The following is a 115,343-nucleotide window of genomic DNA, read 5'->3' as shown; positions in this document are numbered from 1 at the left end:
ATGGGAACTCATTGACTTATCGGGCGTTTTTCGCTTTACCACCAATGACGGACGCGCAAGGACGAAATACGAACGCAGCCTATGGCTTTACGATGATGTTATTGAAGTTGCTTGAAGAAGAGCAACCGACACATATGCTCGTTGCCTTTGATGCTTCGAGTGAAACATTCCGTCACGATGTCTATCAGGAGTATAAAGGAAGTCGGGAAAAAACACCGTCCGAACTACGAGAACAATTCCCGATCGTCCGAGACATCTGTGAAGCACTCGGTATTCAAATGATGGAACTCCATCGCTATGAGGCAGATGATTTGATTGGTACGCTCGCACGGACAATGCCAACGGATCGGACGCGGATTGTCACAGGAGACAAAGATTTACTTCAACTTGTCACGGATAAGGTCGAAGTCTTGATCACGAAGCGTGGGATCACGGACGTCCAGTGCATGACAGAGGAACTGTTTGCTGAGACGTATGGTGGTCTAAAGCCGATTCAAATGATTGATTTGAAGGGGTTGATGGGTGATAAATCGGATAATATTCCAGGGATTCCTGGGATTGGTGAAAAGACGGCTGTTAAATTGATTTCGGCATACGGTTCTGTTGAAGGACTGTACGAACATGTCGAGGATTTAAAAGGGAAGCAGAAAGAAAAAGTCATCGCGAACGAAGAGCTCGCACGACTGTCGAAAGAACTCGCGACAATCAAGGTGGATGTCCCGCTCGAGACGACGCTAGATGATTTGCAAATTCGCAATGTCGATACCCAAGTTCCTTATTCATTGTTCCAGTCACTTGGCTTCAAGTCATTGACGAATCGATTCGCCCCTGTCGTCAAAGAAGAGGATAAAGAACAATTAAACGTCGTGACGATCACTTCACTTCCTAAAGACGTCACGGATGCCGTATTGATTGCAGAACAGCTTCGAGAAGATTACATGGAAGAAGACATCATTGGATTTGCGATAGCAACGCCTGACACGATCTATGTTGCTGCTCCGACGCTCGTCGAGGATCCAGCATTCCGTCAATGGATCGAGTCGGAACATCAAAAGATTTGTCTCGATGCGAAACAAGTCGCATTTGCATTGCGTAAACACGGCTTGACATTGAACGGGTACGAAGATCTGTTATTAGCAGGCTATTTGTTAAACTTAAGTGGCGGTACAACACTCGCTTCGATCGCTGGTCATTATGCATTAATGGCGCCGAATGAGGAAGCAGTACTCGGTAAGGGGGCGAAACGTCTCGCGCCAGAAGATGAAGCTCTTCATCCTTATTTAGCTGAGAAAGCACGGATGGTTGAATTGCTGTTCCCAAAAGTCCGAGAAGAACTGAAGGCGAATCAACAATACGAGTTATATGAAACGTTAGAGCGTCCACTATCAGGTGTCCTCGCTGAGATGGAATGGACTGGGATTCGCGTAGACGTCGCGACACTCCAAGAGATGCAAGCGGATCTTGCTGGGCGTTTAACAGAACTTGAGACATTGGTCTTTGAAGCAGCAGGTGAGTCGTTCAATATTAATTCTCCGAAACAACTCGGTGTAATTTTGTTTGAAAAACTCGAACTCCCTGCCTTTAAGAAAACAAAGACGGGCTACTCGACTGCCGCAGATGTCCTTGAAAAACTGCGTCCGCTGCACCCAGTCATCGATCACATCATGCTTTACCGAGAACTGCAAAAGTTGCAGTCGACGTATGTTGAAGGATTGCAAAAAGTCATCAAGGAAGATGGAAAAATCCATACTCGTTTTGCTCAGACAATCGCTCAAACAGGTCGTTTAAGTTCGGTCAATCCGAACCTTCAGAATATCCCGATCCGGATTGAAGAAGGACGGAAGATTCGAAAAGCCTTCGTTCCGAGTCAAACAGGCTGGTCATTGTACGCTGCTGATTATTCACAAATTGAATTACGTGTCATGGCCGATATGTCGCAGGATCAGACGCTTGTCGATGCGTTCCTCCATGATGAGGATATTCATACTCAAACGGCAAGTAGTGTCTTCGGTGTCGAACCGGAAGATGTCACAGGAAACATGCGGCGTCAGGCGAAAGCCGTCAACTTTGGAATCATTTACGGAATCAGCGATTATGGATTGTCTCAAAACTTGAACATCACACGCAAAGAAGCGCAATCATTCATCGATCGTTATTTCGAGTTGTTCCCGCAAATCAAACAGTTCATGGATACAGCAATCGAGACGGCACGAGCAAATGGATTCGTCGAAACGTTGATGAACCGTCGCCGCAATATTCCGGATATCAATTCGAAAAACTTTAACTTACGTGGTTTTGCTGAACGTACTGCGATCAATACACCGATTCAAGGTTCGGCTGCAGATATCATTAAAAAAGCAATGCTTGATGTTCATGCTGCTTTGAAAGCATCTAATCTGAAGGCACGCTTGTTATTACAAGTACACGATGAATTGATTTTTGAAGCACCAGACGAAGAACTCGACGCTTTACAAGCACTTGTCAAACAAGCGATGGAGCAGACCGTCGAACTATCCGTACCGCTACGCGTCGATGGGGGCGCAGGGCATACGTGGTACGAAACGAAGTAAGCAAGGAGGAATAGATGTGCCTGAATTACCTGAAGTCGAGACCGTTCGCCGCAGTTTAGAACGTTCGGTCTCTGGAAAGACAGTCTCTTCCGTCAAAGTCTACCATCCGAAAATGATTCGGGGGATGGAAGTGGCGCCATTTGCAGATGCCTTACATCAAGAAAGGATCGAACGCGTCGAACGTCGCGGAAAGTTCCTGCTCTTTGATTTTGATCGTTTTTATCTCGTCAGCCATTTGCGGATGGAAGGAAAGTACTTCCCATATCCACAACCGGTTGAACGGGATAAACATACGCATGTCGTCTTCCGTTTCACGGATGGTTCGGAACTTCACTATAATGATGTTCGGAAGTTCGGAACGATGGAATTACGTGATAAGCAAACAGCGATGCAGACTGCTCCACTGGCACAACTGGAGCGTGAACCGTTTGATCCGGAATTTACAGCAGAAGTGTTAGCGGAGAATTTAATTCGTAAAAAGAGAAGTCCAATCAAAACGGCACTGCTCGACCAGTCCATCTTCCTTGGTCTCGGTAACATCTATGTCGATGAGACCCTTCATGCTGCACGCGTCCACCCGTTGACGAAAGCCGGCGCCTTGACACTCGACGATATCTCACGCATTCATCAAGCCGGTGTCAACGTTTTACGACAAGCGGTGGAAGCAGGGGGAAGTACGATCCGGAGTTATGTCTCGCCGTCAGGAAAAGGTGAATTCCAGCTTCAACTTGCGGTATATGGTCAAAAAGGGGAACCGTGTCCTCGTTGTGGTACAGCCATCGAAAAAATCAAAGTCGGTGGACGGGGAACACATTTCTGTCCGACGTGCCAACAGGTTGCCTTATGAGAGTCGGTCTGACAGGGAGTATCGCAACCGGTAAAAGTACGGTTTCTAGCTATTTAAAACAAAAAGGAATAGCGGTCATCGATGCGGATCTCATTGCGCGAGAAGTCGTTGAGCCGGGAGGGCGAGCATATGATGCAGTCCAACTGGCATTCCCAGAGGCGTTTGAAAAAGGACGTCTTGTCCGTCCAAAGCTCGGACAAATCATTTTTCAAGATAGTGAAAAACGACAACAATTGAATCAGTTGATGCACCCGAGTATTCGACAACAGATGCTCGAAGCAGCAGATGCCTATGAACGTTCAGGACATTCTCTCGTCGTATTTGATATTCCGTTACTGCTAGAAGGGGATTGGCGAAACCTGTTCGAACGCGTCGTTGTCGTCTATTGCCCAGAAGATATGCAGTTAAGAAGATTGATGCAACGTAATGATTTATCAGAAGCAGAAGCGTATGCACGTATCCATGCGCAACTCGGCATCGAACAGAAAAAAGAGCTTGCAGATGATGTATTCTTCAATGACGGTAGTATTGATTCGTTATACCAACAAATCGATGAGTGGTTAAGTCGGTATGGTGATTGATGCAAATGATGACAAGTTATGAAAAACATGAAGTGAGAGAAGTTTCCATCTTCTCTCACTTTTTTTAGAGAACATAATGAAATCGCTTACATTTCATGATATAGTTCTATCTGTAAACGGAGCTACATCCGTCACATTGAAGGGGGATCCGCACATGGGAGTCAAGGTGGCAGTCAATGGTTTTGGTCGAATTGGTCGAATGGTCTTTCGACGTCTGATCGCTGAGGGGAAAAGCGAAGTCGTAGCAATTAATGCGAGTTATCCAGTCGAAACACTCGCGCATTTAATCAAGTATGATACGGTACACGGAAAATTCAATTATCCGGTCGACATCATCGATGGGGCGTTGATGGTTGACGGAAAAGAGATTCAAATCGTCAGTGAACGCAATCCTGAGCTATTGCCGTGGGGGGAACTCGGCATCGATATCGTCGTCGAAGCAACAGGGAAGTTCAATTCGGATACGGGCGCTGCGAAGCATTTAGTGGCAGGAGCAAAAAAGGTCGTCATCACGGCACCTGCTAAAGGGGATGTTCGGACGATCGTCATGGGTGTCAATGATGACATGTATGATCATGAAACGGATGATATCGTTTCGAACGCATCGTGTACGACGAACTGTCTCGCACCTGTCGTACAAGTCATCGACCGTGCATTCGGAATCGAATCCGGTCTCGTCACGACGGTTCATGCGTTTACGAACGATCAAAATAACATTGATAACCCGCATAAGGATTTACGGCGCGCCCGGGCATGCGGCTCATCGATCATTCCGACGTCGACAGGCGCGGCAAAGGCGATTGCGCTCGTCTTGCCACATTTGGAAGGGAAATTAAATGGACTCGCGCTTCGTGTTCCGACACCGAACGTATCACTCGTCGATCTCGTCGTCGAAGTCAGTCGGGATACGACGGTCGCTGAAGTGAACGAAGCCTTCACGAAAGCAGCGGACGGTGCGCTTGATGGCATTCTCGGAATGACGATGGAACCGCTCGTCTCAATCGACTTTAACGGAGAAGAACGTTCGACGGTCGTCGACGGGCTCTCGACGATGGTCATGGGTGGTCGTCAGGTGAAGGTCCTCGCTTGGTACGATAATGAGTGGGGTTACTCATGCCGCGTCGTCGATCTCGTACACCTCGTCTCGGCACACTTAGAGGCGATGGGAACCGTTGAAAAAGAACTTGAATTGAATTAATTATAACGGGCAGATCCCAGCAATGACGGGGGCTGTCCCGTTTTTTTTCTTAAAATATATTAATTTTTGAAATTTATCCTTGTGTATCTTTTTGATACTCGCTATAATTCAAATCGTGAACTTCAATCGGTCTGGCAATCGCAGCTTAAAGGGTTAGGACCTCTCTGGACTAACTTTCCCCCGTGGGTGCGAACGACTCAGGCGCAAAGTAAGTGATCAACTACTTTGAAGACCATTGAATGTAGGGGGGATCCACAAATGGATACTATGGGAAGACACATTATTGCAGAACTTTGGGATTGTAATCCTGAAAAATTGAACGACATGGAATTCGTTGAACGACTTTTCGTTGACGCAGCACTTCAAGCAGGTGCAGAAGTACGAGAAGTAGCATTCCACAAGTTTGCACCACACGGCGTCAGTGGCGTCGTCATTATCTCTGAATCGCACTTAACGATTCACAGTTTCCCAGAGCACGGGTATGCATCGGTTGATGTCTTTACTTGTGGGGATCGGATCGATCCAGCCATCGCAGCGAACTACATTGCTGAAAAGCTCGATGCGAAAATCCGTGAAAATGTCGAAATTCCACGTGGTATGGGACCTGTTCAAGTTCCAGCGGCTACTGTCCAGCACGTCAACTGACAATACACACGAATTCGTCAAGCCCTCGTCGTTCAGACGAGGGCTTTTTAATATGTCTGACGTCTGTTATTCTTAATAGTAGAAGAAACAAAGAAAAGAGGATGACCATGGGACTGAAGGAACGTTTGCAAAAACAGCTAGAGACATCCGATACACATAAAAACGAAAACCTACGCACACACTACTACGCAGCAACTGTGGAAATGTTATTTGCTGGTTTAGAAAATATCTTAAAGCAAGATGGCGGAACGGTTCGTCGTGTTGACGCGGAACGTGGAGAACTCGCTTTTACCTTAAAAGAAGTCGATGGACTTGCGACAGTCATCATGGTGGCAGGCGGACGTACTGCCGTCGATCTCTTCTTACACCGTGAAAGTCTTCTCGGACCTGATCTCGAGAAACAAATTGAGCGAATCTATGCATCACTTGATGCAGGGTATCGATTAAAGATGATTGGAACAAAAGAAATCACGTGAACGGAGGTACGGCATGCGCTGTCCAGCCTGTAATTTTAACGGAACAAAAGTACTGGATTCAAGACCAGTCCAGGATTTCGGTTCGATTCGAAGAAGACGTGAATGTGAGTCTTGTGGCTATCGTTTTACGACATTCGAAATGGTCGAGCAGACCCCTTTAATCATCGTAAAGAAAGACGGAACGCGTGACGAGTTCAATCGCGAGAAAATTCTACGCGGATTAGTGCGTGCCTGTGAAAAACGACCGATTTCGATTGAACAGCTAGAAACAGTCGTCAGTCGGGTCGAAAAGGCATTACGAGCGACAGCTCAGCATGAGATTCCAAGTGAGCAGGTCGGACGTCTCGTATTAAATGAACTAGCATCCGTTGACGAAGTGGCATATGTCCGCTTTGCGAGTGTTTATAAACAATTTAAGGACATCAATGTCTTTTTCCAAGAGCTCTCTGAACTGATGGAGCGACATCAGGAAAATGACCGTGAGAATTGAACGTGATATAAGAGAGGTCGTCTGTCCGGTCAGCGCACCTCTCTTTTTCTCCCTAAGGAAAGGACGAGTCAGATGGTAGAACGTGAACTTTCCGGTACCGACCTTTGCTTAGTGATGAGCAATGGTGTCGTCGACCGTGAAGCTTATCAATCTTTATATTATTTATACCAGCCGATTATCGGTGTTAAAGCGCTTGGGCTCTATCAAACGTTTTGGAGTGAGATGATCCCAGGGAAAACGAAATCCCAGTATATTTCCCATGCGGAACTCGGAACACTACTCGGGTTTTCCGTCGATGAGTTCAAGGAAGAGTTATTTAAGCTAGAAGGGATCGGGTTGATTCGAACGTTCGAAGCGCGCCAAGCCGCTTATCGTTACATTTATCAAATCCGGGTTCCGCTCGCGCCGAACACCTTCTTGAATGACGGGGTGTTATCGAGTCTGCTGTTCTATCGCGTCGGTGAAATCCGGTTCCGGTCGTTACAGCATCGTTTTCGGACGGAGCCGCTTCCGAAGAACATCGTTGATCGGACGGTTCGATTTGATCAAGTGTTCGACGTAAAAGCTGGTCTTGCTTCCGCTCATCAGCCGAAAGCTTATGCGAAACAGGAACGTGCGGTATATGAATTCGACTATTCGTTTGATCTAGAAGAGATGAAGCGACAGACCGATCGTTTCCTGCCACGAACATTTTACTCAAAGACAATCGATCATCTGCTCGTGAAGCTTGCTTACGTCACGCAGTCGAATGAAGCATTGATGGCGGAACTGTTGAATGCCCGTTTCCGTCACGAAGCGTACTTGCCGATGACCGATGCTGAGAAGCAAGAACGCTGCAAACAGATGATGTTGTCAGCGAAACAAAAACTCAGCCGGGAGAAAAAAGCGAAGGTCGCCTCACTAGACACGATCGAGGTCGGAGACATCGAAGCGACGGAGACGATGGAAAGCACCCATCCGAAGCATTATGTAGCGAAGTTGCGAAAGGTCAAAGCGTTGTCTGAACGGGATGAAGAATTGATCCAACAATTGATCATCGATTATGAGATGTCGTCTGGGATCGTCAATGCTGCGTACTACTATGCGCTCGTCATCAAAAAAGATAATCGCTTCAGCAAGAACTTCCTCTTATCGATCGTTGATGATTGGAAACAGAAGGGATACGTGACGGCATCCGAGGCACTAGCGAAGACTCAGGAGCAGGATGAGTTGATTTCAAAAAAGCAGGAGCAAAAACAAGAACGTGCGCGTCAAACTGTTGGTGGTCGCCGGGGACGGACAAGCAACACGAATGGCGGGCCGAATCCGAAGTGGTTGCAAGAAGAGAAAGCAAAACAGCAGCAGTACGAAGCCTCTAAAAAAGCGAGTTTCGAAGCAGATGTTCCAGATGATGAAGAAATGGAACGAATCTTACGAGAACTGAAGGGGAACTAAAGGAGTCGAGACATGGAACATATCCAATCATCTATCGAAAAAATATTAAGTCGACCGGACGTCGCAGAATCGGTTCGAGCGATTCAACAACGAGTGTTGTCTCATCCAGGTGTCGTCATGTTCTTGCGGACACATCCGGAGATCGATCAACGGATGATCGAGCGGGGCATGCTCAAATTGAATGAATATGCGGAACAGATGGACGGAAATCGACTGATTGAAAGTAAGGCAGTCATCGAAGGGTACCAGCCGATCCTGCACGTCGAAAAAGGACAGATCGTCGTCTCGTATGAGAAGTCGCAAGCGTTAAAAGACCGAGAGGATGAACGTGCGCTTGAGAAGAAATTTAAGAGCCTGTTCCTGCCGGATGAAGTCCGCGATGCGAACTTCAGTGATTTTGACTTGTCGACGACGGACCGTAAGCTTGCCTTACGTGCGGCGTCTCAGTTCCTCAATCATCTCCGCTCGAAGGAGACGGTAAAGGGATTGTACCTTCATGGTAGCTTTGGTGTCGGGAAAACATACCTTTTGGCTGCAATCGGGAATGCTTTGAAAAAAGAACGGATTGCAACGATTCTTGTCCATGCCCCGGGGTTTGTCGCTGAAGCGAAACGGCGGATTCGGTCTGACTCGTTTGATACATTCCTCGAAGGATTTCAAACGATTCCAGTCTTGTTGATTGACGATATCGGTGCTGAATCGATCAGTCCGTGGGTACGGGATGAATTGTTCGGGATCATTTTGCAGTATCGCATGATGCATCGTCTGCCGACATTATTCAGCTCGAACTTATCTTATGATGAACTCGAACTCCATTTCGGGATCACAAATGATCAAGGCGATAAATTAAAGGCTGCACGACTGATGGAACGAATCCGGACGACGACGCAACCAATCGAGTTCCTTGGTGAAAATCGACGTCGCTACTAATTTTCCTTGTCAAGGAAGCAACGGATTCGTTATACTAATGACACGTCAATAGACGATGCAACGATTGAGGATATGAAGTATGAAATGAACCAAACTAGCGAGAGAAGAACGGTGGAAGCTTCTCATGGCATCATTCATGTCTTTACTCCCTCATAGCACGAACGGGGCTAATCCGTTTGCGCCTCACGCCCGTTAACGCGTGTTCGAGCCGAACCAGTGCATGGTCCGGGAACGAGGGTGGTACCACGAGATTAAGACTCGTCCCTTTTTAGGGATGAGTCTTTTTTATTTTGTAAAAGGGGGAAACAGTCATGTCAAACATCGCACTTACATTTCCAGACGGCGCCGTAAAGGAATTTGCAGCCGGCACGACAGCTGAAGAAGTGGCAGCTTCGATCAGCCCAGGTCTTCGTAAAAAAGCCTTTGCTGCTAAATTGAACGGGCACGCCATCGATTACCGTCGTCCAATCGAAGAGGACGGTACAATTGAATTGATCATGCCGGATTCAGAAGAAGGGCTCGACTTGATTCGTCACTCATCAGCTCATTTGATGGCACAAGCCATCAAACGTCTGTATCCGGATGAAACGATTCATCTTGGAATTGGACCGACAATCGAGAATGGTTTTTACTATGACATCGATATGGAACGTCGTCTGACAGAAGAGGACCTTCCAGAAATCGAGAAGATGATGAATAAAATCGCCGGTGAAAACTTGCCGATCGAACGAGAAGTCGTCTCGCGTGACGAGGCACTCGCCATCTATAAAGAACTCAATGATCCGTTGAAGATTGAATTGATCGAGTCGATTCCTGCTGATCAGGATTTGACGATTTACCGTCAAGGCGAATTCTTCGATCTCTGCCGTGGACCACACGTTCCAGCGACAGCGAAGCTACAAGTCTTCAAATTGATGAGCATTGCTGGTGCTTACTGGCGTGGTGATTCGAAAAACAAGATGTTACAACGGATTTACGGTACAGCATGGGCAACAAAAGATCAGTTGAAACAACACCTCCACTTCCTCGCTGAAGCAAAAGAACGGGATCACCGGAAACTCGGGAAGGAACTTGGTTTATTCTTCACTTCTCAAGAAGTCGGTCAAGGACTTCCGATGTGGTTACCAAAAGGAGCAGCGATCCGTCGGACAGTCGAGCGTTATATCGTCGATAAAGAACTCGAACTTGGGTATGAGCACGTCTATACACCGGTCCTCGGTTCAGTCGATCTATACAAGACATCGGGGCACTGGGATCACTATCAAGATGACATGTTCCCGAAAATGGAGATGGACAATGAAGAACTTGTTCTTCGCCCGATGAACTGTCCACACCATATGATGGTCTATAAGAACGAACCACGTTCGTACCGTGATTTACCACTTCGTGTCGCGGAGCTTGGTGGCATGCACCGTTACGAAATGTCTGGTGCCTTGACTGGTCTTCAACGTGTTCGTTACATGGTTCTTAACGATGGACATACGTTCGTCCGTCCTGACCAAATGAAAGATGAGTTTAAAGCTATCGTTCATCTCATTCAAGAAGTCTATGCTGATTTCGGGATCACAGATTACAAGTTCCGTCTTTCATACCGTGACCCAGCGGACAAAGAGAAGTACTTCGACAACGATGCGATCTGGGAAATGGCGCAACGTGAGTTGAAAGAAACAATGGATGAGCTCGAACTCGAATACTTCGAAGCAGAAGGCGAAGCCGCATTCTACGGACCAAAGCTTGACGTTCAAGTTCGGACAGCGCTTGGTAAAGATGAGACGCTCTCAACAGTCCAACTCGACTTCCTCTTACCAGAGCGATTCGAATTGACATACAAAGGGAACGACGGACAAGATCACCGTCCAGTCGTCTTACACCGAGGTGTCGTATCAACGATGGAACGATTCGTTGCTTACTTGATCGAAGAATACAAAGGCGCATTCCCAACATGGCTCGCACCCGTTCAGGTGAAATTGATTCCGGTTTCTGGTGTTCATGAAGACTATGCTCGTGAAATCAAAGCGATCCTGTTGAAAAAGGGAATCCGCGTCGAAACAGATTTCCGTGACGAGAAACTCGGTTATCGTATTCGTGAAGCACAAGTCAATAAAGTACCGGTCATGCTCGTTTTAGGTGACAAAGAAGTTGAATCACGCGAAGTCAACATTCGTCGTTACGGTTCAAAAGACTCGAGTAATGCATCACTCGAACAATTCATTGCAGATTTAGAGCAAGAAATCGCAAATCGTTCAAAATAATTCATGTATACAAAAACAATCCGCCCTGCTGATGTAGGGCGGATTGTTTTTGTGATGGGATGCTTGAAAGAAACCAATTTCATACCGATGAAACAGGTAGAACATCCAACTGAATCTATCTAAAATGACCAAATGTCATTTTTCCTTTAATTGGATAAATGCTATAATAAACCTTCAGTGGATGAAATGTTTTGAAGAATGGGAAGGAAGTTACAGATTGAAGAAAACAACTCTCGCTGTATTCATCGCTTCTTCACTTTTAATCGGTATTCATCCGAGCGAAGCGAAGGCGACAACGATTAAAAAAACATACCGGATTACACCAAAAACAGAAGCGATTGACCCAGCAATCCGTAAATATACGACCTATAATGCAAAGACACGCAATCATTATACGATGCGTTCTTATTTGGAACGACTTGAAAAAGAAGGGGGAGGCACCCTCGTTCTAACAAAGGGAACGTATCTGTCCCCGTTACGTGTTGGTATCCCGTCCAATACGACGGTGATCCTAGAGGATGGTGTCATCATCAAAAAGACGACAGAGACAGGGACGACAAAGATTAGTTCGACGACGAGTGTCTTTGATTTCGTTGCGCCATCTGTTTTACGTCTGAATAAAAAAGTTGGCAAATATAACGGTTCCCAGAATGTTAAACTCGTCGGTAAGGGGAATGCACAGATCGACTTGAATCAATATGCGCGTGGTTCGGCTTTCGCTATTGCCCATAATCAAAATTTGTACATCGGCGGTATTACGGTACGGAATCAAAAGGGTTCACATGCGATGGAACTTGATGCAACGAAGAAGGCAGTCATCGAAAACATGAAATTCGTCGATGCCGTCATGATACCGAATACAGGTCCGAATGAATCGATTAATCTCGATACCCCAGATCCAATCACGAAGGGTTTCAACTGGAAGTGGTCGAATCAAGATGGTACTCCAAATGAAGATATCACGATTCGTAATAACTTATTCCGTAACATCAATGTGGCAATCGGCACACATCAATACACGGAAAACAAATTACACACGAATGTCCGGATTGAAAAAAACACGATTGACGGAACGAAGGATTATGCGATTTCGATGATGAACTGGAAGAATCCAACGGTCCGCTACAATACGATCCGAAACGTGCATCGAGCAGATGGAAAAGCGATGACGATTCTCGGTAGAGGAGTTGTCGGAGGGACAATTCGCTACAATCGATTGGAAGACGCGGATCGCGCGATTCAAATGCAACCGTTCCAAAGTAACGGATATGCTCCAATCTATAATACGTTTACAGCAGATCAAAAACGGTACATGCAACAAAATACGGTCAAGCAGGTTGGACTCGATCAAATCGTCTTATTCAAAAAACTGAACGAGTTCACGTATAAAACGGCAGAGCGTTACGATTTTATTCCATACTAAGACACAAACAAGCACCCAAGACTAGTGTCGAGGGTGCTCGTTTTGCGTTATGAACGCATTTGTTGCAGGAACGGTTCGATATTGACTTGAAGCGCTTCTGATAGCTTCTGACCGAGTGATGCATCAGCACGATAGAAGTTACAGATTGCGAGCAGGACCGTATTTTCATGACGGACTTGCTGAAGGTCGTTGACGAGGTTTTTCAGAAGAGCTGCTTGCTCTTCTTCTGTCAGGCGACGGTATACTTCTCCGGCTTGACCAAAGTTATTCGTCTTCTCGATTTCGAGACGACCGTGTTTATCATCAAGCAACGGTTGATTTTCTTCCGTATACTCGGGTGTTTCTTTTGGTTCTTCTTGATAACGGTTCGGTTCGTAATTGACCGGACTCGTTTGCTGACCGACCGGCATTGCACCGTCACGTTGGTAGTTGTTCACTTGTGCAAACGGACAGTTGATTGGAAGTTGTTGATAATTCGTGCCAATACGGTAGCGTTGTGTATCTGAGTAAGAGAACAAGCGACCTTGTAGTAACTTATCTTCAGATGGCAACATCCCTGGAATCAAGACACCTGGGTTAAAACCAACCGATTCTGTTTCAGCGAAGTAGTTGTCGACATTTTTGTTCAATGTCATTGTACCAACGTGTTGGAACGGAATGACATCCTCAAACCAATCTTTTGTCGCGTCGAGCGGATCGAAATCGAACTGATCGACGTCAGCCGGATCAAGTACCTGTACGAACAGATCCCATTCCGGGTAATCGCCATCTTCAATCGCTTGGAACGTATCGTTTGAAGCATGGTTGAAATCTTTTCCTTGAATCTCTGTTGCTTCTTCAGCTGAGAGATTATGAACACCAGCTTTTGGTACCCAGCGTAGTTTCACATAAACCGTATTACCGTGTGCATTCACCCATTTGAACGAGTGAACGGAAGAACCACGCATTTTACGGTAGCTTGCAGGAATACCCTCATCCGTGAAAAGGTGCATGAGCATGTTCGTCGATTCCGGACGAAGTGTCATGAAGTCCCAGTAACGGTCAGGATCTTGAATATTCGTGCGTGGATCTGGTTTGAGAGAATGGACCATATCCGGGAATTTCATGGCGTCACGAATGAAGAAGACAGGAAGGTTGTTCCCAACGAAATCCCAGTTTCCTTCTTCTGTATAGAACTTGACAGAGAATCCACGTGGATCGCGGAGCGTCTCTGGAGAATGCGTGCCGTGAATAACAGTCGAGAAGCGGGCGAAAACAGGAACTTCTGTCCCTTCTTCTTGTAAAAACGCAGCTTTCGTGTACTTTTTCATCGAATTTTTGACAGTGAAGACACCGTGAGCACCAAAGCCACGAGCATGTACGACGCGCTCAGGTACACGTTCCCGATCGAAATGGGCCATCTTTTCAATTAATTGATAGTCTTCTAATAAAGTTGGTCCGCGACGTCCAGCCGTACGTGAATTCTGGTTGTCTCCGATTGGTACACCTTGATTGGTCGTTAATCGTTTTTCAGTCATCTGTTATTCTCCCCTTTATGTAAGATTAAATTAATTATAAAACAATAATCATTCTAAATAAACAGTTTTGCTTGCGAATGTTCTGAATCTTTTTTCATGTTATGAATGTACCCGTGAAAAACAGGTTAGAAACTTCTTGCTTATCCGTAAAAGGATTGCTATTATAATCAAGTATGTGAGCAACGTTCTGTAAGAACATAGAAAGCGGCTTGACATCACGGGAAAACAAGTGCTATGATAGCAAAGTGAAATGACAACAAAGCAGAAGCATCCCGCTTCTCACCATGTATGATAACTCGTACTGGTTCATCATGAAGATACGCAATGTATAGCAAATGCTGTGCCTTGGCGTTCCTTATGAGTGTGGGCGGGAAAAACTGCCGACGCTTTTTTTATAGCGTTTTCTATCATTCATTTTTCGTGCAATGCACGATGGAGGTGCTAACCATTAGCAAAGATCTGTTAATCAATGAAAGCATCCGTGCCCGGGAAGTTCGTCTTATCGGAGCGGATGGTGCTCAACTAGGTGTCCAATCACGCAACGAAGCGCTACGTCTCGCAGAGGAAGCGGAACTTGACCTCGTCATGGTCGCTCCACAAGCGACACCGCCAGTTTGTAAGATCATGGACTACGGTAAATACCGTTTCGAGATGCAAAAGAAGGACAAAGAAACTCGGAAGAATCAGAAAGTGATTCAGATGAAAGAAGTTCGTCTTAGCCCGACGATCGAGGAGAACGACTTCCAAACGAAATTCCGTAATGCGAAGAAATTCTTGGAGAATGGTAACAAAGTGAAAGCGAGTATTCGTTTCCGCGGTCGTGCCATCACTCACTCGGAAATCGGTAGACGCGTTCTCGAACGCCTCGCAACGGATTTAAGTGAGTTCGGTGTTGTGGAACAGAGACCGAAGATGGAAGGACGCAGCATGTTCCTCGTGCTTGCTCCTAAGAAAGAAGACTAATCGAATCGAAGTAGGAGGGAATCTCTCATGCCTAAAATGAAATCGCACCGCGGTGCTTCTAAACGTTTCAAACGTACTGCTTCTGGCAAATTGAAACGTGGTCGTGCTTACACAAGCCACTTGTTCGGTAACAAATCAACAAAAGCGAAACGTAAATTACGTAAAGCTAGCATGGTATCTACGGGTGACTTCAAACGCATCCGTCACATGATCGCGAAGTAATTTATCCAATCGTATACAGATTTAGGAGGGAATTTATATGCCACGCGTAAAAGGCGGATATACGACTCGTCAACGTCGTAAAAAACAACTCAAATTAGCTAAGGGCTACTACGGCTCGAAACATACACTCTTCAAGGTTGCGAAACAGCAAGTCATGAAATCTCTCATGTACGCTTACCGTGACCGTCGTCAAAAGAAACGTGACTTCCGTCGCCTCTGGATCACTCGGATCAATGCGGCAGCACGTATCAACGGTCTTTCTTACAGCCGCATGATGCATGGTCTTAAATTAGCAGGTATCGACGTTAACCGTAAGATGCTCGCTGACCTCGCAGTTACAGATGCAACTGCATTTGCTTCACTTGCTGACACAGCAAAAGCAAAATTGAACGCTTAAGTTCTACAATTCGTCGGGGAATTTAATTCTCCGACGTTTTTTTCGATTTAATGATAAAATAAGAAGGCACGTCGATGAGACGGTCATATGATTTTTTTAGATAGAAGGAGAATTAAAGATGGATTGGTTGACACTTTTTGAGATGCAAGAACAGTTGGATAAACGGATTCAGTCAGAACATCAATTAACAGGCAATCAATTCGACGAGCGTCTGCTTGCCTTATTGGTCGAACTCGGTGAACTTGCGAACGAGACACGTTGCTTTAAGTTCTGGTCGAACAAGGGACCATCCGCTCAAGTCACAATTCTTGAGGAATATGTCGATGGCGTCCATTTTCTACTCTCACTAGGTCTAGCGCTTGAGTACAAGAAGAGTCATTTTACAGAAGGTGACTTCTATTTGACAGCAACAGATGCTTTTTTAGACGTCTATAACAAAACGAACGTTTTTGCGATCTCGCGGACGGAACAAAGTTATGATGTTCTGATTGGTGCATACCTTGCATTAGGTGCTACACTAGGCTTTACACAGGATATGATTTTCAAGGCTTACATTTCTAAAAATGAAGCAAACCATGTGCGACAAGACAACGGTTACTAAGGAGGAAATCAGATGAATGAACAATTACATATGCTAAAACGTCTCACGGACGCAACAGGTGTACCGGGAAACGAAAAAGAAGTCCGGAGCCTCATGCGTGAATATTTAGAACCTCATGCAGAAGCATTCCACCAGGATGGTCTCGGTAGTCTGTTTGCTGAACATAAAGGCGCAGGCGAAGATGCACCGCGTGTATTGATTGCTGGTCACATGGATGAAGTCGGATTCATGGTCACGAAGATCGATGAAAAAGGATTCCTTCGTTTCCAACCACTCGGTGGTTGGTGGGGACAAGTCCTCTTGGCACAGCGTATGAATATTGTGACGTCATCTGGTGAAGTCATTCCAGGCGTAATCGGGGCAAAACCACCTCATGTTTTACCACCGGAAGCGCGCAATAAGCCGGTCGACATTAAAGATATGTTCATCGATATCGGTGCTTCATCAAAAGAAGAAGTCGACGGTTGGGGAATTCGTCCGGGTGATACGGTCGTTCCACATTGCGAATTTACTGTGATGAAAAATGAGAACTTCTTGATGGCAAAAGCGTGGGACAACCGGATTGGTTGTGCTATCGCAATCGAAGCAATCAAACGCTTAAAAGCAGACGGACATCCGAACACGATTTTCGCAGGAGCGACTGTTCAGGAAGAAGTCGGGTTACGTGGGGCTCAAACCGTCGCACACCTGCTGAAACCATCAATCGCCTTTGCTGTCGATACAGGTATCCCGGGTGATACACCAGGAATGACCGATCGTGAAGCATTGTCTAAATTAGGTGAAGGCGTTCAAGTCATCATGTTCGATGCAACGATGATCGCGCATCGCGGATTGATCGATTTCGTGACGAAAGTCGCAACAGAAGAAAATATCAAGTATCAACTGGACTTAACGCCAGGTGGCGGAACGGATGCAGCGAAATTCCATTTGTCTAATACAGGTGTTCCATCACTTGCATTGACTGTACCGATTCGTTACCTGCACACGAACGTCTCAATCATGCATAAAGCCGATTTCGAAGCGGCCGTCGATTTAGTCGTTGCTGTCACAAAACGTCTTGATGCAGAGACCGTCCAAGCGATCTACGAGGGGTAATAACATAATGAAGCACATCGCATCAGCAAAGAACGAAATCGTTAAACAATGGAAAAAACTCTTAACGAAAAAAGGACGTCTGCAGACGAACCGTTTCTTGATCGAAGGAGAACATCTGATTGAAGAAGCTGTTCGCGCTGGAATCGTCAAGGAATTGATCGTGCGTGAATCGTACCAAGTACCAGGTTCTTGGAAAAGAAATGCCGATGTCTTTACGATCGATGAAGCCGTCATCAAAGTACTGGCTGAGACGGAAACGTCGCAAGGCATCTTCGCTGTCTGTGAGATGAAACAAGCTTCGGCACAATTAGAACGAGGACGCTATTTGTTGCTCGATCGTCTACAAGATCCAGGGAACGTCGGGACGATGATTCGGACAGCTGACGCAGCTGGATTCGATGGTGTCGTCGTCGGACCGGGAACAGTTGACGTCTATAACGGAAAAGTCATCCGTGCGACCCAAGGATCGCTGTTCCACCTACCTGTCATCTCCATGCCGCTCGAAGAGGCAGTCAATGCACTGCACGAGCAAGGAATTGCGGTAATCGGCACGGCGTTAGAAGGAGCGACGTCTTATCAAACGATCGCACCGATGGATGCACTCGGTTTGATCATCGGGAACGAAGCACAAGGCGTTGCGCCAGAATTGCTCTCTTACTGTGATGAGCGTGCCTACATCCCGATCCGCGGTAAAGCGGAGTCATTGAATGCGGCAGTAGCGGCTGGCATTTTGCTCTATCATTTTGCAAGCGTGGATTGAAACCGACAAGCGTTCATGCTAAAGTGAACATCAGGAATACATCATGGACGTTGATGGAACAGAGTACGTTAGGGAACGATTCAATCAGGGAGAAGCGGTCGTAGACTGAAAACTGCTTCGTGAATCTGCTAACCGAATTCACTCCGGAGTCGCACGAGAGATCGTGACGGGATGCGCCCGTTATCGCGCAATTGGAGGACTTTTCGATTGAAAAGTCAAACAAGGGTGGTACCACGGTGTTTACATCGTCCCTTCGGCATTTGCCGGAGGGACGTTTTTTTTATATCTTCAACTAAAGGAGTGGGAAAGATGCGCGAGCAATTAGAAGCATTACGCGATGAAGCGTTGACATTAGTCGATCAGGCAACAACACAAAAAGATCTTAATGACGTCCGAGTCAAGTATCTCGGGAAAAAGGGACCAATCACAGAAGTATTACGAGGAATGGGAAAGTTATCAGCGGAAGAACGACCAGTCGTCGGTGAGATCGCTAATACGGTCCGTCAAGCGATCCAAGAGCAACTCGAACAACGTCTGACAGCTGTCAAACAACAAGAAATGGATGCGAAACTGGCAGCGGAAGCAATTGACGTCACTTTACCAGGTCGTCCGAAAAAGGTCGGTCATGCGCACCTCTTGCAACAGGTGACGGATGAGATCGAAGACATCTTCGTCGGACTCGGTTATACGATTGCCGAAGGACCAGAAGTCGAGCAAGATCTTTTCAACTTCGAGATGTTGAATCTGCCGAAGGATCACCCAGCACGTGATATGCAAGATTCATTCTACATCACGGAAGAAATCTTGATGCGAACGCATACGTCGCCGGTCCAAGCACGGACGATGCTCGCTTCTAAAGGTGAACCGATCCGCATTCTTTGCCCAGGTAAAGTCTATCGTCGAGACGAAGATGATGCGACTCACTCGCATCAATTCATGCAAGTCGAAGGACTAGTCGTCGGAGAATCGATTTCGATGGCAGACTTAAAAGGAACGCTTGAAGCCTTCGCGAAGCAGATGTTCGGTGAAGCACGTGAAGTCCGCTTACGTCCAAGTTTCTTCCCGTTCACGGAGCCGTCCGTCGAAGTCGACGTTTCGTGTTTCAAATGTGGCGGTAAAGGATGCAACATCTGTAAACAGACGGGTTGGATTGAAATTCTAGGTGCTGGAATGGTTCATCCTCACGTTCTCGAAATGGCCGAATATGATAGCACGAAAATGTCAGGTTTTGCATTCGGAATGGGCATCGAACGGATTGCCATGTTGAAATACGGTGTCGATGATATTCGCCACTTCTATACGAATGACGTTCGCTTCAGCGAACAGTTTTAAGGGGGAACGCAGATGTTAGTCTCAAAACAATGGTTGAACGAATATGTGGATGTCAGTCATACATCAGGACAAGACCTGGCTGATTTGATTACTAAGAGTGGAATCGAAGTCGAAGGCGTCGATGTCCGGGATGAAGCGTTAAACAACATCGTCGTCGGACGTGTGTTAACGAAAGAAAAACATCCAGAAGCAGATAAATTGAACGTCACGACGGTCGACATCGGACAAGACGAACCGGTCCAAATCGTATGTGGTGCACCGAACGTCGAAGCCGGACAAGATGTCATCGTCGCACGCGTCGGAGCTCGCTTACCGGGTATTAAAATCAAACGTGCCAAATTGCGCGGTGTCGTCTCGGAAGGGATGATCTGTTCACTTGAAGAACTCGGATTCGAAAAGAAATATATCCGAGAAGATGAGCAAGATGGTATCCATACGTTCCGTGAACCGGTCACACCAGGACAAGACGTCTTGGAATTACTCGGTCTTCGCGACGAAATCCTCGAACTTGGCTTAACACCGAACCGTTCGGACTGTCTCAGCATGTATGGTGTCGCACACGAAGTGGCCGCGCTTTATGACACGACACCGACTTTCCCGGTCGTTGAAGTCAAAGAAGCAGAGCCAGCGACGACAGTAGAAGTGACGCTTGATTCAGAAGACTGCTCGTTCTACGCGGCACGAGAAATCCAAGGGGTGACGATTCAAGAATCACCGACTTGGTTAAAAAACCGCTTGATCGCGAACGGCATTCGTCCGATCAACAACGTCGTCGACGTCACGAACTTCGTTTTACTTGAAACAGGTCAGCCGCTTCATTCATTCGATGCCGAAAAACTCGGGAAACAAATCGTCGTGCGTCTAGCACGTGCAGGGGAGTCATTCACGACGTTAGACGAAGTCGAGCGGACACTTGATTCTTCGATGCTCGTCATCACAGACGGTGAACGCCCGGTCGCGCTTGCTGGAGTCATGGGTGGAGCAAATACCGAAGTGGACGGTAATACGACATCGATCATTTTAGAGTCTGCTTATTTCGCACCGATTTCTGTCCGGAAGACGAGCCGTGTTCTTGGACTCCGTTCTGACTCGAGTGCGCGTTTTGAAAAAGGTGTCGATCCACGTCGTGTCTTGTTAGCACTCGATCGTGCTGCAGCTTTGATTGCTGAACTCTCGGGTGGAACGGTTCAAGCCGGTGTCGCTCAAGCCGGAACGCTCGAGCTTGACGATCATTTGATTGAAGCGAGTGTCTCGTACATCAATCATCGTCTTGGTATGGAAATTGAAGGAACGGTCATGCAAACGTTACTCGAACGTCTTGGTCTCGGTGTTGAATTATCGGGGGATGCCTTGACGGTCAGCGTACCGACTCGCCGCCAAGATTTGAAAATTCCGGCTGATTTAGCGGAAGAGGTCGCACGTCTCTATGGATATGATGCACTGACTTCAAGCTTACCGTCTGAAGCGAGCCGTGGTTTCTTACCAAAACGGAACATCCATCGTCGTCATTTACGTCGGACATTGCAGGGAGCGGGTCTCTCACAAGCGATCACGTATTCATTGACGAGCGAGCAACGCGCGATGCAATTCAATGAACGGGAAGATCTGCATCCAGTCAAACTGGCGATGCCAATCAGTGAAGCACGTTCGACATTGCGGACATCACTCATTCCGGGACTCCTTGAAGTCGCACAACATAACGTCGCTCGACAGCATGCAGATGTCGCGTTCTATGAACTCGGTAGTGTTTATCTACAACGAGATGCTTCACTTGAGACACTTCCAATCGAACAAGAAATGATTGGTGGCGTCGCAGTTGGTGTATCAGAACAACACCGTGCTCATGGCACACTTGTTAAAACAGATTTCTTCGTCATGAAAGGAATCGTCGAGACACTCGCATCTGCTTCTGGTATCACGTTGACGTTTGAGGCAGCGAGCATTCCATCGATGCACCCAGGGCGGACGGCACGTATTCTGCTTGATGGAGAAGCAATCGGATTCGTCGGTCAAGTGCATCCTGGTCTGTCAAAAGAACAGTATGGTATAAAAGAAGTGTACGTCTTCGAGTTAGAGGCAATGGCATTGCGTTCGAAGGAAGAACAGGTCTACTCGGAAATCTCACGGTTCCCATCGATGACACGTGACTTAGCAATCGTCGTTGAGCGATCAGTGACGGCACAATCAATCGTCGATGTCATGACGGAGGCGGCCGGTCCACTTCTACAGGCAATCGAATTATTCGATGTCTATACGGGAGAGAACGTTGGAGAACATGAAAAATCGTTCGCCTTCTCTCTTCGTTACCAAAACAAAGAACGGACGCTCGTCGACGAAGAGATTACGACAGCGCAACAGCGAGTCGTTGATGCAGTGAAAGAAACTTTCAATGCGGAACTTCGTGCATAATCAGAATAAAAAAAACAGCCGCTTTCCTCTTAGAGGAAGGTGGCTGTTTTCGTTTGACGAGATAGATTTAAGAAGCTAGTTCTTCTGCTTCAGATGATGTAGCTTGTCGTTTCGTAAAGATAAAGTACAGTAGACCACTTACGAGAACGATTAGACTACAGGATAAGAACATATTCGAATAGCCGATACCGCTTGCGACTGTGGCGAGAATCAAGGCACCGATTCCGAAGCCCGTGTCGTAAGCAAGGAAAAAGGTCGAGATGGCTTTCCCTTTCTGTGCGGGAGGTGCGAAATTCAAGAGAACGGTTTGAAGACCCGGGAAGATAGACGCCGAACCGACACCAATGATGACGGCAGCAGTCAATAAACCGGCAAAAGAAGGATACATGCCGAGAATGACAAAGCCAATCATATAAAGAACAAACGATGGCAATAACACGAATGCGGCACCCCGCTGGTCGAACAGTTTTCCGGCAATTGGTCGAATCCCGACCATTCCAAGAGCAACTAACGCATAAAAATAAGAAGCATATGCCACATGTCCGATCGAGTCCGTATACAGTGAAATGAACGCTGAAGTACTAGAAATTGCAACGCCTGCCAAAAGGGTCGCTACTAACAAAAGTGGACGCGATAAAAAGAGAGACTGGCTTAAACGAAATGCGGATGTGCTTGGAATATGTTGGCTTGTTAGTGGCAAACGCATCATTAACAATAAGGCGATGATGGCTAGGGCAGCAACCGTGACGAAATAAAGAGCAAAGGCTTTTTCTTGAATAAAGGTTAGACCGATGACAGGACCAAGAACGGATGCCAAGTTCATCGATAGTACAAAATATCCCATACCTTCGCCTTGACGTGTTTTTGGGATCAATGTCGTGACAGCGAGACTGATTGAAGAAGACAACATCCCAAAACTAAAACCATGAATGATACGGATGATGATCAAATAGAAGAATGATTCCAGTGGTAGGACGAGCAGGTAACAAATGCTCATCATTGTAAAGAGAGTCGCAGAGATCATCAAGACGCGCTTTAAATCGTAACGATCCAACCAGTGACCAATCAATGGACGAGAACAGACCGTTGCCAGGATGAAGCTAGTCACAATCCATCCGAGTGCTGAAGCAGAGACTGGAAACTGCTTAGCAGCCAGTAAAGGCAGTGAGGCATTGAGTAGGTAAAACGTGATGAAGAGCAATAGATTGATGACCAACGTCATGACGTAATGACGTGAAAATAATCGAGTGGTCATGAGGATTCCTCCTGTCGATGTAGAGTGAGTAAGTGTGTCATCCATTCACCGAGTTGTTGCTGATCGGTAAGGGGGAAGGTGGCAAGTAATCGTTGATGTGTCTCTTGGACAGCAGCGTCGATTTGGTCGAACCGTTCGATGGCTAAAGGTGTCAACGAGACGAAGTGTGTTCGTCCTTCTTTCGTTCGAGTGATGAATCCGAGTGTCTCAAGACGTGAAACGGTTTTTGTCACAGCTGGTTTTTCGATGATCAAATAATGTGCCAATTGAACTTGTGAAACAGGTTGTAATAACGCAACTGCTTTCAATAGCGCCCATTGACCCGTATGTAAGGAATATGGAGCTAAGGTAGCATCAACTTCTCGTTTGACGAGACGTGATACTTTGGATAATTGTCCGAGGACATCTTCTTGGGTATAAAGCATTTTTATTTCTCCTTTAGTTAACTAGTTAACCTTAAGAGTGTATCAAAGCTGGGTGAGAGGTGCAAGATGAAAAAACTTCTTGCATGTATTAACAGGAATGAGGTTCTTAAATGAAAAAGATTAAGCAATGCTCGAACGGGGTATGTTCCGTAAAAGGGTATTTGTTCAACTTAAAACATCGAGTGCTTACTCTTACGATAAGTTGACTGTACTATTTGGACATAGAGAGAAGAAAGGAAGAGTACATCATGAATCGACTAGCGAAGCTTCTGACTGAATTATTGCCAATTCCTATAAATGAAGCAATCAATCCATTGATCACGAATATCGCCACCGATTCACGTCAAATCAAACCGAATGGACTGTTTATTTGTATCAACGGTTACACCGTTGATGGTCACGATTATATCAATCAAGCAATCAAAAATGGAGCTGTGGCAATTTTGGCTGAACGCCCGTTTCCCGACTTTCCAGTTCCTATCATCATCGTACCGGATACAAAACGACTTGCAGGTCAAGTCGCGAATCGCTTTTACAACCAACCGAGTCAAAAAATGCGTGTTTATGGTGTAACAGGAACGAACGGAAAAACGACGACAACGAAATTAGCGTACGATCTCTTTCGGGCGACTGGTGTGAAAGCCGGCATGATCAGCACGGTCGGTGCACGGATCGATGAAGAACTCATCGAGACGCCAAATACGACGCCCGAAGCGATCATTTTGCATCGATTATTGTTCGAGATGGTTGAACAAGGCGTGACGGATTGTATTATTGAAGTGTCTTCTCATGCGCTCGCTGAAGGGAGAGTCGAGGGAGTTTCCTTCCATTCGGCAGCCTTTACGAATTTATCGCATGATCATCTTGATTATCATCATTCGATGGAAGAGTACGCCAAGACGAAAGCTTTGTTATTTCAACAAGTTGCTGCGTCAAACGGACAGACCATCGTCTTAAATCGAGAAGACGGTTGGAGTCGTGTCATGCGAGATGCCGCACCTTTGCAACCAGTTATTTGGTATACGACGCAACCACACCGGACGTCACAAATCGCAGTCGAATGGCTGACCGACACCATCAATGTCCGGATCGATGAGACGACGACACGTGTACCGACAGCTTTACTTGGTGAATTCAATGCAGCGAATTTAGCGGCAGCAATGGGATTATTGCGGGCAGGCAATGCCAATCTGTATGCACTGATTCGTCATATTCCAGAACTGGAGTTACCGAAAGGACGACTTGAACGATTGGAATGGACTTCTTGCGAAATCTATCTCGATTATGCGCATACCCCAGATGGTCTAGAAAAATGTTTACAGGCACTTACTTATATAGGCGAGTCGCTATCGATTGTCTTGAGTGCAGCTGGAGAGCGTGACCGATCAAAACGAGCGGAGATGGGACGAATCGCAAGTAAATATTGCGAACATATCATAGCAACTGTTCATGATGCGAGATCAGAGGCTCCGAATCAGATCATCGATGAGTTAATTGTTGATGTTCCGAAAGAGCGGTTAATTGGGTGTCACACGTCTCGTCATGAAGCACTCGTACAAGCCGCGCATCTCGCACATCGAGGACAACGCGTCGTCATTGTCGGAAAAGGGCATGATGAGGTGGAACGAATCGGAACTAAAACGATTCCTTTTAATGAAAAACATATACTGCTTGCGGAACTAGAACGGCTGTCTGAAGGAGAATCCGTCATTTAAAAACCGACCATTCCGCAAGGGTCATGGTCGGTTTCGTTTCGTAGCTAATTGTTGTGCCTTTTTTGTATTCGCAAAATGAGCTTTCGTCCAGTCACGCAGTTTGTCAGAGCCATAACGTAAAATCAGTGAAGCCGCGACTTGGTCAACCTTGGCGCCAGCACCTTTAGGAATGACGACACCTGTTGACTCACTTAACTTGTCCATTTCCTTGAGAAAAATCGCACGAGCGATGATGGATGAAGCAGCGACGGCGACATGAAGTTGTTCCGCTTTAGTCGAGAAGTAGACATTTTCTCGAACAGGATTCATAACACCAGATAGGTGTTTATAATAGACACTTTTTTCGGCGAACTGATCAATTAAAATCGCTTCTGGTTTCGTCTCCAGTTGGTCAAGAAGCCGCTCGATTACATCATTATGCATCAGGGCAGTCATCTTTCCTTGAGTCATCGACCGTTGCATCTGATTGTATTCTGGATTATGTAGAATACGATATGTGTACGGAATGACAGCATGGAGATCGCGAGCAATTCGACGAATCTCGATATCGTTCAAATGTTTGGAGTCTCGGACACCGAGTTCGTGAAGAAGTGCGATCTGCTTTCGATCAACAAAGGAAGCGGCGACAACGAGTGGACCGAAGAAATCGCCTTTCCCGACTTCGTCACTACCAACGACGGACCATTCCGAAAAACCATTCGGTAACGTTGAAACAAGTGGTTCTTTCGACTTAGTAGGCGAAGCCGTACCGAAACGTGTAGCGATAGCTTCGGCTTGCGGTCCTTGAAACATCACTTTTCCAGAATTATAAATCGTGATGACACAACCAGGAATCTTAGCAGCAAAACGGGCATACGGAGGAGACTTCGTCTCGTTCTGTTTGAAGTTCTGTATGACTAAGTCCTGTTTTTCTTTAGATAAGCGTAAAACGGTCGTTCCCATAGGATAACCTCCCTTTCCGGGATTAAGCATACCATCCTTAAGACCGATGGGGGACTTCTTTTCCTAAAACGAAAATGATGGTACTATATGAAAGAAGCAAAGTATGAGGAGGACAGAAAAATGGCTGATTCAGAAGGGTTGAACCGGACGACGATTCATATCGCAGGCAATGATTATACGATTGTCGGAACGGAGTCGCCAGAACACGTACGCGAAGTGGGTCTCCTCGTAGATACGAAGATTCGAGAAATCCGAGAACAAGCACCACAACTCGACGTTCGTCAAATCGCCGTCCTAGCGGCGCTTAATATTGGTAGTGATTATGTAAAAATTAAAAAGAATTTGGGTGAACTATAAACTATGATTTCTCTCGTTATCTTATTACTTCTCGCCTTAGGTGTCATGACAGGGGTCCGAAGGGGAGTTGTGTTGCAGGCCGGTCATTTGCTCAGCCTGATCATTTCCTTCATTGTTGCACTGTCGTTCTATGAGGAACTGGCTACGAAATTCCGATTGTGGGTACCATATCCGTCTACACTGGATGATGCGGGAATCGATTTGACGATGTTCGCGATTCCAAGTTCAGCACGACTCGATGAGGTGTTCTACAAAGCCTTTTGGTTCGTCGTCCTGTTCTTCGGTACAAAAATCATCTTATCGATCTTATTGTCGATGTTTGATTCGTTGACGAATGTCCCGATTCTAAAACAAGTCAAAGGGTTATTAGGTGGCGTCTTTGGTTTCATCGAGATGTACATCTTCATCTTCCTGCTCTTGTTCTTAGCGGCATTCGTTCCAATCCAATCGATACAGGATGCGATCGCGGACTCGAGTTTAGCAAGCTTCATTATCCAGCACACCCCGCTTCTTGCGAACTGGCTGATGGATCAAGTTGGATTGATAAAATAAACAGGCTCCCACGATTGGGAGCTTTTTTTGAGGGGAGAACTGCACATGCGTACGATTCAAGATGCGATGCGTCATTTGGAACGGATATCGGTCTACCTAGAGGTCAAAGGGGAAAATCCATTTAAGATTAATGCTTTTCGGAAAGCAGCAAGTATTCTCGAAGCATCCGATGCTGACTTCATGGCGATCGAGGATTTCACGGCGATGAAGGGGATCGGAAAAGGAACGGCTGCTGTTCTAGAGGAATATCGGGAAACGGGAACGAGCACGGCACTGACAGAACTCGAACAAGAAGTGCCAGAAGGATTGATCGCCTTATTGAAGATTCCGGGTCTTGGTGGGAAAAAGCTCGCTAAACTGCATGAAGTCGGCGTCATTGATGCAGATTCCTTTGCAGAGAAATTAGCAGATGGTACAGTCGAAACGATGCCTGGATTCGGCAAGAAGACGGTCGAGAAGTACGTTAAAGCGCTTGAAACGTTTGAAACACGACCGGAGCGATTACCATATGGTGTCATGCGAAAGATCGTCGCTGAATTGAATCAGACACTTGCATCGTTTGAGGCAATCATTCGTTTTGAAGTTGGAGGAAGTTTCCGTCGAGCAGAAGAGACGTGTAAGGACCTTGATTTCATTCTCTCAACGGATGAACCGGAACGAATCAAGGAGCAGCTTCTAGAACTGTCGCTCATCGATGAAGTCATCGCAGCTGGCAGCACGAAAGTATCGCTCATCTTAAAACGAGACGTTCATTATATCGCGGTTGATTTCCGAATCGTGGATGATGCGGCGTATGCATCCACATTACATCACTTTACGGGTTCGAAGGATCACAACGTCCGGATGCGCCAACTCGCAAAAGAGCGAGGAGAGAGTATTTCTGAATATGGTGTCGAGACCGAGCAAGGATTAGTGCAACCGAACACAGAAGAAGAATTGTTTGCGCGATATGATTTACCGTTCATCGCGCCTGAATTACGAGCGGGACGTCATGAATTCGAGCAAGATTTATCACGTCTCTTGACGGAACAAGATATTCAAGCCGATGTGCATATGCATACGACATGGTCAGATGGTACGTTGTCTGTTGAAGAACTAGTCGATGCCTGTGCTGCACGCGGATATACATGGATGGCGATCACGGATCATAGTAAATATATGAAATTCGTCAATGGATTAACGGAAGAACGTCTGCGTGCACAACGTATTGAAATCGAAGCGGCACGCGAGAAACATCCCGATATGACAATTTTATGTGGTGTCGAGATGGATATCTTGCCCGATGGATCACTTGATTATGAAGATGAGTTCTTAAAAGAAATGGACTATGTCATCGCCTCGATCCACTCGAAGTTCGATCAGACGGAAGAAGAGATCATGCAGCGGCTCGAGAATGCTTGTCGTAATCCTTATGTTTCCTTGATTGCTCATCCGACGGGACGAATCATTGGAAGACGAGAAGGATACGCCGTCAATGTCGATCGATTGATCGAACTAGCAGCGGAGACAGGAACAGCGCTTGAGATGAACGCGAATCCAGCACGTTTTGATTTAACGGCAAGTTCGCTTGCGAAAGCGAAGGCTGCCGGCGTGAAGATTTTAATTAATACGGATACACACCGACCAGAAATGTTAGAAGATATGAAACTTGGAGTCCTCCATGCTCGTAAAGCTTATTTGGAGGCGTCTGATGTCATCAATACGTGGTCTGCTGAAGAAGCACTCGAATTCTTCGGTCGAAAACGTTTAGGAGTGGATTAAATGAATGCCAACGCATTACGCGTTTTAGAATATGAGAAGTTAAAAGAAAACATGCTCGCCTTCACGGCTAGTTCACTCGGAGCACAGTTCGTCCGGGCAATGCGTCCGGCGGAAGACTTCGAGCAGGTCAAGGAACTGTTAGCTGTCACGACGGAAGCAACGACGGTCTACCGGTTGCGTGACCGTTATCCGTTCGGTGGATTGACGGACGTCCGAAGTGAAGTCAAACGGGCAGAGATTGGCTCTGTCCTCTCGACGAGTGAACTTCTAGCCGTCGCAGACGTCGTCTACTCGGGACGTCAAGTGAAGGCGTTCCAAGAACGGCTACACGAAGACCATGCGGATCTACGATTACCGCGCCTTGATAGTCGAATCGAGCAAATCACGAAGCTCGTCGAGATCGAACAGGGGATTCGCCATGCCATCGACGATCAAGGGACTGTCCAAGACTCAGCGAGTGATAAATTACGAGCGTTACGCAGTCAGTTACGCTCGCTCGAAGGACAAGTTCGTTCAAAAATCGATAACGTCTTACGTAGTAAAGCGAAGATGCTGTCTGACGCCATCGTGACGATGCGAAACGATCGTTATTGTGTACCGGTCAAACAAGAATATCGTCAAGCGTTCGGCGGAATCGTCCATGATCAGTCCGCTTCTGGAGCAACGTTGTTCATCGAACCGCAAGCTGTCGTCTCTGCGAACAACGAAATTCAAGAAGCACGTTTGAAAGAACGGGCGGAAATCGAACGAATTCTTGCACAACTATCGGCACTTGTCGGTAGCGTTGGTGATTCGCTACGCATCAATCTGGATGTATTAGCAGAACTTGATTTCATCATGGCGAAAGCATTATACGGTCATCAGATTGGAGCGGTCGAGCCACGCTTGAACGAAAACCGCCATATCATTCTGAAGGAAGCACGGCATCCGTTCATCCCGAAAGAGGAAGTCGTACCAATTACCGTATCACTGGGTGGGGATTTTACGTCACTCGTCATCACCGGTCCGAACACCGGCGGTAAAACAGTTACCTTAAAGACGATCGGTCTTTTGCAATTGATGGTGCAATCGGGACTATACGTGCCAGCTGCAGATGAGACGGAGCTCAGTGTCTTTGATGCGATTTATGCCGATATCGGGGATGAACAGTCGATTGAACAAAACTTATCGACGTTTAGTTCACACATGACGAACATCGTCTCAATGATGGAAAAAATCGATTTTATGAGTCTAGTACTGTTCGATGAGTTAGGTGCGGGAACGGATCCGACAGAAGGGGCTGCCCTAGCAATCGCGATTCTTGATGAAGTGAAGCGACGCGGAGCACGTGTGGCAGCGACGACGCACTATTCAGAATTAAAAGCGTACGGCTATAACCGAGAAGGGGTCGTCAATGCGTCGATGGAATTCGATGTCGAATCACTCAGTCCGACCTATCGCTTACTCATCGGTGTACCTGGACGCTCGAATGCGTTCGAGATTTCAAAACGTCTTGGACTCGAAGACCGGATCATCGACGCGGCACGTGGTCAGATCGGTAGCGACGCACAGTCTGTCGAGACGATGATCGAACGATTAGAAGAAGCGAAACAGCGGGCTGAAACGTTAGAGGCACAGTTGTTAGAAGAGAAAAAACGACTTGTCGAAGAGAGAGAGCAGTTCGAGCAAGAACAAGCTGAGATCCAGGAAGAGAAAAACGAAATTCTGGCAAAAGCGGAAGAAAAAGCAACACGTGCGGTCGAACGCGCTCAAAAAGAAGCAGAAGGCGTCATCAAACGTCTGAAGGAATTACGAGACGCTGGTGCCGTCAAAGAGCATGAACTGATCGAGGCGCGGAAGCGACTCGAAGACGCGAAGCCGAGTCTGCAAGAGAAGCGGATAGCTAAAGTAAAAGCAAAATACGACCAAACGCCGCGATTTGATAAAGGCGAAGAAGTTAAAGTCACGACATTCAATCAAAAAGGCTACATTATCAACCACCAGGCGAACGGCGAGTATACCGTCCAAGTCGGCATCATGAAGGTGAACGTCAAACCGGAAGATCTCGCGAAGATTGGCAGTACACCAAAACGTCCACAAACGAAAGGGCGCTCTGGTGGAACGAGTGTGACGAAACAATCGACACCTTCGGCTGAACTGGATTTACGTGGCGTGCGTGTCGAAGAAGGGTTGTCGAAGCTCGAACGCTTCATGGACCAAGCCTTGTTATCGAATTACGACCACATCCGTGTCATTCATGGCCTGGGTACGGGAGCGATGCGACAAGGTGTCCAAGAATTCTTGAAAGGTCATCGTCACGTCAAAGGTCATCGGTTAGGTGGTCAAGGTGAAGGCGGACACGGTGTGACGATCATCGAACTGAAATGAGGAAAGCAAGATGAACATTTTTGAGAACGTCTATGTCTATACGACAGCGCTCTATTCGGTCGCGGGATTACTGATCATTTTGGGGCTTGCACTTTTTGAGTTGACAACCCGGTATAAAAACTGGGAACATATCAAGAGTGGCAACATCGCCGTTGCGTTAGCAACAGGTGGAAAAATCATCGGACTCGCCAATATCGTTCATTTCGCTGTTCAAGGGGAAGAACGAGTCGGGTCGATATTTCTTGAAAGTGCCTTTGGCTTCTTATTGTTGATATCGACATATTGGATCTTTGAATTCCTGACACCGAATTTGCCGGTAGACCGTGAAATCGAGAATGGCAACATTGCTGTCGGTATCATTTCATGCGCTTTATCGATCGGCATGTCCTACGTCATCGGATCAGCGTTAGTGGGGTGAATCCGTGTTAGAACGTTTAGCGAAAATCATGTTCGGGGTTTCGATCGCCTTTTTGGTTGTCGGTATCCTCTGGATTGTATTTAATTAAAAGAACCGGTCTTACCGTGTGATCATTCCGTACTGACATCGTTTCAGTACGGAATTTTTATTGAGCCACGCCTAATCAAAAAAGGAGGAACGCATATGAACGTACGAAAAACATCAACAACGACAGAAACGAGACGCCGTGCTTTTGAGGCGATGCAATTGATTTCTTGGAAGGACATCTTCTGGGTTATCATCGGGTCGTCGATTCTCGCATTTGGAATCAACTACTTTACGATTCCAAATGATCTCTCAGAAGGTGGATTGATTGGGATCACGGTCATTTTCTACTATCTTTACGGTTGGGATACGGGACTTGTCTCCTTGCTTGCGAACGCTTTGCTGTTCGTTGTCGGTTATCGATTCCTTAGCCGGAAGACGATGCTTTACTCAGTCATCTCAGTCGCCGTCACATCGTTTGTCCTCTCTTCGACAGCAAACCTTGCGACATCATCGGATAGCCGTTTGATTGGTACGGTCTATGCGGGTATTTTGATTGGTGTCGGAATCGGACTCGTCATTCGTGCGGGAGGAACGACGGGCGGTGGTGTCATTATCGCTCGACTGATGAATAAATACTTGAATCTCAGTATCGCAGTCTCGATGTTCATCATCGATGTCGCCGTTGTCGGTGCGTCAGGTTTTCTATTTGGAGAAGAGACGATGCTGTACACGTTAATTGCAATTATCATCGGTTCGTATTTGATTGATCTCGTCAGTGAAGGATTGAATGTCCGCGAAGCGGTCACGATCATTAGCCATCGCCAAGAAGAAATCGCGACGATTCTGACGGAGACGCTCGGACGTAGCGCAACTGTCATCCACAGTCATGGTCATTTCACGAAACAAAAGAATGACATGTTGTATATGATCGTCGATAAACGACAACTGGCACCGTTGAAACAAATCGTCGAAGCAGCGGATCCCCGCGCCTTCGTCGTCATTCATAAAGTGCGAGAAGTCATCGGGGAAGGATTCACATATCCCTCCCGGTAATATGGATTCAAAAGTAGCACCTCTCTTTTTCGGAAATCGAGAAAGGGAGGTGCTGCTTTTTTAGTATTAAAATTTTGATTGAAATAACCAAAAAAACAAGCAGATTCAATTTCTTTTTTTGGATTTTACTGGCATGTCGAATTCAAATCAACGTATAATGAAAATGAATAGTAATTCATTATCAGGGAGGGAAACGTATGGAATCCGTTTGGTTATCTGATTATCCAAAGCAAGTACCCGTATCGATTGATTACCGAGAAATACCTCTTTATCAGGCACTTGATGAGGCAGCGACTGATTTTCCAGAACAACGTGCCTTAAGTTTCTTAGGGAAACGTATGACGTTTCGTGAAGTGTGCGACGAAGCACATGCACTCGGAAGTTTACTTCAAGAGCATGGCCTCAAAAAAGGAGATCGTGTCGGACTGATGTTACCGAACTGTCCCCAGTATATGATCAGTTATTATGCTGTCCTCTATGCTGGTGGAATCGTCGTGCAGGTGAATCCGCTCTATACGGACCGTGAACTCGAACAGATCCTCATCGATTCAGGTGCACATCTGCTCGTGACCCTCGACCTACTTTATCCGAAAGCATCTCGCGTCAAAGCGGCGACGGCACTCAAAACGGTCGTGACAACAAGCATCGCGGATTATCTTCCCTTCCCTAAAAATAAACTGTATCCCATTAAAGCACGGAAAGATAACAACATCGTCATCGATACGACGGGTTCGATTCCATTTTTATCGCTACGTGGTTATGAACCGATTACACCGGTTGCGATTCAACCGAAAGAAGATGTCGCGGTTCTTCAATATACGGGTGGAACGACAGGTGCTCCAAAAGGTGTCATGCTGACGCACTATAACCTGAGTGCGAATGTCGAGCAAATCGACAAATGGTTTTATAAATATGAGCGGGGAGATGGACGAAAACTGTTAGCTGTCGTTCCGTATTTCCATGTCTATGGCATGACATGTAACCTCAATTTCGGTATTTTTAATGCCTATGAGCAAATCATCGTTCCAAAATTCGACATCGAACAAGTATTGAAAATGATTCATAAGGAAAAACCAAATCTGTTCCCTGGTGCACCGACGATGTATGTCGGTCTGTTGAACCATCCGAAGCTAAAGAAATATGATCTGTCTTCAATCGAAGCTTGTATTTCAGGTTCAGCTCCACTGCCGGTCGAAGTCCAGGAAAAATTCGAAGCATTAACGGGCGGACGAATCGTTGAAGGATATGGTTTGTCTGAGACGAGTCCGGTGACGCATACGAACTGTATCTGGGATCGCCGGATTCCTGGAACGGTTGGTATTCCGGTACCCGATACGCAAGCGAAAATCGTCCAAGCGGATGGAGAGACACCCGCAACTCCTGGTGAGATCGGTGAGATCATCGTCACAGGTCCGCAAGTCATGAAAGGATACTGGAAACGACCAGAAGAGACGCAAGCTGTTCTTCGAAACGGTTGGTTGCACACGGGAGACCTTGGCTATATCGGCGAAGATCATTACTTCCGGATCGTTGATCGGAAAAAGGATTTAATCATTGCTTCCGGATTTAATATTTATCCACGTGAAGTCGAAGAAATCTTGTACGAGCATCCGGCCGTCAAGGAAGCCGTCGTCATCGGTGTTCCGGATGCCTATCGTGGAGAGACCGTCAAGGCGTTCATCGTCGTCAAGGATGAGATGACGGTCACAGAAGAAGAGCTTGATCAATTCTGTCGTAAACAGTTAGCGTCATTTAAAGTGCCAAAGCAGTACGAATTCCGACAAGAGTTACCGAAGACGTTCGTCGGGAAGATTCTCCGTCGTGTTCTTGTTGAAGAAGAACGTGCCAAACAACTCGAAGAAAGCAGTTGACAGGACAAAATGGCATGATAGAATAAATATGAATGAACCATCATTCATTTTATGCGTTAGGAGATAGTGGAATGAAACGAACAATGTCAAAGAGTGACCGCATCATTGATGCCGCCGTAAAAGTCATCGCTAAAAACGGCTACCATGGAGCGAAGGTGACCGCCATCGCAAAGGAAGCCGGTGTTGCGGATGGAACGATCTATCTGTACTTCAAGAATAAAGAACACCTGCTGATTTCGCTATTCCAAGCGAAAATGGGAAGCTTCATCGAATATTCCGAAGGACAAATCGCGAATCACACGTCAGCAACAGAACAATTGGCCGCATTGATCGAGGCACATCTTGAGCAATTATCCGTTGATTATGATTTGGCTGTCGTCACGCAAATCGAGCTACGTCAATCCAATCAAGACATGCGCCAAAACATTGCCGCCGTCTTGAAACCGTACCTGCATCTGATTGACCGTGTCATCAAGCACGGGATGACGACAGGCGAGTTTTCAAACGAACTCGATTATCGGTTAGCGCGTCAGATGATCTTCGGAACAATCGATGAGGTCGTGACGAGCTGGATGGCAAGTGGATTCAAATATGAGTTGCTTGAGACACGCGACGGGATCCATCGGATGTTGATCAAAGGGCTGAGTTAAGCCCTTTTCATGACAACAATTATGTAAGCGGATACAAAGAATGATGGTGAATAGACGATAAGGGGGAGCATGAGATGGAAATCTATGTACTGTTGAAACGCACATTCGATACGGAAGAAGCAATCCAACTCGAAAATGGTCAAATCGATGAGGATGGGGCTGAGTTCATCATTAACCCATATGATGAATATGCGGTAGAAGAGGCGATTCGTGTCCGTGATGCACAAGGGGGAACTGTGACGATCGTGACGGTCGGTCCGGAAGACGCGGACAAAGAATTACGAACAGCACTCGCAATGGGAGCGGATCAAGCAGTACGCATCTCGATTGAGGATGACATCGAAGAGGCGGATCATTTCACGATTTCTGAAGTACTTGCTGGTTATTTAAAAGAACAGACAGTCGATCTTATCATCGCTGGAAACGTCGCAGTTGATGGCGGAAGTGGTCAAGTGGCACCACGCGTCGCAGAATTGCTCGATATTCCTTACGTGACGACGATCACAAAACTCGAACTTGACGGCACGAAGGCTGTCGTGACACGTGACGCTGAAGGGGATACAGAAACGATTGAAACAACACTTCCGTTACTCGTGACTGCGCAGCAAGGACTGAATGAGCCACGCTATCCAAGTCTTCCAGGGATCATGAAAGCGAAAAAGAAGCCGCTTGAAGAACTCGAACTCGATGATCTTGAACTCGATGAAGATGAACTTGCACCACGTCTAGAGACGATTGAACGTTTCTTACCACCGAACAAAGCAGCCGGTAAGATTCTCGAAGGTGAACTAAACGAGCAAGTCGCGCAGCTCGCATCATTATTACGCAACGAAGCAAAAGTGGTCTAAGGGGGAGAAACGAATGACAAAAGCATTAGTACTCGCAGAATCACGGGATGGCAGTTTACGGAATGTGTCGTTTGAGGCAATCGCAGCAGCGCGACGTGTCGCGGATGAAGTCATCGCAGTCCTGATTGGACACGATGTCGCTAAGGATGCCGACGCATTAGCATCACGCGGAGCGGATCAAGTCCTCGTCGTCGAGGATGAGCGTCTTCTACACTACACGCCAGACGGTTATGGACAAGTCTTTCTCGAGTTGATGAACCGGACGTCACCTGACGTGCTCGTCTTCGGTCATACGTCGCTCGGTAAGGATTTATCACCGAAGATCGCGGCAAAACTACAAGCCGGTTTGATCAGTGATGTGACGGCGATTGAAGGGGAAGGCGCGGAAGCAACTTTCATCCGACCGATCTACTCAGGGAAAGCATTCGAGAAAGTCAAAGTCGCAGAAGGCAAGACACTCTTTACGGTCCGTCCGAACAACATCGATCCGCTCGAAACGGGGAGTTCACAAGGAACCGTTGAGTCGGTCAGGGTCGAACTGAAGGATTTACGGACGATCGTCGCAGACATCGTACGTAAAGCAACAGGTGGTGTTGATTTATCAGAGGCAAAAGTCATCGTTGCGGGTGGGCGCGGTGTCAAAAGCTCAGACGGCTTCGCACCGTTAGAAGAACTAGCGGATGTCCTTGGAGGAGCAGTTGGTGCTTCGCGTGGTGCTTGTGATGCAGACTACTGCGATTATGCGCTTCAAATCGGTCAGACGGGTAAAGTCGTTACACCGGATCTTTATATCGCGTGTGGGATCTCAGGTGCGATCCAACACTTAGCAGGGATGTCAAATGCCAAAGTGATCGTTGCGATCAATAAGGACCCGGAAGCGAACATCTTCTCTGTCGCGGACTATGGCATCGTCGGAGATTTGTTCGATGTCGTGCCACTATTGACAGCTGAATTCAAAAAAATGCTTGTTCACGGATGAGTGAATGTACCGGTGCCATGCAGATGGTACCGGTTATTTTTTACGAATTCTTCACGTGAGCAGTTTCGTTTGTTGGAAGAGACTGCTATGATATACTCGAATCAATAAAGAGATCACCCATTTTTTTAACGGGTTGATCTACTCATTAGGAGGTTATGATCAATGGCAATCGTACACGCAACTAGCCAATCATTTAAAGAAGAAACACAAGAAGGACTCGTCCTTGTTGATTTTTGGGCAACATGGTGTGGACCATGTCGTATGCTCGCACCAGTTCTTGAAGAACTCGATGCTGACATGCAAGATGTAAAAATCGTTAAAGTTGACGTAGATGCAAACCCAGAAGTAGCTGGAGCATTCCAAGTTCAAAGTATCCCGACACTCGTTCTCTTCAAGGATGGACAACCTGTCAACAAAACAATGGGCTTCATGCCAAAAGACGCACTTAAAGAATTCGTTGAAACATCTAACTAATTCTTTCCTGCATATCAAAACAGACCGTTCTGCACAGGCAGAACGGTCTGTTTTTTTAGATTACATAGGTGTGCAAAGTTCGATGAGGTGACCATCCGGATCAAGCACGTACGCAACGACTTGCCCCCATGGTTTTTCAACAGGCGTGAGTACGGTCTTGTATCCGGCAGCTTCCACCTTTTGAAAAAGCATAGGGACGTCATCCGTGACGAAACCAATCTCTAACGTCTGCTGCGCTTTTCCGCTTGGGATCGTGTAATCCGGAATCAACCGTTGCACGTCTTCACGAGTATTGAAGGCAAGTGTTGTCTGACCGGTCTCGAACTCAATGTAGCTTCCGTGCTCCGCTTTGACGGATAAGCCAAGAACGTCTCGATAGAATGTCAGCGTCCGTGCAGTGTCTTCAACGTATAAAATCGTATAGCCGTATTGAATCATCAAAAAGCCTCCTATCAATCCTCGAATAACGAAGCAATGTCTGAAGCAGGTGTCGGGTAAGCAAATCCAGTCTGTTGCATCGAAGTACTAGTGATCCGGTGTTGCATCGCAAACGAGAAATAATTTGCGAGTTCCGCCGCATTGACACCAATGAAGTGTGCGCCTAGTACTTGATCCTCTTCCCCCACGAGCACTTTCGCCCGAGCAAAATTATCCTTGATGCGTGCGTTCGTTTGCCAAGAGGACGTATCAATCAAGCGACCACGGTACGGAATACCTGCTTTTTTTAAGGAAACTTCCGTTTCACCGACGAGGGCAAGGTTCGGCGCAGTGAATACGACGCTAGGTACAGGGAGCAGTTCCAGTTTCCGGTTATTCCCTTCGAGCATGTTATCGGCAGCGAGTCGTCCTTCGGTTCCAGCAAACGGCGTCAACGCGGGATTCCCGCTGACAGCGACATCTCCTGCGGCATAGATATGTTCGACAGAAGACTGCAGGTACGCATTGACATGGATTCCTTTTTCATTATGGGAAACACCGATTTCTTCGAGTCCGAGTTGGTCGATACTTGCGACACGTCCAGTCGCATTCAAGACGACGTCCGTCTTCAACACGTCACCGTTCGATAAACGAAGTGATTCCTCTTCGTAAGCGACGACCTCTGCTTCTTTGATGATCGAGATGCCAAGTGCTTGCGTAGCATCGAGTAAGACATCGACGAGTTCACTCTCGAATTGTTTTAAGGGGTTAGAACGTAAAACAATCGTGACGTCTGCACCAGCAATCCGAGCAAGATGCGCGAACTCGAACGAGATGTACCCGCCACCAATACAGACGAGTCGACGTGGGAGGTCTTTTAGTTCCAAAAATTCATTACTCGTTATAAAACGTTCACTACCGGGTACAGATAACTCGCGAGGGCGTAAACCAGTTGCGATCAGGAATTGTTTCCCTTCGATTTCTTCTTCACCAATTTGGAGACGGTGTGAAGAGACGAAGCGGGGTTCGCCGTGGAAATAGTCGATGTCCGTTTCCTCGTATCGTTTTCGTGTTTGTTCCGGAATGGCGCGCGTGTATTCATTCTTGCGCTCCATCAACTGGCGCCAATCGATTGAAATTAATCCCTTTACGCCATATCCGAGCAAGCGCTCGACCGCATCCTTCGTCTCACTACCCGTCAGCAGAATTTTTTTAGCGTCACACCCACGTTGGGCACATGTGCCCCCTGGCGTGAAATTTTCAACGATGGCAACACGTAGTCCTTTTTCAGCAAATTTATAAGCCGCTTGATTTCCAGCGGAACCTGTTCCAATCACAATGCAATCATATGTACGCATTTTTCATCCTCCGTATGTCATAATCAATGTATGGTATTTACCCGAACGAATAAAACTAAAAACGGTGAAAGGAGACATTTATTTGGGACATCAAGAACATATCAAAGCGAAATTATCCCTTTTGCCTGATGAGCCGGGATGTTATCTACACAAAAATGAATTTGGTGAAGTCATTTATGTCGGAAAAGCAAAAAATCTCAAGAACCGTGTCCGTTCCTATTTCACAGGAGCACATGATATCAAGACGGAACGCCTCGTTGCGGAAGTTCGTGATTTTGAATACATTATTACAGCGAGTGAACTAGAAGCGTTATTGCTTGAGATGACGCTTATTAAGAAACATGATCCGAAGTACAATATCATGTTGAAAGATGACAAATCCTATCCTTATCTGAAGATTACGAATGAGACATATCCGCGCTTGATTACGACGCGTAAGTTGAAGAAGGATGGCGGACATTATTTTGGTCCTTACCCGAATGCATATGCAGCGAACGAAACGAAACGTCTGTTAGATCGTTTATATCCGCTACGCAAATGCCAGCCGATGCCGAAGAAGCTCTGTCTGTATTACCATATCGGTCAGTGTCTCGGTCCATGCGAAATCCCGGATCTCGAGTCAGAACAAAAAGCGCTCGTTTCGGAAATTCGACGTTTTTTGTCCGGAGACACGAAGGAACTCGTCGAAAGCTTGAAGCACAAGATGGCGGAAGCAGCTGAGACGATGGAATTCGAGCGTGCCGGAGAATTACGGGATCAGGTCCGAGCCATTGAGTCGATCATGAACAAGCAAAACATGATTACAGCAGATTTGACATCACGCGATGTATTCGGGATCCACGTTGATAAAGGCTGGATGTGTGTCCAAGTCTTCTTCCTCCGCGGCGGAAAGATGATTGAACGTGATGTCTCGCTCTTCCCAATCTACGGAACACCAGCAGAGGAACTCGAGAGTTTCATCGTCCAGTTCTATGAGAAGAACATCAAACCAAGTGAACTGTATGTACCACCACTCGTTAATCAACTTCTGCTCAAAGAGGCGCTCTCGATCAAAATTCATGTTCCGGTCCGAGGATCAAAACGGAAATTACTTGATTTAGCAACGAAAAATGCTGAAAACGCGATTTCGGAACGTTTCGAACTACTCGCGCGGGATGAGAAACGGACCGTTCAGGCAGTAGAAGAACTCGCTGATGCAATCAATGTTCATCCATTATCCCGAATCGAGATCATCGATAATGCGAACATCCAAGGAGCGGATGCCGTTTCGGCGCTCGTCGTCTTTGAAGACGGTAAACCACTGAAAAAAGAATACCGGAAGTTCAAGATTCGGACGGTTCAAGGACCGGATGACTATGAATCGATGCGGGAAATCGTTCGTCGGCGTTATCGACGCTTGTTACTTGAGGGAGCGCGCCTTCCGGATCTCGTCCTGATTGATGGAGGAGTCGGACAGTTGAATGCTGCTTTAGAAGTCATTCAAGATGAACTCGGCCTATCCCTGCCGGTCGGCTCATTAAAAAAAGATGACAAACACCGGACGAGTCAGTTGTTGTTTGGAGAAGATGCGCGATTGATCGAACTCAGCCCTCGCTCAAGTGCATTTTATTTACTTCAGCGTATGCAAGATGAGGTCCACCGATTCGCGATCACATTCCACCGCTCGCTTCGTTCGAAAGGGATGACCCGTTCCTTGCTCGATGAGATACCAGGAGTCGGACCAAAACGACGCCAACAGCTGATCCGTCATTTCGGGTCGATGCGTAGTCTAAGACGTGCGACGATCGAACAGTTGGCTGAGGCAGGATTGCCTGTGAAATTAGCGGAAACCGTTGCTGAGTATTTAAGCCAAGCGAATGAAGAATGAAAAAAGGCCGTCCTCGTGAAGAGAGCGGCTTTTTTATGGCATTAGTTGTTGATGTACTTCTCGTAGTACGAACCGAAATCACGCTGGTTCCACTGATGGTAGTGACCTTGAAGCCACTCGAAGGATTGTTCAGACAACTCCTTGAATGTTTGCGGAACATTCATGTCGCCTTGGCGAAGACCACCGAGAATCGTGACCGAATGATTTAATGAGCTATTCGCGAACTCGAGCATCTTTTGTCCTTCGTATTGTTTTTCAGCGATGGCAAGTAATGTCTTATACAGATCCTTTACATGCTCCAGTTGTTTTTTATCAACGTCGATCGAATAATGTTTGCCACCAATCTCGAACTTGATCTCGACATCGAGGTCGACTGTTCCGGCCGTTTCGAACATGACGTGGCGAATTGGATAATGTGCATATGGATAGCGGTAGAGTACACGTTTTGAACTGACAGCACTTTCTCCATCAAGGTGAATCAAGGCTAAGTTCGTAAAGCAATACTCGTCAGATTTGGACTTGATCAAGAAATAGATTTTTTCGCCGTCTTCATGTAAAACATAATCGTCAGCGGCTGCCTTGTCGAAATCATCAGGATGAATGACTTGTCCGATATCACTGAATCCCGTTAAATCTGCTGCTAGTTTTTTGAACATGTAAAGTTCCTCCTCGCAATTTGTGTACGCATGATTTTACGATCACTTGCTACAAAAAGTTTCATGAATCTATTTCGATGTTGAAAATAAAGATTCCTGTCACATTCTATGTAAAGTTCGACCGATTGGTTCGAGTGGATCTTTTGGATCGATTTGGACCGTGATTTGAACAAACTCTTTACTCGTCTCAGCATATCCTTCCGCAACACATCCGTTAAAACGAGAAAACTGTTCAGCGAGGAAACCGGCTTCGAGTTGAAAGTAGCCTTGTGGCCGTTCATCTCTCGTCGTATCAGGAGGAGACAGTACGAACGAGATGACCGTTCCTTTACGTTTCTTGATTTCGAGCATTCCCCAACCGGCTTGTTCAAAGAATGAGGCCAATTCAGATTCATCCACGACAGGGAATTGACGCGCGAGACGTTTACCTGCCCAGTAGATGACTTGCCGATAATCCGATCCTAGAAGATCGGTTAACACATAATCCCGGATCAGTTCGATTCCGAAAAGTGGTGTTTGGTTTGGTGTAACATCCATCATGATTCACTCCTATCTGCCAACCATTATACCGAGATGATTCTAGCAGGTCATTGTTTTCCTGAAAAAATTTGCAGTTAAATGCAACGGCTCGGGTTGTCTTCTAAAAAGGACAGGAGTAGAATAAGTGATGAAAAGACGAATTTCCTTATGAAAGCGCTTTTCTACCAAAATGCGCCAACGGTTGATTGGCAAACAAAAGGGGGGATTTGGATGGCGAATCATCGTGATTTCGTGAGTCGTAAAATACACTCACTGCTCGGCGTCATTCCAATCGGGTTATTTTTACTTTCGCACTTAACGACGAACTACTTCATCGTACGTGGTGAGGAAGACTTCAATAAGGCCGCGGAATTTGTGGGGAGCGTTCCGTATCGATTGTTCTTAGAGATCTTTGTCATCTTCATTCCAATCATCTTGCATGGTGTCTACGGTGTTTACATCGCATTCACGGGTTCTGCGAACACAGGACGATATACATATTTCCGGAACTGGATGTATGTCTTGCAACGGTTTAGCGGAGTGTTCCTCGTCGTGTTCATCACATGGCACGTTTGGGAGACTCGGATTGCCGCTGCGATGGGAACAGAAGTTGATGCGAGCATGATGCAGAACATCGTCGATAACGGATTCATGTTAGCGTTCTATATCGTCGGGATCTTGGCAACGACATTCCACCTCGCGAACGGACTATGGACGTTCTGTATTACTTGGGGAATCACGCAGTCACCAGCATCTCAACGGGCGATGTCTTACGTGGCAGCACTCGTATTCATCGGTTTATCGTTTGTAGGCGTACGCTCGATCTTAACGTTTGCAGGCGTGTTGTAAGGAAAGGGGAACTGACAACATGGCGAACAAGAATCTTGTCATCATCGGCGGAGGGCTTGCCGGTCTGATGGCTACGATAAAAGCAGCAGAGCAAGGCGTACCAGTTAAGTTATTCTCACTCGTACCCGTCAAACGCTCACACTCTGTTTGTGCACAAGGTGGCATCAACGGAGCAGTCAATACGAAAGGGGAAGGGGATTCACCATATCAGCATTTCGATGACACGGTATACGGTGGAGACTTCCTCGCAAATCAACCACCTGTTCAAAAAATGGCGGAAGCAGCACCGAAGATCATCCATATGTTCGACCGCATGGGTGTCATGTTCAACCGGACACCGGAAGGGTTACTCGACTTCCGACGCTTCGGAGGAACGTTGCATCACCGGACGGCATACGCTGGAGCGACGACGGGGCAACAGTTATTGTACGCATTAGATGAACAGGTTCGTAAGTTCGAAGCGCAAGGTTTGGTAGAAAAATATGAAGGATGGGAATTCCTTCGTGCCATCATCGATGACAATGGCATCTGTCGTGGAGCGGTTTGTCAAAACCTCCGGACGATGGAAATCGAGGCATTTGCCGCGGATTCTGTCATCCTCGCGACAGGTGGTCCTGGGGTCATCTTCGGAAAATCGACGAACTCGGTTATCAACACAGGACAAGCGGCAGCAGCTGTCTATCGTCAAGGTGCGATCTATGCGAACGGTGAGTTCATCCAGATTCACCCGACAGCGATTCCTGGGGATGATAAATTACGTCTCATGAGTGAATCAGCACGTGGTGAGGGCGGTCGCGTCTGGACGTATAAAGACGGTAAACCTTGGTACTTCCTTGAAGAGAAATATCCGGCATACGGAAACCTTGTCCCACGAGATATCGCGACACGCGAGATTTTTGACGTCTGTGTCAATCAAAAACTCGGCGTCAACGGGGAGAACATGGTTTATCTTGATCTATCACATAAAGACGCAAAAGAACTCGACGTCAAACTCGGTGGAATCCTTGAAATCTACGAAAAGTTCGTCGGTGATGATCCACGAAAAGTACCGATGAAGATTTTCCCGGCTGTTCACTATTCAATGGGTGGACTATGGGTCGACTACGATCAGATGACGAACATCCCTGGATTGTTCGCAGCTGGTGAATGTGATTATTCGATGCACGGTGGTAACCGTCTCGGAGCGAACTCGCTTCTCTCTGCGGTATACGGCGGAATGGTCGCTGGACCGTCAGCGATCGCGTATATGAGTGAACTTGAGACATCGGTTCATGAGATGAGCGAAGACGTCGTCGAAGCGCATAAGATCGAAGAAATCAATCGTTTTAACGATATCTTATCGATGGAAGGTACAGAAAACGCGTATCAGATCCACCGTGAACTTGGAGAAATCATGACGGATAATGTCACGGTCGTCCGTTATAACGATAAGCTCGAAGAGACACTCACGAAAATCAAGGAACTTCGTGATCGGTTCACGCGCATTTCGGCAACGGACACAGCACGTTGGAGTAACCAAGGAGCATCGTTCATCCGTCAGCTCGATCACATGCTCGACCTAGCCGAAGCAATTACGCTCGGTGCCTTAAAACGTGACGAGAGTCGCGGGGCGCACTACAAACCGGACTTCCCGGAACGTAATGATGAACAGTTCTTGAAGACGACGATGGCTCGTTATACGAATGGTCATCCAGAAATCTTCTATGAAGATGTCGACACGTCGTTGATTCCACCGCGGAAACGCGACTACAGTAAGAAGTCGAAGAAAGAGGTGAAAGCATAATGGCGACACCACTCGAATCATCTACTACGCAAAAATCGGTTCAATTCATCGTTCAACGTCAAGATGGACCTGATGGTAAACCGTATGATGAAGCGTTTGAAATTCCGTACCGTCCGAACATGAACGTCATCTCTGCTTTAATGGAGATTCGTCGTAATCCTGTGAATGCAGCCGGTGAAAAAACGACACCGATCAACTGGGATATGGGTTGTCTAGAAGAAGTATGTGGCGCTTGTTCCATGGTCATCAACGGTACACCACGTCAATCGTGTACGGCACTCGTCGATAAACTCGAACAACCGATCCGCCTTCAACCGATGCAGACATTCCCAATCGTTCGTGACCTTCAAGTCGACCGTCAGCGCATGTTTGATGCGTTGAAAAAGGTTAAAGCATGGGTTCCGATCGATGGAACGTACGACTTAGGTCCAGGACCACGGATGCCAGAGAACAAACGTCAATGGGCGTATGAGTTATCGAAATGTATGACATGTGGCGTGTGTCTCGAAGCATGTCCGAACGTCAACGATCGTTCGACGTTCATCGGACCAGCATCGATCTCGCAAGTTCGTCTATTCAACTCGCATCCAACAGGTGCCTTCCATAAGGAAGAACGTCTTGAAGCGTTGATGGAAGATGGCGGGATCATGCAGTGCGGTAATGCTCAAAACTGTGTCGAGGTTTGTCCGAAAGGCATTCCGCTGACGACTTCGATCGCAGCGATGAACCGTCAAACGACACTTCACTCATTCAAGAAGTTCTTCGGTAGTGACGAAGGACGGACAGGTGAAGCAGTTAGTTCATAAGTTATTAAAGAAGGAGCCTGCTCCTTCTTTTTTCATTCAGACAGGAGGAACCGATTGTGCGCGTACCAGCTTATATTCCAGAACTCGAATCATGGCTTGAACAAATGAAACATGGAACACGACTCGACGTCGCTGTTCGTTTTGCAGAGACGGATGCCTATGGTCATATGAATAACCGGGTACCGTTCGTCTATTTCGAGGACGTTCGGACATTGATGTTAGAGGAGACCGGATACTCGCTTGCAGAAGACGGGATCATCGTCGTTGCGGATGCCCAGTGTAATTACATTCGCCAAGTGTATCCACGGACACGTCTCGCCGTCTATGCGTACCCAGTACATGTCGGAAGTGCATCGTGTGACGTCCATTATGCGGCATTTGATGAGCAGGGTGAACTGATGTTCACAGGACGGACATCGATGGTACAAATCAATCGTGCCGGGAAAGCATTCCCATGGAGTGAGACATATAAAAATTCCTTGCAGAATCGATTCGAATCCGTTATCATTTGATAATGAGTTCACATATTCGAAAACGACTCACTAGTACGTTATTAGTGAAGGGAGATTTCTTAATCATGGAAAAAACATTCAAAGTCATCGCGGATTCAGGCATTCACGCTCGTCCCGCTACTCAGCTCGTCAACACAGCATCTAAATTCCAATCAGACATCAACTTGGAATACAACGGAAAGACTGTCAACTTGAAGTCAATCATGGGTGTTCTTTCACTCGGAATCGCGAAAGATTCAGATATCAAAATCGTTGCAAACGGTGACGATGCTTCTGAAGCAATCACGACTCTTTCAGATATGCTGACTAGCGAAGGTCTTGCTCAGTAATCCTGTAATCGTACATTCTCGGACGCCGGTCTTGCACCGTCGTCCTTTTTTGTTACCATAAGATTGAGAGAAAGAGGTGGAGAAGAGTGAATCGAGCGATTGGAGTACTGGATTCCGGAGTCGGTGGATTGACGGTCGCACGTGAATTGATGCGACAGTTGCCCCATGAGCGAATCATCTATGTCGGGGATACACTACGTTGTCCGTATGGCCCGCGTCCAGAAGAAGAGATTCGTGAGTTTACGTGGGAGATGATTGATTATCTCGTACAACAAGATGTGAAATTGATCGTGATCGCCTGTAATACAGCTACGGCTGTCGTCTTAAAAGAAGCGCGAGAACGTTTAAATATACCTGTCATCGGTGTCATCGATCCGGGTGCCCGTGCAGCAGTCAAGGTGACACGTACGAAACGAATCGGTGTCATCGGAACGAAGATGACGATTACAAGTAATTCCTACGAGAAGGCGTTACGACATGTCGAAGGACAAGTCGTCGTTGAATCGTTAGCGTGCCCGCCATTCGTTCCGCTCGTCGAGTCGATGCAGACGGATGGCGCATACGTCGAACGTGTCGTTGCGAATACGCTACGACCTTTGATGAATTACGATATGGATACACTAATACTCGGGTGCACCCATTATCCGCTCTTAGCAGATGTCATTGGACGGGTCATCGGACCAGGCGTTCAACTCATCTCTTCAGGGGATGAAACCGCACTCGAAGTAGCAGCACTACTTGACTACAACACGATTTCAGCAGATGTGACACAAACACCAGAACATCGTTATTACGCGACAGGCGATATCCGCTCATTCGACCAAATTGCAACGGACTGGCTCGATCAGCCCATTCATGCGGAGCGCATCGTCCTTGGAACGGAGGAAGATTAAATGCGGACAGACCAACGAACGGCGGACGATCTCCGTCCAGTACAGTTATCGGTTGACATCAATAAACACGCGGAAGGTTCGATTTTGATTGAACTGGGTGATACGAAAGTCCTCTGCACGGCGACCGTCGAGGAAAGGGTACCACCATTTCTGCGTGGAAAACGCCAAGGCTGGATCAATGCGGAATATTCGATGTTACCGCGGGCAACCGCTCAGCGGACTGCACGAGAAGCCGTTCGCGGCAAACAGACGGGACGGACGATGGAAATCCAACGTCTCATTAGCCGATCGCTTCGGGCGGTCGTCGATCTAGAAAAACTTGGTGAACGGACGATCTGGATCGATTGTGACGTCATTCAAGCTGATGGCGGAACACGAACAGCATCGATCACCGGTGGATTTTTAGCACTCGTTCGAGCTATCGATCAACTGATTCAAGCGGGAAAACTGACCGATACACCAATCAAAGAGGGCATCGCCGCCATCTCAGTTGGAATTGTCGAATCGAATGCCTTACTTGATTTATGCTACGAAGAGGATGCTGCAGCTGAAGTCGACTTCAATCTCGTCATGACCTCATCCGGTAAAATCGTCGAGATGCAAGCAACAGGAGAAGAGTCGACCTTTTCCCGTCAAGAGATGCTCGAAATGCTCGAACTTGGGGAAAAAGGTATTAAGGAACTGATTGAAGCCGGTCGCGAGGCACTCGGTGTTTCGTGGTGGTATGTAGGAGAAGAAGTGGGGGAACATAAATGAAAGTCATCGTCGCAACACATAACGCTGGTAAAGTGAAGGAACTCGAAAGCATGCTTGGGCGTCTCGGCTATACAGTCGAGTCGTTACTCGATCATTCGGATGCTAAAGAAACGGATGAGACAGGTGAAACATTCGAGGAGAATGCACTCTTAAAAGCAACAGAAGCAGCAGCCTACTTTGGTCACGCAGTACTTGCTGACGATTCAGGTCTTGAAGTCGATGCTTTAGATGGCGCTCCAGGTGTCTACTCGGCACGCTTCGCGGGTCTTGAAAAGTCGGATGCAGCGAACAACGCTCTACTACTTGAAAAGTTAGAAGGTGTTCCGGAAGAGGAGCGGACGGCACGCTTCGTTTGTGTACTCGCGCTAGCAAAACCAACAGGCGAAACATTGACGGTACGCGGAACAATGGAAGGGCGAATCGGTTTTGAAGCAACGGGATCGAATGGTTTCGGTTATGACCCATTGTTCGTCACGGCAAGTGGACAAACGGCTGCTGAGTTGACGAAAGAAGAAAAAGCGATGATCAGTCATCGTGGCAATGCATTGCGCAAGCTCGAACAGGACTTAACTACTTTCCTAGGAGTGTGATGAAAATGAGAGCGTTGATCGTTAGTGATAGCCATGGACTAGACCAAGAACTGCTTACGATATTCGAACGGCATCAGGACGTGGATTTGGCTTTTCATTGTGGAGACTCTCAATTGACGCGCGACATTGAATCGTTATATCCATATCGTGTTGTACGGGGGAACTGTGATTATGGACACGATTTCCCGGAAGAAGTCACGTCGGAAATGGACGAGCATAAGGTCCTCTGTGTCCACGGACATCGTCAGGACGTCAAATATAGCCTAGATGTCTTGCAACATCATGCGAACGAAAAGCAAGCTGATATCGTTTTGTATGGTCATTCTCATGTTGCGAAGGCGGAGTATCGGGATGGTGTGTTATTCATCAATCCAGGATCGATTCGGATGCCACGCCATCGCCCAGACAAGACGTATGCGATTCTTGAAGTAGAACAAGACCGCTATTCTGTCGATTTTCTTGACATGAACGGGGATCGCGTCAATGCACTTCACCTCGACGGAACATTTTTGTAATAAAATAAATGCAATCTTTGTAATGTGATTGACACGAAAGAATTGTTCTAGTATAGTTTATTCGTGTTGACACGTCCCAATAGCTCAGCAGGATAGAGCAACGGCCTTCTAAGCCGTCGGTCGGGGGTTCGAATCCCTCTTGGGACGCTATAATTAAAATAGAGACTGTCCTTACGAGGGCGGTCTCTTTTTTTTATTTCAATTTTCGTTTATAATTAAGGTATCATGAACTCGAAAGGGATGAAAGCGATGTGGAAGAAAGTTGGTACAGTCCTGTTACTCAGTACGTTTCTTGTAGGGTGTAGTGAGATTTCAAATACAGTTGATGATGCAAAACAACAGGTCAACGATGTGAAAAATAGTGTCGATTATGCTGGAGAACTTCAAGGGATTGCGAAAGATACGGCACAAGTCACGTCCGACTTATCTTCTTCTTTGAATGAAGCGGCTGCGAAAGCACGCGAATCCACGAATCCGGAGCAAGCGCTCGACCAACAAGTCGAAAAGTTAAAGGAAAACGGAACGATTGATCAGTTCAATCAAGAGCTGGACCAAATCGACCAACGATTGGCGGGACTTGAAAATCCACCGCAAGAGTTACAAAATTTAAGTGCAAAGCTCGAGCAGTTCGTGAATCAATCAGAAGATATCACACGACTTCTTGAAACAGACGTCTCTCTCGATACATTAAATCGTCTTGGCATCGAACAAGCAGGGAAATTACAAGAGGCGATCACGAACTGGACATCATTGCTTGATCCATTCACAAACTGAACAGTGAATTAAAAGGAGTGTCGGAAAATGGGGACATCCCGCTGGATGGAACACGAATTAGAAGCGGAACGAGTGCGCATCCTCCGTTTGCCCGCATCTGAACAGGAACGGCTGGTCAAGGAATTAGAGACTGACCAATTGACAGGAGAAGACGTATTATACCGACTCTATGTCATTCAACCGCTATTACTGCATGACCGTGAACGATACGAAACTGTAGCAGAACGTTTTCTTGAAGTCGAGGGTGTGGAGCAAGTGCTCGCACTCTTTCTTTATGAACTCGGAGAACGGTATCCAATGAAGCTCGCTCTACGCTCGGCGTCACCGTATCTGCCGTATGGACTTGCGCTTCGGTTAGACGAGATCAAACAGCGGATGACGGTGCGAGAACAAAAGACGACACCGGTTCAAAAAAACAATGTTACTCAGAGTACTGTAACTTCCGGAACGGCGTTGATGCATGTGTTGCAACATGGAAGCTGGGTCGAACAAATGCGCCATTTGGCTGGTGCTGAATTCGAGCGGACACCTGCGCTCTTTGACTACATCACACACAAGTATCTTCGTGCTCAGGATACAGAACATCAAAGCCTACTCGTCATCGATCAGTTATTAGGAAGTGTGATTGAGCATCTGTCCTATCCGGCAGACATTTATGTGCCACATTTAGATGTACACTGGACGATTTCGACGCGTCAAGATTTAGAAGAAGTGCTGATTGCGCATCAACAGGAACAACAAGCGTTACTCGCATCGATGCATACATTAGAAAAAATGGATCCTTTTCGAGCCTTGCTCGTCTTACGTTCGGACCAGTTGATTCATCTTGAAGAACGAGAAGCAATCGGGTCGGATATGGAGAAGTGGCTTCTCGCATGCGAAGAACTAGCCGGTCTGTCGTTTGAAAAAGAAGAGCCGGAACGTGACTTGAGTCCGCTAGCGAAGCGATTATATCAGGGGGTGCATATCCTCTATCCGGAAGTCATCGCATTCGAGCAGATTTACTTCGATTGAGACATCTGGAAACGATTCGTTCAACAGTGGTAATCGTCAGAACGATTGTGCTATAATGTGACTTGTTGTACACACATGTACGCTAATTGACAATTTTGGAGGGACTCAGCATGACTGCAAAATGGGAAAAACAATCAGGTAGCCTCGGCGTCCTCACGTATGAAGCGCCTGCTGAAGCATTTGATAAAGCGGTAGACCAAGCGTTCAAGAAAGTCGTTAAGACTTTGAACACACCAGGTTTCCGTAAAGGAAAAATGCCACGCGCAATGTTCAACAAAATGTACGGTGAAGAAGCACTGTACCAAGATGCACTCGATATCCTTTATAAGGACACAATCGAAGGTGCAGTCGTCGAATCAGGAATCGAGCCAATCGCGCTTGAAAACATCGACGTTGAAACACTCGAAAAAGGCAAGCCAGTCGAATTCAAAATCACGTTCGTCATCGAGCCAGAAGCTACACTCGGTGAGTACAAAGGTCTTGAGTACACAGCAGTTGAAACGAACGTTACTGACGAAGACGTCGACGCTGAACTCAAAACATTGCAAGAACGCGGTGCAGAACTCGTCGTTAAAGAAGATGGCGTCATCGAGAATGGCGATACAGTCGTATTCGACTTCGCAGGTTTCGATGGGGAAAACCAATTCGACGGCGGAACTGCTGAGAACTACTCACTCGTCATCGGTTCTGGGAACTTCATTCCTGGATTCGAAGAGCAAATGGTCGGTTTAAAAACTGGCGAGCAAAAAGATCTTGAAGTGACATTCCCAGAGGAATACCACGAAGCATCACTCGCTGGAAAACCAGTTACATTCAAAGTAACAATCCATGAAGTCAAAGCGCAAGAACTCCCTGAATTGACAGATGAGTTCGCAAAAGAGATGGATGAAGAAGTTTCTTCACTCGACGAGTTGAAAACAAAAATCCGTACGCGTCTCGAAAACACACGCAAACAAGAAGCTGATGCTTCAATGCGCGATGAGTTAGTCGAAGCGGCTACGAAAAACGCGACAGTTGATCTTCCAGAAGTCATGGTCGAAAACGAAGTCGAGCGTATGGTTCAAGAGTTCACACAACGTATTCAATCACAAGGCATCGATCTCAACATGTACTTCCAGTTGACTGGAACGACAGAAGAGGCAATGCGTTCTGAAATGAAAGAGCAAGCGGAAGAGCGCGTTAAAGCACGTCTCGTCCTTAAGCAAATCGTTGCTGACGAAAAAATCGAAGTAACAGATGAGGAAACTCAAACTGAACTTCAATCAATGTCAGAACTCTACAACATCCCTGCAGATCAACTTGAAACGATGCTTGCACCACAAGGGGGACTTGAAACGCTTAAAGGCGACCTTCAATTCCGTAAAGCTATCGATGTTCTCGTCGACAACGCAAAAGCAAAATAAGCCATTTCATGGTTTTCGATCGACTTCAAGCCCAATTTCTGGTCTTGGAGTCGATTTTTTTGTACGATAGGTCAAACAAGGACAAACAATCCTTGGTTCAGAACATCAAACTGTAAATCGTTCGTCCAGGATTTGAAAGACTTTCCTTGTTCATGCTACAATCATAAATAGTAAAACGTGAGACGGGATGCTACAGGCGTCCATACAATTTCCACGTTAAAGGGGTGGACCTTTATGTTTAAATTCAACGAAGAAAAAGGTCAGCTAAAATGTTCTTTCTGTGGAAAGACACAAGAACAAGTACGCAAACTTGTTGCTGGACCTGGCGTTTACATTTGCGACGAGTGTATCGAACTCTGCAATGAAATCGTAGAGGAAGAACTCGGTACAGAAGAAGAAGTCGAGCTGAAGAATGTTCCAAAACCGCATGAAATTCGTACGACACTTGACGATTATGTCATTGGTCAAGAAAAAGCGAAAAAATCGTTATCTGTAGCGATGTATAATCACTACAAACGAATCAATGCTGGTGGTCGCGCAGATGATGTCGAGCTTTCAAAATCAAACATCGTCATGATCGGTCCAACAGGTAGCGGTAAGACACTTCTTGCCCAAACGATGGCACGTATCTTAAACGTACCGTTTGCGATTGCAGATGCAACAAGTTTGACGGAAGCCGGTTATGTCGGTGAAGACGTCGAGAACATCCTGTTGAAACTCATCCAAGCAGCGGACTATGATGTCGAGAAGGCTGAAAAAGGAATCATCTACATTGATGAGATCGATAAGATCGCTCGTAAATCAGAAAATCCGTCAATTACACGTGATGTTTCTGGTGAGGGTGTTCAACAAGCCTTGCTGAAGATTTTGGAAGGAACTGTTGCAAGTGTACCGCCACAAGGTGGACGCAAACATCCGCATCAAGAATTCATCCAAATCGATACGACGAACATCTTGTTCATCGTTGGTGGAGCATTCGATGGTATCGATCAGTCGATCAAACGTCGTCTCGGTAAAAAAGTCATCGGCTTCGGAAACGATTCAGAGAACCGTAACCTCACACAAAAAGAAATTCTAGCAGCCGCATTGCCAGAAGATCTTCAAAAGTTTGGTTTGATTCCTGAGTTCATCGGTCGTTTGCCAGTCATGGCAACACTCGAGCCACTCGATGAAGAGGCACTCGTTCAAATCTTGACGAAACCGAAAAACGCCCTCGTGAAACAATATAAGAAAATGCTTCAACTTGATGATGTCGAACTCGACTTCACGGAAGATGCACTTCTTGAGATTGCGAAGCTCGCAATCGAACGTAAAACAGGTGCGCGTGGTCTTCGTTCAATCATCGAAGAAACTATGCTAGATATCATGTTCGAAATTCCATCGCGTGAAGACATCGCGAAAGTCATCATTACAGCAGAAACGTTGACTGGTAAGCGCGGTCCAACGCTTGAGTTGAAAGATGGTACAATTGAACATGGGAAAGAAAAAGAAACGGCGTAACACCGTGACAAATCGGCTCGGAGGCTACTTGTACGCCTTTCCGAGTCTTTTTGTTTAGGAGGAATTCGAATGAAGAAAAAACAATATCCACTTTTACCGTTACGCGGTGTCGTCGCGTATCCGTTGATCGGATTGACGATTGATGTCGGGCGTCCGGTATCCTTAAAAGCCTTACTTGCATCAAAGGAACACGAGATCGATCTCGTCGTCGTCACGCAACGTGATCCAGAAGCAGAGCCGTCTGTCGACGGGTTGCATCAGGTCGGTACACTTGTTCAAATCGCGAAGATGAGTGAACTTGGGAATGATACAGTTCGTGTTCGTGTTATCGGGAAGGAACGCGTCCGGATTGAAAACGTTGAGGAGACGGACGAAGGATATCAAGCAGTCATCGAACCAATCGAGAAGATGGACATCAAAGGGGCGAAACAAGAAGCGCTCGTTCGTCTAATTAAAGAACAGTTCGGTCAACTCGTCTCTCGGATCAAAGGAATCGGAACGGATGAACGTCGCCGATTCGAGACATACGAACGCCTCGATTCATTGACGGACTATATCACGTCGAAGTTACCGATCGATATCTCGAAGAAACAGGAGTTCCTCGAACAACAGGATCCCGTCGAACGGGGATTGATGTTGCTTGACGTCATGAAACATGAATATGAAGTCGTCGAACTCGAACGTGAGATGCGTGAACGGACGAAGAAGACGATTGAACAATCGCAACGCGAGTATTACTTGCGGGAACAATTGAAGACGATTCAACAAGAACTCGGTGGCGAGTCGGCATCCGTTGAAAGCGATGCGACGAAATACCGGGAGCAACTGTCCATGCTTGATTTACCGGAAACGACGGTTGCGAACGTCGAGAAGGAAATCAGTCGTTTAGCTGTCGTACCGGCGACAAGTCCGGAACATGGTGTCATCCGCAACTATCTCGAGTGGTTCTTCTCGTTACCGTGGAACGAAGCAACCGATGATTTCTTGAACGTTTCAGCAGCTTCGGAACAGCTCGAAAAGGATCATTACGGTCTAGAAAAGGTCAAAGAACGAATTCTTGAGTATCTCGCTGTTCGTCAATTGACGGATTCGCTACGGGGTCCGATTCTCTGTCTTTCTGGTCCTCCGGGGGTCGGGAAAACGTCGCTTGCTCGCTCCATCGCAACAGCGCTCGAGCGGAAGTTTGTCCGCGTCTCACTTGGTGGCGTGCGCGATGAAGCGGAGATCCGTGGACATCGCCGGACGTATATCGGTGCGATGCCAGGTCGAATCATCCGCGGTTTAAAACAAGCAGGAACGAATAACCCGGTCTTCTTACTGGATGAGATTGATAAGATGTCAAATGACTTCCGTGGTGACCCATCGTCCGCGATGCTTGAAGTTCTTGATCCGGAACAAAACAACAGCTTCTCCGATCACTACATCGAAGAACCGTTCGATTTATCAAATGTCCTCTTCATTGCGACAGCAAATGATGTCTCGAACATCCCAGGACCGTTGCTCGACCGAATGGAACTGATTCAGATTGGTGGCTATACGGAACAAGAGAAGACGGAAATTGCCGTTCGTCATCTATTATCGAAGCAACTTGCTGAACACGGTCTGAAAAAGAGTCAATTGACGGTCAAAGCAGACGCGCTAGAAGAAGTAGTTCGTCGTTATACACGAGAAGCCGGTGTCCGTAATCTTGAACGTGTCCTCGGCTCACTTTGCCGGAAAGCAGCAAAACAAATCGCGATGGGTGAGAAGAAGCGGGTGACGGTGACGAAGCGTAATCTAGATGATTTCCTAGGTAAACCGATCTATCGTTATGGTCAAGGCGAGCTAGAAGATATGATTGGCGCAGTGACTGGTTTAGCGTATACTGCTTTTGGGGGCGATACGTTGACGATCGAAGTCAGTCTTGCTCCGGGTAAAGGGAAACTGCAGTTAACCGGGAAACTCGGTGACGTCATGCAAGAGTCGGCTCAGACTGCGTACAGCTTCGTCCGAGCAAATGCGACGTCCCTTGGCATCGAACCGAACTTCTACGAAACGCAAGACATCCACATCCACGTCCCTGAAGGTGCTGTACCAAAAGATGGTCCATCTGCTGGTATCACACTGGCAACAGCACTGATTTCCGCCTTGACGAAGCGTCCGGTTCGCCGTGACGTCGGGATGACAGGTGAAATCACACTACGTGGACGGGTCTTACCGATCGGTGGACTAAAGGAAAAGTCACTCGCAGCACATCGTGCGGGCTTGACGACCGTTCTTCTACCACAAGATAATACGCGGGACATCGATGATATCCCGGAAAGCGTCCGCGCAGGAATGGAATTCATTCCGGTCGCGACGATGGAGCAAGTGCTCGAACATGCATTAAAAGGAGAGTAACATGAAAATTTATAAAGCTGATTTTATTACGAGTGGCGTAAACCCGGAACATTATCCGGAGCCATTGTTGCCAGAAGTGGCACTCGCAGGGCGATCGAATGTCGGAAAGTCCTCTTTCATCAATAAACTGGTTCAGCGAAAAGCACTCGCGCGGACATCTTCGAAACCAGGTAAAACGCAAACTTTGAACTTCTTTAACATCAATGATGAAGTCATGTTCGTCGATGTACCGGGTTACGGGTATGCGAAAGTCTCGAAGACGGAGCGTGAAGCGTGGGGCAAGATGATGGAGAAGTACTTCACACAACGTGAAATCCTCAAAGGTGTCGTACAGCTCGTCGACATCCGACATGATCCGTCTGCGGATGACGTGACGATGTACGATTTCTTGAAGTATTACGATCTACCGGTCATCGTCGTTGCGACAAAACTCGATAAAATCAAAAAGAGTCAACGTGATAAACATATCGCGGCAATCAAACGTAAATTGCAATTTGATGGTCAAGATACCTTAATTCCTTTCTCATCTGAGACAGGAGAAGGCGTCGATGCCGCATGGGAAGCGATTTATCGTCTTCTGTAAAAAATGAAACGTTTTGTTCTCCTACAATAGGAGAGCAGGACGTTTTTTTTATGAGGGTTTAAAGTAATCTAAAAATAGTATCTAATTATTTCCTTACAACATTTTTGATTTCCATTATATGAACATCATTTGATTCACGTTACAATGATAGGAACAAATTGTTCTAGTGGGAGGCTATGCCAATATGAGGCGTTATAAATGGACGTTCGCAATCGTCGTCTTACTCGTTCTGACACCATTTGCCATTTGGTTCTTGAAGCAGGAAAAGACATTAAACATTGCGCTATTTGATTACACGAACGGAACGGAAGAACGAGAGCATGCCGGAACGACGTGGTTATTGAATCACTTAAAGATCCGAAATACGCAAGGGCAAGATTATACGTATTCGGACTACATCAACCGTTATGATGGTACACAAGGTAAAAAAATGTTACGACAAGCCTCTAAAGCAGATGTGCTGTTGTTTACGGATACGTACGGAAAATCATATGACGTCAACGGGAAAAAAGAACATCGTGGTGGCTTGACGACAGAAGACGTCGAGCTCGCAACTGAAGCGATTTCGCAAGGGAAAACCGTCGTGGCGGAATTTAATACAGCAGCAAGTCCGACGTCAGTCGAGCGGTCCAATGCGTTTCGACAATTATTCGGGACGGCTTGGACAGGATGGATCGGTCGATTTTTCCCAGATTTAACAAAACTGCAAGGTCTTGAGAAAAACGTCGTAGCTCAATTAAAAACACAAGCGAAAGAAAAAGAGTTCAAACTATCAGGTCCGGGTTATGTTTTTATTAATGATTCGACCGAAAAAGCTTTTTTCGTCAATGATGACACTCCTTTACTTTACAAGTGGGATCAAAATAAGGGGAATGCAAAAGATGAGGTCCGTTATAACTACTGGTTCGAGATTCTTGAACTAGATGGCGGGAAACAACAAGCGCATTTCTCTTGGAACCCTTCGAAACAGACACAAGCAATGCTTCGAAAATACCAGTTGCCGCTTGAGTTTCCAGCGTATGTCACGCAAGGAAGTGGTCACTATTTTGCTGGTGATTATACGGACGTCGCGGATATCCCACGTTATTATCGATACAGTGGTCTCGATTGGTTCCGCAAACAGTTCATCCTCGATAGTGCGGAAAGTGAATCGGCGTTCTTCTGGAAGATTTACGCCCCGACGCTGACGCGGATTCTTGAGGATACGAAACGGATCTCGACACAAACTGCGAAGGTCAAACCACTTTCAAAAACGAAGGTCGGTAACCAAGAGTTGCGGACCCGAGCTCGTGAAGGACAGGACACACTTGAGATGTATCAAGATGGTGAATGGAAGCCGTACTTCGTTAAGGGTGTCAACATTGGACTTGGTCGACCAGGTGCATTTCCTGGGGAACATGCCATCAGCCGAAACGAATATGATCGTTGGTTGAAGGAAATCGGAGCGATGGGGGTCAATACGATTCGTGTGTACACGTTGCACCCTCCTGCTTTTTACGATGCATTAAAAGCTTACAACGAACAGGCGAAACAACCGATTTATCTCATGCAAGGCATGTGGGTCGAAGAGAAGCCGTTCGAGGAACTAAAAAATGCATTCGATCCAAAGTTCATGAAGATGACAGATACGGAAGCAAAACGAATGGTTGATGTCATTCATGGAAACGCAGTCGTTAAAGAAGTTGTTGGTCATGCTTCCGGAACATACACTTCAGACGTCTCGCAATACGTTTCAGCATTCGTCTTCGGAATCGAATGGTTACCGGAAGCTGTCGTTGAAACAAATAAAAAGAACAAAGGAACACGTTTCGAAGGACAATACGTAACGACGACGAAAGAAGCGTCTCCTTTCGAATCGTGGTTAGCAGGTCGGATGGATACGGCGACTGCACACGAAATCAAAGAGTACGGTACAACACGACCAATCGGTTCGACGAACTGGCCGACGACGGATCCGTTGAAACACCCAAAAGAGATTGAGGAAGAACAGGACCTCGTCTCCATTGATTTCAATCACTTAAAAGCAACGAAGGATTTCCCGGGTGGCTTGTTCGCGTCTTACCACATCTATCCGTACTATCCTTCGTTCATCAAGGAAGAGTACAGTCAAAAAACGGACAAAGGATCTGAATCGTATGCCCGTTACTTGAAGAAGATGAAGGATTATCATGATATGCCGCTACTTGTATCAGAATTCGGAATTCCGAGTTCTCGCGGGAAGACGCACCTCGGACCAAATGGTTTCGATCAAGGGCATGTCAGTGAGAAGAAACAAGGCGAACTCGTCGCACAACTCTATCAAGACATTAAAGACGTCAAAACAGCCGGTGGACTCGTCTTCATCTGGCAAGATGAATGGTTCAAGCGGACGTGGAACACGATGGATTATGATGATGCCAATACGCGCCCCCGTTGGTCGAATGTCCAGACGAGCGAACAACATTTCGGTATGCTTGGTTTCCTGCGTTCAGATATCGTCATTGACGGGAAATTGGATGATTGGAAAGGGTATGCACCAGTCGCTGAAAATAAGGATCAAGCGATATATATGACATCCGACGAAGCCTATCTCTATTTGCGTATCGACCGGAAAAAAGCAGAGCCGACGACACTTGCGCTATCGACGAAACCAAACGATGGGAATACGAAAGTCGGTCCGTTGATGCTTGATGAAGGAGCGGAATATCGCCTGACGATCGATCAGAAGGCGCGCATCGATGTCGATGCTCGTTATGATATCTTCCGTTATCACTATGGTCTCAAGATGCCGTTTGAGATGGTAAAACCACCGTCTGATCAAAAAGACAGCGGTAAGTTCGTTCCAATTTATCAAATGCTCGATTATGCAAGACGCGACCCGGTGACGAAAAAAATCGTCAAACCAGCCGTAAAGTGGGACACGGGTGTTCTACATGAAGGAGAACCAGACGATATCTTGACAGATATCTCAGATATCACGAAACCAACCGTAGAGCTCCGTATTCCATGGATGGTCTTGAATATGCGAGACCCTAGTAAACATGAAATCATCGGTGACTTCTGGAAAGATGGATTAGAAGCGAAGATGATTACGGAAGGAATCGAAGTCACAGGTCAAGTCGGTGAGACACGTATCCCTGAAAAAGATCGTGGTTTCTACAACTGGGCAGAGTGGACGAATCCGCAACAGCGAGAAGAACTGAAACCTGTCTATCGGACGATGAAAAAAGCATTCACTGAGGGAGGAAATTAAATGCGACGTGAAGAGATGTGGAAATTAATCAATCAGTCGTTTGAATCAACAAGTCAAGATCGTGAGGTCAGTTCGACGATTGAATGGACGGAAGAAACCGTCCGGCAATCGTCGACGAATACCTTGTTCGTGCACACAGTCGGACAAATGCCGGAGGCGGTCAACGGATTGATTGAAGAGGGATGGTGCGTGCGGACGGACATTTCTTATGCCGATGTCGTTCTCGCAAGCGAACCTGTCATCGAGGAACGAATTCCCGTCGTGTATTTTAATACAGAGACTTCTTTCTATGGTTTAGAAAATGCGCGAGAAATTCTACCGGCGACACTATCGCGGGAGCTTGTCCTTGACCGGCTAGCGCGTTATAAAAAAATCCATCATATCGCGGATGTCGTCGTCGTAACGGAAGATCCGCATATCCGTCGGATGATGGAACGGGAACTGACGGAACGCTTCGAACGGTTCGTAACATTCGAACGAGCAGAGACATTCCTTGACGAGTACGTAGCATCCCGTCCGTACTTACTCGTGTTTACGTCAGCATTACCACGAGCAGATGGGCTGGAATTACTACTGCGAGCAAAACATCAGAGTGTCGCACCGTTCCAATCGATGATGATTTCGATGTACAACCGTGAACGCGATCATGTTCTTGCGATTGACCGAGGTGTTGATTACATTATGACCCTTCCGTTAAAAATCGAAGAATTCCGCGCGTGGATCCGAAAAGTTGAGGATGGCCGATGATGCAGGCGATTCTAGTATTTATCGTTGTACTCGTTTTCTTACAAGGTGGAGCATTGGTCTATCTCGTCGTTCAAAAACGAAAACGTGCCAACCGCGAGCATGCCCGTAGCGATTGGCAACTTGTCTTTCGAGATGACATCTACGACTATGCGACAGGTGAACGTCAGGACATGCCGACGGTTCAAAAAGGAAACGAGGATTTAGCTGAGCTTGAGCTCTTCGCACTGTCTAACTTGACGGCAACACCGGCACATCTCGAACGAGTGCAAGCTTTTGTCGCTGCTAATATGCAAGCCTATTACGAACGACAATTGAAGCATCGCCGGATTGACCGTCGCTTGAACGCTTATGAGGCCGTCTCTCAATTCCGTTTGGTAGCAGTCGCACCGATGATTCATGCGCGTTGGGGAAACACGATTGAAAAAGAAGAGAGCGATGTCATCGTTCGGACCCTCGTCTCACTATCACCGCAAGATGCGATCGCCATCGCCAAGCAAGAAAATGGGATTAGTTTCTTCGGTGCGATTCTTGCGGTCGGTCGTAGTCAAGACTTAGAGGAATGGGTGGCTGCGTTTGAAGAATTGACACTGTCCTTTAAGTTAGCGATCCTTCAGTTGATCTTTGATCGCGATGAGACACGTTATATCGCACTCGTTCGTGACAAGACGACAGATGAAAATCCAGAAATCCGAAAACGTGCCCTTCGTGCGCTCACGCGAATCGGGCTTGAGGAGGACTGGAAGTTATATGTGCCTTACTTGGAAGAAGAATCAAGTTGGGTTGAGCAAATGCTTGCCCTTCGTTTCCTAGAACATGTCGTTCCAGCCGATGCGATACCAGCGATCTTACCGTTTGTCGGTAGTCGATCGTGGTGGGTCCGGACGGCTGCCTTTGATGCGCTGCTTGCTTGTGGCGGGATCGAACAATTGGCGAAGGTATCAAGTACACACCCCGACCGCTATGCGCGTCAAAAAGCTACAGAACGGTTGGCAAAGGAGATGAAACATCATGTCGTCTGAGACAATCCAAGCCATTATTGAAGTCCTTTCATGGACAGTGTTGATTTATATGTTACTCGTCATCGTGTTCTATTCGATGCTTTACCTGATTTCAGCTCAAATGGTGCGACGGCAACGCTTCCGTCGGAAAGAGAGCTCTTACTTGCCACTGATGCGCTCTCTCTATACACGGCCGGTCAGTATCCTTGTACCAGCGTACAATGAGGAATATACGATCGTCTCGAGTGTCCAAGCTTTGCTAGCACTTGACTATCCGGAGCATGAAGTCATCGTCATCAATGATGGTTCAAAGGACGGAACGATGGACGAATTGTTCCGATCGTATGAGCTGGAGAAGGAAATCCGCTATCCGAGGATTCTAATTGGTTCGAAGCCGGTCAAACAAGTCTACCGTTCGCGGATCGATAGTCGTTTGATCGTTATCGATAAAGAGAATGGTGGAAAGGCGGATGCCTTGAATGCCGGTATCGACCATTCCAGTTATCCGTATTTCTGCTCGCTTGACGCGGATTCGATTTTAGAGCGGGATGCCCTATTAAAAGTCATGAAACCGATTGTCGAGTCCGACGAAGAGGTCGTCGCGACATGCGGTTCAATCTTCCTCGTCAATGGCTGTACGATTGAAGGTGGTGAAATCGTCGAGATTCGGACACCAAAACAACGGATCGTCTTGATGCAGATGATTGAATATTTCCGAGCATTCTTATTTGGTCGCCTTGGACTTAGCCGTTTCAACATCTTATTGATTGTCTCTGGTGCGTTCGGTCTGTTCCAAAAGAACATCGTTGTCCAGGCAGGTGGATATAAGGAAGGACTTGTCGGTGAGGATATGGAACTTGTCGTTCGTTTGCACCGATACATGAAGGAAAATAAACTCGATAAACGCATCGAGTACGTTCCGGCACCAGTCTGTTGGACGCAAGCTCCGGAGTCAATGGAAGTGTTACGGTCACAACGGACACGTTGGCACCGTGGGCTAGCTGAGACGCTCTGGACCCATAAGCGCATGATCGGTAATCCGAAGTATGGTTCTGTTGGTGGCGTTTCGATGCTATATTTCTTTTTGATTGAATTACTCGGACCTATCGTTGAACTGATCGGATATTTCATCATTCCGCTCAACCTGCTCGTCGGGACGCTTAACTTTGAATTTGGTATCGTCTTATTGGTCGTCGCTTTACTCTATGGTTCCTTATTATCAGCAGGTGCCGTATTATTGGAAGAGTGGACGATGCACCGATTCAAGAACGTCAAAGAATTGATTCGGTTGTATTTATGGTCCTTGACCGAGTCGTTCTGGTACCGTCCGATTTTAGTCTTCTTCAAACTAGGTGGATTGATTCAATTCTTGACTGGTCGAGGAAACTGGGGACAGATGGAGCGCCAACGTCTCGAAGACGTCACCGAGGAAAAAGTCGGCTGACGAATAGGTATGAGGAGGATATGCTAGGTGGATTTGTTACGAAACAAATGGTTTAAAGCATTAATTTGGGTATTAGTGATTTTTCTTGTCATCTGGGTCGGTACAAAGATCTCATTTTTATTCCAGCCGATAAAAGTCATGCTGGCATTGATCTTCCCACCGCTCATTATTGCGGGTATTTTCTATTACTTCACGCTTGGGATCGTAGATGCGTTGCAAAAACGAGTCAAGAAACGTGGTCTTGCCGTGTTGATCGTTTTACTTGGTTTCATCACGATCCTGACGATCGCCGTCGCTTCAATCGGACCGATCTTAGTTAAGCAGGTGACCGATTTTGCAACGAGCATTCCGACGCTCGTCATCGAATTGCGTGATCAAACGTTAAATTTACGCGATCAGCTGATGGACAATCGTTTTATCTCGACCTGGGTACATGAGAATACAGATTTATTTGATAAGTGGACGAATGAAGCGACATCGTATGTCGGTACCGTCTTCAAGTCCGTCTCGACGTCCGTTGGAACGATTTTCGGTGTCATCTCTTCGACGGTCTTAATCATCGTCTTAGTGCCGTTCATCTTAGTGTATATGTTGCTTGACGGGTATAAATTCCCTGACTCCGTCGTGAAATTGTTACCGCGTAGCTACGAAACGGAAACGCGTAAAATTCTGCACGACATGCACGTGACAGTGAAGCATTACGTCAACGGACAGGTCATCGTCTCAATCTGCGTCGGTGTGATGTCCTTGATTGGCTTTTTCATTGCTGACATTCAATATGCGTTATTACTTGCCTTATTCTGTACGGTGACGAACATCATCCCGTATCTTGGACCTTACATCGGCGCCGTCCCGGCAGTCATTGTCGGATTCATTGATGATCCGATCAAAGCGGTCTATGCGATCATCACGATCGTCGTCGCGCAACAAATCGAATCGAACTTGATTTCTCCTTACGTTCAAGGAAAAACACTCAAGGTCCATCCCTTGACGATCATCATCGTTTTGCTCGTTGCCGGGAAAATCGGTGGCATCATCGGTGTCATCTTGGCAGTTCCGACCTATGCGGTCTCAAAAGTCGTCATTCAGAACATCGCTCGGATTTATCGTTTACGTCAGCAACGTCTCGACGTACCGGACGTGACGGTATCACCTGAATCGTTGAAGTAAAGTGTAACCCTCTGCTCTTTTTAGGAGCAGAGGGTTTGTGATTTTTACGGGAGAGGGATAAGGTAGAAGAAGAGAAAAAATGAAGAAGATTTCACAACTTCGACTCATTTTAGTTTATAAATTGATTGGAATCTTTTTTATAATGGTTATAATGTAGGATAGAGAACGAAAAGATAGATCGGAACGAAATCTTTGGACGTAAGGGGTAGAGCGCATGCATATCGTAGTGGTCGGCTTGAATAACAAAACAGCGCCTGTATCAATACGCGAACAAGTCTCATTTGGGGAGCATGAGATGAAGGGAGCGGTCGTCGCATTGCGCGATGAAAAAAGTATCTTTGAAAGTGTCATCGTCTCGACATGTAACCGGACGGAACTGTACGTCGTGACGGATCAGCCACATACAGGACGGTATTATACAAAACGTTTCCTTGCAAACTGGTTTGGTTTGACGATGGAAGAGCTCGAGCCGTATCTCTTCATCCATGAAGGATTCGATGCGATGAAACATCTGTTCCGCGTGACAAGTGGTCTTGATTCAATGATCGTCGGTGAAACGCAAATCCTTGGTCAGGTCAAGACAAGCTTCTTCATGGCACAGAAGCTTGAAACGACAGGAACGGTCTTTAACAAACTCTTCAAAGAAGCGGTCACGCTCGCCAAACGGGCTCACGCAGAAACTGGAATCGGTGAAAATGCCGTTTCTGTCAGTGCTGCTGCCGTCACGCTTGCCGAACAGTTACTCGGATCGCTTGAAGATAAATCGATTGTCGTCATCGGTGCGGGAGAAACTGGCGAATTGACGACGCTCAACTTATATGAAGCAGGAGCTCGTGACATCACGGTCTTTAACCGGACGCTCGCCAAAGCAGAAGAGGTCGCGAATCGGTTCGAAGGATCAGCGCATTCGATTAATGAAATGCAGTGCGGTTTGCTTCGGGCAGACATCGTCATCTCTTCAACAGGTGCAAAACGTGCCATCATCAAACGGGAAGACATCGCAGCAGCACAGCTGTTCCGTCACGATCGTCCATTCTTGTTGATTGACATCGCAGTACCGCGCGACATCGAACCGACCGTTGGTGACTTGCCAGGCGTTCATTTATATGATGTCGATGATCTGACATCGATCGTCCAGCAAAACATGGCGGAACGGATGAAGGAAGCGGCGAAAATCGAACAACGAATCGAAGCGGCAATCGCTGAGTTCGAAGGGTGGATGACGACACTTGGTGTCGTGCCGATCATCACGGAATTACGAGACCAAGCATTGCGGATTCAACAAGAGACAATGCAAAGCTTGGAACGGAAATTACCGGAGATGTCAAAACGTGAAAAAACCGTCATTGGTAAACACATGAAATCCATCATCAATCAATTGTTGCGTGAACCGCTATCTTACATCAAAGATGCGGCAGCGAAACCGGATGCTGATGAGCGGATTGCGCAGTTCATGGATACGTTCGCATTAAACGAAGACTTGTTTGATGGGCTCGAAGATGAAATCGTGACGTCAGAAGAGACGACACCTTCAGCAAAAGCTGTGAACCGGTGAACAAAGTACGATTTGTGTTACAATAGAAAATGCATGGGGCGGACTTGTGCCGCCCCTTTATCATTGTACAGGGGGATTTTAGCATGCGAAAAATCATTGTTGGATCGCGAAGCTCGAAGCTAGCGATGACACAGACGAAATGGGTCATTGACCAGTTGAAACAAGCCGGCGCGCCGTATGAGTTCGAAATCAAGAACATCATCACAAAAGGAGACCGCATTTTGGATGTGACGCTCTCAAAAGTCGGTGGTAAAGGGTTATTCGTAAAAGAGATCGAACAGCAGATGATTGACGAAGAAATCGATTTTGCTGTTCACAGCATGAAGGATTTACCGTCTGAACTACCGGATGGTCTCATCATCGGTGCCACACCGGCACGTGTCGATGCGCGTGATGCCTTGATCACGAAAACAGGAGAAGGTCTTGCTTCCTTGCCAGAAGGTGCGGTTGTCGGCACGAGCAGCTTACGTCGTGGATCACAATTGCTAAAACTCCGCCCTGATTTAAAAATCGAATCGATTCGCGGGAACATCGATACACGACTTGATAAATTAAAAAATGGTCCGTTTGACGGGATTCTGCTTGCAGCAGCTGGTTTAAAACGGATGGGTTGGTCTGAAGATGTCGTATCGGAATATCTTTCAACAGAAGACATGATTCCAGCTGTCGGTCAAGGAATCCTCGGTATCGAATGTCGCGAACATGATCAAGAAGTACGTGATCTCCTGCACCTGATCCATGATCAGATGACAGAAAAAGTGGCATACGCAGAACGCGCTTTCCTAGCAGCCATCGAAGGTAGCTGTCACGTTCCTGTTGGTGGATTCGCGACGATTAACGAAGACATGTCGACGACACTTGTCGGATTCATCGGATCCGTCGATGGGGAGCAAATTCTAATCGAGCGCGAATCAGGTCTTGACCCGATGCATCTCGGTCAAGACGTTGCCGAACGTCTGCTTGCTTCGGGCGGTCGTGAGATTCTCGCAACACTTCCGGATGACTTGTAAGCAGGTATTGTTCACGGGAAGTCGACCACCGACGAACGAGCAGATGGCGCGACTGCGTGACATCGCAATCGAGTCAGTGCATTATCCGGTCATTGAAACGCGACCTGTTTCGTTTACGTTGCCGAAGGGAATTGATTGGCTCATCGTGACGAGTCCGAATGGCGTCCACCGGGTTGCTGATGCATTGCCTGAATTAGCAGAAACGCGTATCGCGGTCGTTGGACGAAAGACAGCAGATGCACTTGCGAAGTATGGTCGAACAGCCGACTTTTGTCCGTCAACCTTTACAGGAGACGCACTCGTCGCAGAACTGGGACCATACTTGTCTGACGGCGATCATATCGTTTTTGCGCGAGGGAACCGATCGCGGCAAGCACCGGTCGATCAGTTACGAAAACTGAATCGATATACGATTGAGGATATCATCACCTATGAAACCGTCACCCGTCGACTACCTGAAGCTCTTATCAGAAATGCCACCTATATTGGACTGCAGAGTCCTTCCGCTGTCGAAGCGATTGCTCCGCTAGACCTGAAGACGACCTTCATCGTCATCGGGACGATCACGGAGCAAGCAGCAAAAGCAGCCGGACTTCAACCGATTCATGTCGCCCGTGAATTCACGGTGGACGGCATGATTGATCGTATCATTGAGGAGGAATCAGCATGAACACATTAGAATACGCACGTCACCGTCGTTTACGTCATACCGCATCACTCCGGTCACTCGTCCGCGAGAACCAGTTGCATAAATCGGATTTGATTTATCCGATTTTCGTTGCTGAAGGCGAAGATATCAAACGCGAAGTCAGCTCGATGCCTGGCGTTTTCAACTTATCACTCGATCATCTGACGGCTGAGATTGAAGAAGTCGTCGCACTCGGAATCGAATCTGTCATCTTATTCGGTGTCCCGCACGACCACTTAAAAGACGAGCAAGGATCAGGTGCGTTTCACGATCACGGGATCGTTCAAGAGGCAACACGTCTCGTCAAAAAAGTTGCTCCGCAGCTAACGGTCATTGCCGACACATGCTTATGTGAATATACGTCGACAGGTCACTGTGGAATCGTCGCGGACGGAACGGTCGATAATGATGCGTCATTACCGCTTCACGTCAAAACAGCCATCTCACAAGCTCAGGCGGGTGCCGATGTCATCGCTCCATCATCAATGATGGACGGATTCGTCGCAGCGATTCGTCAAGGGTTGGACGAGAACGGCTTCAGCCATATTCCGGTCATGAGCTATGGCGTTAAATATGCATCTGCTTATTACGGTCCATTCCGTGACGCGGCAAACTCGGCACCAGGAGAAGGCGACCGGAAAGGCTACCAAATGGACCCAGCAAACCGTCGCGAAGCGTTCCGAGAAGCAACAGCGGACGTAGATCAAGGAGCTGACTTCATGATCGTCAAACCTGCGCTTGCGTTCATGGACATCATTCGTGATGTGCGCGAGCGGATTGATCTACCAATCGTTGCGTATAACGTATCGGGTGAGTATGCGATGGTCAAAGCTGCAGCCCTGAACGGCTGGATCGACGAAGAACGAATCGTCCTTGAGACGATGCTTGGCTTTAAACGAGCAGGAGCTGATTTAATTATCACCTATTTCGCAAAAGACATTTGTCGTTACCTGGAGGGGTCGAAATGAGCTTAATTAACCAGAACTCAAAATCAAAAGAAGCGTTCGAGCGGGCACTCCCGCTCATGCCGGGTGGTGTCAACAGCCCAGTCCGTGCTTATAAATCAGTTGGGATGACACCAATTTTCGCAGATCATGCGAAAGGATCAAAGCTCTATGATATCGACGGAAAAGAGTATATCGATTACGTCCTGTCATGGGGACCGATGATTCTCGGTCATGCCGATCCAATCGTCACATCAGCGATTCAAGAACAAGCGACGCGTGGCTGGAGTTACGGGACACCAACAGAAATCGAATCAGCGATGGCGGAAGTCGTCATCAGTCGTGTACCGTCGGTCGAAGTCGTCCGGATGGTCAATTCGGGTACAGAAGCGACGATGGCTGCCCTTCGTCTCGCACGCGGCTATACAGGTCGGACAAAAATCTTGAAGTTCGAAGGCTGTTACCACGGTCATGGGGACTCACTCTTGATTAAAGCAGGTTCAGGTGTCGCGACACTTGGACTACCGGATTCACCAGGCGTTCCAGCGCAAATTGCGAGCATGACACTGACGGTTCCTTACAACGATTTGGATGCTGTCCGGATCGCGTTTGAAAAACACGGCGACGATATTGCTGGTGTCATCGTCGAACCGGCTGCTGGGAACATGGGCTTCGTGCCACCAGAACCAGGATTCCTTGAAGGCTTACGGGAAATCACATCAGAAAACGGTGCGTTATTGATTTTTGACGAAGTCATGACCGGTTTCCGTGTCGGATTCCACTGTGCGCAAGGACACTTCGGTGTCACGCCGGATATCACGTGTCTTGGTAAAGTCATCGGCGGCGGAATGCCAGTCGGTGCTTATGGCGGACGTCGTGACATCATGGAACAGATCGCACCACAAGGTCCAATTTATCAAGCAGGTACGTTATCTGGGAACCCACTTGCGATGGCAGCGGGTCTAGCGACACTGACGCAATTGAAACCCGAGCACTATGAAGAGTTCGACCGGAAAGCGAGCCGTCTGTCTGAAGGCTACCTGAATGCTGCGGCGAAATATAACATTCCACTGACGACGAACCGTGCGGGTGCGATGTTTGGTGTCTTCTTCACGGATGAACGTGTCACGAACTTCGAAAAAGCGAAAACATCGAACCTTGAGATGTTCCGTTCGTATTATCAAAAGATGGCGGCGCGTGGTGTCTTCTTACCACCATCACAATTCGAAGGTCTCTTCCTCTCGATTGCCCATACGGACGAAGACATCGAACAGACGATTGAAGCCGTCGAATTGACGTTCAAGGAACTCCAAGTTGAGTTCGATCGTTAAGCAGTCTTGACGATTGCTTGAACTCTCGGCTAAAATGAATAAAGAAGAAAATGGCAACAGCGATGACGGGAAGAGTAATCCTGTATTCGTACCGGCGTAGAGAACACATCCTTGGCTGAAAGATGTGACGGACGAACAGGAGGAAGGTCACCCCACGAGCTGGTATCGTGAGTCTTACGAGCGATATCCGTCCTCCACACGTTACGTGGCTCGAGGGCATCCGATGTTGGATGAACTAAGGTGGTACCGCGGAAAAAAGCAACGGCTTTCTTTCGTCCTTAGCATAGGACGAGAGAAGCCGTTTTTATTATGGACAAAAAGGGAGCGATCAGGATGCAGGAATTATCAATGCCAACGAAATATGATCCGCAGGCAACGGAAGAAAAATGGCACGACTTTTGGTTAAAGGGAGAGTACTTTAAAGCTGATCAAGATCCGGAGAAAGAGCCGTACACGATCGTCATTCCACCACCGAACGTCACAGGTAAATTACACCTTGGTCACGCTTGGGACACAACATTACAAGACATGCTGACGCGGATGAAACGGATGCAAGGGTTCGACGTCCTGTATCTACCGGGAATGGACCATGCTGGTATTGCGACGCAAGCAAAAGTCGAACAAAAACTGCGGGCAGAAGGGAAATCACGTCTTGAAATGGGTCGTGAGAAATTCCTCGAGCAATCTTGGGCATGGAAAGAAGAGTATGCGTCAACGATCCGTGCACAATGGGCAAAACTCGGTCTTGGACTCGATTACTCGCGTGAACGCTTCACGCTCGACGAAGGGTTGTCGGAAGCAGTTCAAGAAGTCTTCGTTAAACTTTACGAAAAAGGCTTGATCTATCGTGGCGAATACATCGTTAACTGGGACCCAGCGACGAAAACAGCGATCTCGGATATCGAAGTCATCTACAAGGATATCGAAGGGGCGTTTTACCACCTCAGCTATCCACTGACGGACGGTTCAGGTCATGTTGAACTAGCGACGACACGTCCTGAGACGATGCTTGGTGATACAGCGATTGCCGTGAACCCGAAGGATGAGCGTTACGCTCACCTCGTCGGAAAAACGATCACGTTACCAATCGTTGGTCGCGAGATTCCGATTGTTGCCGATGACTATGTCGATATGGAGTTTGGTACAGGTGTCGTTAAGATCACACCAGCCCACGACCCGAACGACTTTGAAGTCGGTAACCGTCACGAGTTACCACGTGTCCTCGTCATGAATGAAGATGGAACGATGAATGAGAACGCAGGGAAATACGAAGGCATGGATCGTTTCGAATGCCGGAAACAAATCGTTGAAGATTTAAAAGCAGAAGGTGTTTTGATCAAAATCGAACCACACTTGCACTCTGTCGGTCACTCGGAACGCTCAGATGCAATCGTCGAGCCGTATCTTTCACTTCAATGGTTCGTCAAAATGGAGCCACTCGCGCAAAAAGCACTCGAGGAGCAACAAGGACCAGACAAGGTCAACTTCGTTCCACAACGCTTTGAAAACACGTACGTACGCTGGATGGAAAACATCCGTGACTGGTGTGTCAGCCGTCAACTCTGGTGGGGACACCGGATTCCGGCTTGGTACCATAAAGAAACAGGCGAAGTCTACGTTGGCAAGGAAGCACCAGCCGATATCGAGAACTGGGAGCAAGACAACGATGTCCTTGATACGTGGTTCTCTTCAGCGCTCTGGCCGTTCTCAACGATGGGGTGGCCGAACACGGACGCAGCGGATTATCAAAAATACTTCCCGACATCGACACTCGTTACGGGTTATGACATCATCGCTTTCTGGGTCTCACGGATGATCTTCCAATCGTACGAATTCACAGGACAACGTCCATTCCAAGACGTCTTGATCCACGGATTGATTCGTGATTCGGAAGGACGCAAGATGTCAAAATCACTCGGTAACGGAATCGACCCGATGGATGTCATCGAGAAGTATGGTGCCGATTCTCTTCGTTGGTTCTTAACGACAGGATCAACACCAGGGAACGACCTCCGCTTCTACTGGGAAAAGATTGAAGCAACGTGGAACTTCTCGAACAAACTATGGAACGCAAGCCGTTTTGCCTTGATGAACATGGACGATTTAACGTTTGATCAGATTGATTTGACAGGCGAAAAATCACTCGCAGATAAGTGGATCCTGACACGTTTACAGACAACGATTGATGACGTGACACGTCTATCGGATAAATATGAGTTTGGTGAAGCAGGACGTATTCTCTATCACTTCATCTGGGAAGACTTCTGTAACTGGTATATCGAGATGGCGAAGTTGCCGCTCAACGGAGAAGACGAAACAGCGAAACAAACGACGCGTTCGGTTCTTGCCTATACACTCGACCGGATCATGCGCTTGATGCATCCATTCATGCCGTTCATCACGGAAGAAATCTGGCAACACTTACCGCATGAAGGTGAGACGATCACACGTGCCGCATGGCCGACACGCGAAGCGTCACTCGACTTCCCGGAAGCTGTTCCAGCATTTGAAGCGGTTCAGAACGTCATCCGTTCGGTTCGTAACATCCGCGCGGAAGTGAACGCACCGATGTCGAAACAGATCCAACTATTCATCTCGACGAATGACGCACGTGTTCAAGACGACTTGTCATCAAACAGCTCGTACTTGCAAAAGTTCACGAACGCGTCTGAACTCCGGATTGAAGAGCAAATGCCAGCGCCAGAAAAAGCGATGAGTGCGATCGTAACGGGAGCAGAATTGTTCATCCCGCTCGCAGACTTGATTAACATCGAGGAAGAAATCGCGCGCTTGAATAAAGAACTCGTCAAGTATACGAAAGAAGTCGAACGGGTCGAGAAAAAACTCAACAACCCTGGCTTCGTCGGCAAAGCACCGGCACACGTCATTGATGAAGAAAAAGCGAAGGCACTTGATTATACGGAAAAACGTCAAGCTGTCGAAGCACGAATTAACGAACTCTCACACTAATTACAGCAGTGGCTCAAGTCTCCTTGAGCCACTTTTTTTAAAGGAGCGAACAGCATGAGGACGCGAGAAGATGTATTGGATTGGTTATCGAGCTTACTAGCATTCGGTGTCAAACCGGGTCTTGAACGGATGCAGGCGATGTTACTGGGATTACAGATTGACCCGGACGCGATTCCGACGATTCATGTCGCTGGCACGAACGGAAAAGGATCGACGGTTGCGTTCTTACGTGAGATGGGGATTGCGGAAGGATTACGAATCGGGACGTTCACGTCACCGTATATCATTCAGTTCGAGGAACGAATTATGTTGAACGGGGTACCGATTGCAGAAGACGATCTTGTCGCAGCTGCCATCGCCGTTCAAGCTGCCATCCAGCGCATCGATCCGGCACTCGGTACGGTCACTGAGTTCGAGGCATTAACAGGACTTGCTTTCTATTATTTTGATCAGATTCGTCCGGATTTCGTCATCTATGAGGTCGGTCTCGGTGGACTGTATGACTCAACGAACGTCTTTAAAAAGCCGGTCGCAGCAATCATCACATCAATCGGTCACGATCATCAAGCGATTCTCGGAGATACGCTCCAAGAGATCGCCTTACAGAAGTTCGGCATCATCAAACAAGGGACACCGGTCATCGCCGGGAAACTGCAAGAAGAACTGACGGTGCCGTTGATGGCATATTGCGGCGACCGAAATGCAACGTTGAAATGGAGTCAGGAAGCCATCATCCGTTATCGATTAAAAGAGACGGGGACTTGGGCAACGTACGATGGGATTCCAGAGACCCGCTTAGGTCTTGAAGGCCATCATCAAGTTCATAATGCGGCGAACGCCGTCATTTGTGCGCGACGTCTCGGATGGTCGAAAGCGGCGATCCGAAAAGGGCTACGAGAAGCGAAACATCCAGGTCGATTTGAAACCATCTCACGCAAACCACGAATCATTCTCGATGGTGCGCATAATCCGGAAGGCATCACGGCACTCGTTGAACGGTTAAAGGAAGAATCAAAACCTGTGACGTTGCTCTGTTCGATTTTGCGTGACAAAGACCGGTCGGCGATGCTTGCGCAGTTAAGCAACGTTACACCAGATATTTACGAGACGACATTCGATTTCCCACGAGCAAGGACACTCGATGAGTTAAAACAAGACGGGGCTAATGTAACGACGGTCGAAGAGTTCTTCGATCAATTAGAGATGGACCGGACATACGTCGTGACGGGATCACTTTATTTCATCAGTGAAGTGCGTCATTATTACGCTTCCGTTTTTACAAAATAGGGAAAATCCTGATTCTCTCGTTATAATGAAATGGGGGAGTATAGTCCCATATTTCAATGATACGATGAGGAGACGATAAATGATGAAACAGTGGGTCCGTCTAGCCTTAGCTACCTTACTGATTTTTTCAAGTTTTACGTATATACAGGAGCCACATTCAAAAGCCGCAACGGGTGAAAAGTTTAAGGTTTTAGAGATTCGTGATGAATGGTCAACGACGAATCGGATTGATCCGGGAACCAAAATCACTTCGTTATTGACCGGACTTGATTCAGCGCGTTTTGATGTTAAGAAGATGACCGTCAAGGAACTTAACGCTTCACGTTTTCCGTTAGATGGAGCGTTTGATGCAATCGTTTTTGATCCTTCAATCAATAGTAATGATCAAGAGAAATATTCAATTAAATTATCTGAGTTTGATAAAAGAAATCATAATACAAGTAAAATCGAAAATGATATTACACGACTAAAAAGTAATGAAATCCTCAATGCATATGTTCGAAAAGGACTACCAGTGTATCTGCATAAAGATATCTTCACGCATGATCAAAGTAATTTCTCAAAGGTCTTGAAGAACTATGTGTCGACGCAAGCAACTGTTTCTTACGAAAATATCAATGATGTCATTAACTCATTGAAGCAAAAAATCAATGTGCGTCCCCGTATCTCGAATGTGACAGTAAAGCAAGCAGGTAACACATTGTCGTCTATCGGTTCGATAGCGGTTCCGAATCGACCAATTGAGTTTAGTTATACTCTTGATCAGTCGATAACTGATACTATAGCGACACTTTATATCGATTTTGACAGTAATGATCAGTTCGATGAATCAGAAAAAGTTGATGAATTACCAGCCGCAGCTAACGGGAAACTTACCTATACATTTGACGTTCCGAGTTATACAGGACCACGACAGTGGATGATTCGAATCAATAAAAGCAATGGATTGTCAGACTATAAGACAGGTAGTTTTTTAATGAAAGATCAATTAGCTGAAGCAAAAGTACTTCAGGTTCTTGGAACGAGAGGAACTGGTTCTCTTCTAGATAATCTAAAAGGAGAAAATTTAAGTAAAAATGATTTTTATAATTTTAATTTAAATGTCATAGATTCAGCTAAATTTTCGAGTGAAGTAACTTCAAAAGATTTAAATGCTTCATATGATATGTTGATTTTCGGATTCCAAGATTCTTATGGTACTGCTAGTCTTACTGACCTGGCATTTGATAAAGTTAAGTCATTTACGAATACGGGACAGGGACTCATGTTGACACACGATACCATCTTTAGATCAAATGTAAAAAATGCGCCAACTCGCTGGGAAGCAGACTACGCTACAGCATCGGGTCAAACCTACTATACAAATATGGGGTTTGCAGCACCTAAAAAATCCACGAAAGCCATTCGACAAAATGAAGGGCAAATGACATCATTTCCTTTTGCGTTAGACAATGAGATTTCGATTGCGCAAACACACAATCAATATTTTGCTCTTGATTTAGAACAACCGGATTTAATACCTTGGTATAATATCAAGGAAACAGAAGCAAATACGGAGACTGGTAGGACGGTAGGAGATGCTCGAAATCACTACTATATGTACACCAAGGGAAACATCACATATTCAGGTGCTGGACATACCTCTTCTTTTACAAATGTAGGGGAGCAGAATCTATTTACCAACACGATGTATCGTGCCTTTATCGGTGCGAATCATAAACCTTTAATCAAAAGTCTTTTACCATATGACAAATCAAGTTATCTTGAAAATGAGCCTTTAGCAATCTCATACCAAATAAACGACTACGATCTACAAGATCGTGAGTTGAAGACGCGCATCTATATTGATGATGAGAAAGTGTTTGAAAACAATAAGTTGAAAAACAACTCATTCGTCAGTCAATCGTTTGAATCGAAACTTAAAGGAAAAACGAGCGTGACGATCCGAATTGAAGCAGAAGATCAACGGGGAGCAAAAACGATTGAGACACGGACCATCCAAGTCGTGCGTCCGGCTGCATCCGCACCATTCGTCCTGTCCCGTTCGATTGATCCAGCAACGATTCCGAAAGGGGAAACAGCCGATATCACCTATACCGTCAAAATGTCTCCGATGATGCAAAAGGATGCCATCGGAAACAATGGATACATCATGGGTCAGTTCTCGGTGACGATGGAAAATATTCTGTTTAACGAACAATTCCCGAGTAACCTTGAAATCTTATCGGCGACGGGGCTGACTGGGACGAATATTACCGGTCAGACGATCAAAGGAAATCTTCCGGACATCGAATATGATGAGGCAATTGAAGGCGTTCATAAAGGGGAATGGATCGCGAATCAATCGGAAGTGACGTTTACTGTCAAAGTACGTGCGAAAGATGCCGCAGGAGTTCATTTACTTGATAAAAAAGACAACACGTTGACATCAATAAAAAATATATATCGTGATAAAAAGAATGGGAAAGATAAATCGACGACCGTCGCAAATGATCCACAAGCTTTTCCGACGATTGGTTATGCACTGACACCATCCTTTGCGACAAGTGTGAAGATTCCATCCGTTAAGATGGATATCACGACACCATCTTATAAAGTCTTGCCAGAAATTAATCCTTCAGGCAGTCAATATGGCGCATTAAAATGGTCGATTGTGGATTCGGAAATCGCATCGATTGATGAAGCCGGTGTCATCAAACCGAAAAAAGTCGGAACGACACAGATTAAACTCGTCGTACCAGTCGGAAACGGAAAAGAGTTGACAGCGACTTCAGAACTCGTCATCAATGATGTATTTGGAGGATTAACCGTTCAAAATATACCGGATACATTATATGTGGGAGAGACAAAATCAATGTCAGGAATTGCTTCGATGGTATCAGGACGAAACACACCGATTCAATGGATCATCACGAACGATTCTCGTGTGACGACGAATGGCTTAACTAAAAATACGTTGGAGCTGACAGGAAAGACGCCAGGAATGGTCACGGTCAAAGCGGTTGTACCTGCAACAGCCGGAAGCTCAACTTATCTTGCTCAGTCACAAGAGTACACGATCCAAGTCAAGTTACCGGAACTATCGGTCTCCCCAAATAATCTGGAACTGTGGGTCGGATCAAATCAAGACGTGACAGCGACGTTTAAACCAAGCTATCTATTACCATTTACGACTTCGACTGTAAGTGGTGCGATTGAGTTGAAACAGACGGCGTCAGGTTATACGATCATAGGTAAATCCGGTACACCAAATGGACCGGTCGAAGCGTTACTCACGTTAACTGATTTCCCGGATACAGTCGCGAAGACACTCGTTCGGGTACGCGAGAACCCACTCGATCTGACAGCTGATGATATCGCAATGACGATGAAAGATGATAAAAAATCACCGGTTCTGCGCTGGTTCCCAGTGACGGCGACGGAGCGATTCTATCGCTTGGAAGTCCTTCAAGGTAAGGAATACGTCAAAATTGATGCAACAGGGCAAGCATTGCAACCGTTGCGTCCAGGTGTGGCACGTATCAAGGTAACGGCATTAAAAGAGCATAAAGAGGTACTCGAAGTCATGAAAGATAATCAAAAAACACCACTAACGACGACGTTCAAGGTAACAATTGGTTCTGAATCAGGAACATCAGACTTGGATGGAGATGTTTACTAAGAAGTGGGGACGCGAGATATGAAACGCAAACGAATCATTGCCGTTCTCTTGATTTTGATCATCATTGGGGTTGGGGGAACGGTATACGTCACAAAAGCGAATCAACACGCAGCACTTGAACAAGGACTACGTTCAGAAAAGCCAGAACGACTTGCTACAGCGTTAAAGGATGCCTCTTTATCGACAAAGGAGAAAAATCGTTACATTCGTCGATTCCAAGAAACACTCGCCTTTGACAAGGCGAAGCTTCTCCTTGACGAACAGACCGTCCAAAATAAAGCGAACTGGTTTTATGCAGCGCAATTCACACCGCGTAGTACGGTAGCTGAATGGTTGGCACAAGGTGCAAAAATCAGTCAACTGAATGCGCAAGGTCAGTCGGTCCTTCATGTCGCGACAAGTGTGAATCGATCGATTGATGTCTATACGCTTCTCGTGAAAAAAGCTTCAAAAAAAGAAATCAATCGGATCGATGACTTCGGACATACACCACTCTTTTATGCCACACTGGATCAAAACGATGCGGCGATTAAACTGTTATTGCAAGCAGGAGCTGATCCGAATCGTGGGAAAGAGAAACCAGTCTATGAAACGGTTAAACAAAATCGAAAAGATTTGTATGTGATGTTACAACAGAATGGTGCAACGGTAGAAAAGAACAAGGTGAAAAAGCTTGTTAAACAATACCGAGCAACGAAATTTTAATCAAAAAAAGAGTCGTTCGTCGCTGACGAATGACTCTTTTTCATGCTCCTTATGGTTGAATACGTTTTGGTGTTTCAACATACAATTGGACGGCTCGGTTGAGTGGAAGTAGTGCAGTAGGGTTTTTCAATACTGTCGCATCATACGCCATGCGTAGACGGGAAGCTTCGAAGTCCGGTGATTTGTTGGCGACCATCAGTTTTTCGAGCTCCGTCACGTTTGCAGGGAACGCATTTTCAGGTAAATTCAGTTTCCCACGGTAAGCATTGACTTCGAGTTCTCCTTTCGTGAAGATTCCTCCACGTACATTCATCGTCGAACCAACAGAATAAATCGTATTTTTTTGATCGTCGTCACTATATAGAAACGCATTTAAATCAGGTGTAGTCGTCTGAGGCGTCGAAAATTTATTGACGCGGTTAATGACAAGATTTCCTTTACTAAGTAAAATCAATGTATTTTGTTTCGCAGTTGAAGTCAGACCTTGAATGTTTGCGTCATCTAGACGACTCGTTCCAGTCGCATAAATCGTCGTTGCAAATCCAACATTTCCTCGAATCAGTAAGTTGCCAAGAACAACGAGAGGACGCTTGATCTCGAGCGGCTGTGTCAATGGATTCAAGGAAGAAATCGTTAAATTGCCGTTAATGATTAAAGGTTCGAGTGTTTCTTGAACAAGATCATCTGTCAATGTCACAGTATTGTCTGTATTCAATGCTGGACTGATCATTTGTCGCTTCGTATCAAGTTCTGTTAAAAATGGTCCCTTTAATATAGATTGTGGAATTGAAGAATTTTTTAATGCAGAAGCCACTTGCGTAAAGGGCGTATTCACTGGTAATTTCAAGAAATCGTTCAACGCATAGTCGAAATCGAACGGAACTAATGTTTCTTTCGTTGATACTAGCTCCGTTGCACCTTTCGGATCAAAAATCGTTTTATCACACACGAGGTAATCCCTACACTTTAATAATGGCTGAGTCTTCTCTTGGAAAACGCGTACCTGACCTGCGATGTAGGGAAGTGCTTTAGTATTAGTGAAGGTACCATCCTCATTATTGTATTTGAATATCGGGGTCGCAGTTGCTTGCAGGGCGTTGCGAGAAAAAATATTACCTTCGATCAAGGGAGCACCATTTAAGATGACTTGATCATCTGAGCCTAACGTATAGTACAAAAAACTAGGAATGGCAGATAAATAGACACGTTGTCGATACGTTTTTTTTATTGTCGGCTGGTCGCCTTTTTGTTTTGAAACTGTCGCTGTTAAATCAAACGCTTTGACCCGGACATTTGATGCGGTTTCATTCAGCTTGACGGTCACGTTCGGAACAATTGTTTTTAAGGGTAAAACGATAGAATTATCGAGATTCTCAAACAATGCTTGAGAAGAAGTCGTTGGTGAAGTCCCGGTCGTCTTAGAGACGATGTTTTGCAGGGAGGCGACTGCTAAATCAAGATCATTTTGTGTCGTCGTCTCGACATCGATATCTGTCTCACGGATTTCAGTTAAGCGATTCGACTGTAAGCTGATACCGATCGTCGCAACAGCGAGAACGGACAGGACTGTTAAAGTCACAAGAACGAAAAGTAATGTATAGCCTTCTTCGGATTTACGCATACCGTGTTCCTTTCTGAGTTAAAATCCAATCGTACTCGTGAAGGTCTGAACTTCCTCATGATCTGTCGATTGAATTGTAGTTGTAATCGTTAAAATACCGTGAATGACGTAGCGACCCGGATACGTTCCTGATGTAATGGTTTGATACTCCGGACTCGATAACTTGAAAGTCTGTAGTAATTCAGTTTGGTCGTCGATTGACTGTGTCGCTGATTCATACGTTAGTTCGGTACTGTCCAATGTTTGTTCTGCAAATGTATAACGGACTGGTCTCGCTTTCTCTTCTGAAGAAGATGATTCTTCTGTTGCGTCAAAAGGTTCGAATCCACTGGCGCGTTCAAGTAATCCAGTATCGGCGTTCAAGACAGGAAGTGATCTTTTATAAAACGATAATTGTTTTGCTTCATCGACCCGAATTGCATCAAATCCACTGATTTCATTTAAGATGATACCGACTCGACTATCAGCTTCACTGCGTAGTTCACTGATGATCCCAGTTGCCCGAAAGCTTTTCGTACCCGAAATGAATACGGTCAAAATGACCGCACTAAAGATCGAGGCAATGACGATCGCAACAAGCAATTCGACAAGTGAGAATCCATCATTTTGTTGTCGGAAAACTTTGATTGAGCGTCGCATTCGTAATCGATCCTTTCAATGACGTAATCGGTTCAGATGTACCTTCTATATAGACGAATACATGTAGGTCAAGAAGATTTGGATTAACGACTCCTTCTATCTTCCGAGGTGTCACACTGTATTTGACGTCAAAGGCAATATTATTGATTTCAGGATTAGTAAAGATTGATGTACATATAGCCGATAGTCCACAAGAAGGAGACGTGGGCTCGGGAATGACATAGTTTCCATTTAGATAAGTGGCTTTGTCTGCTTGTGTAGATAGAGAACTAAAAGCGAATGGTTCGTCACGTGTCGCTTCTAAAGCTTCTCGCTTGATATAAGATGTTGCATTTTTTGCCAGATAATTCGCGAACGTCAACTCTGTACTGTCACGCGAAGCAGCCAGGGACTGAGAAAAAATACTGATAAGAGATACCGATATGATAGATAAAATCGTAATACTGACTAGTACTTCGATTAGCGAAAAACCGCCTTGCTCGCGATGCATGGATTCACCTCTACTTCATGATAGATGAGAATGAAAGGTCCTCAATGATTTTTCTAGAAAATCAAAAACAGCACCTATTCACAGATCATGAAAGGATTTGTCAGGATAGGACTTATGTTTCATCATAATATTCATTATAATGGAAATACTAGGCACCTGAAATGATTAAATTCATACAGAAAGGAAACAGATGATGATTAATCCAAAGCGTTTTGTTATACATACACTCTTATTACTTGTACTTGTAGCCCTGATTTACGTACCATCGTTTGCCTTGATTTCCTTTACCGGTAAAGCAACGGCACCTACGACATTTTCTGAGACAGCACGTATTGGATCGGTTCCAGTCAGTGGCATGGATCGAAAGGAAGCACAATCGAAAGTCGAGAAAGCGATTACGGAGTGGACGAAGAAAACGCCGCTGTCAACTGGAACAGGAGAAGAGACGACACCGATTCCAACAGAAGTCGTGAAAATCAACGCTGATGACTCTGTAAAAAAAGCTTCTTTGAAAAAAGGCGGAGACTTGATGGTTGCGGTAGACGAAGCGGCGCTTGAGAACTTTCTGGCGTCACAGCCAATCAGTTACTCGGATGAGCAACGCCTTGCTTTTAAGACATGGTTAATTGATACGAGTAAAACGTTACAGGAAGGGAACTTTGATCCTGCTCAATCGGAAGCTGCAGTCGATCCGGCAGGTGAGGTCGTATCGACAGTATCATTCTCGACGCGGTCTGCCGCTGAAGAACAGATGATCACGGCGATGATGAATGTGGAGATCAAGCCGGGACAATTAATGAATGTCAAGACGTACGGTATGGATGCGGTCGCGGGATCATATGTTGGCAGTAAGTTATACGAACTGTTCGCAAAGACTCCATTTGAAATCGTCGAACGGATGCCACATACGTCATTACCAGACGGCATCACACTAGGATATGACGTCAAAATTGATGAGAAAACAGATTTTGCCGTTCGTAATACACAAGCATCGATCTATCGTGTCGTTGCGACACAAAACGGAAGTGATGTCACACTTGAATTGCAAGGCACGCCGTTCAAAGAAACGGTTACGACCGTCCTTGAAGGCGAAAAATCGATTCCGTTCCGGACGATTACACGTTATTCTGCAACGCTTACGGCAGGAACGACAAGTGATACTCAAGCGGGAGAGGACGGAAAGTCAATCGAAGTCTATCGCGTGACGAAGACGACTCAAGGTGAGAAAAAGCAGTTATTATCCCTTGATTTCTATGCAGCAATCCCAGCAATCATCACAAAGAGTAGTCAAGAAGAACAAGCACCTGTCGTCGTACCTGAACCGGAAGACGACACGAACTCTGATGATTCGACGGATACGAATGATTCCAATGATTCAACGAATACAGATGAGACAGACGATCAAACGACGGATGAACCGCAGACGGACGGAGTCGAGACACCGGATACACCAACGTCTCCGACAAGTCCGACGACACCCGACACACCGGATAGTAATGAAACGGGTGACCCTGCTTCACCAGTAGAAGGTGAAACAACAGGGGAACCTGTCGGATAAGAAGGAGGAGAAGAGATGAACTGGACGACGATAGCAATTGAACTCGGTATCATTATCGGTCTAGCGACGATCATCTGTGGACTGATGTTTGCGGTGACGATTCCTTATGTGACGACGGTGACGACGAAAGCGATTTTATCTGTTGCGGCGATTTTGATCGTGACGTTGATCTATTTCAGTATTCAACTCGACTGGATCACGAACCCACTCGTTCTCACGGGGATTGTCGTCTTATGTCTGTTGACGGCAGTCGTGACAAGTGTAGTTGATGAAAAACATCAAAAACCGGATGTGTTAGAGGAAGAAGAAACATGGCACGCGGAAGGATGACTCGTTAAATGGCAATGAAACGAAAACGTTTAGGGGAAATGTTGATCGAAGAAAGCCTTGTGACGGAACAGCAAGTCGAAGAGGCGTTGACGGTCAAACGATCGACCGAAAAACTCGGCGATGCACTGCTTCGACTCGGGCACTTGACGGAACAACAACTATTAGAAGCACTGCACCATCAATTGAAGATTCCGATCATCCAGTTGTACAACTATCCAGTTGACGTAGCTGTCACGAAACTAATTTCAAAAGACTTGGCACAGCGGCACACGCTCGTTCCGGTTTATCGGGAAGGAAACCGTTTATTTATTGCCATGGCAGACCCAATGGATTTAATCGCGATCGATGATTTACGTATGCAGACCGGTTTATCGATTGATGTCGGAATCGCGACACGTGACGAAATCAGACGAACGATCCTGAAATACTACGACATTGATTCGTCGTTACGGGAGCTACTCGAATCCGACGACATGATGGAGTCGGATCAATCCCGTGATGTCGTGACACGCGAAGATGCACCCATCATCCGGCTCGTCAATCAAATTCTAGAGAACGCGATTGCCCAGCGTGCATCGGATATTCATATGGATCCGCAGGAAACTTCGATGACGATCCGAATCCGGATTGATGGAGAGTTGCGGACGGAGAACAATTATCCGAAACAGATTCAAAGCATTTTGACGACGCGGATCAAAGTCATGAGTGAACTTGATATCACCGAGTCACGCTTACCACAGGATGGACGGATTAAATATGTCTTTAACGGGTTACCGTATGATTTCCGTGTCTCGACCTTGCCGACGGTTTACGGTGAGAAGGTCGTTATCCGGATTCTTGACAGCTCCAACTCGAACATCTCGATTTCAAAAATCGGTTTTAGTTCGCGGAATGAATCACAGTTCCGGGAGATGCTGAAGCGCCCGAACGGGATTATCTTGATCACCGGTCCGACTGGGTCCGGGAAATCATCGACGTTGTATGCCGCGTTAAATGAGTTGAATGACGAGTCACGCAACATCATCACTGTTGAAGATCCGGTCGAGTATCAAGTCGATGGAATCAACCAAGTTCAAGTCAACGCGAAGATTGGGTTGACGTTTGCGAGTGGTCTTCGCTCGATTCTTCGTCAGGATCCGAACGTCGTCATGGTCGGGGAGATTCGAGATATCGAGACGGCTGAGATTTCGATTCGCGCCTCGCTGACAGGACACTTGGTTCTTTCGACCTTGCACACGAACTCTGCCGTTAGCTCGATCACGCGATTGATTGACATGGGGGTCGAACCGTTCCTTGTTGCCGCTTCAATCAGTGGATTGATTGCACAACGACTCGTTCGTCGTGTCTGTCGCGATTGTGGCGAAGTTCACCCGATTTCAACACGAGAGCAAGAGTTATTTGATCAAGAAGGAATCGAAGCGACGACGGTCATGCGTGGACGTGGCTGCTCGTCTTGTAACATGACGGGGTACCGCGGACGGGTTGCGATTCAAGAGGTCATCATGATTGATGAAGTGTTACGCCGGATGATCATGAATCAATCGACGGAAAGTGACATCTCAGCGTACGTTAAGGAGCAAGGACAACGATTCCTACTTGCAGATGGTCTATCAAAGGTCGCGGACGGGATCACGACGACAGAAGAGATTTTACGGACGGTGATTTCAGAATGAACAGTACGATGGAACGGGCACAAATCGAAGATATTTTACGTTCGTCGAAAGAACGAGGAGCGTCAGATGTTCACTTGACGGCGGGATCACCGCCCGTCTTTCGGATCAACGGGACGTTGACACCTTTTGGGACGGAGAAGATGAAACCGATCATCATTGATGGATTTGTGCAGTCATTGATCACGGAAGAGATGTATCAACAGCTGAAACAGGACCGGGATATCGATTTTTCGTTCGGTGTGACCGGTGTCGCTCGGTACCGGGTCAACTGCTTTTATCAACGGGGGGCTTTGTCAATGGCGTTTCGGACGATTCCGACTGAGGTACCAACGCTTGAGCAATTAACGTTGCCTCCTGTTTTAAAACGATTCTTAACGAAACCACACGGCTTGATTCTCGTCACGGGTCCGACTGGTTCTGGAAAATCGACAACGCTTGCAGCGATGATCAATGAAATCAATCAGACGATGTATAAACGGATCATTACGCTCGAAGATCCGATTGAATACTTACATAGTCATCATAAAAGCCTGATCGATCAGCGAGAAATTGGGATCGATGCGCCACGCTTTGCAACCGGCTTACGTTCAGCGCTCCGTCAAGATCCAGATGTCATTTTGCTTGGGGAGATGCGGGACCTTGAGACGATTGCGACCGCCGTGACGGCAGCGGAGACGGGTCACCTCGTCTTTGCAACGGTCCATACGTCGACGGCTGCCTCAACGGTTAGCCGAATCATTGATGTTTTCCCGTCAGAGCAACAAGATCAGATTCGAGCTCAACTGGCGAACGTCCTTGCGGGTGTCATCTCGCAACGCTTGATGCCGCGTTCGGATGGAACAGGTCGCGTCGCAGCCCTCGAAATCATGGTCGATACACCAGCTGTCTCGAACTTGATTCGGACCGGTAAAGAATATCAGATTCAATCCGTCCTGCAGACGGGTAAACAATACGGCATGCAGACGATGCAGATGGCATTGCAGGATCTCGTCAGTCGGGGATTGATTCCGGCTTCTGCTGCATCACCGTACATATCGGGGTGAACACATGGCAGTATTCATTTATGAAGGTCGGACGATGGCCGGCAAACGAAAGAAAGGCAAGATTACAGCACTGACGAAACGAGAAGCCGCAGAACGGTTGCGGACGGGTCAGATTGCTGTGACTTCGCTTCAACAGCAAGAGTCGAAAGGATTAAACACCGAGATTACGTTTCTCAGTGCAAAACCGAAAATTGAACATCTCGTCATGTATGCGCGTCAGTTCGCGACACTTGTGCGGTCCGGTGTCTCAATCGTCAAGGCGACGGAAATTCTGCGGAAGCAGACGGAGTCGAAACCACTTGAACGGGCACTCGTTGAGGTCGAAGATGACTTACGGAGTGGGATTCAGTTTTCGCAAGCGATTGAAAAACATCCACGGGTCTTTGATACATTCTTCGTCAGTATGGCGATGGCGGGAGAGGCAAGTGGGAATCTCGAGGAAGCACTTGATAACATCGTCACCCAGCTTGAAAAACAATATGAAATCAAACGGAAAGTCATCTCGGCATTGATCTACCCAGCGGTCGTTTCACTCGTTGCCGTAGGGGTCGTCGTCTTCTTGATGATGAACGTCGTCCCGACGTTTGCATCGATCTTTGATCAACTCGGTAGTGAGTTGCCTTTGATCACGAAGCTCGTCGTTGCCGTATCGGATTTCTTCGTTGCGTACTGGTGGGTCATGTTGCTAATTGCTTTTGGATTGATTGGATTACTGTACTTTAATTTAAAAAACGAACGCCAACGACTATTTTTTGATCGCTTTTTATTAATTATTCCCGTTTTTGGTCCTCTGATCCAAAAGTCGCAGATTGCCTTGATGACCCGGGGGCTGTCCGTCCTGCTTAATGCTTCCGTACCAATTTTAGCCTCACTCGATATCACAGAGCGGATCGTGACGAATCGGATCATCCGGAAAGGCATTGCGGGAGCCAACGAAGCGATGGCACGTGGCATTCCGATGCACGAACCACTTGAGAAAAACAAATATTTTCCACCTCTCGTCACGCAGATGATTGCAATTGGGGAAGAGTCAGGACGTCTTGATACGATGCTGACGGAAGTCGCGAACTTCTATGAGACAGAAGTCGAGACGACGACAGACCGTTTAAAGTCGATTATTGAGCCACTCTTGATCGTTGTCTTAGCAGCAATCGTTGGTGTCATCGTCATTGCCGTCGTCGTACCGATGTTTAAAATTTACTCGGATATACAAGCGAGTTGACAATTGTAAAAACATTTACCTGATGTGAAAAAAAGACATATTCTACAAAAAATATGGTGCTACTATAATAGTATTCATCTGGATAGTATTACCTACTAACCAAGAACAGTGAAAAAGTACTAGGGAGGCATAAAGAAAATGGTAGAACGTTTAAAAGAAATCTGGTTAGATGCAAAACAAATGCGCGATGAGCGTGGATTGACGTTGATCGAGTTACTCGTCGTCGTCGTTATCTTAGGAATCATTGCAGCAATCGCTGTCGTCGCAATCGGTGGTTTGATCGAGAACTCACGTAAGGATGCAGTTGTTTCGGATGCGAAGCAATTAGTATCGGCTGCGAAACTCTATGCTTCTTCTAATCCGATTCAAGCTGGAGAATCTATTATCTTAGGTATTAACGAGAATGGTAAAGCTATTGGAACTACAGCTGCCACTGAAAAAGTTGCTCGTAAAGAATCTTTAGGTAAATACATCGATGAGATGAAAGATTCATTGAATTCTGATAAGCCATATAAAGATTCTTTTGTTGAAGTGACTGAAGATAATGGTTCATACGAGTATAAAGTTACTCTAACTAGTGATTCTGCTGATTATACTTACTTCTCAGGTGTTGCACCTTCAGCACTTAAACGAAGCGCGATCAAAGAAAACTAATTATCCCCCCTCCTCGGGGGTTTTTTTCTGAACTTTTTTGAAAGGGAGGTCGTGTCATGACGATCGTCTTCACGGTTTATTTTTTCTTGTTAGGCTTACTCATCACGTCGTTTACGAACGTCGTCGGTCTGCGCGTCCCGGTCGGGGAGTCGATCGTTCATCCGCGCTCCCATTGTCCGACGTGTGGACATGTCTTAGGACCGCTCGAACTGACACCGGTACTCGGTTACGCTATGCTTGGCGGCAAGTGCCGCTCTTGCGGACAGTCAATCTCAATCAAGTATCCAGCGCTTGAATTACTTGGAGGAATTCTTTACGCCTATGCCTTCTGGCAATTCGGCTGGTCGATGGAACTCGCATTGACACTCGTCCTGACGAGCTTGCTATTCATCCTGACGATGTCGGACTTAGCCTACATGCTGATTCCGAATAAAATTTTACTTATCTTTTTGCCGATTGCCTTGATTGTGCGCTACCTTTCTCCACTCGAAAACTGGTATAATCCAATTATTGGTGGAATCGTCGGGTTCGTTCTATTATTCGTCATCTTTCTTGCTTCCCGTCGTGGTATGGGGGCAGGGGATGTCAAACTGTTCGGACTGCTCGGAATCTTCCTTGGACCGCTTCACGTCGTCATTGCCTTGTTCGTCTCGGCATTCGTTGGTTCCGTTCTTGGCTTAACATTACTTGGACTCGGACGCGTGAAGCGGAAACAACCCATTCCCTTCGTTCCGTCGATTGCCGTCGGAACATTACTGACATATTATTTTGCGGATGATTGGGTATCGTGGTACCTCGATTTACTGCTTTAAGAAAGGAAGAACGTACATATGGCGCAACGGCGTAAAGGGACTTATATCTACTTTAATTTTACCGATGTCGCAATCTTCGGTGCGGTCGTCAAAAAAGGCGTCATCAAGCGCCGGGCAGTCGTCGCGCTGCCGCCAGGAACACTTCAAGGAGGCTGGTTACAGCCGGAAGCCTCGCTTGATTTCATCTTTGACGGGTTACTGACGAAACTAAAAGTACCGCGTGGTTCGCAAGCGGTGCTCGCGCTCGATGGTTCACTCGTTCTCGCCCGGAAACTTGATATTCCGGAGACAATCGAGACGAATCAAATCCGTGGCTATTTGTTTATGGAGATCGGACATAGTATCGTCTTACCGTTTGAAGAACCATATTTTGATTACACGGTTCTTGAAGAAGACGGCAAGCGGGAAATCATGCTGTATGCCGCCCCTAACGAAGCGCTGAAGCAATACACGCAACTGTTCAAACAAAAGCATTTGCGACTGGTTGCTGCTGAACCTCAACCGCTCGCGACCTACTTCGGGATTGAATCTCATCACCCAGTTACAACAGAAGCCGATACTTTATTGATCTGGAATGCGAATGCGACGAATCACCAGCTGATCATCATCGAAGATCACGTGCCACGTCTGATTCGCTCGGTCGACACGTTTGCGGCTGATGCGTGGGATGTTGATGTCATCGATGATCAATTGCATTATCGTTACCGCTCGGATGATCCGACGGTCGAACTCGTCTTAGATGAGATGTTGCTCGAGTTCTCGCGTGTACTCGATTTCTATCGTTTTTCGCTCGCGCGCGAAGGACGAGAGATCACGAATGTCGTCCTTGCCGGGGACTTCCCATTCCGTGACGAACTGGCAACACGTTTCCGGTCGAACTTTGATTTAAGTCTCGATGAAATTCCAGATATGATGACGATTGACGGACAGTCAATTCCACGAGCGTACTTACCGCTCGCTGGTCTTGCTTCACCGCGAAAAGACCGCATCAACTTATTACCGGAAAACGACGAAGCACCGAAATATCCGCTTGTCGCTTCACTCATTCTGTTGTTGTTCGGCGGACTCGCTGGTGGTTATCTCTACTGGCAAACCGATCAATTCGCGGATCGCGTCGAATCGACGAACGATCAAATCAAGATCGTTCGTCAGTTGCAGTCGGAATCGGATCAATCGGCGAAGCAGGAAGTCGCGCAACTCAAACAGACAGTCGAAGGACTCGAGACGACGCCACGTCCTGCCGTACCGACGCTTGAACGGATTACCCGTTATCTCCCGGAACGCGGTTATATTCTTCAATTCGCATATGGTGCGGACCATGCCGTGACGATGACGACCCAATTCGAAACGCTCGATGAACTGAACGATTTTTATCGTGAATTGTTGACGGATAAAGTCTTCTCAGGAACGAACCTTGCGAGTGTGACGACACGGACGATGAATGAAAAGGCGGATGTCGTTACGACGACGACGGTTGATCCGACGACCGGGCAAGAAATTCCGACGACGGAAATCACACCGTCGGATGATGCGAAATCTGAAGAACCACGTTATATCGGACAATTCTCGTTGAACGTCAACCCGACGGAAGTCGTCAAAGGCGAAACGAACGAAGCTGATCCGGCAGTACCAAAAGAAGATCAGCCGTCTGAATCGGAAACGGATAGCTCGACGGAAGCGACTCCTTCAACCGATCCGACGACGGAGACGACTGATCCGAATGTAACGACTGAAATCGAGGAGGTGCCGGACAATTGAAACGTTATAGTAGCTTCATCCTCCTCGGTCTAACGATCTTGATCGTTCTCGGTGCGGTCGGTTACTTCGGTTATACGACGTATACGACACACCAAACGTTGCAAGAAAAAGAAGCGACGTTGAAACGGGAACAGATGGTGCTCGAGCAAGCGAAAGCGAACGAACAGAAAGTCGACGTCGCTGAGTCGAGCTTCCTGCAACAAAAAGTCCCGGTGACGGCAGCGAACGATGACGTCATCGATGCGATTAACGCGTCGAGTCAGATTGCCGGTGTCAAAGTCCAGTCGATCACGTTTGGTCAGGCGACCACAACGCCAACGCCACAGTCACCGGTGACATCAACGCCTGCCGTTGACGGAGCAATGGCGACGGAGTCTGATCAAGATCAAGCGACAACAGCTGCGGCGACAGGAACAACCACAGCGAATGCGACGCCACTTCCGGCGTCATTGACGGTTGAAGCCCCGTCGTATCTTGAATTGATGGCATTCTTAAAACAAATCGAGCGGACGGATCGAATCACGGTCTTACGCCAAATTCAGTTATCGGGACCGGAAGAACCGGGTCCGAGTAGCGGAACGCTTTTGCTTGAGGATGAGATGCTTTCATTCACAGTCGAGATTGAATCGTATTATCGTCCGGACCTGACGAAGTTGACGCCGGATAAGCAAACGCCACTCGAGGAGAAGACACCGAAGTCGGATCCATTTGTCGATGTGACAGGAAATTAAAAGAAAACAAGCGGTTCCTATGCTGTTAGGGACCGCTTGTTTTTTGTTAGACTATTCGATGACTCGAATTATCCGATTCGAAATTAATGGGAAAGAACGTGATACTAATGATAACGCAACCACACTTGATTCTCGCCTCAGCTTCACCGCGCCGGACGGAACTCTTGCAACAAATCGGAATCGTTCACGCAGTCGTACCAGCGAATGTCGTCGAAGAAGCGCCGTACCCGATGTCCCCGCATGAATACGTCCGTCATCTATCGCAAAAGAAAGCGCGAGCGATTACAGCGGACGGTGTCATTCTGGCAGCTGATACAGTCGTTGCAATTGATGATATGATTCTCGAGAAGCCGGCAGATAGGGGAGAGGCACGGGCGATGCTCGCGCGTCTATCGGGACGCGCACATGAAGTCGTGACAGGAGTAACGATTCGCTTTGGTGAGAAGGAAGAGACATTCGACGTGACGACACACGTTCGTTTTGGTGCATTGCCAAACGAATGGATCGAAGGCTATATCGCGACGACCGAGCCCTATGATAAAGCGGGTGGATATGGTATTCAAGCGATGGGTGGCCTGTTCGTCGAAGCGATCGAGGGCGATTACTATAATGTTGTCGGATTGCCGATCCACGAGATCATGAAACGTCTCGCGTCCTTTGCGATCAAGCCGATGTTTGCGTAATCCTGAAACAGAGAGGTCGGATGCTGTGATTGAATGGCCGAAGGATATGGTTCAGTTGAAAGGCTTAGCACAAGCGACGACAGTCGAGTTACTGGCATGTCTTGTCCGAAGCGGAACGCGCGACCGGACACCGCTTGAAATCGCGGAAGAATTACTGCACATCTATCCTTCACTGATTGAACTCGAGGCAGCTGGAGTCGGTGGACTCGAGAAAGCACCAGGTGTCGGGAAGGCAAAGGCGTTGCAAATCATGGCTGGACTGGAACTCGGTCGTCGTCTCGTCACGGAACCGAAGTGGGTTCGACCGACGATCCGTTCACCGGAAGACGCCGCGGAGCTGTTGTTAGAAGAAATGCGCCTCTATCAACAGGAACATTTCATCTGCCTGTATTTGAATACGAAAAATGAGGTTGTCTCGAAAAAGACGTTATTCATTGGAGGATTGAACACGTCAATCGTCCACCCGCGAGACGTCTTCCGGGAAGCGATTCGCTGCTCGGCTGCGAACTTCATTGCCGTCCATAATCATCCGTCCGGTGATCCGACGCCAAGTCGGGAAGATATCGAGGTATCCGAGCGACTTGTTGAGGCAGGACGACTCATTGGAATCAGTTGTCTTGACCACATCATCATCGGGCATGGACAATTTATTAGTATGAAACAGCGCGGATTTATGTAAGAATAACGTCTGAAGGGAAAGTTTCGTTTCTTTCCGTCAGACGTTTTTTTGTGTGTTTTCTAAGGCGAACTGTAAACAAGCTGTAACGTTTTAACGCTTTCCAATGAAGGCTTTTCCGTTATAATTAGTGAAGTGTATTCTCAGAGAGGGGTTTTTTGAATAATGTTTGGATCATTCAGCCGTGAAATCGGCATTGACTTAGGTACGGCTAACACGCTCGTGTATGTAAAGGGGCAAGGAATCGTCGTCCGTGAACCGTCCGTCGTTGCTTTCCGTACGGATACAGGGAAAATTGAGGCAGTTGGTAATGCAGCAAAAAACATGATCGGTCGTACGCCGGGTAACGTGACTGCACGACGCCCGATGAAAGACGGGGTTATCGCGGATTATGAAACAACCGCTACGATGATCAAATATTTCATGGATCAAGCTTCAAAGAAAAAAGGCTTGTTCTCTTCTAAGACGAACGTCATGATCTGTGTACCAAGTGGTATTACATCGGTCGAAAAACGTGCGGTTGAAGATGCAGCGAAACTTGCGGGTGCGCGTGAAGCATACACGATCGAAGAACCATTCGCAGCAGCAATCGGTGCAGGTCTTCCGGTTTCAGAACCAACAGGCTCGATGGTCGTCGACATCGGTGGTGGTACGACAGAAGTTGCTGTCATCTCACTCGGTGGTATCGTCACAAGCCAATCGATCCGTGTCGGTGGTGATGAGATGGATGAGTCTATCATTCGTTACATCAAATCGAAATACAACTTGATGATTGGGGAACGGACAGCTGAGACGTTGAAAATGACGATCGGTTATGCTCGCATCGATGAAGAATCAGAGAACGAAACGATGGAAATCCGTGGACGCGACCTCGTCACAGGTCTTCCGAAACAGATTGAAGTCACAAGTGCTGAAATTTGTGACGCACTTTCAGATACGGTCGAAGCGATTCTTGCAGGTGTTAAGCATACGCTTGAGCAGACACCTCCTGAATTATCAGCAGACGTCATGGACCGCGGTATCGTCTTGACAGGTGGTGGGGCGCTCTTGAAGAACCTTGATGCTGTCATCGAAGACGAAACACGTATTTTGACACTCGTTGCGGAAAACGCACTTGATTGTGTCGCAATCGGTACAGGAAAATCACTCGAGATGATGAATGTCCTTCGTTCGAAATCAGGCATCTCGCAAAAAAGATAAGGACGGGATGAGCGATGAAGCGATTTTTAAATAATCGAAAACTGCTCATCACACTCCTTAGTTTTCTCCTTTTGGTGATCTTAATCGGGATTTCGCTGCAAGGGCGTAACCAATCCCACTGGTATCAAAGCTTCGTGCGTGATACCGTGGGCGTCGGTCAACGCCTTTTCGCGACACCGATTGGCTGGATTGATGATACGGTCACTTCGATTAAAGAAGTGCGTGACGTGTACAAAGAAAATGAACACTTGAAATCACGATTGAACGACTATGCCGGCAATGCCGTTAAAGTCCGTGATCTTGAGCGTGAGAATAAAGAATTAAAAGACATGCTCGACCTCAAAGGTTCGATTCGCGACTATAAACTGTTACCGGCAGAGATGATCGGGCGGACATCGTCCGAATGGCAACGGTTCGTGACGATTAACATCGGCGAACAAAAAGGGGTCAAACCGAACATGGCCGTCGTAACAGCAGATGGATTGATCGGTCGCGTCATCCAGGCGAGCGCTTATACGTCCCTTGTGCAGTTGATGTCGGATACGAGTCGGACGAATAACGTTTCGGCAACGGCAGACGACACGAAAGGAAAAGGAGTCTTTGGAACGATTGAAGGCTTCGATGAAGAGACGAAACTACTCAAGTTCACGAAAATTCCGAACGACGCGAAGCTGAAAAAAGGGCAGACCGTCACGACGTCCGGTCTTGGTGGAAAGTATCCGAGCGGGATCGTCATCGGAAAAATCGAAGAAGTGAAATCCGATCAGTATGGGGCTTCGAAAATCGCATACGTCAAACCGGCAGCAGACTTCGAACAGTTCGGTCATGTCTTCGTGATTGAACGCGAAGCGAAGGAACCTTTCGCTGAGACCGATAAGGGAGGGGACACTCGTGAATAACGTTAAGTTGTTTTTCGCCGTGTTCCTTCTTTTTATCTTAGAAGGAACGTTGTTCGCGGGACCGCTTGGAGATGGTTCGCCGTATGTCATTCATACGACCTTGATTGGTCTGATGTTCCTCGGTCGGTACGGGAAGCTTGAACAAGCACTCGGATTCGGACTCGTTTTCGGATTGCTCTATGATTTCGTGTACTCGGATATTATCGGAATTTACTTATTTGCGTTATCCGCCATTCCGCTTTTTAGTAGCTTCGTGCTAAAATATGTAAAGGAGAACGTATTGACGATTCTCGTCACGTTCACGTTCAGTGCCATTTTGTATGAACTCGATATATATTTCTTCACGGCTTCGGTCGTTGGTGTCGGGGTTTCCTTCCAAGAACTCGCGACACAGATCATTCCAAGGAGTTTGGTTGCCCAGTTGATCGGGATCATCATCCTGTATTATCCGATGACCCGACTCGTGCAGTCGACCCTTGACGAGAAAAGAGGATGAGTCATGATTGAGCGTAAACGTTATGTAACGATGAAAGGCCATCGTGGTGGCCTCGCCGTCTATGTGAATGAAAGGTGCAGTGTGGATGAATTTCTTGACGATTTAGAGTTGACGCTTGCGGACAAATCCGTCGAGAACGGACGCGCCGTACCCATCACCTTCTTCTTCGGTCGACGTTATGTCGATGAAGGGGTGTTGACGGCCGTCGAATCTATCGTCGCGCGACATGATTCCTTCTCTTTCAAAGGCTATGACAGTGAATGCATCACGAAAGACGAGGCAAAAGCATTGTACGGAGAGCGGACGTTCCATTATTTTGGTGGCACGGCACGCAGTGGGCACGTATTAGACGTTGAAGGTTCGATCGTCATCATCGGAGATATCAATCCGGGGGCGGTCGTACATGCGACAGGAAGTATCTATTGTCTCGGAGCTTTGCGTGGTACCGTTCATGCAGGTAAAGGTGGTAATACGGAAGCAGTCATCGCTGCAAGTGTGTTGCAACCGAAATGGGTCGCGGTCGCTGGAACCGTCCATGAGGAGCCGGATGACGCACCGATTCCTGCTCTCGATATGGGCTGTGCATTTTTAGGCGAAGACGGGGTGGAATTCTCCCGCCTTCAAACCGTTCCGCTTGCGCGGATGGATCAGTTTGCGATTGATAGTGAAAGAGGGTGACGGATATGGAACAAGTGAAAGAACAGGTACATATGGAGGCGAAGACGAATATGGGACGCGCCATCGTCGTCACATCCGGTAAAGGCGGCGTCGGTAAGACAACGACGACGGCGAACATCGGAACAGCACTTGCATTGATGGGGCATTCGGTTTGTCTCGTCGATACAGATATCGGGTTACGCAATCTGGATATCGTGCTTGGTCTCGATAACCGGAGTATCTATAACATCGTTGACGTCGTAACGGGACAATGTAAATTGCACCAAGCGCTCGTCCGCGATAAGCGTTTTGAAGAGATGTATCTGTTGCCTGCTGCTCAATCAAAGGATAAGTCCTCCGTCACACCCGAACAGGTGAAGGCAATCATCGACACGCTGAAACTTGAATACGATTTTGTATTGATTGACTGCCCGGCAGGAATCGAACAAGGATTCATGAATGCGATTGCTGGAGCGGATGAAGCTGTCGTCGTAACGACACCGGAAAAAGCAGCCGTCCAAGATGCGGACCGGATCATTGGGATGCTCGAACGCTCAGAACGAAACATCGTTCCAAAACTCGTCATCAATCGGGTGCGTTCGCACATGATGGCATCAGGTGATATGCTCGATATCGATGAGATCATGCGTATTCTTTCAATCGATCTGCTTGGTCTGATCATCGATGATGAAGAAGTCATCGCCGCTTCGCACCGCGGTGTGCCTGTGACGATGAATCCGGATAACCGGGCTGGACTCGGCTACCGGAACATCGCCCGTCGGATTCTCGGAGAATCCGTGCCACTGCTTGATTTAAATGAACAACCGCAAAAAGGGTTCTTCGTCAAATTGAAGAAGATGCTTGGGATGAAATAAGAATGGGAAATTAGACTAGGACGACATCGTCGCGCCTAGTCTAATTTTTTTGGAGGGATCAGTATGCGATGGATTAGTGAACAGACCGCTTCACTCGAACGATTGGCGTTGGTCGAAGGCGGTCGATTGATTGAATATCATGAACGGATGCGTGACGAGATCCGGGTCGGAACGTTCGTTTATGCCAAGGTCGACCGGTTGCATCCGACGCTCGGAGCAGCCTTTTTGATCGCGACTGACGGTACGCCGCTTTACTTACCGCTTAATGAAACGGTGGAAGCACTTCGTCGCTATCCGGACGTGCCAACGATCGGACAAGCCGTCCAGGTCGGGCAGACATTGCTCGTCCAGGTCGTCAAGGAAGGGGTCGCACCGAAGCAACACAAGGTGACGCAGAACATCACTTATGGTGGACGTTATCTTGTCTATTTCCCGTACGGTCGCCGCGTCCGTTTCAGTCGGAAGCTGGATCTCGTCGTCCAGCGTCAACTGGCGGAGCAATTGACGACGACGGAAGAAGAAGGGATTCTTTACCGGACGGAGGCGGCGAAAGCATCAATCGACGAATTGAAACAAGAGTTACAGTCATTACGGATACGGCATAAAGAACTCATGCAGGCGCCGCGTCTTGAGCAAGACGAGGCATTGATCGTCCAGGAAGCGAAGCGACTTCCGCATGTCACCGATGCGCTCGTCATGACGCGTCAGGAAAAGGAACGACTCGAATTACTCGGTCTGTCTGTTGAACGCTCGCTACGAAAAGGACGCTTACCCGAGATGGAAGCAATCGACGGAGCAATCGAGAAGGCGATGCAACGGGTCGTCTGGCTCGACGGAGGAGCGTATCTCTTGATTGAAGAAGTCGAGACGATGACTGTCATCGACGTCAACAGTGGGAAGACGATTTCGGTCAAAGAACAAAAGCGGACGTTTGATCAAATCAATGAAGCGGCTGCCGTCGAAGTCATGCGACAATTACGGTTACGTAATATCAGCGGAATGATTGCAATCGATTTTTTACGTGGCTCAAGTAAAGGTCAGACACGGGTGACCCAACTTCTCAAAGAACGAGCCGCACTCGAGACGAAACAAATCGAAGTGTATGGATTTACGAAGATGGGCTTATGCGAACTGACGCGACAACGACACGGAAAATCATTGCAGGAACGATCGCAGGAATCCGGTCAATGGACACGATTAAGCGTCTATCGATTAATTGAACCGAAATTGCTTGAGATCGCGACCTATGCGGAAGCGGTCGTGATTCGCGCGCCGCGTCACTTATTACAAGACGAATTCATCTCTCGCCAACCACTCGAGGTGCACGTGTTAGAAGGCGATCCAGCCGTCCTATTCACTGGGTCGTCACAGGACTGTCTCGATTTCATCAAGCGATCGGAATAATCCTTCAGAACAGCATTGACAAGGTGGAAGAACGTTTGGTATTCTGAATAACGTTAGTTCGTTTGGAAGCACCCAAATGACTACAACCGCACAGACCGGGTTTTAAAGCATCTGCTGCCCGTGATGGCGAGTCTGAGTTCCTAAGAGGAGGTGCACGTAATGTACGCAATTATCAAAACTGGTGGTAAACAAGTCAAAGTCGAAGCTGGCCAAGAAATCTACGTTGAGAAATTAAACGCAGACGTCGACAGCACAGTTGAATTTGGTGAAGTATTGATCCTTGGTGGTGACGATGTTAAAGTCGGCGCTCCACTCGTAGAAGGTGCGAAGGTCGTAGCAACGGTCATCAAACACGCTCGCGCGAAAAAGATCACTGTCTTCAAAATGAAAGCGAAAAAGAACTACCGTCGTAAGCAAGGTCACCGTCAACCTTACACGAAGGTCCGCATCGAGAAAATCGAAGCGTAAGCCATGATACGTGTCAAGATTCGACGAGATGAAGCGGAACTCGTCCGCTCCATCGAAGTGACAGGACATGCCGAGTTTGCAGAACCAGGTCTCGACCTTGTCTGTGCCGGCGTATCGTCGGTGATCTTCGGGGCATACAATGCCATAGAAGCATTACTCGGGCAGGTCCTGCTCCTTGAAATGGCAGAACAACAAGAAGGTGGCTACTTTTATGTAGAACCGTACGCTGACTTAGCACCGGATGTCAGTGAACGCACCCAATTGTTACTGGAGGCGACTTTGGTCCAGCTTGGTACCATCGCTGAAAGTTACGGTGAGTTTATCCAACTTGAACAAGTATAGGAGGTGGATTCCACATGTTGAAACTTAATCTTCAGTTCTTCGCATCGAAAAAAGGGGTAGGTTCGACAAAGAACGGTCGTGACTCGCAATCGAAACGCCTTGGGGCGAAACGTGCAGACGGTCAAACTGTTTCTGCTGGTTCAATCCTCTACCGTCAACGCGGTACGAAGATTCACCCAGGTATGAACGTCGGACGTGGTGGCGATGATACACTTTTCGCAACTGCAACTGGTGTCGTTCGTTTCGAACGTCTCGGACGCGACAAGAAACAAGTCAGCGTTTACCCAGCATAAGGATCGACGAAGCAGACTCTAGCCACTTTCGAGGGTTAGGGTCTGTTTTTTTTAGGAGGGAACGACCGATGGAGGAACAACAGGTACTTGATCTTTTAAAGACTCTTCGTCACGAGTGGTTGAACCGGATACAACTCGTACGTTCGTATGGCGCGATCGGAGACGAACAAGCAGTCGAGTCGATCTGTTCGGCGTACCGGGAGCAAGCATCTCGGGAAGGACGTCTAGCGCAAATCGGATTGCCGAAAACCGCACTGGCGTTGCTGCAAGCTGAATGGTCAGGCAAAACTGTGACGTATGATGTCATCGGAGCACCCCACATGGAAGATGAGCGGCTGAAGCAACTCGTCGAAGCAGCCATCACCATGATTGATGTAGGAGTAGGAGAAGTATCCGTGACCTTCCACGAGGGCGTGACCATCGAGATCTATCGGGATCTACTAGATATGTCGCGCCTTAAGGATCTAGTGACGCCGATGGAAATCGAGTCGCAGACGGAAAATGAGTGTGTGATTGAGATTGAAAGTCTTTCGTTTGAGGAAGAGAAGTAAGAGGAGGGATCCGACATGTTTGTCGATCAGGTAAATATTTATGTAAAAGCAGGTGACGGAGGACGTGGACAAGTAGCGTTCCGTCGCGAGAAATACGTTCCGGACGGCGGTCCTGCTGGCGGTGACGGTGGTCACGGAGCTCACGTCGTCCTTGAAGTCGACGAAGGACTTCGGACATTGATGGACTTCCGTTACAAACGTCACTTTAAAGCGGTTCAAGGTGAAAACGGAATGTCAAAAGGGATGCACGGTCGTAAAGCCGAGCATTTAATCGTCAAGGTTCCACCAGGCACGGTCGTCTATGATGATGATACGAACGCGGTCATCGCTGACCTCGTCCATCATGGACAACAAGCGATCGTCGCAAAAGGCGGACGTGGCGGACGTGGAAATACACGTTTTGCGACACCAGCCAACCCGGCACCTGAACACGCGGAAAACGGTGAGCCAGGGGAAGAGAAGTACTTGAAGCTTGAACTGAAGATGCTAGCAGACGTTGGTCTTGTCGGCTTCCCGAGTGTCGGGAAATCAACGATGTTATCTGTCGTTTCAGCAGCACGTCCAAAAATCGGCGCGTATCACTTCACGACGATCACACCGAACATCGGCGTCGTCGAAACGGAAGATAGCCGTAGCTTCGTCATGGCTGACTTGCCAGGATTGATTGAAGGCGCAAGTGAAGGCGTCGGACTCGGTCATCAGTTCCTGCGTCACGTCGAGCGGACGAAAGTGATTGTCCACGTCATCGACATGAGTGGGATGGAAGGACGCGATCCAATCGAAGACTACAACATCATCAATAAAGAACTCGCGGACTATAATCTCCGCTTGACAGAGCGTCCACAAGTCGTCGTCGCGAACAAGATGGATATGCCGGATGCGGCAGAACACCTTGAAGCCTTCAAGGAAGCTTTCCCAGAGCTTGAAGTATTCGAGATTTCAGCAGCAACACGCCAAGGATTACGTGATCTCTTATTCCGAATCGCTGACCTCGTTGATGCGACGCCAGAATTCGGTCTTGAGGAACTCGAAGAGAAAACAGCGACACCACGTGTCGTCTACGGTTATGAAGCACCTGAAGCCGGCTTTACGATTTCGAAAGATGAAGACGACTGCTTCGTCATCAAAGGACCACGAATCGAAAAACTCTTCACGATGACGAACTTCATGCGTGAAGAATCGATTAAACGTTTCGCTCGGACACTGCGTCAAATGGGTGTCGACGAAGAGTTACGTCGTCTTGGTGCAATCGACGGCGATGTCGTTCGAATCCGTGATTTCGAATTTGAATTCGTTGAGTCATCCTTCTAAGCGGTTCATTCCATTAAGAAACGGAGTGTGAAAGCATCGTGGACCCATTGCCCATGATTTCATTCGTTTGGTTAATTCCGATTCTCATCTTATCCGCGTTCTTTTCCTCAGCCGAGACAGCACTCGCGAGTGTCAATCGGTTGCGGTTGTTGCACCAGTCTGAAGCAGGGGACGCGCGTGCGTCCCGTGTGTTTCGGTTGCTTCAACGTTATGAGGAGACATTGACGTCGATTTTGATCGGGAATACGCTCGTCAATGTCGGCTTCATCTTGTTTGGCGGCTGGTGGATCATCCATTTCGCCGAGACGATCGCAACGCAGACCATTGCCTTTCTTGGGCTGTTCTTTCTGTTGCTGTTGTTTGGAGAATTGATTCCGAAATCGTATGCCCGTGAGCATACGGAACGTTACGTGTTATTGATCGGACGTCCACTGCGCTTCTTCTTACTGTGCTTTCGACCGCTCGTTTTCCTGTTACTCCGCTTACGCCAGTTTGCGCTTCGATTGATTGGAGCCGATCCGAAAGGGCCACTCGTGACCGAACAGGAACTCAAGGCACTCGTCGATATCAGTCAGGAAGAGGGAATCATGGGAATCGCTGAAGCTGAACTTGTCCACCAGGCGGTTGATTTTCAACATGCAACGGTAGAGAATGCTTTGACGCCACGCATGGATATTCAAGCGATCGATATCGATGCGCGGCTCGAAGACATCCTTGCAGAAGTACAAAAAGGCGGCTATTCTCGTCTACCGGTCTATAAGGACTCAATTGATCATGTCATCGGTGTCTTATCGGAACGGGACTTTCTGCGTGCATACGTGAAAAATGGTTCCGTCGATATCCGGGAATGGATTCGACCGGTATCGTTCGTCGTACCACAGACACGATTGATGGATTTATTGCCGGAACTCAAAGTCAAGCAGTCCCATATGGCAGTCGTGCTCGATGAGTTCGGAGGGACGGCAGGTCTGATCACCCTTGAGGATATTTTAGAAGAAATCGTCGGGGAGATTTGGGATGAACACGATGAATCATTGGAATACACGAAACGGATTGGTCCAGAACAATTCGAATGTCTAGCGGAGTATGACATTGAAGACTTCTGTCAGCAATTTCAATTGACGATGCCGGACACCGATGCCCAGTCACTCGGGGGATGGATCATGGAGGAAAGCGGACAACTGCCGGACGTCGGAACGGCGATGCGTTATGAACGTGTCACGTTGACGGTCTTGCATATCGAGAACCGCCGCGTCCGGAAAGTCTTAGCGACGTTTGATCCTCCCGCTATGATGCCAGAGCTACCGCTTGAATCGATGTAACAATAAAAACCGCTCATTCCTTAGGAATAGGCGGTTTTTTGATGTTCAGACATCGAGTTCCGAGACGAGGATTCCAAGATGGTCAAGTTTTGCGATAGCTGCTTCTAGTGCGTCTTCATGATCCGCTTCAAGCGTATGAATATGGACTCCGTCGGTCAGGCTCGACAGTGGAGTAGCTTGTGTCTCCTCTAGCTGTTCAAGCAGTACACGGACATCTCGGCGGCTTTTTAGCATCAACTCACCTGTAATGAAGCCGTAGACAGGATGCTCGATGATGACATCGCGGATGACGACCCCTTCATCAACGATGGCGTCACACTCATCCTTTAATTGATCGATGCCGTGGCGACAGACGATCTTGCGGCGTAATTTCGAACCGTCGATTTCAGGGTCATTGATCAAATACCCACGAGCTGTCGCGATGACGGGATATCCTTTTGCTTTTAACAATGATAAATCCTGCACGATCACTTGGCGGCTGACGCCTGCTTGTTTCGCCAGTGCTGTTCCCGTAACAGGTTGTTCACTTTCCTCAATCATACGAAGTAATGATTTCCGGCGTTCTTCTCCGGAGATGCGTTTCCCCATGATATCTCCTACCTTTCTCCAGTGTCATGAGATCGTGTTCAACACATCAATGCACTGTTCGATTTCTTCGTTCGTCGTGTGTTTTCCAAAACTGAGTCGGATCAATCCATGAGCCGCTGATTCGTCAAAACCGATCGCACGCAATGTCGCATTCGGACCGTTTTCTCCTGCCCGACAAGCACTACCAGCGGAAACGGCGATTCCAGCACGATTCAAGGCGAGCAACACGTGTTGACCGTCCCGTTGTTTCGTATGGATGGCACAGATCGAAGCCAGTTGCGTTGGAGATTCAACGATCAGATAACGAGACGAAGACAATGTTTTTTTTAGCATACCACGAAATACCTGACTGGATGCCTGGATTCCTGGATTTTCTAAGCGCGACGCCTCACAGGCAGCGATGAAGGCGGCAATTCCCGGAACATCGACTGTGCCTGGGCGAATCCCGAACTCATGATGTCCTTCGTAGTAGGGACTAAAGAGCGGTCGTCGCAAATACAGGGCACCTAACCCTTTAGGACCGTAGACTTTATGGCTACTCATCGTGTAAGCGTCAAAGGAGTCAATGTTAACATCATCTTTTAAAAATCCTTGAACCCCATCGCAATGAAACAGAATCCCGCGCGATTGACAATATACTGCAATTCGTTCGACTGGGAACCGAAAACCGGTATCCGAATTGACGTGTTGAATCGAGACGACACCAACCTCTTCCGTACAAGCCGTAACGAATCGATCCCAGTCGAACGTTCCGTCCGGCAGTAGAGAAAGATGACGTGTTTCTTGTGCCCAGCGCGCAAGTGGAAGCAAGACCGAGTCGTGTTCACATCGAAGTGTCAAGACAACTGATTTGTTACTCTGTCGTATCAAGTGTGTCAAAGCGATGTAATTTGCTTCTGAACCGCTTCCTGTAAAGATGATAGCTCCTTCTTTTTGAGCTAATTGTTGCATCAGGTACTGTCGTGCTCGTTGAAGCAGGCGTTCTGCATCCCCACCGATGTCATGAAGAGAAGAACTGTTGCCGTAGAACGATTGAGCGGCTTGTTGATAATGGTCGAGTGCTTGTGGATGCAGCGGAGTAGTAGCTGCGTAATCGAGATAGATCATGAAAAAATCCTGTCCTTTCGTCTTGTCACTCAGCTAAAAGTATGCCAAACTTATTGTCAAGTCAATAGTAAACATTTAGATATAGAGGTGTAAAACATATGTCTTTACATAAAAGACTTGAGACGGATGTGTTGATCATTGGAACAGGGCTTGCTGCGATTTCGGTCGCCTTGCATCTTCCGCCTGGAACTGAAGCGTTGCTTGTCACAAAAGGCACGCGATTTGAGACCAACTCTGTCCGAGCACAAGGTGGGATTGCTTCTGCTTATGCGGAAGTTGATCATCGTGGTCATTTTGAAGATACGTGTCAGGCGGCAAAAGGGCGCATCAATTTGTCAGCTGTTGATTATGTGACCCGATCAGGAGCCGAGGCAATGGAATTCTTGTTACGACAAGGTGTCCTGTTTGATCAATCCGAGGGAGAGTTCTTGCTCGGTCGAGAAGGTGCGCACCGTTTGCCGCGGATTTATCACTCTGGCGGGGACGAGACCGGCAAACGGATCATGGAGACGTTAATGCCGCGAGTGCCTTTTCCGATTCTTGAGCAGACGTGTATCACGGAATTGATTCAAGTAAATGGACAGGTTGTAGGTGCAGTTGGATATAGCCTTGGAGAACCAATCGAGATTGTGGCGCGAGCAACGATTCTCGCGACTGGTGGAGTTGGTGGAATATTCGCGTCGTCGACGAATGATCCATCGATTCAAGGAAATGGGATTGCACTCGCTTTTGAAGCAGGGGCGAGGATTCGTGATCTCGGCTATATCCAGCACCATCCGACGGTACTTGTTCATGCAGGTCGCTCAGAAGGTTTGATTACGGAAGCACTACGCGGTGCAGGAGCGACACTTGTGACGAAAAGCGGTGACCGGATCATGGCGGATCATCCGATGCAAGATTTAGCGGCGCGCGATGAAGTCGCAAAACGAATCCATGAGGTGCGAAAACACGAACCGGTCTATCTCGACACGTCAAAAGTCGTTGATCGAACAAAACGGTTTCCAACGTTTGTTGAAAAATGTGAAAAACTGAACATAAATCCGGATCTCGTTGAAATCGCACCAGGCATTCATTTCTTAATGGGTGGAATCGAGACCGATCTGACAGGGCAGACGAATGTCGAAGGACTTTACGCGGTCGGCGAGACAGCATCGATCGGACTGCACGGTCGAAATCGTCTGGCGTCGAACTCGCTTCTTGAGTGTGTCGTCATGGGGAAAGCAGTAGCAGAACAGCTCGAGTTGTTACCGGGACCATCAGTAAAACAAGTGAAACGACGTCCAGGAACACTTCGTTCCGTAACAGACCGTCTATCGCAGGTCATCGGTGTCGAAATGGATATTAGGCAGGTACAAGAATGTCTGGATGCGTTAAAAGGCTGGACATTAGAAGAATCCGGACAGGAAGCAGAAGAAAATCGATTACGTTACGTGACAGCATGTCTATTGCTTGAAGGGGCGCGAAGTCGGTTGACAGGAGAGGATGAGAACATTGAACAAGTGGCAGTTACGGCAACAACTGGAGGCATTTTTAATCGAGGACATCGGACAGTGGGATATCACGAGTGAAGGATGTCTGACGGGACAAGAACGCGGAACCGGTCGTTTTTTAGCAAAGGAAGACGGTGTCTTCTGTGGAGTAGACGTTATTCGTGAGATGGCGCATCTGTTACAAGTCAACGTGACGATTCATATAGCGGAAGGGACGGTCGTCACGCGAGGAACGCTTCTTGCTGAGTGGTCTGGTTCGTTACAGGATATTTTAAGCGGAGAACGGGTCGCTTTGAACCTTGTGCAACGCTTATCTGGGATTGCGACGCAGACACGTCAAGCGGTCGAGGTAGTAGCAGGACGAATCCGAATCACGGATACACGGAAGACGACTCCTGGATTACGGATGCTAGAAAAACACGCCGTTCGCGTCGGTGGTGGCTATAGTCATCGCGGGCGACTCGATGACGCGGTCATGATCAAAGATAACCACATCACGGTCGCGGGATCGATTACGGAAGCGGTGATGCGAGCAAAACGAGTTGCAGGTCATACGACACCAATCGAAGTCGAAGTTGAGACGGAAGCGGAAGTGCTTGAGGCAGTGGCTGCAAAAGTCGACATCATCATGCTCGATAACCGGACACCAGCAGAAATCAAACAGCTCCGGCAATTGATTCCACCACATATCACGGTCGAACTATCCGGCGGGATTACGATAGACACGTTATCAGACTTCGTGGATAGCGGAGCAGACGTCATCTCACTCGGTGCATTGACGCATTCAGCAACAGCACTTGATATTAGTATGAAAATCGAAGGAGGAAAAAAAGATGTCATTTGATCTATTACGTCACGAAGGGATTCCGGCGTCATACTTACAGCAATCAGAAGCAGAATTGATTGCGATCATCGAAGGGGTCAAAGCACGGATGGGCAGTCGCTTGTTCTTACCCGCCCACCACTATCAAAAAGACGAAGTCGTCCAGTTCGCGGATGCGACGGGAGATTCGCTCCAGCTTGCACAAGTCGCGAAGCAGATGACAGAAGCCGAATATACGGTCTTTTGCGGTGTTCATTTTATGGCGGAGACGGCAGATATGCTGACCGATGCGTCACATACGGTCGTTTTGCCTGACATGCGCGCTGGCTGTTCGATGGCAGATATGGCGAATGATATACAAACGGAGCGTGCCTTTACGATCTTGACGGAACGGTTCGGAGATTCGATCTTACCATTGACGTATGTCAATTCGACAGCAGCCATCAAAGCATTCGTCGGTCGTCACGGTGGGGCGACGGTGACATCATCGAACGCTGTCCAGATGGTCGAGTGGGCACTTGCTGAACGAGACATCTTATTCTTCCTGCCGGATCAACATCTCGGTCGCAATACAGCACATGCGCTCGGAATTCCGTTAGAGCAGATGGCGATTTGGGATCCGATTCGCGACGAACTCGTTTTTGACGGGGAGGACCAAGACGTCCGCGTCATCTTATGGAAAGGGCACTGCTCGGTGCATGAGAAATTCACAGTCGGTCAAATTGAACAGTTCCGCAAGACGGATCCGGAGCGAAAGATTCTCGTTCACCCGGAATGTTCGCATGAAGTCGTAGTAGCTTCTGATTTAAATGGATCAACTGCGTATATCATTCAACAAATCGAACAGGCTGCTCCTGGAACGAAGTGGGCGATCGGAACAGAGATGAACCTCGTCAATCGACTCGCGACGACTCATCCGGATCTCGACATCGTGTCGCTCAATCCGTTCATGTGCCCGTGTCTGACGATGAACCGGATCGACTTGCCGCATTTAGCGTGGGCGCTCGAACAAGTCGAAGCAGGTGAGCCGGTCAACGTCATTAAAGTTGACGCAGAGACGACGCGGCATGCCGTGTTGGCGCTCGAACGGATGCTTGAGCGTTCGTAAAATAGAGAGTGAGAGCGTGGTCGTGCAAACGATCACGCTTTTTGTCTTCTGATTTAGAGAGCGAACGTATGTATTGATTTTTGCTGAAGAACGCTTTGAAGCCAAACGAAGATGTATGCTACAATAACACGAGAGTTTGTTTAAGGATGGGAGCGTTCCACATTGATAGAATTCGTACGCGGCGAAGTCGCTTATGTCTGTGCGGAATTCGTGACGGTAGAAGTTGGCGGGATTGGCTACAAGATCGTAGCACCGAACCCGTTTTTTTATCGGACCGGAGACGAACAGATCATCGTATATACGTATCACTATGTCCGTGAGGACCAAGAAGTCTTATTCGGATTCCGTTCCCGGCGTGAGCGTGCCTTGTTCACGAAGTTGCTCGGTGTGACAGGGATCGGACCAAAAGGAGCGCTTGCAATCGTCGCATCAGGGAATGTCGATGCGCTTGTTGAAGCGATCGAACAAGAAAAGGAAAGTTATCTCGTCAAGTTCCCAGGTGTCGGCAAAAAGACAGCAAAACAAATGACACTCGACCTAAAAGGAAAGTTAGCAGAGCTCGCGCCAGACTACGTACCGAGCGAAGGCTTGTTCGCACAAGGTAACGCAGAGCTGAACGAAGCCTGTGAAGCTCTGACGGCGCTCGGTTACAGTGATCGAGAAGTCGAAAAAGTCAAAAAAGCGTTGCAGGCAGAAGTCCTGTCAACGGATCAATATGTTAAACGGGCACTCCAGTTGTTATTGAATGTGAGGTGAGGACATGGAAGAGCGCATTTTGTCAGAATCCGCCCATGCGGAAGATCAAGAAGAGTGGAGTCTGCGTCCTCAGACGCTCGAGCAATATATCGGGCAGGAGAAAGCAAAAGGAAACTTAAGTGTCTTCATCGAGGCGGCAAAAATTCGTCAGGAAACACTCGATCACGTTCTTCTCTACGGTCCTCCAGGTCTTGGTAAGACGACGCTTGCGACAATCATCGCAAACGAGATGGGGGTCGGCATCAAGACGACAGCCGGTCCTGCGATCGAACGACCAGGTGATCTGGCGGCAATTCTCTCATCACTTGAGCCGGGAGACGTCCTGTTCATAGATGAGATTCATCGGTTGAGTCGATCAATCGAAGAGATTCTATATCCGGCAATGGAAGACTATTGTCTCGATATCGTCATCGGTCAAGGGGAACTCGCGCGTAGCGTTCGGATCGACTTGCCACCATTTACACTCGTCGGTGCGACGACGCGTGCCGGGATGCTGTCGGCACCGCTACGTGATCGTTTTGGCGTGACGCTGAAGCTTGAATATTATACGATGTCAGAGTTGTCTGCCATTGTGACCCGGACGTCACGGTTGTTTGGATTCGAAGCGGATCGTCTCGCAGCAGAAGCGATCGCCCTTCGTTCACGCGGAACACCACGTGTCGCGAACCGGTTGTTACGGCGTGTCCGTGACTTCGCTCAAGTTGCTCATCAAACTGAGATCGATGCCTCGCTTGCGACAAGTGCACTTGATCGCTTGCATGTCGATGCGCTCGGACTCGACGATGTCGACCATCGTTTACTACGATCGCTTGCAGAACGGTTTGCCGGTGGTCCGGTCGGTCTTGAGACGATTGCAGCGACAATCGGAGAAGATGCGCAGACGATCGAAGATGTGTATGAACCATATCTGTTACAACAAGGCTTTTTACAACGTACCCCGCGCGGACGTGTCTTAACACCGTTCGCCCGCCAACATTTAGGACTGAAAGAAGGAAATTGAACCAATGGATGTAAACTTATTTGATTTTCATTTACCAGAAGAACAAATTGCTCAAGTGCCATTGCTCGACCGGACGAGTTCGAAATTGATGGTCCTCGACCGGGAGACAGGTGCGATTCAGCATCAACACTTCCATGATATCGTCGACCACTTCCGGGAAGGCGATACACTCGTCATCAACGATACGAAAGTCTTACCGGCACGTCTTTTTGGTGTGAAGGAAGAGACAGGTGGAAAAATCGAATTGTTGCTCTTGAAGCAGACGAGTGACGATGTTTGGGAAACGCTAGCAAAACCAGCAAAACGAGTCAAACCAGGTACAATTCTGTCGTTTGGTGACGGATTACTCCGTGCTGAGTGTGTCGAAGCACTTGAAGACGGGGGACGGATTCTGAAGTTTTTCTACGACGGGATTTTCTACGAAGTGCTCGATCAACTTGGAACGATGCCATTGCCACCGTACATTCATGAACAACTGGAAGATCAAGATCGTTACCAGACGGTCTACGCTCGCGAACGTGGGAGCGCCGCGGCACCAACAGCGGGTCTTCACTTCACACCGGAATTGCTCGAAGCGCTTCAAGCGAAAGGTGTCCGGATCGCACCGTTGACGTTACATGTCGGACTTGGCACATTCCGTCCTGTTTCGGTCGACGACGTCGATAGTCACAAGATGCATAGTGAGTACTACGAATTGCCGGAAAGTTCAGCGGCACTGCTACGCGAAACACGGAAACAAGGCGGACGGATCATCGCGGTTGGTACGACATCGACGCGAACGCTTGAAACGGTCATCCGTGATCACGGTGACTTCATCGAAGCAACAGGTTGGACAGACATCTTCATTTTCCCAGGTCAGGAAGTCAAAGGGATCGATGGATTGATCACGAACTTCCACTTACCGAAATCAACATTGATCATGCTCGTGTCCGCGTTATCGACACGGGAACACATTCTGCATGCCTACGAAGAAGCTGTAGCGAATGGCTATCGTTTCTTTAGCTTCGGTGATGCGATGTTCTTAACGAGAGAGGAACGAAACTAATGACAAAACACGCGGTAACATACGAACATATCAAAACATGTAAACAATCCGGAGCGCGGTTAGGAATCGTCCATACGCCGCACGGTAGTTTTGAGACACCGGTCTTCATGCCGGTCGGAACACAAGCGACGGTCAAGACGATGGCACCAGAACAAATCAAGGATATGAACGCGAACATCATCCTCGCGAACACGTATCACCTATGGGTGCGTCCTGGACACGATGTCATCAAGGAAGCAGGCGGTCTGCATAAATTCATGAACTGGGATGGCGCGATTCTCACGGATTCAGGTGGCTTCCAAGTCTTCTCACTCGCTGATCTCCGGAATATTTCGGAAGAAGGCGTTCATTTCCGTAACCATTTAAACGGTGACAAACTGTTCTTATCACCGGAAAAAGCAATGGAAATCCAAAACGCACTCGGTTCAGACATCATGATGGCGTTTGATGAGTGCCCCCCATATCCTGCTTCTCACGAGTACATGAAAGCATCTGTCGAACGAACAAGCCGCTGGGCAGAACGTTGTCTTGCAGCGCACGAACGTCCGCAAGACCAAGCACTGTTCGGAATTATCCAGGGTGGCGAATACGAAGACTTACGTCGCCAAAGTGCGAAAGATCTCGTAGCGCTTGATTTCCCAGGGTACGCGGTCGGTGGTCTCTCGGTTGGTGAACCGAAAGATGTCATGTACCGAGCACTCGAATTCACGACACCACTCATGCCAGAAGATAAACCACGTTATTTAATGGGCGTTGGTTCACCGGATGCATTGATTGAAGGCGCGATTCGTGGAATCGATATGTTCGACTGTGTCTTACCGACACGGATTGCACGCAATGGTACATTGATGACATCACAAGGACGTCTTGTCGTCCGAAATGCAAAATATGCACGTGATTTCCGTCCACTCGATGAGAAATGTGATTGCTACGCATGTAAGAATTACTCGCGTTCGTACATCCATCACTTGATCCGCGCGCAAGAAACGTTCGGACTACATCTTTGTTCGACACACAATCTTCACTTCCTCGTCAAGTTGATGGAAGGCGTTCGCCAAGCGATTCGTGAGGATCGTCTGCTTGATTTTAAAGAAGAATTTTTCGAAGAATACGGTTACAATTTACCGAACGCAAAGAATTTCTAACAAATCGTCTGACAAATCAATCCTTTCACGGTATAATGAACGTGATTTGAATGATAAAGGAGTTGGTACAAATGGGAAGTAATATCCTTGCATTCCTCCCGATGATCTTGATCTTCGTGGTGTTCTATTTCTTGTTGATCCGTCCACAGAACAAACGCCAGAAGCAAGTGCGTCAGATGCAAACTGAACTTTCACGCGGCGATTCGATCGTAACGATCGGTGGTCTTCACGGGGTTGTCCAAAAAGTTGACGACACGACGGTGACATTGAAGTCAGGAAACGCACAATTGACATTCAACCGAAGTGCTGTGGCAGAAGTGACGAAAAAATCAACAACTGTCATGGGCGACGAAACGGTCGAATAAGGCATTGAAAAGACGCTTTCCGGATTCCGGAGCGTCTTTTCTGTTTATATATGAGAAAAACGTTTGCTAAGATTACCATTTCTTTTGTAAGCTAGGGTAGGAGAACAAAGTTGTCTGAAAATATACTGGGAACTAGAGAAAGGACAATGTAGCATGATCAAGAAAGGGAAACTTGCCACATTCTTCATCGTCGTCATCGCGTTGCTCGTGCTGATCGGTACGACATCGTCATGGTTGCTGAAGGATACGAAGCTTGGCCTTGACCTTAAAGGTGGCTTCGAAGTCTTGTATGAAGTACAACCACTGAAAGAAGGAGACGTCATCGACCAAAATGCGATGAGTGCCACATTGACGGCAATTGAGAACCGTGTCAACGTTCTCGGTGTCTCTGAACCGGATATTCGGATCGAGGGTAACAACCGGATTCGTGTTCAACTTGCTGGCGTCAAGGATCAGACGGAAGCGCGTCAAATCCTATCTTCGACGGCACAATTGTCATTCCGTGACATCAACGATAAGTTGTTGCTTGACGGTTCAGACTTAAAAGCTAAAGGAGCAAAAGTCGGATATGATCCGAATACGAATGAACCACTCGTCGAATTGACGATGAAGTCAAAACAGAAATTTTATGAAGTAACTCAAAAAGTCTCACAAATGCAAGCACCGGCGAACCGCCTTGTCATCTGGCTCGATTACGAAAAGGGTGATACGTACGAAAAAGAGATTCAAAAGAAGAATTCGAAAATCGTTTCGGATGCATCGGTCACTCAACCAATCAACTCGGATAAGGCAATCATTTCCGGTGGCGATATCGATGCCGAGTATGGTAAACAATTGTCCTCAATCCTTAACGCAGGAGCACTGCCGGTCAAACTCGAGGAAATCTACTCGACGTCGGTCTCGGCTGCTTTTGGACAGGATGCACTTGATCAGACACTTTTCGCGTCAGCTATCGGTGTAGCTGCTGTCTTCTTGTTCATGCTAGTGTTCTACCGGATCTCTGGATTAGTTTCGATTATTACCTTGTTGTTCTACATCTATCTCGTCATGATTTTCTTTAACGGGATTAATGCCGTCCTTACATTACCGGGGATTGCGGCACTCGTTCTTGGTGTCGGTATGGCGGTTGATGCGAACATCATCACTGCAGAGCGGATCAAGGACGAATTACGAAGTGGCAAATCCGTCTTATCCGCATTTAAAGCCGGAAACCGTCGTTCGTTCGGTACGATTCTTGATGCCAACTTAACGACATTGATTTCTGCTGGTGTCTTGTACTACTTCGGTACAAGCACGGTCAAAGGATTCGCCATCATGTTGATGGTCTCAATCGCCGTCACTTTCGTCACGAATGTCTTTGTCTCACGTTACCTGATGCAACTCCTTGTCAGTAGCCGATGGTTCGATAAGAAGAAATCATGGTTCGGTGTAAAGGAGAGTGAAATCCGTGAGCTTTAATCCTACGAAATTCGATTACGTCAAACATCGCAAAATCTATTTCGCGATCACGATTGCCCTCGTCATCATTTCGGTACTTTTGCTGTCGTTCCGCGGTCTTAACCTTGGGATCGACTTCTCGCAAGGTACACGCGTCGAGATTTCTTCTGAGAATCAAATCAAGGAAGCCGATGTCCGCTCTGTCATTGAAGAGTCAGGCATTGATGCTGCGGAAATCGATGGCATCCAATTTGCTCAAGGTGGAAAACTAGCGAACGTCACGTTCGTTGGGGAATTCAGCCAAGATCAAATCTCTAAAATGAAACAAACGATTGAAACGGAATATAAGAAAGAACCGAGTATCTCGACGGTTTCGGCGCAAGTTGGTCAAGAAATCGCGCGTAACGCGATTTATGCGGTCTTACTCGCGTCACTTGGGATCGTCATCTATGTCTCGTTCCGATTCCAACCGTTATACGGGATTGCGACAGTGCTTGCACTATTGCATGATGCGTTAATGATCGTCGCCTTCTTCTCGTTGTTCCAAATTGAGGTCAACTTGTACTTCATTGCAGCGATCCTGACGATCATCGGGTATTCTGTCAACGATACGATCGTTACGTTCGACAGGGTTCGAGAAAATCTCGGACTTGCCGAAAAAGGGGGACGAAAAGTTTCGTTCGATGAGTTGGCGCATATCGTCAATGAATCGATTCAACAAACAATCGTCCGTTCGATCAACACCGTCGTGACGGTCATCATGACGGCAGCAGCGCTCTACATCTTCGGTAGCGAAGCGATCCGTGGATTCAGTCTTGCGTTGCTCGTCGGGTTGATCATGGGGATGTTCTCTTCGATCTTCATCGCTGCTCAGCTCTGGCTCGTCATGAAGGGTCGGACACTTGGTCGGACAAAACGTGCTTCCTAAAAGAGTATCCGCATCAGCTATCGCTGATGCGGATTTTCAATTATAATGGGGAAGTTGATTGGAGGGTTTGAGATGTACCATGCTAAAAAAACATGGCTTGATAAAGTCATTGATCCAGAACAAATCGAACAATTGACGGCGGATGGCTCGATCTCTCCGCACGTCGCACAACTACTTGTCCAACGGGGGTTCACGACACGTGAAGCAGCCCGTGAATTTCTAGAAACCGATCAAATGGCATTCCACGATCCATTTGCTTTTAAAGACATGCCGAAAGTCGTTGAACGGATTCAACGTGCCGTCAACGAAGGTGAGATGATTTTAATTTACGGTGATTATGACGTCGATGGTGTGAGTTCCGCGGCGATTCTCTGGCACGCCTTGATTGAAATCGGAGGGATGGCAGAGTGTTATATCCCAAACCGATTCACGGAAGGCTATGGACCGAATGAAGCAGCATTTCGCTGGGCAGCGGAAGAAGGGTTTAGTCTCGTCATCACCGTCGACTGTGGGATTTCCGGTATCCACGAAGCAGATGTCCTGAAGGAACTCGGGGTCGATTTAATCATCACCGATCATCACGAAGCAAAAGAAACGTTACCCGATGCCTTTGCCTTGATCCATCCAGGTGTCGATCCGGCGTATCCGTTCTCGAAACTCGCAGGCGCAGGAGTTGCCTTTAAAGTCGCGCATGCTCTCCTTGATCGTGAACCAGTCGAATTACTCGATCTTGCCGTGCTCGGAACGATTGCCGATCTTGTT

106 protein-coding genes, 1 tRNA gene, 1 pseudogene and 2 other annotated features (2 of these 110 running past the window's edge) are annotated in these 115,343 nt (G+C 47.2%); of the genes and pseudogenes, 95 read left to right on the top strand and 13 right to left on the bottom strand.

Translation table 11 applies throughout. The annotated features are described in order from the left end of the window. From polA to B3S86_RS09775, 11 genes are all read left to right on the top strand, one after another. A protein-coding gene (gene polA / locus B3S86_RS09825) for a DNA polymerase I (protein ID WP_035406304.1) crosses the window boundary here: on the top strand, positions 1 to 2,570 show its 3' portion. The gene continues 28 nt to the left of window position 1, outside the view; 2,570 of the gene's 2,598 nt are visible here — the last part of the coding sequence; its start codon lies off the left edge, out of view; its stop codon occupies positions 2,568 to 2,570. 16 nt (positions 2,571 to 2,586) lie between these two features. Continuing rightward, on the top strand, positions 2,587 to 3,417 hold the full coding sequence (gene mutM, locus B3S86_RS09820; RefSeq protein WP_035406306.1) for a DNA-formamidopyrimidine glycosylase: 831 nt from the start codon (positions 2,587 to 2,589) through the stop codon (positions 3,415 to 3,417). Further along, complete coding sequence (coaE, locus tag B3S86_RS09815) at positions 3,414 to 3,998, top strand: dephospho-CoA kinase (protein WP_214852872.1); 585 nt, start codon at positions 3,414 to 3,416, stop codon at positions 3,996 to 3,998. The genes mutM and coaE overlap by 4 nt, the downstream gene beginning before the upstream one ends. Before the next feature lie 154 nt (positions 3,999 to 4,152). Continuing rightward, entirely contained in the window at positions 4,153 to 5,196 is a 1,044-nt protein-coding gene (locus tag B3S86_RS09810) for a glyceraldehyde-3-phosphate dehydrogenase (protein WP_035406310.1), read from the top strand. 258 nt (positions 5,197 to 5,454) lie between these two features. Further along, positions 5,455 to 5,841, top strand: coding sequence for an adenosylmethionine decarboxylase (gene speD / locus B3S86_RS09805; RefSeq protein ID WP_023469024.1), 387 nt, complete (start codon positions 5,455 to 5,457; stop codon positions 5,839 to 5,841). 107 nt (positions 5,842 to 5,948) lie between these two features. Then, complete coding sequence (locus B3S86_RS09800) at positions 5,949 to 6,317, top strand: hypothetical protein (protein ID WP_035406312.1); 369 nt, start codon at positions 5,949 to 5,951, stop codon at positions 6,315 to 6,317. 13 nt (positions 6,318 to 6,330) lie between these two features. Beyond that, the gene (nrdR, locus tag B3S86_RS09795) at positions 6,331 to 6,807 is read left to right on the top strand and encodes a transcriptional regulator NrdR (RefSeq protein WP_035406313.1); all 477 of its coding nucleotides are present in this window, start codon (positions 6,331 to 6,333) and stop codon (positions 6,805 to 6,807) included. A 72-nt stretch (positions 6,808 to 6,879) separates the two neighbouring features. Beyond that, a complete protein-coding gene (locus tag B3S86_RS09790; protein ID WP_290751955.1) occupies positions 6,880 to 8,241 on the top strand; it encodes a replication initiation and membrane attachment family protein in 1,362 nt (453 codons plus the stop codon). 12 nt (positions 8,242 to 8,253) lie between these two features. Then, positions 8,254 to 9,171, top strand: a complete 918-nt coding sequence (gene dnaI, locus B3S86_RS09785; RefSeq protein WP_035406319.1) for a primosomal protein DnaI — start codon at positions 8,254 to 8,256, stop codon at positions 9,169 to 9,171. Positions 9,172 to 9,482: 311 nt separating this feature from the next. Beyond that, positions 9,483 to 11,423, top strand: coding sequence for a threonine--tRNA ligase (gene thrS / locus B3S86_RS09780; protein ID WP_035406322.1), 1,941 nt, complete (start codon positions 9,483 to 9,485; stop codon positions 11,421 to 11,423). Positions 11,424 to 11,640: 217 nt separating this feature from the next. Then, positions 11,641 to 12,846 carry a right-handed parallel beta-helix repeat-containing protein gene (locus tag B3S86_RS09775; RefSeq protein ID WP_290751950.1) on the top strand — a complete coding sequence of 402 codons (1,206 nt, stop codon included), beginning with the start codon at positions 11,641 to 11,643 and terminating at the stop codon, positions 12,844 to 12,846. A gap of 47 nt (positions 12,847 to 12,893) precedes the next feature. Here the strand turns inward: B3S86_RS09775 and B3S86_RS09770 are convergent, their stop codons facing one another. Next, positions 12,894 to 14,363: a catalase gene (locus B3S86_RS09770; protein ID WP_035406325.1), complete on the bottom strand. Its 1,470-nt coding sequence runs from the start codon at positions 14,361 to 14,363 to the stop codon at positions 12,894 to 12,896. Positions 14,364 to 14,795: 432 nt separating this feature from the next. Between B3S86_RS09770 and infC the strand changes: the two genes are divergently transcribed. The 8 genes from infC (at position 14,796) to pheT (ending at position 22,142) form a co-directional block, all read left to right on the top strand. After that, complete coding sequence (gene infC, locus B3S86_RS09765) at positions 14,796 to 15,326, top strand: translation initiation factor IF-3 (protein WP_035406328.1); 531 nt, start codon at positions 14,796 to 14,798, stop codon at positions 15,324 to 15,326. 27 nt (positions 15,327 to 15,353) lie between these two features. Continuing rightward, positions 15,354 to 15,548, top strand: a complete 195-nt coding sequence (gene rpmI / locus B3S86_RS09760; RefSeq protein ID WP_023469015.1) for a 50S ribosomal protein L35 — start codon at positions 15,354 to 15,356, stop codon at positions 15,546 to 15,548. Between the two features lie 37 nt (positions 15,549 to 15,585). After that, positions 15,586 to 15,945, top strand: coding sequence for a 50S ribosomal protein L20 (gene rplT, locus B3S86_RS09755; RefSeq protein WP_012371057.1), 360 nt, complete (start codon positions 15,586 to 15,588; stop codon positions 15,943 to 15,945). 118 nt (positions 15,946 to 16,063) lie between these two features. After that, positions 16,064 to 16,546, top strand: coding sequence for a dUTP diphosphatase (locus B3S86_RS09750; RefSeq protein ID WP_035406331.1), 483 nt, complete (start codon positions 16,064 to 16,066; stop codon positions 16,544 to 16,546). Positions 16,547 to 16,558: 12 nt separating this feature from the next. Next, positions 16,559 to 17,641, top strand: a complete 1,083-nt coding sequence (locus B3S86_RS09745; RefSeq protein WP_029342316.1) for a M42 family metallopeptidase — start codon at positions 16,559 to 16,561, stop codon at positions 17,639 to 17,641. Between the two features lie 7 nt (positions 17,642 to 17,648). Further along, positions 17,649 to 18,401: a TrmH family RNA methyltransferase gene (locus tag B3S86_RS09740; RefSeq protein ID WP_050677644.1), complete on the top strand. Its 753-nt coding sequence runs from the start codon at positions 17,649 to 17,651 to the stop codon at positions 18,399 to 18,401. Between the two features lie 309 nt (positions 18,402 to 18,710). Beyond that, a complete protein-coding gene (pheS, locus tag B3S86_RS09735) occupies positions 18,711 to 19,733 on the top strand; it encodes a phenylalanine--tRNA ligase subunit alpha (protein WP_035396564.1) in 1,023 nt (340 codons plus the stop codon). Positions 19,734 to 19,745: 12 nt separating this feature from the next. Next, the gene (gene pheT, locus B3S86_RS09730; RefSeq protein WP_290751939.1) at positions 19,746 to 22,142 is read left to right on the top strand and encodes a phenylalanine--tRNA ligase subunit beta; all 2,397 of its coding nucleotides are present in this window, start codon (positions 19,746 to 19,748) and stop codon (positions 22,140 to 22,142) included. 67 nt (positions 22,143 to 22,209) lie between these two features. On the opposite strand, the gene B3S86_RS09725 is transcribed toward pheT, so the two are convergent. Then, positions 22,210 to 23,397: an MFS transporter gene (locus tag B3S86_RS09725; RefSeq protein WP_035406338.1), complete on the bottom strand. Its 1,188-nt coding sequence runs from the start codon at positions 23,395 to 23,397 to the stop codon at positions 22,210 to 22,212. Further along, positions 23,394 to 23,822: a MarR family winged helix-turn-helix transcriptional regulator gene (locus tag B3S86_RS09720; RefSeq protein ID WP_035406341.1), complete on the bottom strand. Its 429-nt coding sequence runs from the start codon at positions 23,820 to 23,822 to the stop codon at positions 23,394 to 23,396. The genes B3S86_RS09725 and B3S86_RS09720 overlap by 4 nt, the downstream gene beginning before the upstream one ends. Positions 23,823 to 24,070: 248 nt before the next feature. On the opposite strand from B3S86_RS09720, the gene B3S86_RS09715 reads away from it, so the two are divergent. After that, entirely contained in the window at positions 24,071 to 25,537 is a 1,467-nt protein-coding gene (locus B3S86_RS09715; RefSeq protein WP_290751932.1) for a UDP-N-acetylmuramoyl-L-alanyl-D-glutamate--2,6-diaminopimelate ligase, read from the top strand. A gap of 21 nt (positions 25,538 to 25,558) precedes the next feature. Here the strand turns inward: B3S86_RS09715 and rnhC are convergent, their stop codons facing one another. Beyond that, on the bottom strand, positions 25,559 to 26,479 hold the full coding sequence (gene rnhC / locus B3S86_RS09710; protein ID WP_290751929.1) for a ribonuclease HIII: 921 nt from the start codon (positions 26,477 to 26,479) through the stop codon (positions 25,559 to 25,561). Positions 26,480 to 26,599: 120 nt separating this feature from the next. Between rnhC and zapA the strand changes: the two genes are divergently transcribed. From zapA to trxA, 11 genes are all read left to right on the top strand, one after another. After that, positions 26,600 to 26,836, top strand: a complete 237-nt coding sequence (gene zapA / locus B3S86_RS09705; RefSeq protein ID WP_029342308.1) for a cell division protein ZapA — start codon at positions 26,600 to 26,602, stop codon at positions 26,834 to 26,836. 3 nt (positions 26,837 to 26,839) lie between these two features. Continuing rightward, positions 26,840 to 27,388 carry a CvpA family protein gene (locus B3S86_RS09700; protein WP_035406349.1) on the top strand — a complete coding sequence of 183 codons (549 nt, stop codon included), beginning with the start codon at positions 26,840 to 26,842 and terminating at the stop codon, positions 27,386 to 27,388. Between the two features lie 45 nt (positions 27,389 to 27,433). After that, positions 27,434 to 29,149 (top strand): DNA polymerase/3'-5' exonuclease PolX, encoded by a 1,716-nt coding sequence (gene polX, locus B3S86_RS09695; protein ID WP_290751926.1) that lies wholly within the window; start codon positions 27,434 to 27,436, stop codon positions 29,147 to 29,149. After that, positions 29,150 to 31,516 carry an endonuclease MutS2 gene (locus B3S86_RS09690; RefSeq protein WP_290751923.1) on the top strand — a complete coding sequence of 789 codons (2,367 nt, stop codon included), beginning with the start codon at positions 29,150 to 29,152 and terminating at the stop codon, positions 31,514 to 31,516. Positions 31,517 to 31,526: 10 nt separating this feature from the next. Beyond that, positions 31,527 to 31,934 (top strand): DUF350 domain-containing protein, encoded by a 408-nt coding sequence (locus tag B3S86_RS09685; protein ID WP_023469001.1) that lies wholly within the window; start codon positions 31,527 to 31,529, stop codon positions 31,932 to 31,934. A gap of 183 nt (positions 31,935 to 32,117) precedes the next feature. Next, positions 32,118 to 33,014: a YitT family protein gene (locus B3S86_RS09680; protein WP_035406360.1), complete on the top strand. Its 897-nt coding sequence runs from the start codon at positions 32,118 to 32,120 to the stop codon at positions 33,012 to 33,014. Between the two features lie 197 nt (positions 33,015 to 33,211). Next, the gene (locus B3S86_RS09675; protein ID WP_056062630.1) at positions 33,212 to 34,885 is read left to right on the top strand and encodes an AMP-binding protein; all 1,674 of its coding nucleotides are present in this window, start codon (positions 33,212 to 33,214) and stop codon (positions 34,883 to 34,885) included. Between the two features lie 71 nt (positions 34,886 to 34,956). Further along, positions 34,957 to 35,535: a TetR/AcrR family transcriptional regulator gene (locus B3S86_RS09670; protein WP_052018985.1), complete on the top strand. Its 579-nt coding sequence runs from the start codon at positions 34,957 to 34,959 to the stop codon at positions 35,533 to 35,535. 74 nt (positions 35,536 to 35,609) lie between these two features. Then, positions 35,610 to 36,383: an electron transfer flavoprotein subunit beta/FixA family protein gene (locus B3S86_RS09665; RefSeq protein WP_035406369.1), complete on the top strand. Its 774-nt coding sequence runs from the start codon at positions 35,610 to 35,612 to the stop codon at positions 36,381 to 36,383. 13 nt (positions 36,384 to 36,396) lie between these two features. Next, on the top strand, positions 36,397 to 37,362 hold the full coding sequence (locus B3S86_RS09660) for an electron transfer flavoprotein subunit alpha/FixB family protein (RefSeq protein WP_290751911.1): 966 nt from the start codon (positions 36,397 to 36,399) through the stop codon (positions 37,360 to 37,362). A 162-nt stretch (positions 37,363 to 37,524) separates the two neighbouring features. After that, complete coding sequence (gene trxA, locus B3S86_RS09655) at positions 37,525 to 37,836, top strand: thioredoxin (protein ID WP_023468994.1); 312 nt, start codon at positions 37,525 to 37,527, stop codon at positions 37,834 to 37,836. A 60-nt stretch (positions 37,837 to 37,896) separates the two neighbouring features. Here the strand turns inward: trxA and B3S86_RS09650 are convergent, their stop codons facing one another. Continuing rightward, on the bottom strand, positions 37,897 to 38,277 hold the full coding sequence (locus tag B3S86_RS09650) for a VOC family protein (RefSeq protein WP_414651172.1): 381 nt from the start codon (positions 38,275 to 38,277) through the stop codon (positions 37,897 to 37,899). A gap of 11 nt (positions 38,278 to 38,288) precedes the next feature. Then, complete coding sequence (locus tag B3S86_RS09645) at positions 38,289 to 39,611, bottom strand: dihydrolipoyl dehydrogenase family protein (RefSeq protein ID WP_290751905.1); 1,323 nt, start codon at positions 39,609 to 39,611, stop codon at positions 38,289 to 38,291. A gap of 82 nt (positions 39,612 to 39,693) precedes the next feature. Here B3S86_RS09645 and uvrC point away from each other — a divergent pair, with 82 nt between their 5' ends. Next, positions 39,694 to 41,478, top strand: coding sequence for an excinuclease ABC subunit UvrC (gene uvrC, locus B3S86_RS09640; protein ID WP_290751902.1), 1,785 nt, complete (start codon positions 39,694 to 39,696; stop codon positions 41,476 to 41,478). 41 nt (positions 41,479 to 41,519) lie between these two features. Here the strand turns inward: uvrC and B3S86_RS09635 are convergent, their stop codons facing one another. After that, positions 41,520 to 42,134, bottom strand: coding sequence for a PH domain-containing protein (locus B3S86_RS09635; protein ID WP_023468990.1), 615 nt, complete (start codon positions 42,132 to 42,134; stop codon positions 41,520 to 41,522). Positions 42,135 to 42,233: 99 nt separating this feature from the next. After that, positions 42,234 to 42,671 (bottom strand): YslB family protein, encoded by a 438-nt coding sequence (locus B3S86_RS09630; protein WP_035406382.1) that lies wholly within the window; start codon positions 42,669 to 42,671, stop codon positions 42,234 to 42,236. Between the two features lie 213 nt (positions 42,672 to 42,884). Here B3S86_RS09630 and B3S86_RS09625 point away from each other — a divergent pair, with 213 nt between their 5' ends. From B3S86_RS09625 to B3S86_RS09480, 30 genes are all read left to right on the top strand, one after another. Further along, positions 42,885 to 43,502 carry a succinate dehydrogenase cytochrome b558 subunit gene (locus tag B3S86_RS09625; protein ID WP_035406385.1) on the top strand — a complete coding sequence of 206 codons (618 nt, stop codon included), beginning with the start codon at positions 42,885 to 42,887 and terminating at the stop codon, positions 43,500 to 43,502. 19 nt (positions 43,503 to 43,521) lie between these two features. After that, the gene (sdhA, locus tag B3S86_RS09620; RefSeq protein ID WP_056062614.1) at positions 43,522 to 45,285 is read left to right on the top strand and encodes a succinate dehydrogenase flavoprotein subunit; all 1,764 of its coding nucleotides are present in this window, start codon (positions 43,522 to 43,524) and stop codon (positions 45,283 to 45,285) included. Next, entirely contained in the window at positions 45,285 to 46,091 is an 807-nt protein-coding gene (gene sdhB, locus B3S86_RS09615; protein WP_023468986.1) for a succinate dehydrogenase iron-sulfur subunit, read from the top strand. The genes sdhA and sdhB overlap by 1 nt, the downstream gene beginning before the upstream one ends. 56 nt (positions 46,092 to 46,147) lie before the next feature. Further along, a complete protein-coding gene (locus B3S86_RS09610; protein WP_035406388.1) occupies positions 46,148 to 46,603 on the top strand; it encodes an acyl-CoA thioesterase in 456 nt (151 codons plus the stop codon). Between the two features lie 65 nt (positions 46,604 to 46,668). After that, entirely contained in the window at positions 46,669 to 46,932 is a 264-nt protein-coding gene (locus tag B3S86_RS09605; RefSeq protein WP_012371023.1) for a phosphocarrier protein HPr, read from the top strand. An 86-nt stretch (positions 46,933 to 47,018) separates the two neighbouring features. Continuing rightward, on the top strand, positions 47,019 to 47,825 hold the full coding sequence (racE, locus tag B3S86_RS09600) for a glutamate racemase (protein WP_035406391.1): 807 nt from the start codon (positions 47,019 to 47,021) through the stop codon (positions 47,823 to 47,825). After that, entirely contained in the window at positions 47,826 to 48,581 is a 756-nt protein-coding gene (gene rph / locus B3S86_RS09595; protein ID WP_035406394.1) for a ribonuclease PH, read from the top strand. Then, positions 48,578 to 49,171 carry an XTP/dITP diphosphatase gene (locus B3S86_RS09590; RefSeq protein WP_056062611.1) on the top strand — a complete coding sequence of 198 codons (594 nt, stop codon included), beginning with the start codon at positions 48,578 to 48,580 and terminating at the stop codon, positions 49,169 to 49,171. Before rph ends, B3S86_RS09590 begins: the two co-directional genes overlap by 4 nt. A 5-nt stretch (positions 49,172 to 49,176) precedes the next feature. Continuing rightward, complete coding sequence (locus B3S86_RS09585; RefSeq protein WP_290751885.1) at positions 49,177 to 49,686, top strand: metallophosphoesterase family protein; 510 nt, start codon at positions 49,177 to 49,179, stop codon at positions 49,684 to 49,686. A 73-nt stretch (positions 49,687 to 49,759) separates the two neighbouring features. Beyond that, positions 49,760 to 49,833, top strand: a tRNA-Arg gene (locus tag B3S86_RS09580). A 102-nt stretch (positions 49,834 to 49,935) separates the two neighbouring features. After that, positions 49,936 to 50,460, top strand: a complete 525-nt coding sequence (locus tag B3S86_RS09575) for a hypothetical protein (RefSeq protein ID WP_231496831.1) — start codon at positions 49,936 to 49,938, stop codon at positions 50,458 to 50,460. Between the two features lie 27 nt (positions 50,461 to 50,487). Continuing rightward, positions 50,488 to 51,474 (top strand): hypothetical protein, encoded by a 987-nt coding sequence (locus B3S86_RS09570; protein ID WP_056062604.1) that lies wholly within the window; start codon positions 50,488 to 50,490, stop codon positions 51,472 to 51,474. Positions 51,475 to 51,584: 110 nt separating this feature from the next. Further along, entirely contained in the window at positions 51,585 to 52,877 is a 1,293-nt protein-coding gene (gene tig, locus B3S86_RS09565; protein ID WP_023468978.1) for a trigger factor, read from the top strand. Positions 52,878 to 53,111: 234 nt separating this feature from the next. Then, positions 53,112 to 54,377: an ATP-dependent protease ATP-binding subunit ClpX gene (clpX, locus tag B3S86_RS09560; RefSeq protein WP_023468977.1), complete on the top strand. Its 1,266-nt coding sequence runs from the start codon at positions 53,112 to 53,114 to the stop codon at positions 54,375 to 54,377. A 69-nt stretch (positions 54,378 to 54,446) separates the two neighbouring features. Next, positions 54,447 to 56,756 carry an endopeptidase La gene (gene lon, locus B3S86_RS09555; RefSeq protein WP_035406409.1) on the top strand — a complete coding sequence of 770 codons (2,310 nt, stop codon included), beginning with the start codon at positions 54,447 to 54,449 and terminating at the stop codon, positions 56,754 to 56,756. A gap of 1 nt (position 56,757) precedes the next feature. Beyond that, positions 56,758 to 57,339 carry a ribosome biogenesis GTP-binding protein YihA/YsxC gene (gene yihA, locus B3S86_RS09550; RefSeq protein ID WP_023468975.1) on the top strand — a complete coding sequence of 194 codons (582 nt, stop codon included), beginning with the start codon at positions 56,758 to 56,760 and terminating at the stop codon, positions 57,337 to 57,339. A gap of 184 nt (positions 57,340 to 57,523) precedes the next feature. Then, a complete protein-coding gene (locus B3S86_RS09545; RefSeq protein ID WP_290751876.1) occupies positions 57,524 to 60,571 on the top strand; it encodes a hypothetical protein in 3,048 nt (1,015 codons plus the stop codon). Beyond that, positions 60,572 to 61,318 (top strand): response regulator, encoded by a 747-nt coding sequence (locus B3S86_RS09540; RefSeq protein WP_035406415.1) that lies wholly within the window; start codon positions 60,572 to 60,574, stop codon positions 61,316 to 61,318. It begins immediately after the preceding gene. Continuing rightward, positions 61,315 to 62,337, top strand: coding sequence for a HEAT repeat domain-containing protein (locus tag B3S86_RS09535; RefSeq protein ID WP_290751871.1), 1,023 nt, complete (start codon positions 61,315 to 61,317; stop codon positions 62,335 to 62,337). The genes B3S86_RS09540 and B3S86_RS09535 overlap by 4 nt, the downstream gene beginning before the upstream one ends. After that, positions 62,327 to 63,760, top strand: coding sequence for a glycosyltransferase family 2 protein (locus B3S86_RS09530; protein WP_056062594.1), 1,434 nt, complete (start codon positions 62,327 to 62,329; stop codon positions 63,758 to 63,760). Before B3S86_RS09535 ends, B3S86_RS09530 begins: the two co-directional genes overlap by 11 nt. A 27-nt stretch (positions 63,761 to 63,787) precedes the next feature. Further along, positions 63,788 to 64,930: an AI-2E family transporter gene (locus B3S86_RS09525; RefSeq protein ID WP_290751867.1), complete on the top strand. Its 1,143-nt coding sequence runs from the start codon at positions 63,788 to 63,790 to the stop codon at positions 64,928 to 64,930. 214 nt (positions 64,931 to 65,144) lie between these two features. After that, positions 65,145 to 66,485 carry a glutamyl-tRNA reductase gene (hemA, locus tag B3S86_RS09520; protein WP_035406423.1) on the top strand — a complete coding sequence of 447 codons (1,341 nt, stop codon included), beginning with the start codon at positions 65,145 to 65,147 and terminating at the stop codon, positions 66,483 to 66,485. Positions 66,486 to 66,568: 83 nt separating this feature from the next. Then, a complete protein-coding gene (gene hemC, locus B3S86_RS09515; RefSeq protein WP_056062591.1) occupies positions 66,569 to 67,495 on the top strand; it encodes a hydroxymethylbilane synthase in 927 nt (308 codons plus the stop codon). After that, positions 67,461 to 68,165 carry a uroporphyrinogen-III synthase gene (locus tag B3S86_RS09510; protein ID WP_290751861.1) on the top strand — a complete coding sequence of 235 codons (705 nt, stop codon included), beginning with the start codon at positions 67,461 to 67,463 and terminating at the stop codon, positions 68,163 to 68,165. The genes hemC and B3S86_RS09510 overlap by 35 nt, the downstream gene beginning before the upstream one ends. Then, positions 68,162 to 69,151, top strand: coding sequence for a porphobilinogen synthase (gene hemB, locus B3S86_RS09505; protein ID WP_035406433.1), 990 nt, complete (start codon positions 68,162 to 68,164; stop codon positions 69,149 to 69,151). The genes B3S86_RS09510 and hemB overlap by 4 nt, the downstream gene beginning before the upstream one ends. Beyond that, entirely contained in the window at positions 69,148 to 70,458 is a 1,311-nt protein-coding gene (hemL, locus tag B3S86_RS09500; protein ID WP_056062584.1) for a glutamate-1-semialdehyde 2,1-aminomutase, read from the top strand. The genes hemB and hemL overlap by 4 nt, the downstream gene beginning before the upstream one ends. A gap of 53 nt (positions 70,459 to 70,511) precedes the next feature. Further along, positions 70,512 to 70,741, top strand: a binding site (T-box leader). A 50-nt stretch (positions 70,742 to 70,791) separates the two neighbouring features. Continuing rightward, complete coding sequence (locus tag B3S86_RS09495; protein WP_414651171.1) at positions 70,792 to 73,428, top strand: valine--tRNA ligase; 2,637 nt, start codon at positions 70,792 to 70,794, stop codon at positions 73,426 to 73,428. A gap of 54 nt (positions 73,429 to 73,482) precedes the next feature. Further along, the gene (locus B3S86_RS09490; protein WP_290751855.1) at positions 73,483 to 74,715 is read left to right on the top strand and encodes a bifunctional folylpolyglutamate synthase/dihydrofolate synthase; all 1,233 of its coding nucleotides are present in this window, start codon (positions 73,483 to 73,485) and stop codon (positions 74,713 to 74,715) included. 79 nt (positions 74,716 to 74,794) lie between these two features. After that, positions 74,795 to 78,376: a DUF5057 domain-containing protein gene (locus tag B3S86_RS09485; protein ID WP_290751852.1), complete on the top strand. Its 3,582-nt coding sequence runs from the start codon at positions 74,795 to 74,797 to the stop codon at positions 78,374 to 78,376. An 18-nt stretch (positions 78,377 to 78,394) separates the two neighbouring features. Then, positions 78,395 to 79,081, top strand: coding sequence for an ankyrin repeat domain-containing protein (locus B3S86_RS09480; protein WP_290751850.1), 687 nt, complete (start codon positions 78,395 to 78,397; stop codon positions 79,079 to 79,081). 49 nt (positions 79,082 to 79,130) lie between these two features. On the opposite strand, the gene B3S86_RS09475 is transcribed toward B3S86_RS09480, so the two are convergent. The 3 genes from B3S86_RS09475 to B3S86_RS09465 are packed head-to-tail and all read right to left on the bottom strand — an operon-like array spanning position 79,131 to position 81,831. Next, positions 79,131 to 80,702, bottom strand: coding sequence for a type II secretion system protein (locus B3S86_RS09475; protein ID WP_290751847.1), 1,572 nt, complete (start codon positions 80,700 to 80,702; stop codon positions 79,131 to 79,133). An 18-nt stretch (positions 80,703 to 80,720) separates the two neighbouring features. Further along, complete coding sequence (locus B3S86_RS09470) at positions 80,721 to 81,341, bottom strand: PilW family protein (protein ID WP_056062568.1); 621 nt, start codon at positions 81,339 to 81,341, stop codon at positions 80,721 to 80,723. After that, positions 81,304 to 81,831 carry a prepilin-type N-terminal cleavage/methylation domain-containing protein gene (locus tag B3S86_RS09465; RefSeq protein WP_035406451.1) on the bottom strand — a complete coding sequence of 176 codons (528 nt, stop codon included), beginning with the start codon at positions 81,829 to 81,831 and terminating at the stop codon, positions 81,304 to 81,306. Before B3S86_RS09465 ends, B3S86_RS09470 begins: the two co-directional genes overlap by 38 nt. Before the next feature lie 190 nt (positions 81,832 to 82,021). Here B3S86_RS09465 and B3S86_RS09460 point away from each other — a divergent pair, with 190 nt between their 5' ends. From B3S86_RS09460 to B3S86_RS09350, 23 genes are all read left to right on the top strand, one after another. Next, entirely contained in the window at positions 82,022 to 83,389 is a 1,368-nt protein-coding gene (locus tag B3S86_RS09460) for a G5 domain-containing protein (RefSeq protein WP_290751841.1), read from the top strand. A gap of 15 nt (positions 83,390 to 83,404) precedes the next feature. Further along, positions 83,405 to 83,719, top strand: coding sequence for a hypothetical protein (locus B3S86_RS09455; protein ID WP_035406455.1), 315 nt, complete (start codon positions 83,405 to 83,407; stop codon positions 83,717 to 83,719). Between the two features lie 8 nt (positions 83,720 to 83,727). Next, positions 83,728 to 85,392: a GspE/PulE family protein gene (locus tag B3S86_RS09450; protein ID WP_290751838.1), complete on the top strand. Its 1,665-nt coding sequence runs from the start codon at positions 83,728 to 83,730 to the stop codon at positions 85,390 to 85,392. Then, the gene (locus B3S86_RS09445) at positions 85,389 to 86,435 is read left to right on the top strand and encodes a type IV pilus twitching motility protein PilT (RefSeq protein WP_290751835.1); all 1,047 of its coding nucleotides are present in this window, start codon (positions 85,389 to 85,391) and stop codon (positions 86,433 to 86,435) included. The genes B3S86_RS09450 and B3S86_RS09445 overlap by 4 nt, the downstream gene beginning before the upstream one ends. A 4-nt stretch (positions 86,436 to 86,439) precedes the next feature. Further along, the gene (locus B3S86_RS09440; RefSeq protein WP_290751832.1) at positions 86,440 to 87,657 is read left to right on the top strand and encodes a type II secretion system F family protein; all 1,218 of its coding nucleotides are present in this window, start codon (positions 86,440 to 86,442) and stop codon (positions 87,655 to 87,657) included. A 138-nt stretch (positions 87,658 to 87,795) separates the two neighbouring features. Next, positions 87,796 to 88,311, top strand: a complete 516-nt coding sequence (locus B3S86_RS09435; protein ID WP_290751829.1) for a type II secretion system protein — start codon at positions 87,796 to 87,798, stop codon at positions 88,309 to 88,311. Positions 88,312 to 88,367: 56 nt separating this feature from the next. Beyond that, the gene (locus B3S86_RS09430) at positions 88,368 to 89,123 is read left to right on the top strand and encodes a prepilin peptidase (protein WP_290751826.1); all 756 of its coding nucleotides are present in this window, start codon (positions 88,368 to 88,370) and stop codon (positions 89,121 to 89,123) included. An 18-nt stretch (positions 89,124 to 89,141) separates the two neighbouring features. After that, positions 89,142 to 90,881, top strand: coding sequence for a fimbrial assembly protein (locus B3S86_RS09425; protein WP_290751822.1), 1,740 nt, complete (start codon positions 89,142 to 89,144; stop codon positions 90,879 to 90,881). Beyond that, on the top strand, positions 90,878 to 91,612 hold the full coding sequence (locus B3S86_RS09420; RefSeq protein WP_290751819.1) for a hypothetical protein: 735 nt from the start codon (positions 90,878 to 90,880) through the stop codon (positions 91,610 to 91,612). The genes B3S86_RS09425 and B3S86_RS09420 overlap by 4 nt, the downstream gene beginning before the upstream one ends. A gap of 107 nt (positions 91,613 to 91,719) precedes the next feature. Then, positions 91,720 to 92,295, top strand: a complete 576-nt coding sequence (locus tag B3S86_RS09415) for a Maf family protein (protein WP_290751816.1) — start codon at positions 91,720 to 91,722, stop codon at positions 92,293 to 92,295. A 46-nt stretch (positions 92,296 to 92,341) separates the two neighbouring features. Further along, complete coding sequence (gene radC, locus B3S86_RS09410) at positions 92,342 to 92,974, top strand: RadC family protein (RefSeq protein WP_050677672.1); 633 nt, start codon at positions 92,342 to 92,344, stop codon at positions 92,972 to 92,974. 162 nt (positions 92,975 to 93,136) lie between these two features. Next, a complete protein-coding gene (locus B3S86_RS09405; protein WP_029342258.1) occupies positions 93,137 to 94,171 on the top strand; it encodes a rod shape-determining protein in 1,035 nt (344 codons plus the stop codon). A 14-nt stretch (positions 94,172 to 94,185) separates the two neighbouring features. Then, positions 94,186 to 95,070 (top strand): rod shape-determining protein MreC, encoded by an 885-nt coding sequence (gene mreC, locus B3S86_RS09400; protein ID WP_056062539.1) that lies wholly within the window; start codon positions 94,186 to 94,188, stop codon positions 95,068 to 95,070. Beyond that, the gene (mreD, locus tag B3S86_RS09395) at positions 95,063 to 95,566 is read left to right on the top strand and encodes a rod shape-determining protein MreD (protein WP_035406481.1); all 504 of its coding nucleotides are present in this window, start codon (positions 95,063 to 95,065) and stop codon (positions 95,564 to 95,566) included. The genes mreC and mreD overlap by 8 nt, the downstream gene beginning before the upstream one ends. A 3-nt stretch (positions 95,567 to 95,569) precedes the next feature. Continuing rightward, complete coding sequence (locus tag B3S86_RS09390) at positions 95,570 to 96,244, top strand: septum site-determining protein MinC (RefSeq protein WP_035406484.1); 675 nt, start codon at positions 95,570 to 95,572, stop codon at positions 96,242 to 96,244. Positions 96,245 to 96,294: 50 nt separating this feature from the next. Beyond that, positions 96,295 to 97,098 carry a septum site-determining protein MinD gene (gene minD / locus B3S86_RS09385; protein ID WP_029342255.1) on the top strand — a complete coding sequence of 268 codons (804 nt, stop codon included), beginning with the start codon at positions 96,295 to 96,297 and terminating at the stop codon, positions 97,096 to 97,098. Positions 97,099 to 97,161: 63 nt separating this feature from the next. Continuing rightward, entirely contained in the window at positions 97,162 to 98,502 is a 1,341-nt protein-coding gene (locus B3S86_RS09380) for a ribonuclease E/G (protein WP_290751810.1), read from the top strand. 74 nt (positions 98,503 to 98,576) lie between these two features. After that, positions 98,577 to 98,646 (top strand) — a sequence feature (ribosomal protein L21 leader region). 15 nt (positions 98,647 to 98,661) lie between these two features. Beyond that, complete coding sequence (rplU, locus tag B3S86_RS09375; protein WP_012370978.1) at positions 98,662 to 98,970, top strand: 50S ribosomal protein L21; 309 nt, start codon at positions 98,662 to 98,664, stop codon at positions 98,968 to 98,970. A gap of 3 nt (positions 98,971 to 98,973) precedes the next feature. After that, on the top strand, positions 98,974 to 99,312 hold the full coding sequence (locus B3S86_RS09370; RefSeq protein ID WP_023468945.1) for a ribosomal-processing cysteine protease Prp: 339 nt from the start codon (positions 98,974 to 98,976) through the stop codon (positions 99,310 to 99,312). Positions 99,313 to 99,326: 14 nt separating this feature from the next. Next, the gene (gene rpmA / locus B3S86_RS09365; RefSeq protein WP_012370976.1) at positions 99,327 to 99,605 is read left to right on the top strand and encodes a 50S ribosomal protein L27; all 279 of its coding nucleotides are present in this window, start codon (positions 99,327 to 99,329) and stop codon (positions 99,603 to 99,605) included. Positions 99,606 to 99,673: 68 nt separating this feature from the next. Then, complete coding sequence (locus tag B3S86_RS09360; RefSeq protein WP_290751807.1) at positions 99,674 to 100,156, top strand: Spo0B domain-containing protein; 483 nt, start codon at positions 99,674 to 99,676, stop codon at positions 100,154 to 100,156. 15 nt (positions 100,157 to 100,171) lie between these two features. Beyond that, positions 100,172 to 101,467 (top strand): GTPase ObgE, encoded by a 1,296-nt coding sequence (obgE, locus tag B3S86_RS09355; protein WP_023468943.1) that lies wholly within the window; start codon positions 100,172 to 100,174, stop codon positions 101,465 to 101,467. A 53-nt stretch (positions 101,468 to 101,520) separates the two neighbouring features. Continuing rightward, on the top strand, positions 101,521 to 102,789 hold the full coding sequence (locus B3S86_RS09350) for a hemolysin family protein (protein WP_290751802.1): 1,269 nt from the start codon (positions 101,521 to 101,523) through the stop codon (positions 102,787 to 102,789). A 45-nt stretch (positions 102,790 to 102,834) separates the two neighbouring features. Here the strand turns inward: B3S86_RS09350 and B3S86_RS09345 are convergent, their stop codons facing one another. Beyond that, positions 102,835 to 103,377: a transcription repressor NadR gene (locus B3S86_RS09345; protein ID WP_290751799.1), complete on the bottom strand. Its 543-nt coding sequence runs from the start codon at positions 103,375 to 103,377 to the stop codon at positions 102,835 to 102,837. Positions 103,378 to 103,401: 24 nt separating this feature from the next. Then, complete coding sequence (locus tag B3S86_RS09340) at positions 103,402 to 104,484, bottom strand: cysteine desulfurase family protein (protein ID WP_290751796.1); 1,083 nt, start codon at positions 104,482 to 104,484, stop codon at positions 103,402 to 103,404. A gap of 98 nt (positions 104,485 to 104,582) precedes the next feature. Between B3S86_RS09340 and B3S86_RS09335 the strand changes: the two genes are divergently transcribed. The 10 genes and pseudogenes from B3S86_RS09335 to recJ all read left to right on the top strand — a co-directional run. Further along, the gene (locus tag B3S86_RS09335; RefSeq protein ID WP_290751793.1) at positions 104,583 to 106,052 is read left to right on the top strand and encodes an L-aspartate oxidase; all 1,470 of its coding nucleotides are present in this window, start codon (positions 104,583 to 104,585) and stop codon (positions 106,050 to 106,052) included. Beyond that, positions 105,967 to 106,818: a carboxylating nicotinate-nucleotide diphosphorylase gene (gene nadC / locus B3S86_RS09330; protein WP_349677886.1), complete on the top strand. Its 852-nt coding sequence runs from the start codon at positions 105,967 to 105,969 to the stop codon at positions 106,816 to 106,818. The genes B3S86_RS09335 and nadC overlap by 86 nt, the downstream gene beginning before the upstream one ends. Further along, positions 106,808 to 107,905, top strand: coding sequence for a quinolinate synthase NadA (gene nadA, locus B3S86_RS09325; protein ID WP_290751790.1), 1,098 nt, complete (start codon positions 106,808 to 106,810; stop codon positions 107,903 to 107,905). The genes nadC and nadA overlap by 11 nt, the downstream gene beginning before the upstream one ends. 162 nt (positions 107,906 to 108,067) lie before the next feature. Continuing rightward, positions 108,068 to 108,661 carry a Holliday junction branch migration protein RuvA gene (ruvA, locus tag B3S86_RS09320; protein WP_023468936.1) on the top strand — a complete coding sequence of 198 codons (594 nt, stop codon included), beginning with the start codon at positions 108,068 to 108,070 and terminating at the stop codon, positions 108,659 to 108,661. 4 nt (positions 108,662 to 108,665) lie between these two features. Continuing rightward, positions 108,666 to 109,661: a Holliday junction branch migration DNA helicase RuvB gene (gene ruvB / locus B3S86_RS09315; protein WP_035406506.1), complete on the top strand. Its 996-nt coding sequence runs from the start codon at positions 108,666 to 108,668 to the stop codon at positions 109,659 to 109,661. A 4-nt stretch (positions 109,662 to 109,665) separates the two neighbouring features. Further along, the gene (gene queA / locus B3S86_RS09310) at positions 109,666 to 110,706 is read left to right on the top strand and encodes a tRNA preQ1(34) S-adenosylmethionine ribosyltransferase-isomerase QueA (protein ID WP_290751785.1); all 1,041 of its coding nucleotides are present in this window, start codon (positions 109,666 to 109,668) and stop codon (positions 110,704 to 110,706) included. Then, positions 110,706 to 111,851 (top strand): tRNA guanosine(34) transglycosylase Tgt, encoded by a 1,146-nt coding sequence (gene tgt, locus B3S86_RS09305; RefSeq protein WP_035406513.1) that lies wholly within the window; start codon positions 110,706 to 110,708, stop codon positions 111,849 to 111,851. Before queA ends, tgt begins: the two co-directional genes overlap by 1 nt. Positions 111,852 to 111,922: 71 nt before the next feature. Then, positions 111,923 to 112,216, top strand: a complete 294-nt coding sequence (gene yajC, locus B3S86_RS09300; protein WP_056062498.1) for a preprotein translocase subunit YajC — start codon at positions 111,923 to 111,925, stop codon at positions 112,214 to 112,216. A gap of 156 nt (positions 112,217 to 112,372) precedes the next feature. Continuing rightward, a pseudogene (gene secD / locus B3S86_RS09295) lies at positions 112,373 to 114,581 on the top strand (protein translocase subunit SecD). 72 nt (positions 114,582 to 114,653) lie between these two features. Further along, positions 114,654 to 115,343 carry the beginning of a single-stranded-DNA-specific exonuclease RecJ gene (gene recJ, locus B3S86_RS09290; protein WP_290751778.1) on the top strand. The gene runs 1,620 nt beyond the window's last position, so the window shows 690 of its 2,310 coding nt (coding positions 1–690); it begins with the start codon at positions 114,654 to 114,656; its stop codon lies beyond the right edge, outside the window.

Origin of the sequence: Exiguobacterium sp. UBA3968 (assembly GCF_002385115.1) — a bacterium.
Lineage (GTDB): Bacteria > Bacillota > Bacilli > Exiguobacteriales > Exiguobacteriaceae > Exiguobacterium_A.
Note: the sequence above shows the minus strand (reverse complement) of the source record. Positions and strands in the feature narration are given on the sequence as shown.

Excerpts from the sequence above, each read along its gene's own strand:
- coaE (WP_214852872.1), top strand. The coding sequence starts at position 3,414 with ATGAGAGTCGGTCTGACAGGGAGTATCGCAACCGGTAAAAGTACGGTT.
- B3S86_RS09810 (WP_035406310.1), top strand. The coding sequence starts at position 4,153 with ATGGGAGTCAAGGTGGCAGTCAATGGTTTTGGTCGAATTGGTCGAATG.
- speD (WP_023469024.1), top strand. The coding sequence starts at position 5,455 with ATGGATACTATGGGAAGACACATTATTGCAGAACTTTGGGATTGTAAT.
- B3S86_RS09800 (WP_035406312.1), top strand. The coding sequence starts at position 5,949 with ATGGGACTGAAGGAACGTTTGCAAAAACAGCTAGAGACATCCGATACA.
- nrdR (WP_035406313.1), top strand. The coding sequence starts at position 6,331 with ATGCGCTGTCCAGCCTGTAATTTTAACGGAACAAAAGTACTGGATTCA.
- B3S86_RS09790 (WP_290751955.1), top strand. The coding sequence starts at position 6,880 with ATGGTAGAACGTGAACTTTCCGGTACCGACCTTTGCTTAGTGATGAGC.
- dnaI (WP_035406319.1), top strand. The coding sequence starts at position 8,254 with ATGGAACATATCCAATCATCTATCGAAAAAATATTAAGTCGACCGGAC.
- thrS (WP_035406322.1), top strand. The coding sequence starts at position 9,483 with ATGTCAAACATCGCACTTACATTTCCAGACGGCGCCGTAAAGGAATTT.
- B3S86_RS09770 (WP_035406325.1), bottom strand. The coding sequence starts at position 14,363 with ATGACTGAAAAACGATTAACGACCAATCAAGGTGTACCAATCGGAGAC.
- infC (WP_035406328.1), top strand. The coding sequence starts at position 14,796 with ATGGAGGTGCTAACCATTAGCAAAGATCTGTTAATCAATGAAAGCATC.
- rpmI (WP_023469015.1), top strand. The coding sequence starts at position 15,354 with ATGCCTAAAATGAAATCGCACCGCGGTGCTTCTAAACGTTTCAAACGT.
- rplT (WP_012371057.1), top strand. The coding sequence starts at position 15,586 with ATGCCACGCGTAAAAGGCGGATATACGACTCGTCAACGTCGTAAAAAA.
- B3S86_RS09750 (WP_035406331.1), top strand. The coding sequence starts at position 16,064 with ATGGATTGGTTGACACTTTTTGAGATGCAAGAACAGTTGGATAAACGG.
- B3S86_RS09745 (WP_029342316.1), top strand. The coding sequence starts at position 16,559 with ATGAATGAACAATTACATATGCTAAAACGTCTCACGGACGCAACAGGT.
- B3S86_RS09740 (WP_050677644.1), top strand. The coding sequence starts at position 17,649 with ATGAAGCACATCGCATCAGCAAAGAACGAAATCGTTAAACAATGGAAA.
- pheS (WP_035396564.1), top strand. The coding sequence starts at position 18,711 with ATGCGCGAGCAATTAGAAGCATTACGCGATGAAGCGTTGACATTAGTC.
- pheT (WP_290751939.1), top strand. The coding sequence starts at position 19,746 with ATGTTAGTCTCAAAACAATGGTTGAACGAATATGTGGATGTCAGTCAT.
- B3S86_RS09725 (WP_035406338.1), bottom strand. The coding sequence starts at position 23,397 with ATGACCACTCGATTATTTTCACGTCATTACGTCATGACGTTGGTCATC.
- B3S86_RS09720 (WP_035406341.1), bottom strand. The coding sequence starts at position 23,822 with ATGCTTTATACCCAAGAAGATGTCCTCGGACAATTATCCAAAGTATCA.
- B3S86_RS09715 (WP_290751932.1), top strand. The coding sequence starts at position 24,071 with ATGAATCGACTAGCGAAGCTTCTGACTGAATTATTGCCAATTCCTATA.
- rnhC (WP_290751929.1), bottom strand. The coding sequence starts at position 26,479 with ATGGGAACGACCGTTTTACGCTTATCTAAAGAAAAACAGGACTTAGTC.
- zapA (WP_029342308.1), top strand. The coding sequence starts at position 26,600 with ATGGCTGATTCAGAAGGGTTGAACCGGACGACGATTCATATCGCAGGC.
- B3S86_RS09700 (WP_035406349.1), top strand. The coding sequence starts at position 26,840 with ATGATTTCTCTCGTTATCTTATTACTTCTCGCCTTAGGTGTCATGACA.
- polX (WP_290751926.1), top strand. The coding sequence starts at position 27,434 with ATGCGTACGATTCAAGATGCGATGCGTCATTTGGAACGGATATCGGTC.
- B3S86_RS09690 (WP_290751923.1), top strand. The coding sequence starts at position 29,150 with ATGAATGCCAACGCATTACGCGTTTTAGAATATGAGAAGTTAAAAGAA.
- B3S86_RS09685 (WP_023469001.1), top strand. The coding sequence starts at position 31,527 with ATGAACATTTTTGAGAACGTCTATGTCTATACGACAGCGCTCTATTCG.
- B3S86_RS09680 (WP_035406360.1), top strand. The coding sequence starts at position 32,118 with ATGAACGTACGAAAAACATCAACAACGACAGAAACGAGACGCCGTGCT.
- B3S86_RS09675 (WP_056062630.1), top strand. The coding sequence starts at position 33,212 with ATGGAATCCGTTTGGTTATCTGATTATCCAAAGCAAGTACCCGTATCG.
- B3S86_RS09670 (WP_052018985.1), top strand. The coding sequence starts at position 34,957 with ATGAAACGAACAATGTCAAAGAGTGACCGCATCATTGATGCCGCCGTA.
- B3S86_RS09665 (WP_035406369.1), top strand. The coding sequence starts at position 35,610 with ATGGAAATCTATGTACTGTTGAAACGCACATTCGATACGGAAGAAGCA.
- B3S86_RS09660 (WP_290751911.1), top strand. The coding sequence starts at position 36,397 with ATGACAAAAGCATTAGTACTCGCAGAATCACGGGATGGCAGTTTACGG.
- trxA (WP_023468994.1), top strand. The coding sequence starts at position 37,525 with ATGGCAATCGTACACGCAACTAGCCAATCATTTAAAGAAGAAACACAA.
- B3S86_RS09645 (WP_290751905.1), bottom strand. The coding sequence starts at position 39,611 with ATGCGTACATATGATTGCATTGTGATTGGAACAGGTTCCGCTGGAAAT.
- B3S86_RS09635 (WP_023468990.1), bottom strand. The coding sequence starts at position 42,134 with ATGTTCAAAAAACTAGCAGCAGATTTAACGGGATTCAGTGATATCGGA.
- B3S86_RS09630 (WP_035406382.1), bottom strand. The coding sequence starts at position 42,671 with ATGGATGTTACACCAAACCAAACACCACTTTTCGGAATCGAACTGATC.
- B3S86_RS09625 (WP_035406385.1), top strand. The coding sequence starts at position 42,885 with ATGGCGAATCATCGTGATTTCGTGAGTCGTAAAATACACTCACTGCTC.
- sdhA (WP_056062614.1), top strand. The coding sequence starts at position 43,522 with ATGGCGAACAAGAATCTTGTCATCATCGGCGGAGGGCTTGCCGGTCTG.
- sdhB (WP_023468986.1), top strand. The coding sequence starts at position 45,285 with ATGGCGACACCACTCGAATCATCTACTACGCAAAAATCGGTTCAATTC.
- B3S86_RS09605 (WP_012371023.1), top strand. The coding sequence starts at position 46,669 with ATGGAAAAAACATTCAAAGTCATCGCGGATTCAGGCATTCACGCTCGT.
- rph (WP_035406394.1), top strand. The coding sequence starts at position 47,826 with ATGCGGACAGACCAACGAACGGCGGACGATCTCCGTCCAGTACAGTTA.
- B3S86_RS09590 (WP_056062611.1), top strand. The coding sequence starts at position 48,578 with ATGAAAGTCATCGTCGCAACACATAACGCTGGTAAAGTGAAGGAACTC.
- B3S86_RS09585 (WP_290751885.1), top strand. The coding sequence starts at position 49,177 with ATGAGAGCGTTGATCGTTAGTGATAGCCATGGACTAGACCAAGAACTG.
- B3S86_RS09575 (WP_231496831.1), top strand. The coding sequence starts at position 49,936 with ATGTGGAAGAAAGTTGGTACAGTCCTGTTACTCAGTACGTTTCTTGTA.
- B3S86_RS09570 (WP_056062604.1), top strand. The coding sequence starts at position 50,488 with ATGGGGACATCCCGCTGGATGGAACACGAATTAGAAGCGGAACGAGTG.
- tig (WP_023468978.1), top strand. The coding sequence starts at position 51,585 with ATGACTGCAAAATGGGAAAAACAATCAGGTAGCCTCGGCGTCCTCACG.
- clpX (WP_023468977.1), top strand. The coding sequence starts at position 53,112 with ATGTTTAAATTCAACGAAGAAAAAGGTCAGCTAAAATGTTCTTTCTGT.
- lon (WP_035406409.1), top strand. The coding sequence starts at position 54,447 with ATGAAGAAAAAACAATATCCACTTTTACCGTTACGCGGTGTCGTCGCG.
- yihA (WP_023468975.1), top strand. The coding sequence starts at position 56,758 with ATGAAAATTTATAAAGCTGATTTTATTACGAGTGGCGTAAACCCGGAA.
- B3S86_RS09545 (WP_290751876.1), top strand. The coding sequence starts at position 57,524 with ATGAGGCGTTATAAATGGACGTTCGCAATCGTCGTCTTACTCGTTCTG.
- B3S86_RS09540 (WP_035406415.1), top strand. The coding sequence starts at position 60,572 with ATGCGACGTGAAGAGATGTGGAAATTAATCAATCAGTCGTTTGAATCA.
- B3S86_RS09535 (WP_290751871.1), top strand. The coding sequence starts at position 61,315 with ATGATGCAGGCGATTCTAGTATTTATCGTTGTACTCGTTTTCTTACAA.
- B3S86_RS09530 (WP_056062594.1), top strand. The coding sequence starts at position 62,327 with ATGTCGTCTGAGACAATCCAAGCCATTATTGAAGTCCTTTCATGGACA.
- hemA (WP_035406423.1), top strand. The coding sequence starts at position 65,145 with ATGCATATCGTAGTGGTCGGCTTGAATAACAAAACAGCGCCTGTATCA.
- hemC (WP_056062591.1), top strand. The coding sequence starts at position 66,569 with ATGCGAAAAATCATTGTTGGATCGCGAAGCTCGAAGCTAGCGATGACA.
- hemB (WP_035406433.1), top strand. The coding sequence starts at position 68,162 with ATGAACACATTAGAATACGCACGTCACCGTCGTTTACGTCATACCGCA.
- hemL (WP_056062584.1), top strand. The coding sequence starts at position 69,148 with ATGAGCTTAATTAACCAGAACTCAAAATCAAAAGAAGCGTTCGAGCGG.
- B3S86_RS09495 (WP_414651171.1), top strand. The coding sequence starts at position 70,792 with ATGCAGGAATTATCAATGCCAACGAAATATGATCCGCAGGCAACGGAA.
- B3S86_RS09490 (WP_290751855.1), top strand. The coding sequence starts at position 73,483 with ATGAGGACGCGAGAAGATGTATTGGATTGGTTATCGAGCTTACTAGCA.
- B3S86_RS09485 (WP_290751852.1), top strand. The coding sequence starts at position 74,795 with ATGATGAAACAGTGGGTCCGTCTAGCCTTAGCTACCTTACTGATTTTT.
- B3S86_RS09480 (WP_290751850.1), top strand. The coding sequence starts at position 78,395 with ATGAAACGCAAACGAATCATTGCCGTTCTCTTGATTTTGATCATCATT.
- B3S86_RS09475 (WP_290751847.1), bottom strand. The coding sequence starts at position 80,702 with ATGCGTAAATCCGAAGAAGGCTATACATTACTTTTCGTTCTTGTGACT.
- B3S86_RS09470 (WP_056062568.1), bottom strand. The coding sequence starts at position 81,341 with ATGCGACGCTCAATCAAAGTTTTCCGACAACAAAATGATGGATTCTCA.
- B3S86_RS09465 (WP_035406451.1), bottom strand. The coding sequence starts at position 81,831 with ATGCATCGCGAGCAAGGCGGTTTTTCGCTAATCGAAGTACTAGTCAGT.
- B3S86_RS09460 (WP_290751841.1), top strand. The coding sequence starts at position 82,022 with ATGATGATTAATCCAAAGCGTTTTGTTATACATACACTCTTATTACTT.
- B3S86_RS09455 (WP_035406455.1), top strand. The coding sequence starts at position 83,405 with ATGAACTGGACGACGATAGCAATTGAACTCGGTATCATTATCGGTCTA.
- B3S86_RS09450 (WP_290751838.1), top strand. The coding sequence starts at position 83,728 with ATGGCAATGAAACGAAAACGTTTAGGGGAAATGTTGATCGAAGAAAGC.
- B3S86_RS09445 (WP_290751835.1), top strand. The coding sequence starts at position 85,389 with ATGAACAGTACGATGGAACGGGCACAAATCGAAGATATTTTACGTTCG.
- B3S86_RS09440 (WP_290751832.1), top strand. The coding sequence starts at position 86,440 with ATGGCAGTATTCATTTATGAAGGTCGGACGATGGCCGGCAAACGAAAG.
- B3S86_RS09435 (WP_290751829.1), top strand. The coding sequence starts at position 87,796 with ATGGTAGAACGTTTAAAAGAAATCTGGTTAGATGCAAAACAAATGCGC.
- B3S86_RS09430 (WP_290751826.1), top strand. The coding sequence starts at position 88,368 with ATGACGATCGTCTTCACGGTTTATTTTTTCTTGTTAGGCTTACTCATC.
- B3S86_RS09425 (WP_290751822.1), top strand. The coding sequence starts at position 89,142 with ATGGCGCAACGGCGTAAAGGGACTTATATCTACTTTAATTTTACCGAT.
- B3S86_RS09415 (WP_290751816.1), top strand. The coding sequence starts at position 91,720 with ATGATAACGCAACCACACTTGATTCTCGCCTCAGCTTCACCGCGCCGG.
- radC (WP_050677672.1), top strand. The coding sequence starts at position 92,342 with ATGGTTCAGTTGAAAGGCTTAGCACAAGCGACGACAGTCGAGTTACTG.
- B3S86_RS09405 (WP_029342258.1), top strand. The coding sequence starts at position 93,137 with ATGTTTGGATCATTCAGCCGTGAAATCGGCATTGACTTAGGTACGGCT.
- mreC (WP_056062539.1), top strand. The coding sequence starts at position 94,186 with ATGAAGCGATTTTTAAATAATCGAAAACTGCTCATCACACTCCTTAGT.
- B3S86_RS09390 (WP_035406484.1), top strand. The coding sequence starts at position 95,570 with ATGATTGAGCGTAAACGTTATGTAACGATGAAAGGCCATCGTGGTGGC.
- minD (WP_029342255.1), top strand. The coding sequence starts at position 96,295 with ATGGGACGCGCCATCGTCGTCACATCCGGTAAAGGCGGCGTCGGTAAG.
- B3S86_RS09380 (WP_290751810.1), top strand. The coding sequence starts at position 97,162 with ATGCGATGGATTAGTGAACAGACCGCTTCACTCGAACGATTGGCGTTG.
- rplU (WP_012370978.1), top strand. The coding sequence starts at position 98,662 with ATGTACGCAATTATCAAAACTGGTGGTAAACAAGTCAAAGTCGAAGCT.
- B3S86_RS09370 (WP_023468945.1), top strand. The coding sequence starts at position 98,974 with ATGATACGTGTCAAGATTCGACGAGATGAAGCGGAACTCGTCCGCTCC.
- rpmA (WP_012370976.1), top strand. The coding sequence starts at position 99,327 with ATGTTGAAACTTAATCTTCAGTTCTTCGCATCGAAAAAAGGGGTAGGT.
- B3S86_RS09360 (WP_290751807.1), top strand. The coding sequence starts at position 99,674 with ATGGAGGAACAACAGGTACTTGATCTTTTAAAGACTCTTCGTCACGAG.
- obgE (WP_023468943.1), top strand. The coding sequence starts at position 100,172 with ATGTTTGTCGATCAGGTAAATATTTATGTAAAAGCAGGTGACGGAGGA.
- B3S86_RS09350 (WP_290751802.1), top strand. The coding sequence starts at position 101,521 with ATGATTTCATTCGTTTGGTTAATTCCGATTCTCATCTTATCCGCGTTC.
- B3S86_RS09345 (WP_290751799.1), bottom strand. The coding sequence starts at position 103,377 with ATGGGGAAACGCATCTCCGGAGAAGAACGCCGGAAATCATTACTTCGT.
- B3S86_RS09340 (WP_290751796.1), bottom strand. The coding sequence starts at position 104,484 with ATGATCTATCTCGATTACGCAGCTACTACTCCGCTGCATCCACAAGCA.
- B3S86_RS09335 (WP_290751793.1), top strand. The coding sequence starts at position 104,583 with ATGTCTTTACATAAAAGACTTGAGACGGATGTGTTGATCATTGGAACA.
- nadC (WP_349677886.1), top strand. The coding sequence starts at position 105,967 with ATGAGAACATTGAACAAGTGGCAGTTACGGCAACAACTGGAGGCATTT.
- nadA (WP_290751790.1), top strand. The coding sequence starts at position 106,808 with ATGTCATTTGATCTATTACGTCACGAAGGGATTCCGGCGTCATACTTA.
- ruvB (WP_035406506.1), top strand. The coding sequence starts at position 108,666 with ATGGAAGAGCGCATTTTGTCAGAATCCGCCCATGCGGAAGATCAAGAA.
- queA (WP_290751785.1), top strand. The coding sequence starts at position 109,666 with ATGGATGTAAACTTATTTGATTTTCATTTACCAGAAGAACAAATTGCT.
- tgt (WP_035406513.1), top strand. The coding sequence starts at position 110,706 with ATGACAAAACACGCGGTAACATACGAACATATCAAAACATGTAAACAA.
- yajC (WP_056062498.1), top strand. The coding sequence starts at position 111,923 with ATGGGAAGTAATATCCTTGCATTCCTCCCGATGATCTTGATCTTCGTG.